Annotated in this window: 108 protein-coding genes (1 of these 108 running past the window's edge); 62 read left to right on the top strand and 46 right to left on the bottom strand. The window is 64.9% G+C overall.

What is annotated here, in order from left to right:
• Both XH79_RS00555 and XH79_RS00550 read right to left on the bottom strand, forming a co-directional pair.
• Positions 1–2,248, bottom strand: the 5' portion of a protein-coding gene (locus XH79_RS00555; protein ID WP_212337624.1) for a multidrug efflux RND transporter permease subunit. It extends 899 nt beyond the left edge of the window; 2,248 of the gene's 3,147 nt are visible here — the first part of the coding sequence; its start codon is at positions 2,246–2,248; its stop codon lies off the left edge, out of view.
• Positions 2,245–3,417 carry an efflux RND transporter periplasmic adaptor subunit gene (locus XH79_RS00550; RefSeq protein WP_271580255.1) on the bottom strand — a complete coding sequence of 391 codons (1,173 nt, stop codon included), beginning with the start codon at positions 3,415–3,417 and terminating at the stop codon, positions 2,245–2,247. Before XH79_RS00550 ends, XH79_RS00555 begins: the two co-directional genes overlap by 4 nt.
• A 379-nt stretch (positions 3,418–3,796) precedes the next feature.
• On the opposite strand from XH79_RS00550, the gene XH79_RS00545 reads away from it, so the two are divergent.
• From XH79_RS00545 to XH79_RS00520, 6 genes are all read left to right on the top strand, one after another.
• On the top strand, positions 3,797–4,036 hold the full coding sequence (locus XH79_RS00545) for a hypothetical protein (RefSeq protein ID WP_025035676.1): 240 nt from the start codon (positions 3,797–3,799) through the stop codon (positions 4,034–4,036).
• Positions 4,037–4,263: 227 nt separating this feature from the next.
• Positions 4,264–6,666: a TonB-dependent receptor gene (locus XH79_RS00540; RefSeq protein ID WP_271580712.1), complete on the top strand. Its 2,403-nt coding sequence runs from the start codon at positions 4,264–4,266 to the stop codon at positions 6,664–6,666.
• A 2-nt stretch (positions 6,667–6,668) separates the two neighbouring features.
• Positions 6,669–7,358, top strand: coding sequence for a Fe2+-dependent dioxygenase (locus tag XH79_RS00535; RefSeq protein WP_212337620.1), 690 nt, complete (start codon positions 6,669–6,671; stop codon positions 7,356–7,358).
• Complete coding sequence (gene exbB, locus XH79_RS00530) at positions 7,355–8,356, top strand: tonB-system energizer ExbB (protein ID WP_271580254.1); 1,002 nt, start codon at positions 7,355–7,357, stop codon at positions 8,354–8,356. Before XH79_RS00535 ends, exbB begins: the two co-directional genes overlap by 4 nt.
• Positions 8,357–8,359: 3 nt before the next feature.
• On the top strand, positions 8,360–8,824 hold the full coding sequence (gene exbD / locus XH79_RS00525) for a TonB system transport protein ExbD (RefSeq protein ID WP_271580253.1): 465 nt from the start codon (positions 8,360–8,362) through the stop codon (positions 8,822–8,824).
• Between the two features lie 8 nt (positions 8,825–8,832).
• Positions 8,833–9,660, top strand: a complete 828-nt coding sequence (locus XH79_RS00520; RefSeq protein WP_212337615.1) for an energy transducer TonB — start codon at positions 8,833–8,835, stop codon at positions 9,658–9,660.
• On the opposite strand, the gene XH79_RS00515 is transcribed toward XH79_RS00520, so the two are convergent.
• From XH79_RS00515 to XH79_RS00505, 3 genes are all read right to left on the bottom strand, one after another.
• On the bottom strand, positions 9,648–10,070 hold the full coding sequence (locus XH79_RS00515; RefSeq protein ID WP_271580711.1) for a hypothetical protein: 423 nt from the start codon (positions 10,068–10,070) through the stop codon (positions 9,648–9,650). The genes XH79_RS00520 and XH79_RS00515 overlap by 13 nt on opposite strands.
• A gap of 62 nt (positions 10,071–10,132) precedes the next feature.
• Positions 10,133–10,813 (bottom strand): site-2 protease family protein, encoded by a 681-nt coding sequence (locus tag XH79_RS00510; protein WP_212337613.1) that lies wholly within the window; start codon positions 10,811–10,813, stop codon positions 10,133–10,135.
• 74 nt (positions 10,814–10,887) lie between these two features.
• Positions 10,888–11,757 carry a LysR family transcriptional regulator gene (locus tag XH79_RS00505; protein WP_212337611.1) on the bottom strand — a complete coding sequence of 290 codons (870 nt, stop codon included), beginning with the start codon at positions 11,755–11,757 and terminating at the stop codon, positions 10,888–10,890.
• Between the two features lie 89 nt (positions 11,758–11,846).
• Here XH79_RS00505 and XH79_RS00500 point away from each other — a divergent pair, with 89 nt between their 5' ends.
• Positions 11,847–12,758: a DMT family transporter gene (locus XH79_RS00500; RefSeq protein WP_271580252.1), complete on the top strand. Its 912-nt coding sequence runs from the start codon at positions 11,847–11,849 to the stop codon at positions 12,756–12,758.
• Positions 12,759–12,760: 2 nt separating this feature from the next.
• Here XH79_RS00500 and XH79_RS00495 read toward each other — a convergent pair whose 3' ends face one another.
• The 6 genes from XH79_RS00495 to XH79_RS00470 all read right to left on the bottom strand — a co-directional run bounded on the left by XH79_RS00495 (position 12,761) and on the right by XH79_RS00470 (position 19,126).
• Positions 12,761–13,153, bottom strand: coding sequence for a GFA family protein (locus XH79_RS00495; protein ID WP_271580251.1), 393 nt, complete (start codon positions 13,151–13,153; stop codon positions 12,761–12,763).
• 3 nt (positions 13,154–13,156) lie between these two features.
• Positions 13,157–14,314, bottom strand: coding sequence for a serine hydrolase domain-containing protein (locus XH79_RS00490; protein ID WP_271580250.1), 1,158 nt, complete (start codon positions 14,312–14,314; stop codon positions 13,157–13,159).
• 26 nt (positions 14,315–14,340) lie between these two features.
• Positions 14,341–15,087 carry an SDR family NAD(P)-dependent oxidoreductase gene (locus XH79_RS00485; protein ID WP_271580249.1) on the bottom strand — a complete coding sequence of 249 codons (747 nt, stop codon included), beginning with the start codon at positions 15,085–15,087 and terminating at the stop codon, positions 14,341–14,343.
• Positions 15,088–15,208: 121 nt separating this feature from the next.
• Positions 15,209–15,940 (bottom strand): SDR family oxidoreductase, encoded by a 732-nt coding sequence (locus XH79_RS00480; protein ID WP_027557394.1) that lies wholly within the window; start codon positions 15,938–15,940, stop codon positions 15,209–15,211.
• A gap of 123 nt (positions 15,941–16,063) precedes the next feature.
• Positions 16,064–17,890, bottom strand: a complete 1,827-nt coding sequence (locus tag XH79_RS00475) for an IlvD/Edd family dehydratase (RefSeq protein ID WP_271580248.1) — start codon at positions 17,888–17,890, stop codon at positions 16,064–16,066.
• Positions 17,891–18,025: 135 nt separating this feature from the next.
• Positions 18,026–19,126, bottom strand: coding sequence for a LacI family DNA-binding transcriptional regulator (locus tag XH79_RS00470; protein ID WP_212337597.1), 1,101 nt, complete (start codon positions 19,124–19,126; stop codon positions 18,026–18,028).
• Positions 19,127–19,330: 204 nt separating this feature from the next.
• On the opposite strand from XH79_RS00470, the gene XH79_RS00465 reads away from it, so the two are divergent.
• From XH79_RS00465 to XH79_RS00400, 14 genes are all read left to right on the top strand, one after another.
• Positions 19,331–20,398 (top strand): ABC transporter ATP-binding protein, encoded by a 1,068-nt coding sequence (locus XH79_RS00465; RefSeq protein ID WP_212337595.1) that lies wholly within the window; start codon positions 19,331–19,333, stop codon positions 20,396–20,398.
• Positions 20,399–20,450: 52 nt separating this feature from the next.
• Positions 20,451–21,770, top strand: a complete 1,320-nt coding sequence (locus XH79_RS00460) for an ABC transporter substrate-binding protein (RefSeq protein WP_271580247.1) — start codon at positions 20,451–20,453, stop codon at positions 21,768–21,770.
• Positions 21,771–21,870: 100 nt separating this feature from the next.
• Positions 21,871–22,788, top strand: a complete 918-nt coding sequence (locus XH79_RS00455; protein ID WP_433996632.1) for a carbohydrate ABC transporter permease — start codon at positions 21,871–21,873, stop codon at positions 22,786–22,788.
• Positions 22,789–22,861: 73 nt separating this feature from the next.
• On the top strand, positions 22,862–23,707 hold the full coding sequence (locus XH79_RS00450; RefSeq protein ID WP_442869903.1) for a carbohydrate ABC transporter permease: 846 nt from the start codon (positions 22,862–22,864) through the stop codon (positions 23,705–23,707).
• 65 nt (positions 23,708–23,772) lie between these two features.
• Positions 23,773–24,759, top strand: a complete 987-nt coding sequence (denD, locus tag XH79_RS00445) for a D-erythronate dehydrogenase (RefSeq protein ID WP_271580245.1) — start codon at positions 23,773–23,775, stop codon at positions 24,757–24,759.
• Between the two features lie 29 nt (positions 24,760–24,788).
• A complete protein-coding gene (locus XH79_RS00440) occupies positions 24,789–25,745 on the top strand; it encodes a sugar kinase (protein WP_271580244.1) in 957 nt (318 codons plus the stop codon).
• A 26-nt stretch (positions 25,746–25,771) separates the two neighbouring features.
• Positions 25,772–26,422, top strand: coding sequence for a bifunctional 4-hydroxy-2-oxoglutarate aldolase/2-dehydro-3-deoxy-phosphogluconate aldolase (gene eda / locus XH79_RS00435; protein WP_212337584.1), 651 nt, complete (start codon positions 25,772–25,774; stop codon positions 26,420–26,422).
• 60 nt (positions 26,423–26,482) lie between these two features.
• The gene (locus tag XH79_RS00430) at positions 26,483–27,652 is read left to right on the top strand and encodes an acetyl-CoA acetyltransferase (protein ID WP_212337582.1); all 1,170 of its coding nucleotides are present in this window, start codon (positions 26,483–26,485) and stop codon (positions 27,650–27,652) included.
• A 123-nt stretch (positions 27,653–27,775) separates the two neighbouring features.
• Complete coding sequence (locus tag XH79_RS00425; RefSeq protein WP_212337580.1) at positions 27,776–27,982, top strand: hypothetical protein; 207 nt, start codon at positions 27,776–27,778, stop codon at positions 27,980–27,982.
• Positions 27,983–28,109: 127 nt separating this feature from the next.
• Complete coding sequence (locus XH79_RS00420; RefSeq protein ID WP_271580243.1) at positions 28,110–29,309, top strand: CaiB/BaiF CoA transferase family protein; 1,200 nt, start codon at positions 28,110–28,112, stop codon at positions 29,307–29,309.
• A 149-nt stretch (positions 29,310–29,458) separates the two neighbouring features.
• Positions 29,459–30,595: a thiolase family protein gene (locus tag XH79_RS00415; RefSeq protein ID WP_212337576.1), complete on the top strand. Its 1,137-nt coding sequence runs from the start codon at positions 29,459–29,461 to the stop codon at positions 30,593–30,595.
• The gene (locus tag XH79_RS00410; RefSeq protein ID WP_271580242.1) at positions 30,592–30,951 is read left to right on the top strand and encodes a Zn-ribbon domain-containing OB-fold protein; all 360 of its coding nucleotides are present in this window, start codon (positions 30,592–30,594) and stop codon (positions 30,949–30,951) included. Before XH79_RS00415 ends, XH79_RS00410 begins: the two co-directional genes overlap by 4 nt.
• Positions 30,952–31,436: 485 nt before the next feature.
• Positions 31,437–31,964, top strand: a complete 528-nt coding sequence (locus XH79_RS00405) for a carboxymuconolactone decarboxylase family protein (protein WP_271580241.1) — start codon at positions 31,437–31,439, stop codon at positions 31,962–31,964.
• 26 nt (positions 31,965–31,990) lie between these two features.
• The gene (locus tag XH79_RS00400) at positions 31,991–32,293 is read left to right on the top strand and encodes a nucleoside triphosphate pyrophosphohydrolase family protein (RefSeq protein WP_211403189.1); all 303 of its coding nucleotides are present in this window, start codon (positions 31,991–31,993) and stop codon (positions 32,291–32,293) included.
• Positions 32,294–32,298: 5 nt separating this feature from the next.
• Here the strand turns inward: XH79_RS00400 and glsA are convergent, their stop codons facing one another.
• From glsA to XH79_RS00380, 4 genes are all read right to left on the bottom strand, one after another.
• Positions 32,299–34,140 carry a glutaminase A gene (gene glsA, locus XH79_RS00395; protein ID WP_271580240.1) on the bottom strand — a complete coding sequence of 614 codons (1,842 nt, stop codon included), beginning with the start codon at positions 34,138–34,140 and terminating at the stop codon, positions 32,299–32,301.
• A 21-nt stretch (positions 34,141–34,161) separates the two neighbouring features.
• Positions 34,162–36,360 carry a TRAP transporter permease gene (locus XH79_RS00390; RefSeq protein WP_271580239.1) on the bottom strand — a complete coding sequence of 733 codons (2,199 nt, stop codon included), beginning with the start codon at positions 36,358–36,360 and terminating at the stop codon, positions 34,162–34,164.
• Between the two features lie 43 nt (positions 36,361–36,403).
• Positions 36,404–37,567, bottom strand: a complete 1,164-nt coding sequence (locus XH79_RS00385; RefSeq protein WP_271580238.1) for a TAXI family TRAP transporter solute-binding subunit — start codon at positions 37,565–37,567, stop codon at positions 36,404–36,406.
• 167 nt (positions 37,568–37,734) lie between these two features.
• A complete protein-coding gene (locus tag XH79_RS00380) occupies positions 37,735–37,956 on the bottom strand; it encodes an acetyl-CoA carboxylase biotin carboxyl carrier protein subunit (RefSeq protein ID WP_194387824.1) in 222 nt (73 codons plus the stop codon).
• A 96-nt stretch (positions 37,957–38,052) separates the two neighbouring features.
• On the opposite strand from XH79_RS00380, the gene XH79_RS00375 reads away from it, so the two are divergent.
• The 5 genes from XH79_RS00375 (at position 38,053) to XH79_RS00355 (ending at position 43,500) form a co-directional block, all read left to right on the top strand.
• Complete coding sequence (locus tag XH79_RS00375; protein ID WP_212337567.1) at positions 38,053–39,027, top strand: IclR family transcriptional regulator; 975 nt, start codon at positions 38,053–38,055, stop codon at positions 39,025–39,027.
• Positions 38,957–40,516 carry an acyl-CoA carboxylase subunit beta gene (locus XH79_RS00370; protein WP_271580237.1) on the top strand — a complete coding sequence of 520 codons (1,560 nt, stop codon included), beginning with the start codon at positions 38,957–38,959 and terminating at the stop codon, positions 40,514–40,516. Before XH79_RS00375 ends, XH79_RS00370 begins: the two co-directional genes overlap by 71 nt.
• 319 nt (positions 40,517–40,835) lie before the next feature.
• Entirely contained in the window at positions 40,836–42,263 is a 1,428-nt protein-coding gene (locus tag XH79_RS00365; protein ID WP_271580236.1) for a TadE/TadG family type IV pilus assembly protein, read from the top strand.
• Positions 42,264–42,274: 11 nt separating this feature from the next.
• On the top strand, positions 42,275–42,835 hold the full coding sequence (locus XH79_RS00360; RefSeq protein ID WP_271580235.1) for a TadE/TadG family type IV pilus assembly protein: 561 nt from the start codon (positions 42,275–42,277) through the stop codon (positions 42,833–42,835).
• A complete protein-coding gene (locus XH79_RS00355) occupies positions 42,835–43,500 on the top strand; it encodes a TadE/TadG family type IV pilus assembly protein (protein WP_271580234.1) in 666 nt (221 codons plus the stop codon). Before XH79_RS00360 ends, XH79_RS00355 begins: the two co-directional genes overlap by 1 nt.
• A 97-nt stretch (positions 43,501–43,597) precedes the next feature.
• Here the strand turns inward: XH79_RS00355 and XH79_RS00350 are convergent, their stop codons facing one another.
• Positions 43,598–44,557: a LysR family transcriptional regulator gene (locus XH79_RS00350; RefSeq protein WP_271580233.1), complete on the bottom strand. Its 960-nt coding sequence runs from the start codon at positions 44,555–44,557 to the stop codon at positions 43,598–43,600.
• A gap of 128 nt (positions 44,558–44,685) precedes the next feature.
• Between XH79_RS00350 and XH79_RS00345 the strand changes: the two genes are divergently transcribed.
• From XH79_RS00345 to XH79_RS00315, 7 genes are all read left to right on the top strand, one after another.
• The gene (locus XH79_RS00345) at positions 44,686–45,645 is read left to right on the top strand and encodes a hydroxymethylglutaryl-CoA lyase (protein WP_271580232.1); all 960 of its coding nucleotides are present in this window, start codon (positions 44,686–44,688) and stop codon (positions 45,643–45,645) included.
• Positions 45,642–46,856 (top strand): CaiB/BaiF CoA transferase family protein, encoded by a 1,215-nt coding sequence (locus XH79_RS00340; RefSeq protein WP_271580231.1) that lies wholly within the window; start codon positions 45,642–45,644, stop codon positions 46,854–46,856. Before XH79_RS00345 ends, XH79_RS00340 begins: the two co-directional genes overlap by 4 nt.
• A 47-nt stretch (positions 46,857–46,903) precedes the next feature.
• Entirely contained in the window at positions 46,904–47,899 is a 996-nt protein-coding gene (locus tag XH79_RS00335) for a Bug family tripartite tricarboxylate transporter substrate binding protein (RefSeq protein WP_271580230.1), read from the top strand.
• A 3-nt stretch (positions 47,900–47,902) separates the two neighbouring features.
• Complete coding sequence (gene leuC / locus XH79_RS00330; RefSeq protein ID WP_271580229.1) at positions 47,903–49,312, top strand: 3-isopropylmalate dehydratase large subunit; 1,410 nt, start codon at positions 47,903–47,905, stop codon at positions 49,310–49,312.
• Positions 49,309–49,932 (top strand): 3-isopropylmalate dehydratase small subunit, encoded by a 624-nt coding sequence (leuD, locus tag XH79_RS00325; RefSeq protein ID WP_271580228.1) that lies wholly within the window; start codon positions 49,309–49,311, stop codon positions 49,930–49,932. Before leuC ends, leuD begins: the two co-directional genes overlap by 4 nt.
• A 174-nt stretch (positions 49,933–50,106) precedes the next feature.
• Complete coding sequence (locus tag XH79_RS00320; RefSeq protein ID WP_271580227.1) at positions 50,107–50,598, top strand: hypothetical protein; 492 nt, start codon at positions 50,107–50,109, stop codon at positions 50,596–50,598.
• A 178-nt stretch (positions 50,599–50,776) separates the two neighbouring features.
• Entirely contained in the window at positions 50,777–51,115 is a 339-nt protein-coding gene (locus XH79_RS00315; RefSeq protein WP_271580226.1) for a carbohydrate porin, read from the top strand.
• Here XH79_RS00315 and XH79_RS00310 read toward each other — a convergent pair.
• The 3 genes from XH79_RS00310 to XH79_RS00300 form a co-directional block, all read right to left on the bottom strand.
• Positions 51,112–52,407, bottom strand: a complete 1,296-nt coding sequence (locus XH79_RS00310; protein WP_271580225.1) for an MFS transporter — start codon at positions 52,405–52,407, stop codon at positions 51,112–51,114. The two genes, XH79_RS00315 and XH79_RS00310, sit on opposite strands and share 4 nt — an antisense overlap.
• Positions 52,408–52,517: 110 nt before the next feature.
• Positions 52,518–53,714, bottom strand: coding sequence for an acetyl-CoA C-acyltransferase (locus XH79_RS00305; RefSeq protein ID WP_271580224.1), 1,197 nt, complete (start codon positions 53,712–53,714; stop codon positions 52,518–52,520).
• 286 nt (positions 53,715–54,000) lie between these two features.
• Positions 54,001–54,771: an enoyl-CoA hydratase gene (locus XH79_RS00300; RefSeq protein ID WP_271580223.1), complete on the bottom strand. Its 771-nt coding sequence runs from the start codon at positions 54,769–54,771 to the stop codon at positions 54,001–54,003.
• A gap of 157 nt (positions 54,772–54,928) precedes the next feature.
• Here XH79_RS00300 and XH79_RS00295 point away from each other — a divergent pair, with 157 nt between their 5' ends.
• Entirely contained in the window at positions 54,929–55,456 is a 528-nt protein-coding gene (locus tag XH79_RS00295; protein ID WP_212337537.1) for a PaaI family thioesterase, read from the top strand.
• Positions 55,457–55,526: 70 nt separating this feature from the next.
• The gene (locus XH79_RS00290) at positions 55,527–56,147 is read left to right on the top strand and encodes a TetR/AcrR family transcriptional regulator (RefSeq protein ID WP_271580222.1); all 621 of its coding nucleotides are present in this window, start codon (positions 55,527–55,529) and stop codon (positions 56,145–56,147) included.
• 103 nt (positions 56,148–56,250) lie between these two features.
• On the opposite strand, the gene XH79_RS00285 is transcribed toward XH79_RS00290, so the two are convergent.
• Entirely contained in the window at positions 56,251–57,165 is a 915-nt protein-coding gene (locus XH79_RS00285) for a LysR family transcriptional regulator (protein ID WP_271580221.1), read from the bottom strand.
• Between the two features lie 102 nt (positions 57,166–57,267).
• On the opposite strand from XH79_RS00285, the gene XH79_RS00280 reads away from it, so the two are divergent.
• The 8 genes from XH79_RS00280 to XH79_RS00245 all read left to right on the top strand — a co-directional run bounded on the left by XH79_RS00280 (position 57,268) and on the right by XH79_RS00245 (position 66,752).
• Positions 57,268–58,764: a CoA-acylating methylmalonate-semialdehyde dehydrogenase gene (locus tag XH79_RS00280; RefSeq protein ID WP_212337531.1), complete on the top strand. Its 1,497-nt coding sequence runs from the start codon at positions 57,268–57,270 to the stop codon at positions 58,762–58,764.
• A 121-nt stretch (positions 58,765–58,885) separates the two neighbouring features.
• Positions 58,886–60,031, top strand: coding sequence for an isobutyryl-CoA dehydrogenase (locus tag XH79_RS00275; protein ID WP_271580220.1), 1,146 nt, complete (start codon positions 58,886–58,888; stop codon positions 60,029–60,031).
• Positions 60,028–61,095, top strand: coding sequence for an enoyl-CoA hydratase/isomerase family protein (locus tag XH79_RS00270; RefSeq protein WP_271580219.1), 1,068 nt, complete (start codon positions 60,028–60,030; stop codon positions 61,093–61,095). The genes XH79_RS00275 and XH79_RS00270 overlap by 4 nt, the downstream gene beginning before the upstream one ends.
• 26 nt (positions 61,096–61,121) lie before the next feature.
• Positions 61,122–62,009 carry a 3-hydroxyisobutyrate dehydrogenase gene (gene mmsB, locus XH79_RS00265; protein WP_271580218.1) on the top strand — a complete coding sequence of 296 codons (888 nt, stop codon included), beginning with the start codon at positions 61,122–61,124 and terminating at the stop codon, positions 62,007–62,009.
• Between the two features lie 129 nt (positions 62,010–62,138).
• A complete protein-coding gene (locus XH79_RS00260) occupies positions 62,139–63,857 on the top strand; it encodes an AMP-binding protein (RefSeq protein ID WP_271580217.1) in 1,719 nt (572 codons plus the stop codon).
• A complete protein-coding gene (locus XH79_RS00255; protein WP_027543107.1) occupies positions 63,858–64,337 on the top strand; it encodes a MaoC family dehydratase in 480 nt (159 codons plus the stop codon).
• 280 nt (positions 64,338–64,617) lie between these two features.
• Positions 64,618–65,535 carry an SDR family NAD(P)-dependent oxidoreductase gene (locus XH79_RS00250; protein WP_271580216.1) on the top strand — a complete coding sequence of 306 codons (918 nt, stop codon included), beginning with the start codon at positions 64,618–64,620 and terminating at the stop codon, positions 65,533–65,535.
• A complete protein-coding gene (locus XH79_RS00245; protein WP_271580710.1) occupies positions 65,532–66,752 on the top strand; it encodes an NAD(P)/FAD-dependent oxidoreductase in 1,221 nt (406 codons plus the stop codon). The genes XH79_RS00250 and XH79_RS00245 overlap by 4 nt, the downstream gene beginning before the upstream one ends.
• Positions 66,753–66,923: 171 nt before the next feature.
• Here the strand turns inward: XH79_RS00245 and XH79_RS00240 are convergent, their stop codons facing one another.
• From XH79_RS00240 to XH79_RS00230, 3 genes are all read right to left on the bottom strand, one after another.
• A complete protein-coding gene (locus tag XH79_RS00240) occupies positions 66,924–68,003 on the bottom strand; it encodes a D-TA family PLP-dependent enzyme (RefSeq protein WP_271580215.1) in 1,080 nt (359 codons plus the stop codon).
• 109 nt (positions 68,004–68,112) lie between these two features.
• Complete coding sequence (locus XH79_RS00235) at positions 68,113–69,924, bottom strand: ABC-F family ATP-binding cassette domain-containing protein (RefSeq protein WP_271580214.1); 1,812 nt, start codon at positions 69,922–69,924, stop codon at positions 68,113–68,115.
• 2 nt (positions 69,925–69,926) lie between these two features.
• Positions 69,927–70,430 (bottom strand): YaiI/YqxD family protein, encoded by a 504-nt coding sequence (locus XH79_RS00230; protein ID WP_271580213.1) that lies wholly within the window; start codon positions 70,428–70,430, stop codon positions 69,927–69,929.
• Positions 70,431–70,535: 105 nt separating this feature from the next.
• On the opposite strand from XH79_RS00230, the gene XH79_RS00225 reads away from it, so the two are divergent.
• On the top strand, positions 70,536–71,336 hold the full coding sequence (locus XH79_RS00225; protein WP_271580212.1) for a hypothetical protein: 801 nt from the start codon (positions 70,536–70,538) through the stop codon (positions 71,334–71,336).
• A gap of 272 nt (positions 71,337–71,608) precedes the next feature.
• On the opposite strand, the gene XH79_RS00220 is transcribed toward XH79_RS00225, so the two are convergent.
• Both XH79_RS00220 and XH79_RS00215 read right to left on the bottom strand, forming a co-directional pair.
• Positions 71,609–72,466, bottom strand: a complete 858-nt coding sequence (locus XH79_RS00220) for a tetratricopeptide repeat protein (protein ID WP_271580211.1) — start codon at positions 72,464–72,466, stop codon at positions 71,609–71,611.
• Positions 72,467–72,511: 45 nt separating this feature from the next.
• Positions 72,512–74,884, bottom strand: coding sequence for a xanthine dehydrogenase family protein molybdopterin-binding subunit (locus XH79_RS00215; protein ID WP_271580210.1), 2,373 nt, complete (start codon positions 74,882–74,884; stop codon positions 72,512–72,514).
• A gap of 214 nt (positions 74,885–75,098) precedes the next feature.
• On the opposite strand from XH79_RS00215, the gene XH79_RS00210 reads away from it, so the two are divergent.
• Together XH79_RS00210 and XH79_RS00205 are read left to right on the top strand one after the other, a co-directional pair.
• Positions 75,099–76,172 (top strand): Ppx/GppA phosphatase family protein, encoded by a 1,074-nt coding sequence (locus XH79_RS00210; RefSeq protein WP_212337508.1) that lies wholly within the window; start codon positions 75,099–75,101, stop codon positions 76,170–76,172.
• 1 nt (position 76,173) lies between these two features.
• A complete protein-coding gene (locus XH79_RS00205) occupies positions 76,174–76,854 on the top strand; it encodes an RlmE family RNA methyltransferase (RefSeq protein ID WP_212337506.1) in 681 nt (226 codons plus the stop codon).
• A gap of 23 nt (positions 76,855–76,877) precedes the next feature.
• On the opposite strand, the gene XH79_RS00200 is transcribed toward XH79_RS00205, so the two are convergent.
• From XH79_RS00200 to XH79_RS00190, 3 genes are all read right to left on the bottom strand, one after another.
• On the bottom strand, positions 76,878–77,813 hold the full coding sequence (locus XH79_RS00200; RefSeq protein WP_271580209.1) for a TorF family putative porin: 936 nt from the start codon (positions 77,811–77,813) through the stop codon (positions 76,878–76,880).
• A gap of 5 nt (positions 77,814–77,818) precedes the next feature.
• Entirely contained in the window at positions 77,819–78,520 is a 702-nt protein-coding gene (locus XH79_RS00195) for a VIT1/CCC1 transporter family protein (RefSeq protein ID WP_212337502.1), read from the bottom strand.
• A gap of 154 nt (positions 78,521–78,674) precedes the next feature.
• Entirely contained in the window at positions 78,675–80,165 is a 1,491-nt protein-coding gene (locus tag XH79_RS00190) for an MFS transporter (RefSeq protein ID WP_212337500.1), read from the bottom strand.
• Between the two features lie 456 nt (positions 80,166–80,621).
• Between XH79_RS00190 and guaB the strand changes: the two genes are divergently transcribed.
• The 3 genes from guaB to XH79_RS00175 all read left to right on the top strand — a co-directional run bounded on the left by guaB (position 80,622) and on the right by XH79_RS00175 (position 83,886).
• Positions 80,622–82,115 (top strand): IMP dehydrogenase, encoded by a 1,494-nt coding sequence (gene guaB / locus XH79_RS00185; protein WP_212337498.1) that lies wholly within the window; start codon positions 80,622–80,624, stop codon positions 82,113–82,115.
• A 269-nt stretch (positions 82,116–82,384) separates the two neighbouring features.
• Positions 82,385–83,407 (top strand): NADP-dependent oxidoreductase, encoded by a 1,023-nt coding sequence (locus XH79_RS00180; RefSeq protein ID WP_212337496.1) that lies wholly within the window; start codon positions 82,385–82,387, stop codon positions 83,405–83,407.
• A 170-nt stretch (positions 83,408–83,577) separates the two neighbouring features.
• Positions 83,578–83,886: a hypothetical protein gene (locus XH79_RS00175; protein ID WP_271580208.1), complete on the top strand. Its 309-nt coding sequence runs from the start codon at positions 83,578–83,580 to the stop codon at positions 83,884–83,886.
• A 9-nt stretch (positions 83,887–83,895) separates the two neighbouring features.
• Here the strand turns inward: XH79_RS00175 and XH79_RS00170 are convergent, their stop codons facing one another.
• From XH79_RS00170 to XH79_RS00125, 10 genes are all read right to left on the bottom strand, one after another.
• Positions 83,896–84,960, bottom strand: coding sequence for a LacI family DNA-binding transcriptional regulator (locus XH79_RS00170; protein WP_271580207.1), 1,065 nt, complete (start codon positions 84,958–84,960; stop codon positions 83,896–83,898).
• Between the two features lie 41 nt (positions 84,961–85,001).
• Positions 85,002–86,030 (bottom strand): succinylglutamate desuccinylase/aspartoacylase family protein, encoded by a 1,029-nt coding sequence (locus tag XH79_RS00165; RefSeq protein WP_271580206.1) that lies wholly within the window; start codon positions 86,028–86,030, stop codon positions 85,002–85,004.
• 62 nt (positions 86,031–86,092) lie between these two features.
• A complete protein-coding gene (locus XH79_RS00160) occupies positions 86,093–86,437 on the bottom strand; it encodes a RidA family protein (protein WP_018645782.1) in 345 nt (114 codons plus the stop codon).
• Between the two features lie 59 nt (positions 86,438–86,496).
• Positions 86,497–87,294: a transporter substrate-binding domain-containing protein gene (locus XH79_RS00155; protein WP_271580205.1), complete on the bottom strand. Its 798-nt coding sequence runs from the start codon at positions 87,292–87,294 to the stop codon at positions 86,497–86,499.
• A gap of 40 nt (positions 87,295–87,334) precedes the next feature.
• Entirely contained in the window at positions 87,335–88,063 is a 729-nt protein-coding gene (locus tag XH79_RS00150; protein ID WP_212337487.1) for an amino acid ABC transporter ATP-binding protein, read from the bottom strand.
• Complete coding sequence (locus XH79_RS00145) at positions 88,050–88,700, bottom strand: amino acid ABC transporter permease (protein WP_271580204.1); 651 nt, start codon at positions 88,698–88,700, stop codon at positions 88,050–88,052. The genes XH79_RS00150 and XH79_RS00145 overlap by 14 nt, the downstream gene beginning before the upstream one ends.
• 10 nt (positions 88,701–88,710) lie before the next feature.
• Positions 88,711–89,370 carry an amino acid ABC transporter permease gene (locus XH79_RS00140; protein WP_271580203.1) on the bottom strand — a complete coding sequence of 220 codons (660 nt, stop codon included), beginning with the start codon at positions 89,368–89,370 and terminating at the stop codon, positions 88,711–88,713.
• An 8-nt stretch (positions 89,371–89,378) separates the two neighbouring features.
• The gene (locus tag XH79_RS00135) at positions 89,379–90,674 is read right to left on the bottom strand and encodes an alanine racemase (RefSeq protein WP_271580202.1); all 1,296 of its coding nucleotides are present in this window, start codon (positions 90,672–90,674) and stop codon (positions 89,379–89,381) included.
• 142 nt (positions 90,675–90,816) lie between these two features.
• Positions 90,817–91,659, bottom strand: a complete 843-nt coding sequence (locus tag XH79_RS00130; RefSeq protein WP_271580201.1) for a metallophosphoesterase family protein — start codon at positions 91,657–91,659, stop codon at positions 90,817–90,819.
• Between the two features lie 69 nt (positions 91,660–91,728).
• Positions 91,729–92,343 carry an acriflavin resistance protein gene (locus XH79_RS00125; protein WP_271580200.1) on the bottom strand — a complete coding sequence of 205 codons (615 nt, stop codon included), beginning with the start codon at positions 92,341–92,343 and terminating at the stop codon, positions 91,729–91,731.
• 156 nt (positions 92,344–92,499) lie between these two features.
• Between XH79_RS00125 and XH79_RS00120 the strand changes: the two genes are divergently transcribed.
• Together XH79_RS00120 and XH79_RS00115 are read left to right on the top strand one after the other, a co-directional pair.
• Entirely contained in the window at positions 92,500–92,922 is a 423-nt protein-coding gene (locus XH79_RS00120; RefSeq protein WP_271580199.1) for an MAPEG family protein, read from the top strand.
• Positions 92,923–92,956: 34 nt separating this feature from the next.
• A complete protein-coding gene (locus tag XH79_RS00115) occupies positions 92,957–94,255 on the top strand; it encodes an RsmB/NOP family class I SAM-dependent RNA methyltransferase (RefSeq protein WP_271580198.1) in 1,299 nt (432 codons plus the stop codon).
• A gap of 270 nt (positions 94,256–94,525) precedes the next feature.
• Here the strand turns inward: XH79_RS00115 and XH79_RS00110 are convergent, their stop codons facing one another.
• The 3 genes from XH79_RS00110 to XH79_RS00100 form a co-directional block, all read right to left on the bottom strand.
• Positions 94,526–94,735, bottom strand: a complete 210-nt coding sequence (locus XH79_RS00110) for a cold-shock protein (RefSeq protein ID WP_008141931.1) — start codon at positions 94,733–94,735, stop codon at positions 94,526–94,528.
• A gap of 267 nt (positions 94,736–95,002) precedes the next feature.
• Positions 95,003–95,335 (bottom strand): DHCW motif cupin fold protein, encoded by a 333-nt coding sequence (locus XH79_RS00105; protein WP_271580197.1) that lies wholly within the window; start codon positions 95,333–95,335, stop codon positions 95,003–95,005.
• A gap of 512 nt (positions 95,336–95,847) precedes the next feature.
• Positions 95,848–96,216, bottom strand: coding sequence for a nuclear transport factor 2 family protein (locus tag XH79_RS00100; protein ID WP_271580196.1), 369 nt, complete (start codon positions 96,214–96,216; stop codon positions 95,848–95,850).
• A gap of 150 nt (positions 96,217–96,366) precedes the next feature.
• On the opposite strand from XH79_RS00100, the gene guaA reads away from it, so the two are divergent.
• Positions 96,367–97,965, top strand: coding sequence for a glutamine-hydrolyzing GMP synthase (gene guaA / locus XH79_RS00095; RefSeq protein ID WP_271580195.1), 1,599 nt, complete (start codon positions 96,367–96,369; stop codon positions 97,963–97,965).
• A 42-nt stretch (positions 97,966–98,007) separates the two neighbouring features.
• Here the strand turns inward: guaA and XH79_RS00090 are convergent, their stop codons facing one another.
• From XH79_RS00090 to XH79_RS00080, 3 genes are all read right to left on the bottom strand, one after another.
• Positions 98,008–98,952, bottom strand: a complete 945-nt coding sequence (locus tag XH79_RS00090; protein ID WP_271580194.1) for a hypothetical protein — start codon at positions 98,950–98,952, stop codon at positions 98,008–98,010.
• Between the two features lie 2 nt (positions 98,953–98,954).
• The gene (locus tag XH79_RS00085; RefSeq protein WP_271580193.1) at positions 98,955–101,135 is read right to left on the bottom strand and encodes an AAA family ATPase; all 2,181 of its coding nucleotides are present in this window, start codon (positions 101,133–101,135) and stop codon (positions 98,955–98,957) included.
• Positions 101,136–101,553: 418 nt separating this feature from the next.
• Positions 101,554–101,925 (bottom strand): hypothetical protein, encoded by a 372-nt coding sequence (locus XH79_RS00080; protein ID WP_271580192.1) that lies wholly within the window; start codon positions 101,923–101,925, stop codon positions 101,554–101,556.
• A gap of 446 nt (positions 101,926–102,371) precedes the next feature.
• Between XH79_RS00080 and XH79_RS00075 the strand changes: the two genes are divergently transcribed.
• The 3 genes from XH79_RS00075 to XH79_RS00065 all read left to right on the top strand — a co-directional run bounded on the left by XH79_RS00075 (position 102,372) and on the right by XH79_RS00065 (position 106,726).
• Positions 102,372–104,291: a Vps62-related protein gene (locus XH79_RS00075; RefSeq protein ID WP_271580191.1), complete on the top strand. Its 1,920-nt coding sequence runs from the start codon at positions 102,372–102,374 to the stop codon at positions 104,289–104,291.
• A gap of 103 nt (positions 104,292–104,394) precedes the next feature.
• A complete protein-coding gene (locus tag XH79_RS00070) occupies positions 104,395–105,645 on the top strand; it encodes a serine hydrolase domain-containing protein (protein WP_271580190.1) in 1,251 nt (416 codons plus the stop codon).
• 199 nt (positions 105,646–105,844) lie between these two features.
• The gene (locus XH79_RS00065) at positions 105,845–106,726 is read left to right on the top strand and encodes an AraC family transcriptional regulator (protein WP_271580189.1); all 882 of its coding nucleotides are present in this window, start codon (positions 105,845–105,847) and stop codon (positions 106,724–106,726) included.
• A gap of 59 nt (positions 106,727–106,785) precedes the next feature.
• On the opposite strand, the gene XH79_RS00060 is transcribed toward XH79_RS00065, so the two are convergent.
• Positions 106,786–107,928, bottom strand: a complete 1,143-nt coding sequence (locus XH79_RS00060) for an FAD-dependent oxidoreductase (protein ID WP_271580188.1) — start codon at positions 107,926–107,928, stop codon at positions 106,786–106,788.
• 78 nt (positions 107,929–108,006) lie between these two features.
• Between XH79_RS00060 and XH79_RS00055 the strand changes: the two genes are divergently transcribed.
• From XH79_RS00055 to XH79_RS00035, 5 genes are all read left to right on the top strand, one after another.
• On the top strand, positions 108,007–108,690 hold the full coding sequence (locus XH79_RS00055) for a TetR/AcrR family transcriptional regulator (protein WP_271580187.1): 684 nt from the start codon (positions 108,007–108,009) through the stop codon (positions 108,688–108,690).
• Between the two features lie 165 nt (positions 108,691–108,855).
• The gene (locus tag XH79_RS00050) at positions 108,856–109,305 is read left to right on the top strand and encodes a GNAT family N-acetyltransferase (protein ID WP_271580186.1); all 450 of its coding nucleotides are present in this window, start codon (positions 108,856–108,858) and stop codon (positions 109,303–109,305) included.
• A gap of 131 nt (positions 109,306–109,436) precedes the next feature.
• On the top strand, positions 109,437–110,099 hold the full coding sequence (locus XH79_RS00045; RefSeq protein WP_271580185.1) for an SRPBCC family protein: 663 nt from the start codon (positions 109,437–109,439) through the stop codon (positions 110,097–110,099).
• On the top strand, positions 110,099–110,461 hold the full coding sequence (locus XH79_RS00040; RefSeq protein WP_212337449.1) for an ArsR/SmtB family transcription factor: 363 nt from the start codon (positions 110,099–110,101) through the stop codon (positions 110,459–110,461). The genes XH79_RS00045 and XH79_RS00040 overlap by 1 nt, the downstream gene beginning before the upstream one ends.
• A 144-nt stretch (positions 110,462–110,605) precedes the next feature.
• Positions 110,606–111,304, top strand: coding sequence for a hypothetical protein (locus tag XH79_RS00035; RefSeq protein ID WP_271580184.1), 699 nt, complete (start codon positions 110,606–110,608; stop codon positions 111,302–111,304).
• Positions 111,305–111,337: 33 nt separating this feature from the next.
• Here XH79_RS00035 and XH79_RS00030 read toward each other — a convergent pair whose 3' ends face one another.
• Positions 111,338–111,835 (bottom strand): peptide deformylase, encoded by a 498-nt coding sequence (locus XH79_RS00030; protein ID WP_271580183.1) that lies wholly within the window; start codon positions 111,833–111,835, stop codon positions 111,338–111,340.
• Between the two features lie 79 nt (positions 111,836–111,914).
• Between XH79_RS00030 and XH79_RS00025 the strand changes: the two genes are divergently transcribed.
• Entirely contained in the window at positions 111,915–112,499 is a 585-nt protein-coding gene (locus XH79_RS00025) for a TetR/AcrR family transcriptional regulator (RefSeq protein ID WP_271580182.1), read from the top strand.
• A gap of 102 nt (positions 112,500–112,601) precedes the next feature.
• Positions 112,602–113,192: a DUF308 domain-containing protein gene (locus tag XH79_RS00020; RefSeq protein WP_271580181.1), complete on the top strand. Its 591-nt coding sequence runs from the start codon at positions 112,602–112,604 to the stop codon at positions 113,190–113,192.
• Positions 113,193–113,210 lie beyond the last annotated feature (18 nt).

Raw genomic sequence — 113,210 nt, 5'->3', positions numbered from 1 at the left:
TGAGCTGGGTGAAATACTGCGTGACCTGCCGCTGTCCGAAGGCGTCATAGAGCGTGTCGTCGATCAGCTGCGGCTGGATGCCGTAGCGCGAGGCGGTGTCGCGGTTGATCTTGAGCTGGACCGTGGTGCCCTGGGTCTGCTGGTCGGTGGCGACGTCACGCAGCTCCGGCAGCGTCTGCATCTTGGCCAGGATCTTCGGCGCCCAGTCGTTGAGCTCGGCGAGATCGGCATCCTGCAAGGTGAACTCGAACTGCGTGCGCGTCGGCCGGCCGCCGAGCCGGACGTCCTGGGCCGCCTGCATGTAGAGGCGGGCGCCGGACACCTTCTCGAGCTTGGGACGCAGCCGCGCGATGATCTGCTGCGCCGAGGCCTCGCGCTCGTTGCGCGGCTTCAGCGTGATGAACATGTTGCCGTTGTTGCCGGCGCGGCCGCTGCCGCCGATGTTCATCGCGATCGTGGCGACGTCGGGGTCTTCCATCACGATCTTGCCGAGCTCGACCTGGCGGCGCTGCATCTCCTTGAACGAGATGTCCTGCGAGGCTTCCGAGGTCGCGGTGATCAGGCCGACGTCCTGCTGCGGGAAGAAGCCCTTCGGGATCAGGACGAACAGGTAGATCGACAGGCCGAGCGTGGCGAAGAAGATCGCGAGCGTGGTGCGCCGCCAGGCCAAGGCATGATCCAGCACATATTCGTAGCCGCGCAGCATCGCATCGAAGGCGCGCTCGCTCCATTGATAGAAGCGGCCGTGCTGCACCTCGCCATGGGCGCGCAGGAAGCGCGAGGCCATCATCGGCGTCAGGGTCAGCGACACGAACATCGAGACGAAGATGGTCATCGCCAGCACGACGGCGAATTCGCGGAACAGGCGCCCGATGATGCCGCCCATCAGCAGCAGCGGGATCAGCACCGCGACCAGCGAGATGCTGATCGAGACGATGGTGAAGCCGATTTCCTTGGAACCGCGGAAGGCCGCCGCCATCGGCGATTCGCCTTCCTCGATATAGCGGGTGATGTTCTCCAGCATCACGATGGCGTCGTCGACGACGAATCCGACCGCGATCGTGAGCGCCATCAGTGACAGGTTGTCGAGGGAATAGCCGACGACCCACATCAAGGCGCACGCGCCCAGGAGCGCCAGCGGAACCGTGACGGTGGGGATGACGGTGGCCCAGAAGCTGCGCAGGAAGATGAAGATGACCATGACCACGAGGGCGATGGTCAGCAGCAGGGTGAACTGCACGTCCTCGACCGCGGCACGGATCGTCGTGGTGCGGTCGCTGATGAGCTCGATCTTGATCGCCGGCGGGATCGCCGCCACGAGGCGGGGCAGGGTCGCCTTGATCCTGTCGACGGTCTCGATGACGTTGGCGCCGGGTTGCTTGAAGATCACCAGGAACACGCCGCGCTTGCCGTTGGCCCAGGCCGCCTGCTTGGCGTCTTCGGCGCCGCTGACCGCCTGGCCGATGTCGCGGATGCGCAACGGGCCGCCGTTGCGGTAGGCGATGATGACGTCGTTCCAGTCCTTGGACTGGGTGAGCTGGTCGTTGGCGTAGATGGTGTAGGCGCGTTTCTCGCCGTCGATGTTGCCCTTCGGACTGTCGACCGTGGTGATCGCGATCTGGCTGCGCACGTCCTCCATCGACAGGCCCTTGGCGACGAGCTTCGCCGGGTCGACCTGGATGCGGATGGAGGGTTTCTGCTGGCCGCCGATGAACACCTGCGCAACGCCGGAGAGCTGGCTGATCTGCTGGGCGAGCTGGGCGTCGACCGCGTCGCTGACGGTGGTGAGGGGCAGTGTCTCCGACGTCGCCGACAGCAGCAGGATCGGCGCGTCGGCCGGGTTGACCTTACGGTAGGTCGGCGGCGAGGGCAGGTTCTTCGGCAACTGGCCGCTGGCGGCGTTGATGGCGCCCTGCACGTCGTTGGCGGCGCCGTCGATGCTGCGGTTGAGGTCGAACTGGATGGTGATCGATGCCGTGCCCAGATAGCTCGTCGAGGTCATCTGGGCGATGCCCGGGATCTGGGCGAACTGGCGCTCCAGCGGCTGGGCCACCGACGAGGCCATCGTCTCGGGGCTGCCGCCCGGCAAATTGGCGGTGATCTGGATGGTCGGGAAGTCCACCTGCGGCAGCGGCGCGACCGGCAGCAGCGGATAGGCGACGAGACCGACGAAGAGGATGCCGGCCATCAGCAGCGAGGTGCCGATGGGATAACGGATGAAAGGTGCCGAAATCCCGCCCTCGGTCATTCCCGTCGTACCTTGTTCTGTCCCGGATCCGAACTTGCCATCGCCGTCGAGACGAGGCTTCCGGGCTGCACCTTGAATTGACCGCCAGTGATCACCTGCTGCCCGGGCGTGAGCCCTTCGTCGACGACCGAATGGCCGTCGATGGAGTAGCTGACCTTGATCTTGTGCACTTCGGCCTTGTTGTCCTGATTGACGGTGTACGCGTAGAGGCCGTTGGTCGAATGCTGGACCGCGTCATCCGGAACCACGGTCGCATCCTTCAGCGTCCGCACCAGAAGGCGCGTCGACACCGACTGTCCCGGCCACAACGCGTGGTCCTTGTTGTCGAACACCGCCTTGAGCCGAATAGTCCCGCTGGTGGTGTCGACCTGGTTGTTGATGACCGCGAGCTTGCCCTCGGCCAGCGTCTTCTTGCCGTCGGTGGTGAACGCGATCACCTTGAGCGCGCCGGCCTTCTGGCCTTCGCTGATGTAGGGAAGCTGGTCTTCCGGCGCGGTGAAGATCACCGAGATCGGCTCGACCTGCGTGATCGTGACGATGCCGGTCTGTGTCGAGGCGTTGACGATGTTGCCGACATCGACCTGGCGCAGGCCGGCGACGCCGGTGATCGGCGCCTTGACCTGGGTGTAGTCCAGCTGGGTCTGGGCGTTGGCGATTGCGGCCTCGTCGGCGGCGATCTGGGCGGTGAGCTGGGCGACGGTGGAACGCTGGGTGTCGACCCGCTGTGCGGTGGCGAATTCGCCGAGCTTCATGGCGCGCTGGAGCTCGAGATTGGCATTAGCCAGATTCGCCTCGTCCTGCGCCTTCTTGGCCTTGGCCTGGTCGAGCGTGGCTTGATAGGGGCGGGGGTCGATCGAGGCCAGAAGCTCGCCCTCCTTGGCGATCTGGCCTTCGGTGAAGGCGATCTTGTCGATCTGGCCGTCCACCCGGGTGCGGACCTGGACGGTGTTGAAGCCCTGAACCGTGCCGAGACCGGTCAGATAGACCGGGAAGTCGACCTTCTGGACCGGCGCCACGCTCACGGGAATGGAGGGCGCGCGGGGCGGACCTTTCTGCGCTGTCTGGGATTTTCCGGCGTCCGGCGAGCCGTATTTCTGCCAACCATAGTAACCCGCGGAGGCCACGGCCGCGAGGATCAGAATCCAGAGGATCGGCCGTGTTTTTTTCATGTCGGCTCGTGTCGGCTCTTGTGCCCTAGCTTACGAATTTTGGGGCAATCATTGGGTTCCAGGGCGCTTGTATAATACACGCCAAGTTCCAGTGTAAACAGCACTATCCGGTGAGAAATCTAAACAATTGGAAAGCTTTGCACCGTCTAGGCAACTCACTGGCGCGCCGGTGTGCAGTGCTGCATTTTCCCACTGCGGGCGATCAGCGAGTAAGAATAAGGCAATGCTCGCGGGGGATGCGGCGGGACCGGCACAGCACCCCCGTCAGGCCGTGCGGATGCACATGATGCAAGAACGGTTCTAAATCGCGCTGGTCGCGTTTCGGTTGTCAGGAAAATCGGCATCGTCCATATCGGCGCCGCCACGATGGGAGCGCAGGATGGACGAGTTGAACGGCAAGCTGATCGCGTGCCAGATTCTGATCACGGGATTGATTGCGCGCGTTGCCAACGAGCAGCGCGATCCCTTGCGCTTCCTCACGGACTTCCGCGACGAGATCAAGGCCGTGGTCAATGGCGTCAACATCGCCGGCATGGACAACACCGATCGCGTGCGTGCCGTCGCGCAGAAGACTGTCGACGAATTGTTCTCGCTGATGAAGCCGCCGAGCAGCGATTGATGCTGTGAGCATCGCCGCCGATTTGGCGGTATTTTTCGCGAGCGTTTTAGAACGAGTCCAATATATCTTTAGAACCGTTTCAAACTTCAGTTTAGAATCGTTTTGATCTGGACTTATTCAAAGGTTCTCGCGGCCTGCCCGCATTGACCCACTATTTTGCCGCCGATACCAACAGCCCGATCGCTCGTCGAAGTGAGTGAGCGAACATGAAGATGGGGCGTGTTGTAATGGGGCAGGTGGTCGCACCGAAGTCGTTGCGTTCGGTCGCAGCATTCGATCCGGTGGATGAAAAGTCTTCGGGTATTTCCGGCAAGAAGGTCTCGGCCGTCGCGAGCTTGATCGCCGTGGCATCGGTCTCGAGCGGCGCAGAGGCGCAGCAGTCGAACCTGCCGCCGGTGACGGTCGATGCTCCGGTGCAGCGGCCGCGCCCGACGGCGTCGAAGCCCACGCCGGATCAGGTTCGCGCGCGCAACGCGCTTCGCCGCGCCGCGCAGCGCCAGCAGGCGGCGCAGACGGCTGCTCCCGCCGCACCGGCCGGCGAGGTGGACCGCAATCCTTATTCCGATCCGGCCGCGCCCTACAAGGTCGACCACGTCCAGGCTTCGGGCAAGTTTCCCGAGCCGATGCTGAACACGCCGAAGACCATCACGGTGCTCAGCAAGGAAGTGCTCCAGGACAAGAATGCCACGACGCTGAAGGAGATCGGGCGATCGACCGCCGGTGTGACGCTCGGCTCGGGTGAAGGTGGCAACGCGTTCGGCGACCGCTTCTTCATCCGCGGCTTCGACGCGCGCAACGACGTCTTCATCGACGGCATTCGCGATCCCGCGGTCTCCATCCGCGAGAACTTCTTCACCGAGCAGATCGAGATCCTGCGCGGCCCGGCATCCTCCTATGCGGGCCGCGGCACCGCCGGCGGCGCCATCAACATCGTCACCAAGCAGGCCGGCGATCGCAACTTCCAGCGCATGGATACCGAGTTCGGCACCGACCGGACCAAGCGCGTCACGATCGACGTCAACCAGGTGGTCGATCCGACCTTCTCGGTGCGCACCGGCGGCCTGTTCCAGGATGCCAATGTCGCAGGCCGCGATTACGTGACCGACAATCGCTGGGGCACCTTCCTCTCGACGAAGTACACCCCGACCAACGACATCAAGATCACGACGAACTACGTCCACACCGACCTCAGCGGCCTGCCGGATTTCGGCGTGCCTTATTACAAGCAGGGCAACGTGCCGGTGACGTCGGCGGGCATTCCGCGCGGCAACTGGTACGGATTCCTCAACCGCGACTTCCAGACTGCGCGGCAGGATTTCGGCACCGGCACGATCGAGTACAAGGTCAACGAGGCCATCACCCTGACCAGCAAGGTGCGCGGCGAGCACTCACTCTTGAACTATATCGGTACGCTGCCGCAGAACCCGAATACGATCAGCGGCAATCCGATGGCTTGGACCACGACGGCGAGCGCGCAGAGCCGCTACCAGAACGTGGACGTGTGGGCCAACCAGAACGAGGCCACGTTCAAGCTCGACACCGGCGGGGTCAAGCACACCGCGGTGTTCGGCGTCGAATATACCAACGAGAATATCTCGATCGACCGCTATGCGGGTCTCGCGTCGGAGCTGGCCGGCAACGCTTTCACGAGCACTGGCGCCGTTACGGGGGTCAATCTCTACTCCCCGCAATACACTAACATCCCCTTCGGCACGCCCTCGCTGGTTGGAAACCCGACGCGCTATGGCGTCAACACCAGCAGCGTCTATGTGATGGACACCGCGAACTGGCAGGACACCATCATTCTGAATGGCGGCGTCCGCTATGACGGCTACAGCCAGAGCTCGTCCACGAACTCGGCCTGGCTCAAGCAGAACAACGATCTCGTCAATTACAACGTCGGCGCGGTCTACAAGCCGATGTCGATCGGCAGCGTCTATGTGGCCTATGCGACCTCGGCCAATCCGTTCGGGTCGGAGCTCGATGCGACCGGCACCGATTACGGTGGCATTCCGGCAAACACGGCCATCCTGCTGGGGCCCGAGCGCAACAAGGCCGCCGAAATCGGCACCAAATGGGAGCTGGCGGATCGTCACCTGCTGGTCAGCGCAGCGCTGTTCCAGACCACGAAAGACAACGCGCGAGAGACCGTCAACAACCTGCTCACTTCGGGCGCGGCCTACAGGATCCAGGGCATCGACATCGAGGCCGAGGGCAAGATCACCGATCGCTGGAGCATCTTCGGCGGCCTGGTGCTGATGCAGTCGAAGGTCACGCAAAGCGGCATCGCCTCCAACATCGGCCTGCAGCTTGCCAACGTCGCCCATCAGTCGTTCAGCATGCTGAGCAAGTACAAGTTCGACGACGGCTGGGAGATCGGCGGGCAGGCGGTGTACCGCTCGAAGGTCTATGGCGGCACGTTCGCGGCCAACACCGGCAACGAGCTGCCGAGCTACTGGCGCTTCGACGCCTTCGTCGAGAAGAAGATCGACAAGAACTGGAGCATGAGGTTCTACGCGCAGAACCTCACCAACAAGCTGTACTACGACACGCTCTATCGCAGCGCGGTGCCGTTCGTGGCCGTCGCGCCGGGACGGGCGTTCTATCTGACCACGACAGCGAAGTTCTGATCATGTTGACGTGCCTGCCTGGCATCCTGAGCAAAGATGATGTGGCGGATTTCCGCCGCATCATGGATGCCAGCGCGTGGGAAGACGGCCGCTCCACCGCGGGCTCGCAGTCGGCCATGGTGAAGCGCAACGAGCAATTGCCGCCGGACAGCGAGGTCGCGCGTAAGCTCGGCAACCGCATCATCTCGGCACTGACGTCGAACCCGCGCTTCATCGCGGCGGCGATCCCGCTCCAGATCTTCCCGCCGCTGTTCAACCGCTACGCGGCCGACAGCGGCCACCATTTCGGCCTGCATGTCGACAACGCGATCCGCGGCGACCGTCTGACCGGCCTTCGCATCCGCACAGACCTGTCGGTGACGCTGTTCCTGGCCGAGCCGGAGGAATACGACGGTGGCGAACTTGTGATCGAGGACACCTACGGTTCGCACGAAGTCAAGTTGCCAGCCGGCGACTGCGTGCTCTATCCCTCGACCAGCCTCCATCTCGTCACGCCGGTGACGAGGGGAACGCGGGTTGCGTCTTTCTTCTGGCTTCAGAGCATGATACGGGACGATCAAGCCCGGAGCATGATCTTTGACCTCGACACCGCGATACAGGCGCTGGTGGAACGGCTCGGGCGTGACGATCCCGAAACGGTCAAATTGACGGGTATCTATCACAACCTCATTCGCTACTGGGCCGAAGTATGAAGACCATGACCTTCCAAGCCAGCCTTGCCGCAGCCGTCCTTCTGGCGGCCGCCTGGCTCGCATCGCCTGTTTCTGCCCAGACACAAACCCAGCCGGCTGCGCCGGCAGCGGCCCAGTCGAAGGCTCAGCCGGCCGCGCCCGCTCCGGCGGCAGCACCGTCGGCAACGGCGCCTGCGGCTGCGCCCGTCACCGCGCCCGTGGCGGTGCCTGCGGCTCCCTCGGCCGCCACGGCTCCGTCGGCCACCACGGCTCCCACGGCCGCCGCACCGACGGCGGCGAAGTCCGACGTTGTATCCGCTACCCCGGCCATGAAGGAATTGTCGCCCTGGGTGATGTTCATGTCGGCGGACGTCATCGTGAAGGCGGTGATGATCGGGCTCGCCTTTGCATCGCTCATGACCTGGACGGTCCTGATCGCGAAGTCGATCGAGCTGTCGGTCGCCTCGGCCAAGCTTCGTTCGGCGCTGAAGAAAGTCGCGGAGGCGCGCTCGCTCGCCGAAGCCCAGATGGCGCTCGGCTCCAAGGAGGGCATCCTGCCGTCGTTCCTGGCGGCGGCGCTGCGCGAGGCGCGGATGTCGGCCGGCCTGTCCAGCGATGCCGGCATCAAGGAGCGCGCAGCCTCGAGCTTCCAGGAGATCGTGCGCGCGGAGGCGCGGCGCATCCGCATCGGCATGGGCGTGCTCGCGACCATCGGCTCCACGTCGCCCTTCGTCGGCCTGTTCGGCACGGTCTGGGGCATCATGAACAGCTTCATCGGCATCTCGAAGTCGCAGACGACCAACCTCGCCGTGGTCGCGCCCGGCATCGCCGAGGCGCTGCTCGCCACCGCGATCGGCCTCGTCGCCGCCATTCCCGCCGTCATCATCTACAATCACTTCTCGCGCGTGACGAAGGGCTATCTCGAACTGGTCAGCCGTGCCTCGGGCGCGGCGGGGCGGCTGCTCTCGCGCGATCTCGACCGTAGCCACGGCAGCGTGCATTCGCGCGCAGCGGAGTGAACCATGGCCGTCTCGCTCGCAGGCAATGATGACGAGGACGATTTCTCGGAAACGCATGACATCAACGTCACGCCGTTCATCGACGTCATTCTGGTGCTGCTGATCATCTTCATGGTCGCAGCGCCGCTCTCCACGGTCGATCTGCCGATCGACCTGCCGACCTCGAGCGCGACGCCGCAGAAGAAGCCGGACAAGCCGACCTATCTCAGCATCAAGCGCGATCTGACGCTGGCGATCGGAGAGGACTCCGTGCACCGGGCCGAGCTGATCATGACCCTCGACTCCATGTCCGACATGAGCAAGGACAAGTACCTCTTCCTGCGCGCGGATCGCTCCGTGCCCTATGGTGAGCTGATGGGCGTCATGGAGCTGTTGCGCTCCGGCGGCTACACGCGGGTGAAGCTGGTTGCGCTGGAAGGTCCGGCCGGGCAGGCGGGACCGGCAGCCGCGGGCACGGCGCAACCATAGGGATTGCCATGTCCGACCCCGAGCACGAACCCAGATCATCCCGGAAGCTGTGGATCTTGGCCGCGATCGCGGCGGTCGCGCTCCATGTGGGTGGCGCTGCGCTCGCGCTCGCAAACCTGCAGGCCGATGACGGTGACGAAGGGCTGGGGGCGGCGGGAGCGGAGTTCGCGGTCGAGATGACGTCGCCGCCGGCGCGAGAGACCGATATGCCGCCCGGGCCGACGGACGCCGACGAGCAGGAAGAGCGCCCGGCGCTGCCTGAGCAAAAGGCCGAGGTCAAGGAAACGGATCTTCCCCAGGACCGGCCGCAAGAGGTCGAGGAGGCCGACCGGATCGTCACCGAGAACAAGCCGAAGAAGGAGCAGGACGACGATCCGAAGCTGGCCGCGGTCGAAACCCCGGCCATGGAAGCATCGCAGAAGTCGGTCGCGATGGAGCGGCAAACCTTCGAGGACGCCGCGCGCGAGGCCGAGAAGGCCATGGCGCCGGTGCTCGGCATCGGCAAGGACCTCCTGAAGCTGACGGCCGACTGGAACCGGAAGATCAGCGCGCATCTTTCGGCGCACAAGGTCAATCCGGAGGGCAAGGAGCCCAGTAACCAGACGGCAAAGGTGAGCTTCGCGCTCAACCGGCGCGGCAACGTGCTGTCGGTCGACGTCGTGCAGTCGTCCGGGGATCCCGCCTACGATGCGGCTGCGATCTCCATGGTCCACAAATCCGACCCGTTCCCGACGCCGCCGGCCGCGCTGACCGAGGACCGGTTCGAGCGCACCGTCGAGATCATGTTCAAGCCGCCGGACGAGAAGAAAAAGAAGAAGTCGGCTCAGCGCCAGTAAAACCGGATCCCGACATAGACCACCACCAGGCAGGCGAAGATCAGCGCCACGGGGAGCGGTCGTTTCTGGGTTCCAGCGGCCGTGCCAGCCCCAAAAAGGTTGGTCGTTTTCGGTTTCGGTGCCGGGCGCCGGAAGGCGGTAACATTGTCCGCGGCCGGCTCGGCCTGGCGGGGGCGGACATCGGGCGGAGTTCCGCCGCCACCCATTTCGGCATAGTAGGCCTTGTAGATCGCGGCGATGGTGGCCTCGGTGGCCTCGCCCTCGCTCATCCGGGCCAGCAGATTCTTGTAGCTGCTGAGGAACTCCTGGGCCTCCGCAGGCAGCGCGGACGCCCCGTTGAGTTTGGCCATCATCTTCCAGGTGGCGAAATCGGCGCGGGCACGGGTGTCCGCGCGTCGCGCGATCAGCATATCGGCAGCTTTGACCAAGTCGGCCTCTGGCCCTTCGGCTCGTATTCGGGTGTTCTGTTCAACTACGCATTGCCGGTCAGGAAGAGAACAGCCTGAATCACATAACCGGTCAACGTTCGCAGTATTGCTGAAATAACATCAAGATTTAGACCGAACTGCGAGCCCGCGAGCGGCAGCAGGATCAACAGGCCGATCAGGATCAGCATACCGAACGGCTCGAGCCGGGCCAGCGGCAAAGCGAGCGGTCGTGGCAGCAGCCCGACCGCGACGCGGCCGCCGTCGAGCGGCGGGATCGGCATCATGTTGAAGACGGCCAGGATCGCGTTGATGACCAGCGCATTCTTGAGATTGTCGAAGATCCATTGCGCCGACCCTGCCGGCGCCAAGGGCAGCGCGTGAAGGGCGAGAGCCGCCGCGAGCGCCAGCAGGATATTGGTCGCGGGCCCGGCCAGCGCCACCCAGACCATGTCGAGCCTGGGGTTGTTGAGCTTGCGGAAATTCACCGGCACCGGCTTGGCATAGCCGAACAGGAACGGCGAATGCGCGAACAGCAGCATCGCCGGCAGGATCAGGGTGCCGAAGGGATCGATGTGCCTGACAGGATTGAAGCTGACGCGGCCGAGCTGCCAGGCCGTATTGTCGCCGAGACGGTAGGCGACGAAGGCGTGCGCGGCCTCGTGGAAGGTGATGGCCAGGACCAGCGGCAGCACCCACACCGAAAGATCATAAAGGGAAATGTTCACGGCTCGTCTATCCCGGTTTGCTCGCGGCCTTGCAGCCGTCCCAGCCAAACCCGGTCGTGCAGCAACGCTTCAGCTCAACATAGGGTGGCCGGTTCCGGAATGCCACGCTGCAGATGATCCGCCAGCAGGGCCGCCGGACGCGACAGCTTGCGCGCGCAATGGAGGCGGATGTCCGCGGCCGGCAGCGGCGGCAGGCCGTCGCGCTCCGACAGGACGCGCAGGCGGGGCGGCAGGGTGCCGGCTTTCACGACGGTGATCGCAAGACCCTGGGCTGCGATCGCCTCAACCGCTGCAAGCGTCCGGCTGACAAAGACGAGGCGCCAGGGCCGGCCGGCGGCATCGAGGGCGTCCGCAGCCCATTGCCGGAACAGGCAGCCGTGTGGGTAGAGCGCGATGGGCAGCGCGTCGTGCGGTGCCCCGACTGAATATGATGCGGCCGCGGCCCACACCGCCTGCTCGCGTCGCAGCAGCTCGCCGTCGCCGCGTCCCTCCGGGTGCATGGCGATGACGAGGTCATAGGCCTCGCCGAGCCGGGCCGGCATCGTCGCGGTCAGCCCGGTCTCGATCTCGACCCGGATCTCCGGATGGCTTTTGGCGAATTGCGCCAGCAATGGCGGAATGACGATCGTGCCGTAGTCGTCCATCACGCCGAGGCGGACCACGGCTTCGTGCTTGCGCGCGCGGAGCGCATCGACGGCCTCTGCATTGAGGTCGAGCAGCCGCTTCGCATAGACCAGGAGTTCGTCGCCTGCTGCGGTCAGTGCAACGCCGGCGCTGGTGCGTTGAAACAGTTTTGCGCCGAGCCGTTCTTCCAGGCGCCTGATCTGGACGCTGACCGCCGATTGGGTCCGGTTGAGCGCCGCGGCGGCGCGCGTGAAGGAGCGATGCTCGGCGACGGCGGCGAAGGCCTTCAGCAGATCAGGATCGAGAACGGGTGCGGTCATGACGAAAACTTATCCTGGCATGACGGAAATTCCATTCCCTGTTTGGGCGCGCCTCCTATGCTGCTTTCTAGGCATCAACGGGAGCAAGCGTGGGCGAGATTCTTGGCGTTCTGGCCGCCGTGCTGTCGAGCGCGCTGGGCGGGACTTCGATCGGCGCGACGCGCTACCTCGTCGGCAGCATCGATCCGCTGGCGATCGGCTCGTTCCGGTTCGGCATCGGCTTCCTCCTGCTGTTGCCTCTCACGCTGCTGCGCGGCGATCGCTGGCCGGAGCGGGGCGACTGGGCCGCCGCCATCGCGCTCGGTATCCTGTTCTTTGCGCTGTTCCCGATCCTGTTCAACGCGTCGCTGATCTTCACGACCGCCGCGCGCGGCGCGCTCGCTCTGTCGACGCTTCCTCTGTTGTCGCTCGTGATCGGCGCCGCGCTCGGCGCTGAAGCCCTGACCTGGCGCAAGTCGATCGGTGTCGTGATCGCGACCTTTGGCGTGGCGGTGGCGCTGCTCTCCGACCTGACTTCGGCACCATCAGGCGCCTGGCGCGGCGATCTCCTGATGATGGCGGCGGCGCTGTGCATGGCGCTCTACGGCATCTGGTCGAAGCCGCTGATCCGGCGCTCCGGCCCAATCGCGTTCACGACCATGAGCATGGCGGCGGGCGCGATCTGCCTGATCCCGCTCTCCTGTGTCCGCGGCAGCTTTGCACCGGTCGCCGGCTTCGGCATGCCGCAATGGCTGGCGGCTGCTTATCTCGGTGCCTTCGGCGCAGCGCTGACCTTCTATCTCTGGGCCTTCGCGCTGGAGCGTACGACACCGACGCGCGTCGCGATCTCGGTGACGGTCAATCCGATCACGGCCTCGCTGGTCGGGGCCTGGCTGCTGAACGAACCGCTGCGCTGGAATCTGGCGGCCGGCATCGTCGCGGTGTTCGCCGGAATCTGGATCGCGACGACGACGGGACGGCGCGCTCAGGCGGCGAGGGCGCCTGTGTCAGGCCAGGCCTGACATCAGGCCGGAATCGTTCCCTGATATTGCGTCAGACCGTCATCGAGCTTCAGCCACGCCAGCTTTTCCGAGACCCAGATGTGCTCGGTCGGCGTAAAGGCGTTGCGGTCGTCGAAGGTCGTGAGTGAAACGCCCGCCAGCGTGCCGTTGCGCCGCCAGGCGAACAGCCGCGTGCCGCAGCGCTTGCAGAATACGCGGTCAATGTTCTCGGACGACGCATAGCGTTCGGTCTCGCCCTGGACCGTCAGCGCGCGCTGGTCGAACTGCGCACGGGCGAAATAGGGCGAGCCCATCGCCTTCTGACAGATGCGGCAATGGCAGATGCGGACGTTGAGCGGCTCGCCCTCCGCCTTGAACCGCACCGCGCCGCACAGGCATCCACCTTCCCGGATCATGGCTCAGGCCACCCGCCATTCGCCGACCTGGCGCGCCATGTTCCAGTTGAGATTGTCGAGATCGCCATCCATGTCGGAATTCCTGCGTCTGGTGTTGGTGAAGGCGGCCCAGCAGAAGCCGCCATGGGTCCTGACCGCAATGGTGCTCGTGCCCGGCAGGCTGCCATTGTGCCACCAATTGCCTGACTTGTTGACGCAAAAACCCTTGGCGTAGTCCGGGCTGTAGCTGGGCGCGGTGGTCATGACCTCGATGGTGCGCGGCCGCAGGATGTTCGCCGGCCTCGTGTAGCCGTCGACATGCATCAGGAATTGCACGAGGTCCGCCGGCGTCGCGATCCAGCCGCCATGGGAATCCATCCGCCGGACGTTCATGATGTAGGGATTTTCGCCCTGGCCGTAATAGACGACTTCACCGGCCTGGCGCTGCTCGCGGGTGTTGCCGGCAATCGTCATGTCGGTGACGCCGCAGCGCGCCAGGACGTCGGTGCGGACGTGCTCGGCATAGGGCTGGCCGGTGAGCTTCTCGATCACGCGGCCGAGCACGCAATAGCCGAAATTGGAATAGGCGTAGCGCTGGCTCGGCGGCCGCTCGAGCGGCCGGTTGGCGAGCGTCCAGGCGATCAGCTCGGCATGATCCATCCGCGGATGGCTGAACATGGGATCGCGGTTGTCGTTGCTCCAGCCGCCGGCGGTGTGGGTCAGGAGATGCTCGAGCGTGATCTCGTCGATGCCGGCAGAGTAGGGCGGCTGTCCATAATCGATGCCGAGCAGCGCGCCCGGACCGAACACGCGATCCGTCAGTTTGAGACGGTTCTGCTCGATCAGGCGGAATATCGTGACCGAGGTTATCATCTTGCTGACGCTGGCGATCCGGAACAGATGCCGCGGCGTCACGGCCTCGTTCCGCTCGATGTCGGCAACACCGAAGGCGTCCTCATGGACAACAGCGCCGGCATAACCGATCGCAACGGACAGTGCCGGCACGCCGTACCTGTCCATGAAGCTGTGCGCGAGCCGTGCCATGGCGCCGCGCTCGGCCGGCGAGGGAGGGCGGATGCTCGGCGGGTTGGGCGCGAGTTGCGCCAGTGTCGTCGATGACAGCAGCGGCAGCGCGCCTGCGCCCGCTGCGAGCTTCACGAAATCCCGACGACCGAATTGCATGATCCGCCCCCTCGGGCGGCCATGCCTCAGTAGGTCGCCCGTCCGCCGGAAATATCAAACACCGCGCCGGTGGAGAAGGCACAATCTTCGGATGCGAGCCAGCTCACCATCGCGGCGAGCTCTTCGACCAGCACGAAGCGCGCCTTCGGGATTTTCGACAGCATGAAGTCGATATGCTGCTGCGTCATCTGGTCGAAGATCGCGGTCTTCGCGGCCGCCGGGGTCACTGCGTTCACGAGAATGTCGTGCGCGGCGAGCTCCTTGCCGAGCGACTTCGTCAGTGCGATCAGGCCGGCCTTCGAGGCCGAATAATGCGATGCGTTGGGATTGCCTTCCTTGCCGGCGATCGAGGCGATGTTCACGATCCGCCCGTATTTCTGCTTGAGCATTTCAGGCACGATCGCCTTGCAGACGATGAAGGGGCCGTCGAGGTTGATGCGCAGAACCTTGCGCCATTCCTCGAGATCGGTCTCCCAGACCGGCTTGTTGACGCCGGCGATGCCGGCATTGTTGACGAGGATGTCGATCTTGCCGAACGCCTTGAGCGTTGCGTCGCGCGCCTCTTCGACGCCTGCGGTATCGGTGACGTCGACCTTGAAGACTTGTGTTTCGCCGCCAACTTCCTTGGCGGTCTTCTCAGCCAGGCCTGAGTCAAAATCCCAGATCGCGACCTTCGCACCTGATGCAACGAAGCGCTCGGTGATGGCGCGGCCAAAGCCCTGCGCGCCGCCGGTGACGATGGCGACGCGGCCATTGAGGTCGATCTTGTTCATCGCGAAACCCTCCCTATCCCTCATGGTGTGGAGCGCGCACTTGGCGCGCGTCTCGAACCATGGAGCCCGTGGCCCATCCCCCAAGACGGCACTTGCGTGCCTCTTGGGGATGAGGAGTTGATCAGAGCATGTAGCCGCCGTCGACGACGAGGTCGACGCCGGTGGTGAAGGCGCTCTCGTCGCTGCCGAGATAGACCGCCATGGACGCGATCTCCTCGGCGGTGCCGAGCCGGCCCATCTTCTGGCGGGAGATGAACATCTCCTTGCCCTGCGGGCCCTGCGCTGCGGCGCGGTCGAGCATCGAAGGCGTCTCGACGGTGCCGGGGCAGATCGAGTTGCAGCGAATGCCCTTGGTGATGAAGTCGAGCGCGACCGCGCGCGACAGCAGCGACACCGCCGCCTTCGACGAGCTGTAGACGTATCGGTTGGCCGGCGGCCTCAAGGCCGCGCAGGACGAGATGTTGACGATGCTGCCGCCGCCGCCCGCAATCATGTCGGGCAGGAAGGCCTTGATGGTCCGGTGCATCGACTTGACGTTGAGGTCGAACGAGAAATCGAAATCCTCTTCCGAGCATTCGAGGATGGTGCCGTGATGCACGAAGCCGGCGGCGTTGAGCAGGATGTCGATCTTGCCGATGCGCTTGGCAAAGGCGTTGACGTCGGCGGTGTTGCGGACGTCGAGCTTTGCGACCTCGGCGATGCCTTCCTTGGTCAGGCCAGCGATGCCGGCCTCGTTGATGTCGGTGGCGATGACGGTTGCGCCTTCACGCGCGAATGCGATGGCGCAAGCGCGCCCGATGCCTGCTGCCGCAGCCGTGACGACGGCGCGCTTACCCTTGAGGCGATCTGCCATTTTCTTGTTCTCCTCACCTTGAATTCGATTGTCAGTGCCGTAGCCCGGATGAGCGCGCAAGCGCGACATCCGGGAACGGGATGTCCCGGGTGTCGCTTCGCTCACCCGGGCTACGTGCCCAGCTCAGTGGTTATCCCGCGCCACACCAAAGGTGCCGGCGACATTCTGGTAGCGCGTGGCGAGCTCCATGCAGGCGCCGGTCGATTGCTGGCCGACGGTGTTGCGGTAGATCTCCTGCCACGGCGTCTGGTTCGGCGGATGCTTGAAGCCGCCGCTGGCCTTGAGCTCGGCGTGGCGCTTCTTCAGCTCCTCGTCCGAGATCAGGATGTTGGCGCTGCCCTTGTTGAGGTCGATGCGCACCTTGTCGCCGGTCTTGAGGATCGCGAGCCCGCCATTGGCGGCCGCTTCCGGCGAAGCATTGAGGATCGACGGCGAGCCCGAAGTGCCGGACTGGCGGCCGTCGCCGATGCAGGGCAGGGACAGGATGCCGCGTTTGATCAGCGCCGCCGGCGGCTGCATGTTCACGACCTCGGCGCCGCCGGGGTAGCCGATCGGCCCGGTGCCGCGGATGAACAGCACGCAGTGCTCGTCGATGTCGAGCGAGGCATCGTCGATCCGGTCGTGATAATCCTCCGGACCCTCGAACACGATGGCGCGGCCCTCGAAGGCGTTGAGGTCCTTCGGGTTGCTCAAATAGCGATCGCGGAATTCCTTGGAGATCACGCTGGTCTTCATGATCGCGGAATCGAACAAATTGCCCTTCAGCACCAGGAAGCCGGCGTCCTTCACCAGCGGCTTTTCGTAGGCCCGGATCACGTCGTTGTCGGGCTTGGGCGCATCCTTGCAGTTCTCGCCGATGCCGCGGCCGTTGACCGTGATCGCGTCCTCATGGATGCGCTTGTGCTTCATCAGTTCGCGCACCACGGCCGGCACGCCGCCAGCGCGGTGGAATTCCTCGCCGAGATAGAAGCCGGCCGGCTGCATGTTGACCAGCAGCGGCACGTCATGGCCGACCTTCTGCCAGTCGTCGATCGACAGCTCGACGCCGATGTGACGGGCCAGCGCATTGATGTGGATCGGCGCGTTGGTCGAGCCGCCGATCGCCGAGTTGATCACGATGCAGTTCTCGAACGCCTTGCGGGTCAGGATGTCCGAGGGCTTGAGGTCTTCCCAGACCATCTCGACGATGCGCTTGCCGGTCTCGTAGGCGATCTGGCCGCGCTCGCGATAGGGGGCGGGGATCGCCGCGCAGCCCGGCAGCGAGAAGCCGAGCGCCTCGGCCAGCCCGTTCATGGTCGAGGCGGTGCCCATGGTGTTGCAATGGCCGACCGAGGGCGCCGAGGAGGCCACGATCTCCATGAACTCCTCATAGTCGATCTCACCGGCGGCGAGCCGCTCGCGCGACTTCCAGACGATGGTGCCGGATCCGGTGCGCTCGCCGTCGTGCCAGCCGTTCAGCATCGGGCCGCCCGACAGCACGATCGCGGGCAGGTTCACGGTCGCAGCTGCCATCATGCAGGCCGGCGTCGTCTTGTCGCAGCCGGTGGTCAGCACCACGCCGTCGAGCGGATAGCCGTAGAGGATCTCGACCAGGCCGAGATAGGCGAGGTTGCGGTCGAGCGCCGCAGTCGGGCGCTTGCCGGTCTCCTGGATGGGGTGGGTCGGGAATTCCATCGCAATGCCGCCGGCCTCGCGGATGCCTTCGCGGACGCGGTGGGCGAGCTCGATGTGGTGGCGGTTGCAGGGGGAGAGGTCGTTGCCGGTCTGGGCGATGCCGATGATCGGCTTGCCGGACTGCAGCTCGGCGCGGGTGAGACCGTAGTTCAGATAGCGCTCCATATAGAGCGCGGTCATGCCCGGATTATGCGGGTTGTTGAACCAGTCCTGCGAGCGAAGGTGGCGGCGGGTGCCGTTACCGGGCGCGTGCCCATTGGTTGGCTTTTTTGTCATTGTTTTCTCCTGCAATGCAAACGCACTGGCGTCAGTCACCGGCGTAAATCTTGGGCTGTCGGCTTGTGCGATGCTCAACGGCGTGAGCAATGGTCTGCCTGCCCGTTGGCGGGTCGTTTCCTCACAAGTTCGATACTAGTCATGGCTGCTTGGTAACGCTACCATTTTGTTCGGTGCAGCGCCGCCCGATAGGGCGGGCCTATTGTCCGAGAGCCGCGACGACGAGCTTTGCCGCTCGATCACCTTGAAGCCGAGGTCGAGCACCGGATGCTCCGGGCGCCGCCCCTCGATCGCCTCGATCAGCATGGTGGCGGCCGTCTTGCCCATCTCGTAGCGGTTGGTGCGCACGCTGGTGAGGGTGGGGACGGCGGAGGCCATGAATTCGAGGTCATTGAAGCCGACGATCGCGATCTGCTCGGGGACGCCGATCTCGCGGCGGCGGCATTCGAACAGCACGCCGAGCGCGAGGTCGTCATTGGCGCAGAACACCGCGTCGAGGTCGGGCTCGCGCGCCAGCAGATCGGTGAACAGGGCGCCGCCGAGCGTCACCGAGGTCGGCGTCGCCGTCGTCACGACGAGGCGTTGCTCGAACAGGCCGGCATCCTTCATGGCGGAGACATATCCGTCCAGCCGCCGCTGCACCCTGGGATCCATTCGCGCGCCGACGAAGCCGACCTTGCGGCGGCCTTGCGCGAACAGGTGAGCAATCGCCGCGCGTGCTGCATCGTAGTGGGAAAAGCCGATCATCATGTCGACCGGATTGGGCCCGACCTCCATGATCTGCACGATCGGGCAGTCGGCCGCCTCCAGCATCGCGCGCGATTCCGCGGTCTGGTCGATGCCGGTGACGATCAGCCCGGCCGGCTTCTGCGCCAGAAACAGCCGCAGCAGCTTCTCCTCCTGGAGAATACTGTAGCGTGTGTTGGACAACTGGATCGAGTAACGGCTGCCTTCGGAGGCGTCATAGATGCCGCGCAGCACGTCGGAAAACACGTTGTTGGTCAGTGACGGAATCAAGACACCGATCACCTCGGTGCGCTGCGAGGCGAGGGCGCGTGCCGCAAGGTTGGGCACGTAGCCGAGCTCCTTGGCCGCGCTTTCGACCCGCGTCCGCTTGGCCACCGACAGCGCTTCGGGATTGCGGAAGAAACGGGACGCTGTAATCGGGCTCACGCCGGCAAGCTCGGCGACTTCCGCCAGCCGGATTTTGCCTGACTTGGTGCGTTTTCGACCCATTTGCTGCTCTTAGCATAGCCACTGTCGCAAACAAAGGATCGTTGACAGCGCTACCAGCAACGACTAACCAAAGACAAATTGCCAAAGCCGCGCAAACTGCCGACAATGTCGCCTGCCATGAGTGGGCTTCGTTCGGCGAAGTTCACAAAAACAAGACGGTGGCGGCGCGAAGGTTGCGTCGCCTGAGTCGGAGGAGGGAGCTAGATGTCGTCTGTGCAAATCCGCGACGTGCGGAAATCGTTCGGCAATTTTGAAGTCCTGCACGGCGTCACGATTCCGATCGAAGACGGCCAGTTCGTCGTTCTGGTTGGTCCCTCCGGCTGCGGCAAGTCGACGCTCCTGCGCATGCTCGCAGGCCTCGAGAACATCACCTCCGGCACGATCTCGATCGGCGACCGCGTCGTCAACAATGTCCAGCCCAAGGAGCGGGACATTGCGATGGTGTTCCAGAACTACGCGCTCTATCCGCACATGACGGTCGCCGACAACATGGGCTTCTCGCTGAAGCTGCGGAACGCCGGCTCCGAGGAGATCAACAAGCGCGTCAAGCGCGCCGCCGAGATTCTCGCGCTGTCGCCGCTGCTCGATCGCTATCCGCGCCAGCTCTCCGGCGGTCAGCGCCAGCGCGTCGCCATGGGCCGCGCCATCGTGCGCGATCCCCAGGTCTTCCTGTTCGACGAGCCGCTGTCGAACCTCGACGCCAAGCTGCGCGTCGCGATGCGCACCGAGATCAAGGAGCTGCACCAGCGGCTGAAGACCACGACCGTCTACGTCACCCACGACCAGATCGAGGCCATGACCATGGCCGACAAGATCGTCGTCATGCATGACGGCATCGTCGAGCAGATGGGCACGCCGCTCGAGCTCTACGACAAGCCGGAGAACCAGTTCGTCGCCGGCTTCATCGGCTCGCCCGCCATGAACTTCCTCAAGGGGCATGTGCGGGTCAACGGCGTTGCGACCTTCGAGGGACCGAACGGCGTCAAGCTTCCGCTCAAGACGGCGCCTGCGGCCTCCGACGGCCGTCCCGCCGTCTACGGCGTGCGGCCCGAGCATTTCACCATTGCCGACGACGGTGCCGAGGCCGAGATCATCGTGGTCGAGCCGACCGGCTCGGAGACGCAGGTGTTCGCCAAGCTCGGCGGCGAGCAGGTCGTCGCCGTCTTCCGCGAGCGCCACCAGTTCAATCCGGGCGACAAGGTGCGGCTGAAGCCCGACCCATCGCTGGTCCATCTGTTCGACGATGCGACGGGCAAGCGCATGAATGCCTAGGGCATAAGACGACAAGGCATAAGACAACAAAAAGCATCACAGGGAGGACACCATGCAAGACTTTACCCGCCGGACTCTGCTTCGAGGCGGAACGGCTCTGGCTGCGACCGGCATGCTGACCGGGCCGGCGCTGTTCGACTTTGCCAGGGCTTGGGCACAGAGCGCGCCCTGGAAGGCCGAGCCGGGCGCCAAGCTGACCGTGATGCGGTGGAAGCGCTTCGTGCCGGCGGAAGACGATGCGTTCAACCAGATGGTGGCGGCGTTCAAGGCCGCGACCGGCACCGAGATGAACGTGTTCAGCGAGTCCTTCGAGGACGTGCAGCCGAAGGCCTCGGTTGCGGCAAACACCGGCTCGGGGCTCGATCTTGCCTGGGGCCTGCACACGCTGCCGCAGCTGTTCCCCACCAAAGTCCTCAAGATGAACGACGTCGCCGATTATCTCGGCAAGAAATATGGCGGCTGGACCGATGCGGCGGCCAAGACCTGCAAGCTCGGCGACGACTGGCTCGGCATTCCCGTCGCGACCAACGGCGGTTACATGACCTACCGCAAGTCGGCGCTCGACAAGGCCGGCTTCAAGGAATTCCCGAAGGACTTCCCCGGCTTCCTCGAGATGTGCAAGGCCCTGAAGGCGAACAACACGCCGGCCGGCTTCGCCCTCGGCCATGCCTCGGGCGACGGCAATTCGTGGCTGCACTGGGTGCTCTGGGGCCACGGCGCCTACACGGTCGACCAGAACGACAAGATCATCATCAATTCGCCGGAGACGGCGAAGGCGCTGGAGTATTGCAAGGCGCTGTACGAGAGCTTCATCCCGGGCACGGCGTCCTGGAACGACTCTTCCAACAACAAGGCGTACCTCGCCGGCGAGCTCTATTGCACGGCGAACGGCATCTCGATCTACGTGGCCGCCAAGACCGACGCGACCAAGAAGGAGCTCACCGAGGACACCTATCACGCGCTCTGGCCGGTCGGACCGGTCGGCAAGCCGACCGAGTTGCAGCTCGCGCTGCCGATCCTCGCCTTCAACTTCACCAAATATCCGAATGCGGCGAAGGCCTTCGTTGCCTTCATGCTGGAGAAGGAGAACTACGAGAAGTGGCTGGACGGCGCGCAGGGCTATCTGACGCAGACCCTGAACGCCTACGAGTCGGCGCCGATCTGGACGGCGGATCCCAAGAACGCCGTGTTCTCGCAGGCTTCCAAGCGTACGCTGCCGGCGGCCGGCATTGGCACCGTCGGTGAGAAGGCGGCGACCGCGATCGCCGACTTCATCGTCGTCGACATGTTCGCCAACTACTGCACCGGCGCCAAGGATGCGAAGGGCGCGATGTCGGAAGCCGAGCGCCAGCTGAAGCGCATCTATCGCTAACGGTCACGGGGTGGGCGGCCATCCGGCCGCCCACTCATCAACATTTCGATCAGGGATATCGGGCATGGCTGATGTCGCAATTCCCCGGGCCAAGCCTCAGATGAGCGAGGCGAGCGCCTGGAACCAGCTCAAACACAATCGCAACTGGCTCGGCTTCTGGTTCATGGTGCCGGCCATGGCGTTCCTGATCTTCTTCCTGGCCTATCCGCTGGGGCTCGGCATCTGGCTGTCCTTCACGGACACCCGTATCGGCAGGGTCGGGCACTTCGTCGCCACCGAGAACTATGAGTGGCTGTGGGACGATTCCATCTTCTGGCTGTCGGTGTTCAACACGCTCCTGTACACCTTCGTCGCCAGCGCTCTAAAATTTGCGATCGGGCTCTATCTCGCACTGCTGCTGAACGAGAACATGCCGTTCAAGGCGATGCTGCGCGCGATGGTCCTCATCCCCTTCATCGTGCCGACGGTGCTCTCGGCGCTGGCGTTCTGGTGGATCTTCGACTCGCAATTCTCCATCATCTCCTGGTCGCTGAAGCACCTCGGCTTGATCAACCAGAACATCAACTTCCTCGGCGACACGACCTGGGCACGCATCTGCGTGATCTTCGCCAATATCTGGCGCGGCGTGCCGTTCGTGGCGATCACGCTGCTCGCAGGCCTGCAGACGGTGTCGCCGTCGCTCTATGAGGCGGCAACGCTCGACGGCGCCACCCGCTGGCAGAATTTCCGGCACATCACCTATCCGCTGCTGACGCCGATCATCGCCGTCGTCATGACGTTCTCGGTGCTGTTCACCTTCACCGACTTCCAGCTGATCTGGGCCATGACCCGCGGCGGCCCGGTCAATGCCACCCATCTGATGGCGACCCTGTCGTATCAGCGCGCGATCATCGCCGGCCAGCTGGGCGAGGGGGCCGCGATCTCCAGCGCCATGATTCCGTTCCTGCTCGCTGCGATCATGGTGTCCTGGTTCGGCCTGCAGCGTCGCAAGTGGCAGCAGGGAGAGAGCAATGACTGACCTGCCCACCAGATCCATCGATCTCAAGAATGTGCTGTCGGGCTCGTCGCCTACGGCCGATCACAGCGAAGGCATGAGCTATCTGCAGTCGGTGCCGCGCCGGATCGTGACGCTGTATCTGCCGCTCGCAATCATCGTCGTGATCCTCTTGTTTCCGTTTTACTGGATGGCGCTGACCTCGGTGAAACCGGACGAGCAGCTGCTCGATCTCGACAGGTACAACCCGTTCTGGACCTGGAATCCGACGTTCAAGCACTTCCACAAGCTGCTGTTCGAGAGCTACTATCCGCATTGGCTCTGGAACACGATGTACGTGGCCGTCTGCGCCACGGTGCTTTCGATCATCGCGTCGGTGCTGGCCGCCTATGCCATCGTGCGGTTGCGCTACAAGGGGGCCCATCTGGTCGGCGGTCTGATCTTCCTCGCCTATCTGGTGCCGCCGTCGATCCTGTTCATTCCGCTCGCCACCGTCGTGTTCCAGTACGGCCTGTTCGATTCGCCGCTGGCGCTGATCCTGACCTATCCGACCATCCTGATCCCGTTCTCGACCTGGCTGTTGATGGGCTATTTCAAGACCATCCCGTTCGAGCTCGAGGAATGCGCCCTGATCGACGGTGCGAGCCGCTGGCAGATCCTGATCAAGATCGTGCTGCCGCTCGCCATCCCCGGCCTGATCTCGGCCTTCATCTTCTGCTTCACCCTGTGCTGGAACGAGTTCATCTACGCCCTGACGTTCCTGCAATCGACCAGCAACAAGACGGTGCCGGTTGCGATCGTCAACGAGTTCGTGGACGGCGACATCTACCGCTGGGGTTCGCTGATGGCGGGCGCGCTGGCCGGCTCGCTGCCGCTCGTCATCCTTTACGCCTTCTTCGTGGAGCATTATGTGTCGGCGATGACCGGCGCCGTGAAGGAATGATCGCGGGGCTTGCCGAGGGCGCGTCAGGAGCGGCGCGTTCCGGCCGATAAGAAGGAGTTGAGCTCTTGCACATTCTGGTTCTCGGCGCCGCCGGCATGGTCGGCCGCAAATTCTGTGAACGGCTGCTGCGCGACGGCCGGCTCGGCAAGAGCGACATCACCAAGCTCACCATGCATGACGTGGTCGAGCCGAAGAAGCCGGAGAAGGCCGGTTTCGCCGTCGAGACCGTCTCGGGCGATTTCGCGGTCCCGGGCGCGGCCGAGAAGCTGATCGCCGGCCGCCCCGACGCGATCTTCCATCTCGCCGCGATCGTCTCGGGCGAGGCCGAGCTCGATTTCGACAAGGGCTACCGTATCAATCTCGACGGCACGCGGATGCTGCTCGACGCCATCAGGCTCGTCGGCGGCGGCTACAAGCCGCGCGTGGTGTTCACGTCCTCGATCGCGGTGTTCGGCGCGCCGTTCCCGGAGGCGATCGGCGACGAGTTCTTCCACACCCCGCTGCTCAGCTACGGCACCCAGAAGGCGATCGGCGAACTGCTGCTCGCCGACTATTCGCGCCGCGGCTTCCTGGACGGCATCGGCATCCGCCTGCCGACAATCTGCATCCGGCCCGGCCTGCCCAACAAGGCGGCATCGGGCTTCTTCTCCAACATCCTGCGTGAGCCGCTGGCCGGCAAGGAAGCGGTGCTCCCAGTCTCCGAGGATGTCCGCCACTGGCACGCCACGCCGCGCTCCGCGGTCGGCTTCCTGCTCCACGCCGGCACCATGGACCTCGCCACCGTCGGCCCGCGCCGCAACCTGACCATGCCGGGCCTGTCGGCCACCGTCGGCGAGCAGATCGCAGCCTTGAAGCGGGTTGCCGGCGAAAAGGTCGCCGCCCGCATCAAGCGCGAGCCGGATCCCTTCATCGTCGGCATCGTCGGAGGCTGGCCGCGCAATTTCGACGCAATGCGGTCGCGTGAGCTCGGCTTCACCACCGCCGAGAAGACTTTCGACGATATCATCCGCATTCACATCGAAGACGAGCTCGGCGGCAACTTCGTCGCCTGACCTAACCGATGAACAGCGTGGATATGACGATGGCGAGCGTTGCTTGCATCGGCGAATGCATGGTCGAGCTCCGGCAGGCCCAAGGGGGGCAGGGCGGTGGGCTCTACTCGCGCGGCTTCGGCGGCGACACCCTCAACACGGCCGTGTATCTCGCCCGGCTCGAGGTCAAGGTCGATTATCTCACCGCGCTCGGCGACGATGCGCTCAGCGATGAGATGATCGCCGCCTGGAATGCGGAGAGCGTCGGCACGCGGCGCGTCGTGCGGCTGCCGGGCAAGCTGCCCGGCCTCTACATGATCCAGACCGATGCCAAGGGTGAGCGCCAGTTCTTCCACTGGCGCGACAGCGCGGCGGCGCGGCAGCTGATGAGCCTGCCGGAGACCGACGAGCTGCTCAACTCGCTGATGAGCTACGACATCGTCTATCTCTCCGCGATCACACTCTCGATCTACGATCAGGCTGGCCGCGAGCGCTTGTTCGCGGCGATCAAGCGCGCGCGCCTGCTCGGCACCCGCTTCGTGTTCGACACCAATTTCCGCGCACGCGGCTGGCCCGATCGCGACGTCGCGCGCGAGGTGTTTGCCGCGGCGTTTGCGGCTGCCGATATCGTGCTCACCTCGACCGAGGATCTGCTCGCGCTCTGGCCCGGGGAGAGCCACGATCAGCTGATGGCGCGCATTCCGACGCCTGAGCTGGTGTTCCGGCTGGCCGAGCCGGTGAGCCTCTTGCGCTTCCCCGGCGGAACCAGCGAGGTCCGCGCCGAGCCGATGACCAAGCCCGTGGTCGACACCACCGCCGCCGGCGACAGCTTCGCCGCGGCCTATATCGCGGCCCGGCTCGCCGGCGCCGAGCCGGTCGAGGCCGCCCAGGCCGGCCATCGTCTTGCCAGCCTCGTGATCTGCTATCCCGGCGCCATCATTCCGGGCTATGCCATGCCGCCGAAGAAACGGCACCGGCCGGCGGCCTCCCGCCAAGCCACCAAGTAACAGCGACCAAGCGAAATCGAGCTCCCATGACCACCGCCGCCCAACAGAACCACCTCGTCGCGCTGTTCAAGGCCGCGACCGTCATTCCCGTCCTCACCATCGAGCGTATCCAGGACGCCGTGCCGCTGGCGCGCGCGCTGGTCGACGGCGGCGTCCGCACGCTGGAGGTGACCCTGCGCACCCCCGTCGCGATCGAGGCGGCGCGGGCGATCATGGCCGAGGTGCCCGATGCGGTCGTCGGCATCGGCACGATCCTCAATCCGGCCGACTTCACCCGTGTCGAGAAGCTCGGCGTCGCGTTCGGCATCAGCCCGGGCCTGACCCCCGATCTCCTGAAGGCCGCGGCCCACAGCTCCTTGCCGTTCGCGCCGGGCATCGCCACGGCCTCCGAATTGATGATGGCGCTGTCCCACGGCTTCGACGTCGCAAAGTTCTTCCCGGCTGAGCAGGCCGGCGGCATCAAGGGCCTGCGCGCGCTCGGCGGCCCGTTCCCGAACGTACGGTTCTGCCCGACCGGCGGGGTCGGCGAGGCCAATGCGGCGACCTGGCTCGCCGAGCCGAACGTGGTCGCGGTCGGCGGTTCCTGGCTGTGCCCGACGGCGGAGATCAGGGCCGGGAACTGGGCCGGCATAACTGCCATCTGCCAGCGCACCCTCCAGGCCCTTAAACCTGCGTGAAGTCTTGCCATCCCTGGGCTAAGACTTAGCTCAGGTGAAAGACCCCAGGGAGAAGAGACCATGACCGCCAGCATCGTCGGATGGGCGCATACGCCGTTCGGCAAGTTCGACACCGAAACCGTCGAAAGCCTCGTCACCCGCGTTGCCAATGAGGCGCTGGCCGATGCCGGCATTTCCGCCTCCGATGTCGACGAGATCGTGCTCGGCCATTTCAACGCCGGCTTCTCGCCGCAGGATTTTACCGCCTCGCTGGTGCTCCAGGCCGACCCGAAGCTGCGCTTCAAGCCGGCAACCCGCGTCGAGAACGCCTGCGCCACCGGCTCTGCCGCGGTGCATCAGGGCCTGCGTGCCATTGCCGCAGGCGCCGCCAAAATCGTGCTCGTCGTCGGCGTCGAGCAGATGACCCGGACGCCGGGCCCGGAGATCGGCAAGAACCTGCTCAAGGCCTCCTACCTGCCTGAGGACGGCGACACCGTCGGCGGCTTCGCCGGCGTGTTCGGCAAGATCGCCAGCTCCTATTTCCAGAAATACGGCGACCAGTCCGATGCGCTGGCGCTGATCGCGGCCAAGAACCACAAGAACGGCGTCGCCAACCCCTTCGCCCAGATGCGCAAGGATTTTGGCTTCGACTTCTGCCGCGCCGAGAGCGAGAAGAATCCTTACGTGGCCGGCCCCCTGAAGCGCACCGACTGCTCGCTGGTTTCCGACGGCGCCGCGGCGCTGGTGTTGGCGGACGCCGAGACCGCCAAGGGCATGAGCAAGTCGATCGGTTTCCGCGCCACCGCGCACGCCCAGGACTTCCTGCCGATGTCCAAGCGCGACATCCTGCAGTTCGAGGGCTGCACGATTGCCTGGCAGCGTGCATTGGAGAAGGCCGGCGTGACCCTGTCCGATCTCTCCTTCGTCGAGACCCATGACTGCTTCACCGTCGCCGAGCTGATCGAGTACGAAGCGATGGGCCTGACGCCGAGGGGGCAGGGCGCCCGCGCCATCAAGGAGGGCTGGACCCTCAAGGACGGCAAGCTGCCGGTCAATCCGTCCGGCGGCCTGAAGGCCAAGGGCCACCCGATCGGCGCCACCGGCGTCTCCATGCATGTGATGACCGCGATGCAGCTTGCCGGGCAGGCGCCCGAGGGCATGCAGCTCAAGAACGCCAAACTCGGCGGCATCTTCAACATGGGCGGAGCGGCCGTCGCCAATTACGTTTCGGTGCTCGAGCCACTGAAGTAAGCTCTCGTAGGGCGGGCAAAGGCGCGCTGGCGCCGTGCCCACCTTTTCCTTGCGTTAGATCATGGTGGGCACGCTTCGCTTTGCCCACCCTACGGCTCCTGATTGATTGGCGAGACGCGCATCATGAGCAATGCCTACGAAGATTCACTTTCTCTCGAAGCACTGAACGATCGCATCGCGATCCTCGAGGACAATATCCGCCAGCTCATTGAGCAGGCCGCGGCCGCCTCCGGCGAGCAGAGCGAGTCGCGGATCGCCGACCGCATCAACCAGCAGAATGACGAGCTCGAGCGGCTCTTGAAGATCCGCGAATCCCGCCAGAAGAAATAGCGGCCGATCTCGCCGCGTGGCGCATGCGGCCATACCCCGGCCGCCCTTGCGCGCGCGGCGTCGCCGTCTTTAGCTGGACCGAAATCGCTGGGCCGCTTTCCAGAGCCCGCGCAATCGGGAGCGAACGATGGGGCCGCTGAAGGGCATCAAGGTCATCGACATGACCACCGTGCTGATGGGGCCCTACGCGACCCAGATGCTCGGCGACTACGGTGCTGAAATCATCAAGGTGGAATCGCTCGACGGCGACGTCACCCGTCTGATCGGCCCGATGCGACATGCCGGCATGGGCCCGGTGTTCCTCAACACCAACCGCAGCAAGCGCTCGATCTGCCTCGACCTGAAGAAACCGGCCGGCCGCGAGGCAGTGCTGCGGCTTCTCAAAGACGCCGACGTGCTGGTCTACAACGTCCGTCCGCAGGCGATGGCGCGGCTGCAACTCGGCTACGACGTCGTCTCCGAGATCAACCCGCGCCTCGTCTATGCCGGCGTGTTCGGTTTCGGCCAGGACGGCCCCTATGCCGCAAAGCCCGCCTATGACGATCTGATCCAGGGCGCCACCGCGTTGCCGGCGCTGATGGCGCAGACCGGCGACGGCGTGCCGCGCTATGTGCCGAACGCGCTGGTCGATCGCATCGTCGGCCTCACCGCGGTCGGCGCGATCTGCGCCAGCCTCGTGCACCGCGACCGCACCGGCCGCGGCCAACGTCTGGACATCCCGATGTTCGAGACCATGGCCGGCTTCGTCATGGGCGACCACATGGGCGGGCTCACCTATGAGCCGCCACTCGACAAGGGCGGCTATGCCCGCCACCTCTCGCGTGATCGCCGGCCCTACAAGACCTCGGACGGCTATCTCAGCGTCATCGTCTACAACGACAAGCAGTGGGAGAATTTCTTCAAGGCGACGGGGCGCGACGATCTGCGGGCCGATCCCAAATTCGCAACCTTCGCCGGCCGCGCCGCCAATATCGACGTCGTCTATGCCGAGCTCGCGCGCATTTTTGAAACACGCACGACCGCAGAGTGGATCGCGCTGCTCACCAGCGCGGACGTGCCGGTCATGCCGATGCATGACCTCGCCTCGATCCTGCACGACGAGCATCTGGAGGCGACCGGCTTCTTCCCGGTGGTCACCCATCCGACCGAAGGTCCGATCCGCAGCATGAAGGTGACGGCGACATGGTCCGAGACCGAGGCCGAGCCGGTGCGCCTGGCGCCGCGGCTCAACGAGCACGGCGCGGAGATCTTGGGCGAGATCGGCTACTCCCAGGATGAGATCGCGGCCATGGTTCGCGATGGCGTCACGCGTTCGGCGCCGGAGTAAGGGGGAATGGCGATGACTCTTTCATCCGTCATTCCGGGGCGCGCCCACTTGGGCGCGAGCCCGGAATCCATTCATCCTCCAGTGATGCCGCGCGATGGATTCCGGGCTCGCGACTTCGTCGCGCCCCGGAATGACGAGGAGGAGAGAGCATGAGCTTCATCACCGGCGTCGGCCTCACGCCTTTCGGCAAGCACGAGGGCTCATCCTCGCTCGACCTGATGAGCAAGGCCGCGCAGGCTGCGCTCGACGACGCCGGGCTGAAGCGCGCCGAGGTCGACGGCATCCTTTGCGGCTACTCCACCGTCTCCCCGCACATCATGCTCGCCACCGTGTTCGCCGAGCATTTTGGCATTCGCCCGTCCTACGCCCATGCCGTGCAGGTCGGCGGCGCCACGGGGCTGGCGATGACGATGCTCGCGCATCATCTCGTGGATGCCGGTGTCGCGCGTAACGTGCTTGTCGTTGCCGGCGAGAACCGCCTCACCGGACAGAGCCGCGACGCCTCGATCCAGGCGCTGGCGCAGGTCGGCCATCCCGACTACGAGGTGCCGCTGGGCCCGACCATCCCGGCCTATTACGGCCTCGTTGCCAGCAGGTACATGCACGAATACGGGGTGAGCGAAGAAGACCTCGCTGAGTTCGCGGTGCTGATGCGCAGCCATGCCTGCACGCATCCCGGTGCGCAATTCCACGATCCCATCACGGTCGTCGACGTCATGGCTTCGAAGCCGGTGGCGATGCCCTTAAAACTGCTCGACTGCTGCCCGGTGTCCGATGGCGGCGCCGCCTTCGTCATCAGCCGCGAGCGAACCGGGGAGACGGGCGTCCGCATCCGCGGCTGCGCCCAGGCGCATACCCATCAGCACGTCACCGCCGCGCCCGCGCTCAGCGAGCTCGGCGCCGAGATCTCCATCGCGCGCGCCAAGCAGGCTGCAGGCCTTGCGATTTCCGACGTGCGCTACGCCGCGATCTACGACAGTTTCACGATCACGCTGGCCATGCTGCTGGAAGACCTCGGCCTGGCCGGCCGCGGCGAGGCGGCTGCGCGCGTCCGCGCCGGTCATTTCGGCCGTGACGGCGCGATGCCGCTGAACACCCATGGCGGCCTGCTCAGCTACGGACATTGCGGCGTCGGCGGCGCCATGGCGCATCTGGTCGAGGCGCATTTGCAGATGACGGGGCGAGCGGCGAATCGCCAGGTGCGCGACGCCTCGATCGCGCTGCTGCACGGCGACGGCGGCGTGCTGTCGTCCCATGTCAGCATGTTTCTGGAGCGGGTGCGATGATTGAACGTCTAGCGGGCTGGACCGAGGGCGAGCAGGCGATCACCTACCAGACCTGCAGCTCCTGCGGCCATGTCCAGTATTTCCACCGCGCCTTCTGCGCGGCCTGCGGCGCATCGGAGCCGCACGAAGCGCGCGCCAGCGGCAAGGGCAGGGTGTACGCAGCCTCGCTGGTCTGCCGCGCCGCAACGCCCGAGACACGCGCGCACGTGCCCTATAACATCCTGCTGGTCGATTGCGCCGAGGGTTTTCGCATGATGGCGCATGGTGACAACGGACTCGCCATCGGCGATTCGGTTGTCGCGAGCTTCAAGCCGTTCGCCGGAAAGCTCGTGCCGTACTTTGCCAAGAGCAAATAGTAGGATCCGTCATTCGGGGGCGGTCTGAGGGACCGAACCTGGAACGGGTATTCTGGGCCTGGCCTGTGCGAGAGCCACCCCGGAACGACGAAAACACTCAGAACGCTTAACTCAACGCCCGTAGAACAATATGCTGGCGATGACGAGCATCGCCGTCACCGCCAGCATATGCGCGAGCGCTCCCGAGGCCGCCCCCTTGGTGGCTTCCTTCATGCCTTTTTCTCCCTAGACTTGGGCGTGACTCATCGTTGCGCGGCAAGCGCGCACGACGGCCAATCGTTTTTTACTCGGAACACCCCTTGCGAGTATCCGCCGCGATTTGTCCCCACGCGGCGAATATCGACTGTGTCAGGGTCGATCAGCAATGCGGCGGCATTTTGACTCGATAATGTTGCTCCTGCGTCCGCTCGCAATTACAGTTTCAGGGAACTCTCGCCGATGGCGACAAAAAGCATCAAAAGATCTGGGAAAACTTCAGGAAAATCATGGCCCGCATTCAGTACAGCGACCCGTCCAAGGCATCCGACCGTACCCGCGAAATCCTCGACAAGAACCGCCACGCCAACATCTTCCGGATGATGGCGCACTCGCCGAGCTACTTTGAGCAGTACTGCCGTCTTGGCGGCGCGATCAGGCACAAGGGCGAGCTCGATCCGGTCGTGCGCGAGCTTGCGATCACGCGCACCGGGATCCTGTGCGAGGCACCGTATGAGATCGTCGCGCACAAGCGCATCGGCAAGAATGTCGGCGTCACCGACGAGCAGAACGAGGCGCTCGAGAACTGGCAGGCCGCGACCTGCTTCAACGAGGTGCAGCGCGCAGCGCTCGCCTTCACCGACGAGATCGTGAAACTGAACAAGCCGACGGATGCGACGTTCAAGGCGATCGCATCGAAGCTCACGCCGGCCGCGCTGGTCGAGCTCCAGCTCTCGGTCGGCTTCTACATCATGACGTCAAAGTTCTTGGAGACGTTCGAGATCGATCTCCAGCCCGTCACCGAAGTGGTGGGCTGATCCAAAATCCGCGGAGAGGGATGCTCATGACGATCGACGAATACGCGGCCTGGGCCGCCACCATCGCGAAAGTTGATGAGCATCCCTCGAACGAGCGCCTGTCCTATCTCGGGCTCGGCCTCGCCGGAGAATCCGGCGAGGTCGCCGAGCACATCAAGAAGCTGCTGCGCGACGACTGGCTCGACAAGGCGGGTCTCGTCGAAGAGCTCGGCGATGTCATCTACTACTGGGCCTGCCTGTGCGCCGCGACCGGCCAACAGCCGTCCGAATTGCTGAAGGCCAGCGCCGCCAAGATCAAGCGGCGGATCAGCGAGGCGGCGAGCCGCTAGGCGGCTCACGTCGACGTCAGAATATCCACCTTGGCATTGGCGACGATCAGGCGGTCGGCCAGCAGCCGGGCGAGGTTGCGCATGATGCACTCGCTGGCGCGCGGGTGCTGCTCGCGGAAGCGCTCGAACTCCTTCAGCGGCGCTTCGAACGCCGTCGCCGCCATGTCGGCGAAGACGTCGGCCGAGCGGGTCGGCTCCAGCAGCGCCATCTCGCCGAACGCCATGCCGGCGGTGAGCGTTGCCAACCTCACGCCGTCGGGCAGCGTGACGTGCACGGCGCCGCTGCGCAGGAAGTACAGCGCGTCGGCGGGATCGCCGGTGGTGAGGATTTTTGCGCCGGACTGATAGGTCCTGATGGTGCAGAGCGAGGCGAGATCGGTCAGCTCTTGCTCGCTCAGCCCTGCCAGCAGCGGCTGTTCGGCGAGCTCGGTGGTCTCATGAAAGTCGATCGAGCCGCCATAGCGGTAGACGATCTGGTCTTCGGCCCATTCGATCGCGGTGTCGAGCAGGTAGAAGTCGCGGACGTTCTTCAGCTCCGCCGTCCATTCGCGCAAGCTGTTCCATTCCTTCGAGGCGCGCCGGACACCGGACAGGACCACGGTGACATTGAGTGCGGCGAGCTCCTCGAAGACTTCGGCGACGAGCCGCGCACCGGCGCGCGTGGTCGAGGTCACGCGATGGAGGTCGAAGATCACGAATTGCGGCCGCGGCCGCCCGGCGAGCCGGCGCGAGACGTAGTCCACCGCCGACAACGACAGCGTGCCGACCAGCTCGATGATCCGCACCTCCTGCTCATGCGCGGCGAGGATCTCGCGCTCCTGCGGCCGGCGCACGCGGCGGGACGGACTCTTGCCGATGTCGTAATCGGCGATGACGGCGTTGCGCGCGTCGTCGCTGCGGTTGAGCATGTGCAGGTCGTAGTGCGAGGACAGCGCCTCGCAGACCTTGATGCCGCGCACGCTGTTGCCGTGCTTGTCGAGTTTTGGCGAATAGCTGCCGAGGCCGAGACGCGCGGGCAGCGCGGCCAGAATGCCGCCGCCGACGCCGCTCTTGGCGGGGATGCCGATCCGGTAGATCCATTCGCCGGCATAGTCGTACATGCCCGACGACGTCATCACCGACAGCGTGCGCGAGATCGCATAGGGCGTCAGCACCTGCTCGCCGGTGACAGGGTTGACGCCGCGATTGGCGAGCGTTGCCGCCATCACAGCAATGTCGCGCGCCGTGACCAGCACCGCGCATTGCCGGAAATAGACGTCGAGCACGCCGGCGACGTTGTCCGAGATCACCGCATTGGTCTTGAGCAGATAGCCGATCGCGCGATTACGGTCACCGGTCTGGCTCTCGGAGCTGTAGACAGCCTCGTCCACGCCGAGGTCGCGGCCGGCGAAGCGGCTGAGGGCAAGCCGGATCTGCTCAAAAGCCTCCGCGCCCTTGCTGTCGTAGATCAGCCCGGTGCAGGCGATCGCGCCGGCATTGACCATCGGGTTGAACGGATGGTTGTCGGAATTGAGCCGGATCGAATTGAAGGGATCGCCCGAAGGCTCGACGCCGATCGCACTCTCGACCTTCGCCGCGCCCAGGAGGTCCAGCGCCAGCGCGAACACGAACGGCTTTGACATCGACTGGATGGTGAAGGGCACCCGGCTGTCGCCCACCTCATAGACGTGGCCGTCCAGCGTCGCGAGGCTGATGCCAAAATAGGCAGGGTCGGCCTTGCCGAGTTCGGGGATGTAGTCGGCCACATGGCCGGACGTTTCGGCCGAGAATTCGTTGAGGCACGTATTCAGAAACCGCAGCAAAGGCGGGTTCGAGCGGGTCCAGGCGGAGGCGAGAGGCGATGTCATCGCCTCTCTTGTGCAACGCAATCAGGGTGTGCGCAACCCGTTCGGCATCGGCGTTTGCCGCCGGACCAGCAGCAGGGCGATCAAAACCGTGGGCGCGAGGATGGCAAGGCCGAGCAGCGTCACCTGCATCTGGGACAGCGGCATGATGCCGCCGCCGGGCGTGGCGACCACGAAGCCGCCGATCACCAGCAGCACGCGGATCGGCCATTCCAGCATCCCCGCGCCGCGCAAGTCGCCGACGAAGGACTGGTAGCCCTGGATGCCGCCGCAGATGAAGAGGATGCCGAAACAGGCAAGTCCCGTGAGCCCGAACGCCTCCAGATACGGATTGGGCCCCTGGAGCAGCAGCGCCGGATTGAGCACGAAGAAGAACGGGATGAAGTAGATGATGCTGCCGACCCACATGCTCTCCCAGCCCGTCTTCATCGCGGGCGCGCCGGCGATGCCTGCCGCTGCGAAGGAGGCGATCGCCACCGGCGGTGTGATCGAGGACAGCATGCCCCAATAGAAGATGAACATGTGCACCGCCATCTTGTTGAGCCCGAGCTTCTCCAGCGCGGGCGCGACCAGAATGGCGAGGAAGATGTAGCAGGAGGTCGTGGTCAGCCCGAGCCCGAGGATCAGGCTGGTGATCGCGCACATGATCAGCAGCAGGAATGCATCGCCGCCCGCGATGCTGAGCAAATCGTTGGCGAGGCTCGAGATCACGCCGGTCAGCGAGAAGGCGCCGATCAACAGGCCGCAGCCTGCGAGGATCGCGATCAGTTCGACGAACGTCTTGCCGTTGAGCTCGAGGAATTGCAGCCAGCGCGCGCCGCCCCAGTTCTTGCCGGGGAAGAATTCGTTCAGCGCCGCCAGGAGGCACATGCCCCACAGTGCGGCGTTGAGCACGCCGAACCAGAACATCGCCGCCGTTGCCGCGATCGAGCCGGCCAGCACCAGCGTGTTGCCGAGCTTCCACGGCGCCGGACCCGACCATTGGTGCAGGATCACCAGCAGCACGGAGGCATAGAACGGCGCATGGCTCTCGCGCTTGAAGTAGAGCAGCATCACCACGAGCACGACGATCACGAACAGATAGTACCAGCCGTCCTTGAAGGCGTCCCAGAACCGCGGCAGCTCGGCGCGCGGCAGGCCTTTCAGCTTGTGGCGGGCGGCGTAGGCGTCGACCTGCGCGAACAGGCCGACGTAATAGAGGATCGAGGGAATGGTCGCGGCGAGCGCGACGTCGGCATAGCCCGTGTTCATGAACTGCGCCATGACGAAAGCCGTGGCTCCCAGCACCGGCGGGGCCAGCACCGCGCCGGTCGAGGCGCAGGCCTCGATCGCGCCGGAATAGGACGGCGTGAAGCCGGTCTTCTTCATCGCAGGGATCGTCATCGTGCCGGCGGTCAGCACGTTGGAGACGATGCTGCCGCCGACGGTGCCGAGCAGGCCGGACGCGAACACGCAGACCTTTGCCGCGCCACCGCGGAAGGTGCCGCACATCGCAAAGGCGATGTTGATGAAGAACTTTCCCGCACCCGTCATCATCAGTGCGGTGCCGAACACCAGGAAGCCGATCACGGTGTCGGCAAAGGCCTGGATGGGAATCCCGAGCAGGCTCTCGCCGGAGAGCATGTGATAGGACGTGGTCTGCTGCAGCGTCGATTGCGTGCCGCGGAACGGCCCGAGCCAGCTCGAATCCGCGAACAGCGGATAGAGCGTGAAGGGCAGCACGCTGAGCAGCAGGCTCCAGCCGCCGGTGCGGCGCAGCGCCTCCATCAGCACGAACCACATCACGAGGCCGGCGGCGATCACGTTGGTGGGCGCGCCGTCGAACTCCCAGCCGAGCTGCGCCGCCTTGCGAATATTGAGCATCAGCCAGATCGCCGAGCCGAAGGTCGCCGCGAACAGCAGAAGGTCGTACCAGGGGATGCGGTCGAGCGGCGCCTTCTCCGATCCCGGGAAGATCAGGAAGGTGAACGGCAGCATCAAGGCGATCAGCAGGTAGAAGTATTCGGTGTTGAGCTGGGTGTAGTCGATGAAGAATCGCAGCGAGAATTGCTGGTTGACGCAGAGGAGGATGGTGGCCGCCGTGGCAACCATCAATACACAGCGCCACGCGCCCTTCAATGTGCGGACGCGCGTGACCTCGGCCTCCTGCAGATCGGCGGCGGCGCCGAGATGCGGATCCTCAAACTCGATCTTCTTCGCCGGCGCTGCCGCAGTCTCTGACATCGGCGCTCTCCTCAAAACGATCTGCGGCAGGCAAGTCTAACGATCAGTCAAACCCGTTCGGCATGTCGGCCTTGGCCAGTGCCGCGGCGCGCGCCGTCATCCAGCCGTCGAGGAAGGCTTTTTCGTCCGACGGTGGATTGGACTTGCCGTACTCGGTCCAGGCGGCAGCTAACACCTCCTGGCGCTTGAACAGCTTGTTGTTGTGCGCGTCCTGCGCATCGCTCCATTGGCCGGCTTCCTTGAGCGCCTTCACGGAGCCCGGATGCACCGGCACCACCCAGTTCTTGGTCTGGCGATCGGCGGCAAGGCCGCCGGCGCCGGGCGCGGAATCCTTGTAGGCGTCGTAATTGATGATCATCGCCTTGGTGATCGCGTAGACCTGGTCGGCCGGCTGCGAGGCGTAGGCGACGAAGATCGGGTAGGGGTAGTTGCCGAGCTCGACCGGTTTCTCCGGCGAGATGCCGGCGCCGCAGGTCGCGACTTGCGGGAAGAAGAACGAGCCGACCTTCTGCATCCTCGCCCAGCCTTCCTTGTCCTTGGCCGGCAGCGGCGGCCAGATCAGGCCGCGCGGCGAGGTCTCGGCTTCCTTGGCGGGGCCGGTGATGGTGGTGCCGAAGGCGGCATCGACGTCGTTGTTGATCAAGCCTTTCCACATCGCGCCATAGCTGGCGAACTCGACGGCCTTGACGTCCTTCTGCGTCAGGCCGGCGAAGGCGAGCACGGCGAGCGAATTCTGGTTCAGCGCGGGCGAGCCGACCACGAAGCCGACGCGCTTGCCTTTCAGGTCTTTCAGTTCTTTCACGCCAGTGTCGGCTGCGACGGCAAGCGAACCGCAATTGCAGTCGACCGTCGAGAGCAGGATCTGGAGCGGCTGCGGCCCCCATTCCTTGGAGCCGAACTCGAACACGCCTTCCTGCGCGAAATAGGTACCCGATCCCATCGCGGCTGAGGCCGCGCGTTTGGCGCGCAGCGGCGCGAGGCGGGCGACGTCGTTGCCTGCGGGCAGCACGCGCACGTCGGTGCTGTATTTGTCCTTCATCATCTTGCCGACGCCGACCGCGATGTTGAAACCGGCGGTGCCGGTGTCATAGGCGGTGAACGTCAATGTCGCCGGCAGCTTGACGTCTTCGGCGAATGCATAGCGTGTAGACGCAAAAGAAATGCCCGCCACCAAGGCAGGCGCGAGCACGAGCAGCCCACGAAGCATGTTTCCCTCCAATGATCCTCGCGTTTGCCGCGAGGACTTTCATTCTTTGTTTGAAACAGATTTTTATTTGAATCGGATCATGTCATCCGCATCAGGCAATGGCAACGCCGTACCGCGCATGCTGGAATGCGACTGACAGATTGTCGCGGAAACCAGGGATGACGCAGTCAGTTCGCGACGATCGCGATCGCCTGTCCCTCGGCAACGACATCGTCGAGCTTCACCAGAAGCGATGTGATCGTTCCGCTTGCAGGCGAGGGCACCGGGATCTCCATCTTCATCGCTTCGACGACCACAACGTCGTCACCATCCGCGACGGTTCCTCCAACCTGCACGGGAGTTGCGCAAATGCGCCCCGCGATTTCAGTGACGATCTTTATTTCTGGCATGCCAATCGCCTTTTTGTTGTCGTCGCAAAATGCCTGAGGTAGCTTCGTCTGCAAGTGGAATTTAATTCCGCAGAGCGGAACACAACGGTAGGGAACATGGGACGACGTTCGGAGCGGTTGAGTAGGCAAGGTGCGCTCGCTGGCGAAGCCGGTGAGGGTGATGTCATCCAGGTGGTGTCGCGCGCGTTCGACGTGTTGCGATGCTTCGAGGGCCACGAGGCAAGGCTCGGCAATCTCGAGATTTCAAACCGCTGCGGCCTGCCGCGCTCGACAGTGTCGCGGCTCACGCACACGCTGACGCGCATGGGGCAACTGGTTTACCTGCCGCGTGACCAAAAGTATCGCATCGGCCCGAGCGCGGTGGCGATGAGCGCCTCGATGATGAAGGGCGCGCAGCTGCGCAGCATGATCCGCCAGCGGCTCCAGGAAGTCGCCGAGCAGCTGCCGGGCACGGTGGGCTTCGTCGTGCCCGACCGCTTCCATCTCGTCTATCTCCAGTTCGCGCGCTCGGCCTCTGCGCTCGGCCTGCACGAGGGCACCGGCAGCCGCATCTCGATGGCCTCGACCGCGGCAGGCGCGGCCTATACCGCGGCGCTGGCGCCGGAAGTCGGCGATGCCTTCATCGCGGAGATGGAGCGCGAGGCGCCCGAAGCTGCGAAGATCCTCAAGCCTCGCATCGAGGCCAACCGGCAGTCGCTGCGCGAGCGCGGCTATGTCGTGGCCTGCGGCCTGTGGAGCCCGCACATCAACGGCCTCGCGATGCCGATCTGGTCGCCGCAGTACCAGACCTTCGTCGTCATCACGATCGGTCTTCTCTCGGCGATGTATGACGAGCAGCGTCTGCATGACGAGGTCGCTCCGCTGATGCTCGCGCTCGGCCGTTCGCTCGGCAGCCTGATGGAGGGCGCGGAAGGCGACGTCTTCAACAACCGCATCTCGCGTAAACCGGTCGCGATGGCCGTGCACAACAATAACAAGCCGATCAATTCGGAGGGAGTGAATGAACTGGAAGCCGGAACTCGACGAGCTCGCCCGGCGCGAAGCCTTCGCGCGGGAGATGGGCGGCGTTGACAAGGTCAAGCGACAGCATGACCAGGGCCGGCTGACTGTTCGGGAGCGTATCGACAAGCTGATCGACAAGGGCAGCTTCCACGAGATCGGTGCCGTCTCCGGCATCGGCGAGTACGATTCCAGCGGCGATCTGAAGAAACTGACGCCGGCGAACTGCGTGTTCGGCCGCGCGCGCGTCGACGGCCGCACCGTCGTCGTGGTCGGCGACGATTTCACCGTGCGTGGCGGCTCGGCCGATGCGTCGATCTCGGCCAAGCCGCTGATGGCGGAGGAGATGGCGCACGACTTCCGTCTGCCCATCGTCCGCATCATCGAGGGATCCGGCGGCGGCGGCTCGGTCAAGACCATCGAGACCAAGGGCGCGGCGAATCTGCCGGGCGGCATCGGCGGCACGCGCTGGTATCGCTTCACGACCGAGAACCTGTCGCGCGTGCCGGTGGTCGCGCTCGGCCTCGGCTCGGTCGCGGGCTTAGGTGCGGCGCGTCTCGCCGCCAGCCACTATTCCATCATGACGCGGAAGTCCGCGATGTTCGTCGCGGGCCCGCCAGTGGTGAAGGCGCTCGGGCAGGATCTCTCGAAGGAGGAGCTCGGCGGCGCCGAGATCCAGACCCGCGCCGGTGCGGTCGATCATGCCGTCGACACCGAAGAGGAGGCGTTTGCCTGCGCGCGCCGCTTCCTCTCTTATCTGCCGTCGTCGGTCTACGAGCTGCCGCCGACCTTGCCCTGCATCGACAGTCCCGAGCGCAGCGACGAAGCGCTGATGAACGCGGTGCCGCGCAACCGCAAGCAAGTTTACAAGATGCGCCCCATTATCGAGTCCGTCGTCGACAAGGGCTCGTTCTTCGAGGTCGCCAAGAATTTCGGCAAGCCTGTTATCGTCGGTCTCGCGCGGCTCGAGGGCAGGGCGGCGATGGTGCTTGCCAGCGACAGTTTCCACTATGGCGGCTCCTGGACGGCGGATGCCTGCCAGAAGGTCGTGCGCTGGGTGGATTTCGCCGAGACCTTCCATCTGCCGGTGGTCTATCTCATGGATTGCCCCGGCTTCATGATCGGCCTCGATGCCGAGAAGGCCGCCACCATCCGCCACGGCGTCCGCGCCATGGCCGCGGTCAACCAGACCACCGTGCCCTGGTGCACCGTGATCCTGCGCAACGCTTTTGGTGTGGCGGGTGTCGTGCATCAGCCGGCCGATCGCTTCTCGATCCGCTACGCCTGGCCGTCAGCCTATTGGGGCTCGCTGCCGCTCGAAGGCGGCATCGAGGCCGCCTACCGCGCCGACATCGATGCGGCCGAGGACAAGCCGGGCAAGCTCAAGGAGATCGAGGAGCGGCTGAACAAGCTGCGCTCGCCGTTCCGCTCGGCCGAAAAATTCTGGGTCGAGGAGATCATCGATCCCAGGAAGACGCGGTCGCTGCTGTGCGAGTTCGCGCGGCTGGCCGAGCCGCTGCGGAAAGCAGGGCCGCCGGAGAACATGACGATCAGGCCGTGAGGGCGGATTGACGCGGCGGCGGCTTCGACCTCGGCGATACTGCCGGTCGGGGCGCCGCCCGCCGCGCGTCTCCCGGCACCCCATCGCTGCAATCTCCGGGAACCTGTTTAATTGGCGTTAATGATGCCTTCTCAATAAGACACATCTCAATTTGTTGCAGTCCATGTTTATGGATTGCCCGTAAGCGTTGATTAAGAAGCCCATCCTCATATTCCGCCCGTGATGAGGCGAGGAATGGGCTGAAAACCCCTCAATCCGCCCCGATCACCAGTTTCGGGATGTGTCGCTGCCGCAACGACGGCAATCAGGGTTAAGGGCAATGCTCCGCCGCGCAATGCTTCGTTTCGCCAGAGACCGCAAGGCCAACGTCGCCATCATCTTCGCCCTGATGATGGTTCCGACCATCTTTCTGCTGGGCATGGCGCTCGACTATACGTTGGCATTGCGCAAGCGGGAGCAATTGAACGCGGCCGCCGACGCCGCCGCGATCGCGGCCGTCAGGCCGGCGATGCTGACGCAGACCGATAGCGCCGTGGTCAAGGCGACCGCGCAAGCCGTATTCGCCGCCAAGGCGAACCTCCCGGGCCTGTCGTCCGTTCCGACGCCGACGGTCACCGTCACCGATTCCGGCCTGGCGCGGACCATCACGGTGTCCTACACCGCGCAGTCCGTGAACAATTTCCCCGGCGTTCTCGGCCGGCAGACCTGGCAGATCGGCGGCTCCTCGACGGCGAAGGCCTCGAGCGCGCCCAACATGAATTTCTACCTGCTGCTGGACGACTCGCCGTCGATGGCGATCGCAGCGACCCAGACCGACATCAACAACATGATCACGGCCACGAAGAACCAGCCTTCGGGGTCGAAGAACTGCGCGTTCGCCTGTCACGAGACAAATCCGCAAAAAGACAGCGGCGCATCGTCCTCGACCAAGGACAACCTCTACATCGCCCGCGCGAACAACATCACGCTGCGTATCGACCTCGTGCAGAATGCCGTCACGCAATTGATGGTCGGACCCTGGACTTGCCCGCAATCGGGTGTGTCGGGCGGCGTCATGCAGTGCATGGCTGCACTCAACAACACGACCTACAACGCCGCCATCTATACCTTCGACTACGGCCTGAACACGATCCAGACGCTGACCACCCCGACCAGCGCCGGCACGAAGATCTCCAACATTCAGCTGATGACGGTCGACCACCAGAACTGCATCATCACCAACAGCTCGGGCAATTGCGTCTACAGCACCGACTACGGCACGGATATCTCGGGCGGGCTCACGGGCGTCAATGCCGTGATGCCGGCGCCGGGCACCGGCACCAACCAGTCGGGCGACACGCCGCAGGAGGTGGTCTTCCTCGTCACCGACGGCGTCGAAGACAAGCTGATGCCGAAGCCGGGCACCTGCGATGCAGCCGCCACCTATCCGCTTCCGACGGGCAGCAGCACGACCGTGCGCTGCCAGCAGCCGCTCGACACGACGATCTGCACGACGATCAAGAACCGCGGCATTCGCATCGCGGTCCTCTACACCGAGTATCTGCAACTGACGACCGACAGCTGGTACAACAGCCGCATCGCGCAATTCAACAATCCATCCTCGTCTACCGGCACGATCGCACAACGGCTGCAATCGTGCGCATCGCCTGGCCTGTATGCGAGTGTGCAGACAGGTGGCGACATTTCCGCGGCGCTGACCAACCTGTTCATCAAGGTCGCGTCCAGCACAGCCAGCCTCGTGCAGTAGGGAAAAGCGCCATGACGGGGCCGGGTGTTGCAACAACGAAGAGACGCCGCAATCGCTGCGCTGCTTTCGCGCGAGACAGCAGGGGGGCCACGGCCGTCGAATTCGCGCTCGTGGCCGCGCCGTTCATCGCCCTCATCATCGCCCTCATTCAGACGTTCCTCGTCTTCTTTGCCCAACAGCTGCTCGAGAACATCACGCGTCAATCCGCGCGCCTGGTCATGACCGGGCAGGTGCAGTCTTCGCAGATGACCCAGGCCGCCTTCAAGCAGAAGGTCTGCGATCAGATCTCGATCCTGTTCACCTGCAGTGGTCTGATGGTTGACCTGCAGGTGGCCAATTCGTGGTCTGCCGCCAACACAGGCATGCCGACCTTGACCTTCGACAGTTCGGGAGCCGTCACGAACACCTGGCAATACAATCCGGGAGATGCCGGCGACATCGTCGTTCTTCGGGTGATGTACGTATGGCCCGTCACGCTCGGGCCGCTCGGTTTCAACCTCTCGAACCTTTCGACCGGCAACCGGCTGCTCACGTCGTCGGCCGCGTTCCAGAACGAGCCAGGAGCCTCCTGATGATCGCCGCCTTGTCGTCTCGCGCTCGGTGCCTGCTAGCCGATGTCCGCGCTGTTGCAGCGACTGAGTTCGCCATCGTGGCGCCGTTCATGCTGGTGCTCTACATCGGCGGCGTCGAGCTCGGGAACGGGCTGGCGATGAACGTCAAGGTCAGCGCCACCGCGCACAGTGTCGTCGACATGGTCACGCAGAACACGTCAATCAGCACGGCCCGCATGCAAGCCATTCTCGGCTCGGCGCAGGCAATCATGGCGCCTTATCCCGTCAAGGATGGTAGCGGCGTCTCACTCATTACGATCACGGTGTCCGAAGTCTCTACCGACAGCAGTGGAAACGCGACTGTCCAATGGAGCGAGTCGACCAGTTCGACGGGAGCGAGAAAGAAGGGTGATCCGATGACGTTGTCCTCGTTCACCGCACCTGACCCGAAGAATCCCACTAATGCGAACATCTCGCTCATTCTGAGCGAGGTTTCCTATAATTACACGACGAATCTCGGCTACACCATCGCCGGTACCGTGAAGCTGAGCGACAGCTATTACCTGTTCCCGCGCTGCTCGACGAACAGCCCGGCCGTGTCGAGCTTTCCGTACTACGACGTGAAGTATTCGTCGTCGTCGACGACCTGCACATGCATCCAGCATCTGCAGCAAAAGAGCTGCTAAGGGCGTCAATCGAAAAAGCGCGCAGCGGTTTCCGGAAAGATCATCCTCGGACAACAAATCAAGGTGCGATGAGAATTGATCTCATCGCGCCTTGGCCTCATGAGGGGCTGGAGCGCCTACGTTGCCGTTCGCTCCGCTTCGCCGGCCATCGTCGTTCATTCACGGCGGCGCGGACGACCTCCGCTACGGTGTTGCGGACCTCGAGGAAGGCCTTGGTTTGTGGCCGGTCTGCGAGAGCAACCAGCGCAAGCGAACGCGACAGCGGCGGATCGACGATGCGGCGGGCGTGATATTTCTCCGCCGCGATGTCTGCGAGCACCGTGGCGCGGGAGAGGATTGCGCATCCGAGTCCGGCTTCGAGCGCCATGCGCAGCGCCGAGAGGGAATCGACCTCGAGCGTTGGGCTCGGGACGATCTGGTTGCGCAGGACCTGCGTCTGGATGATGGCGCGGGAGGCCGGCAGCGGCGTCAGCCCGAGCACGCTCTTCTGCGGAATGGCGGAGAAGGGGATCGGACCGGAGGACCGGCCGATCAGGCTCGAATGCCCGACGAGGAAGAGATCTTCCTCGTGCAGCCACTCCACATCCAGCCGGGCATCCCGCGGCGGATTGTACGCCAGCGCGAGATCGACCGTGCCCGAGAGGACGCGCTCGATCAGCGCCGGTGACAGCGCTTCGATGATGGTCAGGTGCACGCCGGGGGAATGCGTGCGGACCGCCTTCATCAGATCGAGCGCGACCATCGCGATCGCGGTGTGGCTGAGACCGAGGCTCACCGGTCCCATCGCCGCCTCGTTAAAGGTCCGCACGTCCTCCTCGGCCTTGCCCAGGCTCGCGAGCACCGCGCTGCCATGTTCGTAGAGCCGGCGTCCCGCCGCGGTCAGCGCGATGCCGCGTGGCCGCCGTTCCAAAAGCTTCACGCCGAGATCGGCTTCGAGCGCCGCAACGTGATGGCTGAGCGCGGACTGCGCGATGTTGAGGCTCTCGGCGGCCCGCGACAGCACGCCGGCGTCGGCGATCGCGATGAAGTATCTGATCTGCCGTAATCCGAGCGCCATGGCACTTCTCCCCCATCGATCGATCTAATAATCAGATTACGGCGATCTTCATATTATATTTGTCAGATGTCTTGTCGCCCGGCAAGCTTCGACCGAACCAATAAGAACAGCTCCGGGAGTGTCGCGGCATGGATCTGCCGAACAGGATCGTCATCACCGAGGAGGGACCGCGTGAAGGCTTTCAGATCGAGCCGGGGCCGATCGCGACCGCGGACAAGATCGCCTTGATCGATGCGCTCTCGGCGACCGGGCTTTCGCGCGTTCAGGTCGCGTCCTTCGTCAATCCCAAGCACGTGCCGGGCTGGGCCGACGCCGAGCAGGCCGTTGCGGGATTCAACCCCCGGGCAGGTGTCGAGTACACGGCGCTGTGGTTCAACGACAGAGGTTTGCAGCGCGCCCTGGCGTTCAAGGACAAGCTCACGCTCGCGGGGTTCATCTCGCTGAGCGCCTCCGAGCCGTTCGCGCGTCGCAACCTCAACCGCGATCGCGCCGGGCAGATCGAGGCGATGCGAAACTATGTGCGCGCGCACCGCCAGGCGGGCGTGCCGATTGCCAAGATCATCGTCATGGCCGCGTTCGGCTGCAACTTCGGCGGAGACGTGCCGGCGGCGCGGGTTGTCGAGACCGTGACCGACGGGCTCTCGATCGCGCGCGAAGCCGGCATCGAGGTGCGCGAGGTGTCGCTCGCCGATTCCATGGGCTGGGCCACACCGCAGCGGGTCGCCGCGGCGGTCGGGGCCGTCCGCGACCGCTGGAGCGATCTGCGGATCGCGCTGCATCTGCACGATACCCGCGGCCAGGGCATCGCCTGCGCCTATGAGGGGCTGCGACTTGGCGTCACCGCGTTCGATGCCGCGGTGGCCGGGCTCGGCGGCTGCCCGTTCGCGGGACAGCCGGGGGCGCCCGGCAACATCGCCACCGAGGAGCTGGCGTTGCTGTGCGAGGAGATGGGCATCGCAACCGGCCTCGACATCGAGGCGCTGATCGAGGCCGGACGGCTTGCCGAGCGGATCGTCGGACACCGGCTGCCAAGCGCCGCGCTGCGATCGGGCACGCTCGCCGCCATGCGGCGGAGGGCCGGCGCATGACCTCCGCAAAGCCGCTCGCCGGACTGAAGGTGCTGGATTTCGGCCATACCATCATGGGTCCATGCGCGGGCGTTCTGTTCGCCGATCTCGGCGCGGATGTCGTGAAGATCGAGCCGACCGACGGCGATCCGACCCGGCGCTTGCCGGGCTTCGCGGCCGGTTTCTTCGCGACCTACAACCGCAACAAGCGCTCCATCGCGATCGATCTGAAGCGGCCGGAGGGGCAGGCGATCGTGCATCGGCTGGTGAAGGATGCCGATGTCGTGCTGGAGAACTTTGGACCCGGGACGATCGAGCGGCTGAACTGCGGCTGGGACGATCTGCGCAAGATCAACCCGCGGCTCGTGTATCTCTCGATGAAGGGCTTCCTGAAAGGCCCCTACGAGAACCGGGGCGCACTCGACGAAGTGGTGCAGATGCAATCCGGCCTTGCCTACATGACGGGGCCGCCCGGCCGGCCGCTGCGCGCAGGCGCGCCCGTGATCGACATCCTCGGCGGCGTCTTCGGCGTCGTGGCAGCCTTGTCGGCGCTGCGCGAACGCGACGTCACGGGCGTCGGACAGAAGGTCTCGAGCTCGCTGTTCGAAAGCGCGACCTTCATGCTCGGCGCGCTCGTCGTCGGCAGTGCCGTGATCGGCGGTCCGATGCCGCCGATGCCGGCCCGCAAGAATGCCTGGGGCGTGTACGACGTCTTCACGGCATCGGATGGCGGCCAGGTCTTCATCGGGTGCACCTCCGACGGGCACTGGCAACGCTTCTGCGACGCGTTCGGCTTCGACGACTGGCGCGACGATCCGCGGCTCCTCGGCAACGCCAATCGATGCGAGGCGCGCGAATGGATGCTTCCCGAGCTGGAGCGGCGGATCACGCGGCTGCGGCTCGATGAGATTCTTGCCAAGTGCGAAACGGCCCGCGTGGCGTATTCGCGGGTCGGGCGGCCGGATGAGCTGTCGGTCGATCCGCATCTGCTGGCCAATGGCGGACTGCTGGCGACGGCCATTGCCGGCTTTGGTGGCGGACCGCTGGTCGGAATTCCGGCGCTGCCCGTCGAGTTCGGCGACGCGCGTGACCGGCCGGGCCTCGAGCGCCAGCCGCCTCGCGTCGGCGAGCACACCGACGACATCCTCGGCGCGGCCGGATATTCGGCGCGCGAGATCGCCGATCTGCGCGCCGCCGGCATCTTGGGCGTGTCCGCGAACGTACCTGCATAAAAACAAGAGTGGCCGAGCCACCATCTGCAACAAGGAAGGAAGGGATCATGATGTCCCGCATGCTGCTTCAACGGAAGGCGCGTATTCCGGCAGCCGCGATCGCGCTGCTTGGGCTGGTTGCGATGGCGGGGCCTGCGAGGGCGCAAGCCTATCCCGCGCGAACGATCACGATGCTGGTCGGCTATTCCGCGGGCGGCCAGGCCGACGCGCTGGCGCGGATCATCGGCAAGCAGCTCGGCGACACCTTCAAGATCTCCGTTGTCATCGAGAACAAGACCGGCGCCAACGGCATGATCGCCGCGCAGGCGGCGGCGCGGGCGGAGCCGGACGGCTACACGGTGCTGATGGTCACGGATGCGATGCTCACCATCGATCCGCACCTTGCCTCCAGCAACCATTTCGATCTTTCCAAGGCGATGGAGCCCGTCGTCAGCGTCGCCTGGTCGCCTTTGTTGCTGGCTGCGGCCACGGATGTGCCGGCCAATTCCGTTGCCGAGCTCGTCGCGCTCGGCAAGCAGAAGCCGCAGGCGCTGAGCTTTGGCAGCGCCGGCGCCTCGACGCCGCATCGCCTCGCCGGCGAGATGCTGCAGAAGTCCGGCGGATTCACCATGACCCACATTCCCTACAAGGGAACGGCGGCGTCGGTGAGCGACCTTCTTGCCGGGCAGATACCGCTGATCTTCGGCGCGCCGACGGCCGTGGAGCCGCTGGCGACCGCAGGCCAGATCAAGCTGCTCGGCGTCACGTCCGAACAGCGCTATCCCCTGCTGCCGGGCGTGCCCGCCATCAGCGAGACCTATCCCGGCTTCAAGATCATCAGCTATATCGGGCTGATGCTGCCGAAGCAGACGCCGGCGCCGGTGATCGCGGCCCTCAACAAGGAGATCAACGCGATCCTTGCGACCGAGACGATGCGCACATGGCTCGACAAGCAGGGCATGGTCGCAACGGGCGGCAGCCAGGACGACTTCAGGCGCCAGATCGACATCGACTACAAGGCGCGGGGCGAGCTCGTCCGCGCGCTTGGCATCACGGGCGAGTAGGGCATGCCGCGGACGCTGTTCGAGAAGATCTGGCAACCCCACACGGCGAGGACGTACGGGACGCGAGACCTGCTGACGCTGGACCGTGTCTTTCTCCACGACATGACCTCGCTGCCCGCATTCGAGACGCTGCGCGAGCGCAACCTTGCGGTGGCCGATGTCGGGCGCACCCTGGCGGTGATCGATCACACCGTCGCGACCGCGCCGGGCCGGACCGAAGAGACCTATCCCGTCATGGCGCCGACGGTACGCGCGTTCCGGCGCGAGGTGACCGAACGCGGCATTCCCCTGATCGGGCTCGGCGATCCCGCGCAGGGCATCGTCCACGTCGTCGCCGCCGAGCAGGGCGCCGTGCTTCCGGGCATGACTGCGGTTTGCGGCGATAGCCACACCTGCACCAACGGCGCGCTCGGGGCGATCGCGTTCGGGATCGGCAGCACGGAGATCGCACATGCGCTCGCCTATCAGGCGTTATGGCTGCCACGGCCGAGATCGTTGCGGGTGACCGTCAATGGCGTTCTCGATCCCTGGGTCAGCGGGAAGGACATTGCGCTGGCGATCATCTCGCGCTTCTCCACGGATGGCGGCACCGGCTGCGCCGTCGAATATGCCGGCAGCGCCATCCGCGCCCTCTCGGTCGAGGAGCGGATGACGCTCTGCAATCTCTCCATCGAATTCGGCGCGCGGGTCGGGCTGGTCGCGCCCGACGATGAGGTCTTCTCCTACCTCGAAGGACGTCCACGAACGCCGAAGGGGGCCGCGTTCGATGCCGCGATTTCCGCCTGGCGCGATCTTGCGAGCGATAACGAGGCGCATTTCGACAAGGAGTATTCCATCGACGCGCGTTCGATCGCCCCCATGGTGAGCTGGGGCACCAGCCCGGAAGATGCAATCCCCGTCGACGGCGCCGTCCCTGATCCCGGGACGGCGAGGGACCGCTCGCAGCGCTCCCGATGGGAGCGGGCGCTGGTCTACGCCAACCTTGAGGCGGGCAAGCCCATCCTGGGAACACCGATCGACGTCGCCTTCATCGGCTCCTGCACCAACGCTCGGCTGTCCGATCTTCGTGCCGCCGCGCGCGTTGTCGATGGACGCAAGGTCGCGCCGGCCGTGCGCGCGCTGGTGGTCCCGGGGTCATCCGGCGTGAAACGGCAGGCCGAGGCCGAGGGGCTCGACCGGATCTTCCGCAAGGCCGGCTTCGAATGGCACGAGTCCGCGTGCTCGCTCTGCGCGGCGCTCGGGCCCGATGTCGTCGGCCGCGGCAAGCGCTGTGCCTCCACTTCGAACCGGAATTTTGAGAACCGGCAGGGCCCGGGATCGATCACGCATCTGATGAGCCCGCCGATGGTTGCTGCCGCGGCGGTCAACGGTGCGATCACGGATGTCAGGACCTTGGCAAGGACCTTGGCATGACGGGCAAGCTCACCAGCCTTGAAGGCGTTGCCGTTCCGCTGCTGTGGGACAATGTCGACACCGACGCGCTTGTCCCGGCGGCACCGCACAAGCGGATCAATGGCGGCGGCCGGGATCGGTTGCGCGAAATCCTCTTCCACGAATTCCGCTTCGACGCTGCTGGGCAGCTCAAGCCGGATTTCGTGCTGAACGAGGTGCAATTCGCGCAAGGGCCGATCCTACTTGCCGGCGAGAATTTTGGCTGCGGCTCCTCGCGCGAAGTCGCCGTATGGGCTCTGCTGGACTACGGCTTCCGTGCAGTCATTGCCAGGAGCTTTGCCGAGATCTTCGAGCAGAACGCCTACAAGAACCATCTGTTGCCGGCGACCGTCGATGCCCCGACCCATGCCCGCATCGTGAGCGCGTTGAGCCGCCCCCGGCCGCCGCAAATGTCGATCGACCTCCTCGCGCGTCGCATCGCAATCGACGACCAGAGCATTGGGTCATTCAGCGCAGACGAGATGGGTCTGGAGATGATCGTCCAGGGCGTGGACGAATTCGCACTGACCGCGCAGTACATCCCGGACATCGCGGCGACGCAGCGTCGCCTGACCGAAGCCTGTCCATGGCTCGCGGCGTGAAGCGGAGCGTGCGGACGGGAAGGCAGCGCGCGCAGATATCGGTTTCACACCGAGTGAGGCGCGGATCCTGGCAACGTTCAGGCAAGTGCAGCAATATCCGTAAACATTTTCGCCAACATCTCGCGGCTGTTCGGGCATAGGACGCGCCGGGATTTTACGGATCAGGATTGACACATGTTATTGAAGTCTTTGGCGGCGCGCGCCATTGGCGCCGCCTGCCTCGTGCTCGCCGGCATCAATCCGCTGCGCGCCGAGCCGGTGTTCGACAATCTGGGCGGCACATGGTCGGGCACCGGCACGATGAAGCCGTCGGACGGCCCGCGCGAGAAGGTCCGTTGCAAGGTGGCGTACAACATCACGCGGCCCGGACGTTCCGTGAGCCTCGACCTGCGCTGTGCCAGTGACGCGTACAAGATGGTCTTGTCTGCGAATATCGAGCAGAGCGGGACCGATCTCTCGGGCAACTGGTTCGAGAGCGAATACCGTCAGGGCGGCAAGGTCTACGGCACCAACAAGGACGGTTTGATCGAGGCGCGCATTGAAGGAAACACCGTCGCGGCGCTGGTGACGATCCAGACCAAAGCCAATCATCAATCGTTCCTGATGGAAGCGCCGGGCTCCTGGATGTCGGAGGTCGCGATCGAACTGAACAAGGAGACGAAGTGACAGCGAGCGCATTACGAGCCCTCAGAGGTTTGCTCGTCGCCGCATTCTCTCTTGCCTGGATATCCCAACCTCACGCGCAAATGCCCCCGGCGGGCGTGAGCCCGCCCCGCGCCGATCCCTTTCCCGACGGGCCGCCGATCTGGGACTATGACCATGACGGCGCCTACACCTGCGAGGAATGGAAGAGATATATGGACCAGCTGTTCCGGCTTGCCGACCGGAACCGCGACGGGTTTTTGAATGCGGCGGAATTCCCGGCCATCGGATCTCGAACACCGCGCGCAATCTCGACATCGACACGAATGTCTACACCGGCGTCCAGGGTCCGGTGCGCAGCAACGAGACCCTGATCGAGATGATCTACGAGGCGCATATCAAGGCGGGCTGGCTGATCGCGCCTTACTTCCAGTACGTGTTCCGTCCCTCGGGCGGCGTCCCGAACCCGAACGATCCGACCGGGGTCTCGCGGATCGGTGACGCCGCAGTGTTCGGCGTCACCACCACGATCAGGTATTAGGCCATCGCTGGCTTCGGCTCGGCCTTCGGCTGCCGCGACAGCGCCAGCACGATCAGCGCGGCGAACACGCAGAGTGCGCCGGCGATGAAGAAGGCCGGCAGGTAGCTTTCATAGACCGTCCGCGAGAAGCCGGCGCCGAACGCGGCCGTGCCGGCGCCGAGCTGGTGGCCGGCGAAGATCCAGCCGAACACCAGATTGGCGCGCTCGGGTCCGAACTTCTGCGCGGTGAGGCGCACCGTCGGCGGCACCGTCGCGATCCAGTCGAGCCCGTAGAACATCGCGAAGATCGAGAGCCCATAGAACGAGAAATCGCTGAAGGGCAGGAAGATCAGCGAGAGCCCGCGCAGGCCGTAGTACCAGAACAAGAGCCAGCGATTGTCGTAGCGGTCCGACAGCCAGCCCGACATGATGGTGCCGAAGAAGTCGAAGATGCCCATCGCGGCCAGCAGGCTCGCGGCCTGCACCTGCGGGATGCCGAAATCGAGGCACATCGGGATCAGGTGCACCTGGACGAGGCCGTTGGTCGAGGCGCCGCAGACGAAGAAGGTCGCAAACAGGATCCAGAACGCGGTCGACTTGGAGGCGTCACGCAGCGTGCCGAGCGCCACCGCCGTGATCGAGCCGTGGCTCACCGGCGGGGCGGGCAGGGGCTCGGTGCCCTCGTCGCCGAACGGACGCAGGCCGACATCGCTCGGCCGGTCGCGCATCGCGAGCAGCACCGCGAGCGCGGAGACGCCGAGCATGATGCAGACGAAGCCGAGCGCCAGCCGCCAGCCGAAACGTTCGGTGAGGCTGGCCAGCAGCGGCAGGAACACGAGCTGGCCGGTGGCGACGCTCGCAGTCATGATGCCGACGACGAGGCCGCGTCGTGCCGCGAACCAGCGCGTGGCGATGGTCGCGCCCAGCACCAGCGCGGTCATGCCGGTGCCGATGCCGATCACGACGCCCCACAACGCGATGAGCTGCCAGATTTCGGTCATGCCGAGCGAGAGCACCAGCGCCGAGACGACGATGAGCTGCGCCGTCAGCGTGACGTTGCGTAGGCCGTAGCGGTTGAGCAGGGCGGCGGCGAACGGCGCCATCAGCCCGAACAGGATGAAGCGGATCGACAGCGCGGAGGAAATCTGCGCCGTGCTCCAGCCGAACTCCTTCTGCAGGGGAACGATGAACACGCCGGGCGCGCCGACCGTGCCGGCGCTGATCAGCGCGGCGAGGAAGGTTACGCCGACCATCACCCAGCCATAGTGGATATTGCGGCGGGACAGTGCTGCCGCGAGCCAGTTCGAAATCATTGGGCCTCAATCGTGTTGGCGAGCCTCAAGGGGCCCGCGTCATCCTCATTATTTGGCACAGTCGAGGGAAGTCTGAAATGACAGAGTTCCCTCAATTTCGGACATTGGCGCTAATGCGCCGGACGCTCCACCGCGATCGCCGTGGCTTCGCCGCCGCCGATGCAGAGCGCCGCGATCCCGCGCCTGAGGTTTTGCGTTTCCAGCGCATGCAGCAGCGTCACGATCAGCCGCGCGCCGGTGGCGCCGATGGGATGGCCGAGCGCGCAGGCGCCGCCGTTGACGTTCAGCTTGTCGCGGGGAATGCCGAGGTCGCGTTGCGCCGCCATCGCCACCACGGCAAAAGCCTCGTTGATCTCGAACAGGTCGACATCATCAGCGCTCCAGCCGACCTTGTCCAGCAGCTTGCGGATCGCCGGGATCGGTGCCGTGGTGAACCAATGCGGCTCCTGGCTGTGGGTGGCGTGGCCCTTGATCTCCGCCAGCACGGGCAGACCGCTCCGATCGGCAAGCGAACGCTTCGTCAGCACCAGCGCGGCAGCGCCATCGGCATTGGCGGAGGAGGCCGCCGGCGTGATCGTGCCGTTGGCGCGGAACGCCGGCTTCAGCCCGGGGATCTTTGCAGGGTCGACCTTCAGCGGATGCTCGTCGTTGGCGATGACGCGGGGACCTGCCTTCTCGGTCAGCGTGATCGGCGCGATCTCCGCCTTGAACGCGCCGCCCTCGACCGCCTTGCGCGCGCGGCTCAGCGTTTCCATCGCATAGGCGTCCTGGTCCTTGCGGGTGAACTGATAGGCCTCCGCGGTCGCTTCGCCGAAATCGCCCATCGAACGGCCGGTCTCGTAGGCGTCTTCCAGGCCGTCCATCATCATATGGTCGATGATGCGGTCGTGGCCGACGCGGTAGCCGCCGCGCGCCTTGGCGAGCAGGTAGGGTGCGTTGCTCATGCTCTCCATGCCGCCGGAGACGACGATCTCGGCCGAGCCGGCGCGGATGATGTCGTGCGCCAGCATGGTCGCCTTCATGCCGGAGCCGCAGACCTTGTTGACCGTGGTGGCGCCGGTGGCGTCTGGAAGTCCGGCGCTACGTGCCGCCTGGCGCGCCGGCGCCTGGCCTTGTCCGGCCGGCAGCACGCAGCCCATGAAGACCTCATCGACCTTCTCAGGCGCGAGTGTTGCGCGTTCCAGCGCCGCGCCGATCACGTGCGAGCCAAGCTTGTGTGCGGGGAGCGGCGACAATTCGCCCATGAAGCGGCCGAGCGGGGTGCGGGCGGCGGAGACGATGACGACGGGATCGGCGGCTTCGGCCATGATGTGGCTCCCTGGCGATGACGGGTAAGATTATGGTCATCATATGATGCGGCGCAAAAAATGCAACCGCGGCTGGGATGAGAAAATCTTGCGGTTCGCATGAGATTTGGTCGTGCGATTGGGGGAGGTGCTGCCCACAGCACACTGTCATCGCCCGCGAAGGCGGGCGATCCAGTATTCCAGAGACGGCTGTGATTGAGCCGAGAGGCCGCGGCGTACTGGATGCCCCGGTCAAGCCGGGGCATGACACCTTTGGAGTGGAGAGAGCCTAACTCAGCTAGCGCTCCTACCGCTTCCGGTTGACAAACGCCTGCATCAGCCGCGTCGGCTCGTCCGTCAGGAACGACTCGCCGAACACTTTCACGCTCAAATTCACCGACTCGGTCAGCGGCAATTCCTCCCATTGCCGCAGCAGCGCCTTCTGCGAGCGCAGCGCCTCGGGGCCGCATTCGAGCAAGGCCTTCACCAAATGCTCGATCTCCGCATCGAGGCCGCCCTCGGGGGCGACCTTGTCGACCAGCCCCCAGGCCAGCGCGGTGGCTGCGTCGATGTTCTCCGCCGTCATCACCAGCCAGCGCGCGCGAGCCCAGCCGATCAGGCGCGGCAGCAGCGCGGCGTGGATCACCGAGGGGATGCCGACGCGGACCTCCGGCATGCCGAAATGGGCATCATGCGCAGCGATGCGGAAATCGCAGGCGGCTGCGACCTCCAGCCCGCCGCCGAGGCACCAGCCGGGCATGCGCGCGATCACCGGCGCCGGGAACTGGCGCACGGCCTCGCAGAGATCGCGCAGGCGGCTGATGAAGGCTTCGGCCGATTTTTGATCGAGCTTCGCCATCTCCTTGATGTCGGCGCCGCCGATCATGCTCTTCTCGCTTTGGCCGCGCAGCACCACGACGCGGATGCTGCGATCGGCCGCTAGCTTCCGCAGACCTTCGCGCACCGCGTCGGTCACGGGCGAGCCCAGGATATTCAGCGCGCCGGCGTTGCAGATCGCGACATGAACGACGCCGCGCGCATCGCGCGTCACGCCGCAGTGGTTATTGAGCATTTCCATCGTTGAGTCTCGAAGGTTTCGTGGACGGGCGCGAGGCGCGCCGGTCGACGTTACTTCCGAGCCGAAACGTCCTGCTTGTCAAGCCGGTGGGGGCGGAGAGTTGCCAGGGTGAAGTCCGTGGCATAGTATGATATAGATCATACAAAGAGGCGCCCCCATGACCGACAACGATCAACTCGACCTGTTTTCGCCCGCGCAGCGGCGCGAGCGCGTGGTGGACTGGCAGGTACCTGCGCCGGTTGCCAAGGTGGCCATGGGCCTGTCAGGCATGGACGCCATGCTGGGCATCCGGGACGGCCGGCTGCCACCGCCGCCGTTTGCAAAACTGATTGGCTTCACCATGGCCGTGGTCGAGCCGGGCCGGATCGTCATGGAACTGGAGCCGCGCGAGGACCTCGAAAATACCATCGGCCTGCTGCACGGTGCGACCGCCGCGGCGCTGATCGACACCGCCATGGGCTGTGCGATTTCGACGCGGCTGGAGGCGGGGCAGTCGTCCGTGACCCTCGACCTGAAAATGACCTTCCTGCGCCCGCTGTCGGTGCGTTCCGGGCTGATCTCGGCCGAAGGCAAGATCATCAAGTTGGGACGCCAGACCAGCTATACCGAGGGTTTCGTTCGCGACGGCAAGGGTGCGCTAGCGGTCCATGCAACTGCAACCTTTTCCATGATCGGCAATGTCTGAACATGAATTAATTCACCGCCTGGTCCATTTCTGTGTTATGAGATGATCTTCGACATTCAATGAGACGTCCATGCGCTATTCCCGGGAACACAAGCAGGAAACCCACGACCGGATCGTGAAGAAGGCCTCGGTGCGGCTGCGCGAAAAGGGCGCGCACGGAATCGGCGTCGCCGACCTCATGAAGGAGGCGGGCCTGACCCATGGCGGCTTCTACGCGCATTTCGACTCGCGCGAGGCGCTGGTGATCGAGGCCTTTGCCTACGCCATGGACCGCTCGATGGAGCATTGGCGCAAGATCACCGGCGAGGCCTCGCCCGAGAAGCGGCTGGCGCTGATCACGGAGGCCTATCTCTCGACGCTGCACCGCGACAATCCCGGTCATGGCTGCTCGATCCCTGCGCTCGGTGCCGAGATCGCCCGTGAGAGCCCGAAGACGCGAAAGGCCTTCGCCGGCAAGCTCGACGAGATGATCGAGATGATGACCGATTACATCCCGAACGTGCCGCGCAAGGCCGCTCGCAAGCAGGCGATCGCGACGCTCGCGACGATGGCCGGCACTATGCTGCTGGCGCGCATCGCCGGCTCCAGCGAATTGTCGGACGAGGTGCTGAAGGCGGGCCGGGACAGCGCGCTGGGCGGCGCCAAGCGCGAGCCTGCGAAGGCTGCACCGGCGAAGAAGAAGCAGAATTAGGCGAGATGCCGTTGAATGCGTAGGGTGGGTTAGCCGAAGGCGTAACCCACCACTTCTGTCGTCGCGGCATGAACGATGGTGGGTTACGCTTCGCTAACCCACCCTACGAAGTCCGCCCCGCAAACAGCGCCCGGTCCCGCTCCACGATCTCGGAGATGTAATCCGCCACGGCCCTGATCCGCGCCAGGTCCTTGCTGTCGGCGTGCATCAGCATCCAGAACGTCCGCGTGATCGAGATCTCGTCCGGCAGCACGGCCACCAGTTGCGGATAATCGCTCGCCATGAAATGCGGCAGCACGGCGATGCCGAAGCCGGAGAGGGTGGCGTTGAGCTGCGCGATCAGGTTGGCGCTGCGAAAGCGCGCGGAGATCCGCGGCGACACCTGCGGCAGATAGTCGAGTTCCGGCGTGAACAAGAGCTCCTCGATGTAGCCGACGAAGCGGTGCTGCACCAAATCCTGCCGTGCGGCGATTTTTGGGAAGCGGTCGAGATAGCCGGGCGCGGCATAGAGGCCGAGGCGGTAGTCGAGCAGCTTGCGGCCGACGATGCGGCCTTCCTTCGGCATGGTCAGGCTGATCGCGATGTCGGCCTCGCGTTTGGAGAGGCTGAACAGCCGCGCGGTAGCCACAAGTTGCAGATCGAGGTCGGGATAGCGGTCGGCGAACGGCGCCAGCCGCGGTGCCAGGAACGCGGTGCCGAAGCCATCAGGGGCGCCGATCCGCACCGTCCCGGTCAGCCGGGCCACGGAGCCGCCGACCTGCTCCTGGTTGGCGACGATGGTCGATTCCATGGCTTCGGCGCTGTCGGCGACGCGCTGGCCGGCCTCGGTGAGGAGATAGCCGGTCTTGCGTCGGTCAAACAGCTTGGCCGAGAGGTGCTTTTCCAGCCGGTCGACGCGCCGGATCACCGTGGCATGGTCGACGCCGAGCTGTTTTGCCGCAGCCGACACCGAGCCGCCCCGCACGATGGCCAGCACGAAGCGAAAGTCGTCCCAGTCGATGTGACCTTGATCCAGCATTTTCGCACATCTATGGTGCATTATCTCAGACTTGAATCCTATAAAATGCAGGTCAATAGGATTTGTCAAAGCGACCACGCTCGGCCTGAAGGAGACCATCCCATGCGTTCAATCGGACATTTCATCGGTGGCAAGGAGGTCAAGGGCACCTCTGGCCGCACCGCCGACGTTTTCGAGCCGATGACCGGCGACGTGCAGGCCAAGGTGGCGCTGGCGTCCAAGGCCGAGGTCCGCGCCGCCGTCGAGAACGCGCGCGCCGCGCAGCCCGAATGGGCCGCGACCAATCCGCAGCGCCGCGCCCGCGTGATGATGAAGTTCGTCGAGCTGGTGCAGCGCGACTACGACAAGCTCGCCGAGCTGCTGGCCCGCGAGCACGGCAAGACCGTGCCGGACGCCAAGGGCGACATCCAGCGCGGCCTCGAGGTCGCCGAGTTCGCCTGCGGCATCCCGCATCTGATGAAGGGCGAGTACACCGAGGGCGCCGGCCCCGGCATCGACATCTATTCGATGCGCCAGCCGCTCGGCGTCGTCGCCGGCATCACGCCGTTCAACTTCCCGGCGATGATCCCGATGTGGAAGTTCGCGCCCGCGATCGCCTGCGGCAATGCCTTCATCCTCAAGCCGTCGGAGCGCGATCCCGGCGTGCCGATGCTGCTCGCCGAGCTCATGATGGAAGCGGGCCTGCCGGCCGGCATCCTCAACGTCGTCAATGGCGACAAGGAAGCGGTCGACGCCATCCTCGACGACCCCGATGTCAAGGCCGTCGGCTTCGTCGGCTCGACGCCGATCGCGCAGTACATCTATGAGCGCGCGGCCCAGACCGGCAAGCGCTGCCAGTGCTTCGGCGGCGCCAAGAACCACGCCATCGTCATGCCCGACGCCGACATGGACCAGGCCGTCGACGCGCTGATCGGCGCGGGCTATGGCTCGGCCGGTGAGCGCTGCATGGCAGTCTCCGTGGCGGTCCCCGTCGGCAAGTCCACCGCCGACCGTCTCATGGAAAAGCTGATCCCGCGCGTCGAGAGCCTCAAGATCGGCACCTCGATCGATCCGTCGGCCGATTACGGTCCGCTGGTGACCCGCGAGGCGGTCGAGAAGGTCAAGAGCTACATCGACATCGGCATCAAGGAAGGCGCGACGCTCGCCGTCGACGGCCGCGGCTTCAAGATGCAGGGCTACGAGAAGGGCTTCTATCTCGGCGGTTCGCTGTTCGACAACGTCACCAAGGACATGCGGATCTACAAGGAAGAGATCTTTGGCCCGGTGCTCTCGGTCGTGCGCGCGCACGATTACAAGGAAGCGCTGGCGCTGCCGTCGGACCATGACTACGGCAACGGCGTTGCCATCTTCACCCGCGACGGCGACGCCGCGCGCGACTTCGCGGCCAAGGTCAACGTCGGCATGGTCGGCATCAACGTGCCGATCCCGGTGCCGATCGCTTACTACACCTTCGGCGGCTGGAAGAAGTCGGGCTTCGGCGATCTCAACCAGCACGGCCCGGACTCGGTCCGCTTCTACACCAAGACCAAGACGGTGACCTCGCGCTGGCCGTCCGGCGTCAAGGAAGGTGCGGAGTTCTCGATCCCGCTGATGAAGTAGGGCTGTTGCCCAGCCCGTCATTGCGAGCGTAGCGAAGCAATCCAGTATCTTTCCGCAGAGACAGTCCGGATTGCTTCGTCGCTTCGCTCCTCGCAATGACGAGGAAGGTGAGGAGCCCAGCATGCAGTTCGCTCTGAACGAGGATCAGGTCGCGGTTCGCGACATGGCGTTGGCGTTTGCGGCGGAGAAGATCGCGCCGCACGCGCTGCGCTGGGACGAGGAGAAGCATTTCCCCGTCGACGTCATGCGCGAGGCGGCGACGCTCGGCATGGGCGGCATCTACATCCGCGAGGATGTCGGCGGCTCCGCCATGACGCGGTTCGACGCGGCGCTGATCTTCGAGGCGCTGGCGACGGGCTGCCCGACCACCTCGGCCTTCATCTCCATCCACAACATGGCGAGCTGGATGATCGATGCCTTCGGCAGCGACACCCAGCGCCATCAATGGCTACCGAAGCTCTGCACAATGGAGCTGATCGCGAGCTACTGCCTGACCGAGCCGGGCGCGGGCTCGGACGCGGCGGCCCTGCGCACCCGCGCGGTGCGCGACGGCGACCATTACGTCCTCAACGGCCAGAAGCAGTTCATCTCGGGCGCGGGTGGCACCGACATTCTGGTCGCAATGGTCAGAACCGGCGGCGACGGTCCAGGTGGCATCTCGACTCTCGTCATCGACGGCAAGACGCCGGGCGTCTCCTTCGGCGCCAATGAGCGCAAGATGGGCTGGAACGCGCAGCCGACCCGCGCGGTGATGTTCGAGAATGCCCGCGTGCCCGTCGCCAACCGCCTGAGCGAGGAGGGCACAGGCTTCAGGATCGCAATGGCCGGTCTCGACGGTGGCCGGCTCAACATCACGGCCTGCTCGCTCGGCGGCGCGCAGACCGCGCTCGACAAGGCGCGCGCCTACATGAAGGAGCGCAAGGCGTTCGGAAAGCGTCTCGACGAATTCCAGGCCTTGCAATTCCGCCTCGCCGACATGGCGATCGAGCTCGAGGCCGCACGCACTTTCCTGTGGCGGGCTGCGGCGGCGCTGGACCGCAAGGACCCCGACGCCACCATGCTGTGCGCGATGGCAAAACGCTTCGGCACCGATGTCGGCTTCGAGGTCGCCAACCATGCGCTGCAGCTTCACGGCGGCTACGGGTACCTCAGCGAATACGGCATCGAGAAGATCGTGCGCGATCTGCGCGTGCACCAGATCCTCGAAGGCACCAATGAAATCATGCGGCTCATCGTGGCGCGCAAACTGATCGAGGGCGCGCGATGAGTGGAGTGGAAGAGGGTGATCTGATCGCCCGCGTCGAGGGCGCCGCCGGCATCATCCGGCTCAACCGTCCCAAGGCGATAAATGCCGTGACGCTGGAGATGTTTCGCGACATCGAAAAGGCGCTCGACCGCTTCGAGTCCGATCCCGCAGTCGCTGTGATCGTGCTGGAAGGCGCCGGCGAACGCGGCCTGTGTGCCGGCGGTGACATCCGCACGCTCTGGGAAAGCTCCAAGGTTAACGGTGATCTCGGCAAGATTTTGTGGCGCGAGGAGTACATCCTCAATGCCCGGATCAAGAAGTTCCCAAAGCCCTATGTGGCCTTCATGGACGGCATTGTGATGGGCGGCGGCGTCGGGCTCTCCGCGCATGCCAGTCATCGCGTGGTAACCGACCGCACGAAACTCGCGATGCCCGAGGTCGGGCTCGGCTTCTTCCCTGACGTCGGCGGCACTTTTCTGCTATCGCATTCGCCGGGCGAGATCGGCACCTATTTTGGTCTGACCGGCCAGACCATGAACGGACCGGACGCGATCCACGCGAAGTTTGCCGATTGGGTTGTACCGTCCGCGAGACTCCCGGAGCTGCGCGAGGCGCTGACGAAGCTGCGCTCCGGTGCGACGGCCGCCGAGGTCGGAAAGCTCATCGGCAGCTTTGCAACCGGCGAGACCGCAGGGCCGGTCGCGGCGAAGGAGCCGGCGATCGATGCGCTGTTCGGCTTCGACCGCATGGAGGACATCGTCGCGGCGCTGAAGCGCGACGGTTCCGAGTTCGCACAGGCGACGCTGAAGACGCTCAACGAAAAATCGCCGCGTGGCATGGTGGTGACGCTGAAACTGCTGCGGCTCGCGCGCACATCGTCGAGCCTGGAGGAGTGCCTGGCGCGCGAATACCGCGCCGCGCTGGAGGTCTTCCGCAGCGACGATTTCCGCGAGGGCGTGCGCGCCGCCGTGATCGACAAGGACCGCAATCCGACCTGGTCGCCGCCGCGCATCGAGGATGTGACGTCGGACATGCTTGCGCCGTATCTCGCCGAGATCGGCACTGATGAGCTGAAGTTCAACTAATCAACGCTACAGCGGAGGGAACGACAATGGCCACGATCGCATTCATCGGCCTCGGCAACATGGGCGGCCCGATGGCCGCCAACCTCGTCAAGGCCGGCCACAAGGTGGTGGCGTTCGACCTCGTCGAAGCCTCGCGCGCGCAAGCCAAGGCCGATGGCGCCGGCATCGCCGACAGCGCCGCGGGTGCGGTGAAGGGCGCGGATGTCGTCGTCACCATGCTGCCGGCCGGCAAGCACGTGCTCGGCGTCTGGAACGAGGTCGTTCCTGCCATGGCCAAGGGCGCGCTGATCATTGACAGCTCCACCATCGACGTCGAAAGCGCGCGTCAGGCGCATGCCCTGGCCGCCAACAGCGGCGTGCTTTCGGTCGATGCGCCGGTCTCCGGCGGCACCGGTGGCGCCAAGGGCGCGACGCTCACCTTCATGTGCGGCGGCGACGACAAGGCGTTTGCGGTGGCAAAGCCCGTGCTCGAAAACATGGGCAAGAAGATCGTGCATTGCGGTGGCGCCGGCGCCGGCCAGGCAGCCAAGATCTGCAACAACATGATCCTTGGCATTTCGATGATCGCGGTGAGCGAGGCCTTCGCGCTCGGCGAGAAGCTCGGGCTCTCGCACCAGGCGCTGTTCGACGTCGCCTCGACCTCGTCGGGGCAGTGCTGGTCGCTGACGACCTATTGTCCGGTTCCCGGCCCGGTGCCGACCTCGCCGGCCAACAACGATTACAAGCCGGGCTTTGCCTCGGCGCTGATGGTGAAGGACCTGACGCTGGCGCAGGACGCCGCCAAGGCCGCGGGCGCGGCCACGCCGCTCGGCAAGCATGCGCAGGAGATCTATCAATCTTTCGACGTAGCCGGGCAGGGCGGGGTGGATTTTTCCGGAATTATCAAGCACGTTAGAGCACTGGCCGGAAAATAGCCTTCGCTTGGTGCCCGGATGAAGCGAAGCGAAATCCGGGACAGCTCTTTCAATTGGCGCGACCGGCCCCGGATTGCGCTTCGCTCCATCCGGGCTACGCTCGAACGTCAATCGACGGGCCCGGACACAATGACGACATTTCAGGACGCGCGCGCGTTTCTGCTGGCCAACCGCACGGACTACGAGACCGCGGTCAAAGACTTCCGCTGGCCCGATCCGGTTCCCTTCAACTGGGCGCTCGACTGGTTCGACGCTGAGCTCGCGACCAATGCGGAAAGCAAGGATCGGCCCGCACTCTGGATCGTCGATGCCGCGCAGGACAGGCAGACAAAGCTGTCCTTCGCGGCGCTCTCGAAGCGCTCGAACCAGGTCGCAAACTTCCTCCGCGCGCAGGGTTTGAGGCGCGGCGATCATCTCCTGCTGCTGCTCGGCAATGTGGTTCCGCTGTGGGAGACGATGCTGGCGGCGATGAAGCTTGGCGTCGTGGTGATCCCCGCCACAACGCTGCTCACCGCCGACGAGCTGCATGACCGGCTCGATCGCGGCAAGGCGAGGGCGGTGGTCGCGGCGCAGGATCAGGTCGCAAAATTCGCGAGCTTAGGTGCCGAGAATGTCGTCCGCATCGTGGTTGGCTCTGCATCCGATGGTTGGCTTGCGTATGACGAAGCGGCAAAGGCTTCCGAAAGCTTTGCGCCCGACGGCCCCACCAACGCCGACGACCCGATGCTGCTCTATTTCACCTCGGGCACCACGGCAAAACCAAAGCTCGTTCGGCACAGCCAGCGCAGCTATCCCGTCGGCCATCTCTCGACGATGTACTGGATCGGCCTGAAGCCCGGCGACGTCCATCTCAACATCTCCTCGCCTGGCTGGGCCAAGCATGCCTGGAGCTGCTTCTTCGCGCCGTGGAATGCCGGTGCGACCGTGTTCGTGGTGAACCAGCCGCGCTTCGACGCCAAGGCGCTGCTCGCCACCATCGGCCGCTGCGGTGTCACGACGTTGTGCGCGCCGCCGACGGTGTGGCGGCTGTTCATCCAGGAGAACCTTGCTTCGTTCAAGGTGTCCCTTCGCGAGGTCTGCGGCGCCGGCGAGCCGCTCAATCCCGAAGTGATCGACCAGGTGCAGGCCGCCTGGGGCCTCACCATCCGCGACGGCTACGGCCAGACCGAGACCACGGCACTGGCCGGCAACTCGCCCGGGCAGACAATCAAGATCGGCTCGATGGGCCGGCCGCTGCCGGGCTATCGCGTGCAGGTCAGCGATGCCGATGGCAATCCCGCGAAGGAGGGCGAGGTGACGCTGGTGCTGGGCGATGACCGTCCCGCCGGCCTGATGCAGGGCTATCAGGGCGACGACGGCAAGCTCTCGGGCGCCGAAGGCGTGCTCTATCGCAGCGGCGACGTCGTGTTTGCGGATGAGGACGGCTATCTCACCTTCGTCGGCCGCTCCGACGACGTGTTCAAATCCTCGGACTACCGCATCAGCCCGTTCGAGCTGGAGAGCGTGCTGCTCGAGCATGAACTCGTTGCCGAAGCCGCGGTGGTGCCGAGCCCGGACCCGATCCGGCTCGCAATCCCCAAGGCGTTCGTGCTGCTGACGTCGGGCGCGGAGCGGACGCCGGAGACCGCGCTGTCGATCTTCAAGCACCTGCACACGCGCCTTGCGCCGTTCAAGCGCATCCGCCGCCTCGAAATCGTCACCGAACTGCCGAAGACGATCTCTGGCAAAATCCGCCGCGTGCAGCTACGACGGCTCGAACGCGACGATGATCGGGGCGATCCCTTGCGCGGCCGGGAATTCCGTGAGGAGGATTTTCCGGAGTTGCCGAAAACACGGAGTGAGACCTAAGTGAACGAAGTCTGGAAGAAGCCGCCGATTGCGCTCGAGGCCTATCAGGCCATGGTCGGCAAGGAGATCGGCGTGTCGTCGTGGCACCTGATCGACCAGCCCCGTATCGACACCTATGCCGACGTGATCGAGGATCACCAGTTCATCCATGTCGATCCGGAACGTGCGAAGAAGGAAACCGCCTTCGGCACCACCATCGCGCACGGTTTTCTCACGATGTCGCTGCTGTCGATCATGTCCTATGAGGTGATGCCTGTGATCGCCGGCACCACGATGGGCGTCAATTACGGCTTCGACAAGCTGCGCTTCATCTCGCCGGTCCGCTCCGGCAAGCGCGTCCGCGGCCGCTTCGTGCTGGCGGAAGCCAAGCTCCGTAAGCCCAACGAGCTGCAGTCCCGCACCAACGTCACGGTGGAGATCGAGGGCGAGGACAAGCCCGCGCTGGTCGCCGACTGGCTCGGGTTGATCTATTTCGCCTGAGAGGGGCCGTCATGGCTGGGCTTGACCCGGCCATCCATCGCTGCTCAAAAGCTGACCAAATCGCGCTCGGTGCACCCTCTCTCCTTGTGGGAGAGGGTGGCTTCGCGGAACGCGAAGCCGGGTGAGGGGTATCTCTCCACGAACTCGGCTGCCGAGATATACCCCTCATCCGGCGGCGCCGTAGCCGACGCTACGCGTCGGCGTCTTTTTAGGACGGCGGCCGTAGGCCGCCTATGCCACCTTCTCCCGCAAGGGGAGAAGGAAGAAAGGAAACGCACTCATGGCAATCAGGTTCGACGGACGCGTCGCCATCGTCACCGGCGCGGGCAATGGTCTCGGCAAGGCGCATGCGCTGGGGCTCGCCAGCCGCGGCGCGAAGGTCGTGGTGAACGATTTCGGCGGCGCGCGCGACGGCACCGGCGGCTCGCTCTCGCCGGCCGAAGCCGTGGTCGAGGAAATTCGGAAAGCGGGCGGCATCGCGATGGCCGACGGCGCCGACGTCTCCAATTTCGAGCAGGTCACCGCCATGGTCGAGCGCGCCACCAAGGAGTGGGGCAGCGTCGATCTCTTGTGCGCCAATGCCGGCATTTTGCGCGACAAGTCGTTCGGCAAGATGGAAGCGGCCGATTTCCAGAAGGTGCTGGACGTGCATCTCGTCGGCACCTTCTATTGCTGCAAGGCCGCCTGGGCCGGCATGCGCGACCGCAACTACGGCCGCATCGTGCTGACGACCTCGTCCTCCGGCCTCTACGGCAATTTCGGCCAGGCCAATTACGGCGCGGCGAAATCGGGCATGGTCGGCCTGATGAACGTGCTCGCCGAGGAAGGCCGCAAGACCAACATCCGCGTCAACATCATCTCGCCGACCGCGGCGACCCGCATGACCGAAGAGCTGCTGCCGCCGCAGGCGCTGCAGTTGATGAAGCCGAACGCGATCACGCCCGCGGTCGAGTACATGCTGAGCGAGGACGCGCCGACCCGCACCATCATGGGCGCCGGCGCCGGCTCCTTCGCCGTGATCAAGATCGTGGAGAGCGAAGGCATCAACCTGCCGGAGTCCGAATGGACGCCCGACGCGATCGCCGCCCACTTCGCCGAGATCAGCGACATGTCGAAGGCGAGGGCGCTGCAGGGCGCGTTCGAGCAGACGCAGAAATATGTGGCGCAAGCCGCAGTGCGGGCGGGGATCAAGCTCTGACTGACGTTGCCGTCATCGGTGCCGGTCCCGCCGGGCTGATGGCGGCGGAGGTGCTGGCGCAAGGCGGTGCCCGCGTCACCGTCTATGACGCCATGCCGTCCGCGGGTCGCAAATTTTTGATGGCGGGCCGCGGCGGCCTCAACCTCACCCACACCGAGCCGCTGCCGGATTTCCTCGCCCGCTACCGTGAGGCGATGCCGCATTTGCGCGCCGCGGTCGAAGCGTTTCCGCCCGATGCGCTGCGTGACTGGAGTGCGGCACTTGGGCAGTTGACCTTCGTCGGCAGCAGCGGGCGCGTGTTTCCAAAAACGTTCAAGGCCTCGCCATTGCTCCGCGCCTGGTTGCGGCGGCTGGATGCGGCCGGCGTGCAATTCGCTTTTCGGCATCGCTGGACCGGATGGGACGGGCAGGGGCGGCTGCAGTTTCAAACCCCCAACGGCACGCTCGCCTTCGCCGCGGACGCAACCGTGCTCGCGCTCGGCGGCGCAAGCTGGCCGCGACTGGGCTCGGATGGCGGCTGGGTCGACATTCTCGCTGCCAAGGGCATTGCCGTCTCGAAGCTTCGACCGGCCAATTCCGGCTTCACGGTCGCATGGACCGATGTGTTCCGAGACCGTTTCGAGGGCCAGCCGCTCAAGGGCGTGGCGCTGACGATCGGCGCGCACACGGTGCGCGGCGAAGCCATGATCACCCGCAGCGGCCTAGAAGGTGGCGCGATTTATGCGCTGTCGGCGGAGCTGCGTGAGACGGTGCTGGGTCTTGGACAGGCGACGCTGATGATCGCCTTGCGGCCTGATCTCGATACGGCCGCGCTGACCGAGCGCCTGTTAGGCACGCGCGGCAAGCAATCGCTCGCAAACTTCCTGCGGAAGGCCGCGCAAGTGTCGCCGGTCGGCATCGGCCTGATGCAGGAGGCGGCGATTGCATCGGGCCGGCCGCTGGCCTCGTTCTCGCCGGCCGAGCTCGCGCGGCTTATCAACGCCATTCCGCTTCAGCTCACCGGCACAGCGCCGATCGATCGGGCGATCTCGACGGCGGGCGGGATCACCTTCGACGAGCTCGACGACCACTTCATGCTGCGCAAGCTGCGAGGTGTGTTCGCCGCCGGCGAGATGCTGGACTGGGAGGCGCCGACCGGCGGCTACCTGTTGCAGGCCTCGTTCGCGACGGGGGCGGCCGCGGGCAGGGGCGTGCTAGCGTGGCTGAAGCGCTCTTAGAACGCCGCCGCCCTTCGAGGGCCGCTGAAGAAGCGGCCACCTCAGGGTGACGGCTACGAGAGAGCGCAATCGCGACGACAGATTGACGAGAGCGTCATCCTGAGGTGCTCGGCCTCCGGTGCGACTAGCACCGGAAACCGAGCCTCGAAGGATGCGCGGGTGCTCCGGCGCCTACCGCAGCTTCCCGCGTGCCGCCACCGGCAGCGTGCCGATGATCTCCTCACCGCGGACCATCACCACCTCGTCCATCATGTTGACGACGACGCAGACGTGGTTCGGCACGATGCGGACGACATCGCCGACATTCGGCCTTGTGTTGCTGCGCGAGAGATCGAGAAAGCCGTGCTCCTCGGCGAATTTTACGATCTTGGCTTCGGGATGCTCCAGGATCAGGCCGTGGCCGTCGAGGCCGCCGGTGTCCGTGGTCAGCGTCTTCGAGCCGGCATCGAGAATGCCGCGCTCGGGCGCGGCGCGGCTCACCACCGTCGAATAGATATGCAGCGCGCAGTCGTCCCAGGTGGCGGAGCCGGCGGCGACCTGCATGCGGTCGTTGTAGATGTAGGTGCCGAAACGGTGCTCGGTGCCGCCCTTGAGCTTGCCGATGTTGACGAGGTTCGGCGTGCCGCCGGTCGAGACGATTTTTGCGTCGAGCCCGTGCGCGCGCACGCCGGCCAGCGCTTCGTCGTAAAACTTCTGCGCATCGGCCCAGCCGGTCTCGGTCGGATAGAGCATGAAGCCGGCGAATTGCAGTCCCTTGGAGGCCGCGATCTCGCGCGCCAGCGCGATCGCCTCGGCCGGCATCTCGACACCCGCGCGCTTCCGGCCCGTGTCGCACTCGACCACGACCGAGAGCGGGCGGCCGGAGGCCGCGGCGGCCTTGGGCAGGCCGGCGACGACGGTCGAGTTATCGGCGGCCACCGTCATGTTCGCCTTTGCCTGCAACGCACCGAGCCGCGCCATCTTCTCGTCGCCGAGGAGATTGTAGCTAATCAGGATGTCGTCGATGCCGGCATTGGCCATGATCTCGGCCTCGCCGAGCTTCTGGCAGGTGATGCCCCTGGCGCCGGCCGCGACCTGCATCTTGGCAATCGTCGGGTTCTTGTGCGTCTTGATGTGCGGGCGATTGGCGATGCCGGCGTCGTCGCAGGCCTTCTGGATCCGCGCGATGTTGCGCTCGACCCTGTCCATGTCGATGACGGCGCAGGGCGTGCCGTATTCACGGGCGATTTTTGCGGCGAGGGGAGTGGTCATATGATCTCTCTATTTCCGGACCCGTAGGATGGGTAGAGCGAAGCGAAACCCATCAGAACCAATTTCCGTTACGCGATGGGTTTCGCTGCGCTCTACCCATCCTACGAATTCATGCCTGCTCGATCTCTTCGCGGAGCATTTCAAGTTCGAGCCAGCGCTCTTCGGCGGCGGAGAGTTCCTCGTGTGCCTTGGCGATGGCAGCGGACGTATCGTCGAAATTCTTGCGGTCTTTGGCGTAGAGGTTGGGATCGTCGAGCACGCGCTGCAATTTTGCAATATCGGCGTGAAGCGTTTCCATTTTCTTCGGCAACGTTTCCAGCGCGTGCTTCTCGTTGAAGCTCAGCTTGCGCTTGGGTGCGGACGAGGCCGGAGCAGGGCGTTCCTCTTTCTTCTCCGCGGCCGGTTGCGCCTTCGCCGTCTCGCGTTTGAGGTCCGCGCCGCGCTGCGCCAGCATGTCGCTGTAGCCGCCGGCATATTCGATCCACCTGCCGTTGCCCTCCGGCGCGATCACCGAGGTGACGACGCGGTCGAGGAAGTCGCGATCATGGCTGATCAGCATGACGGTGCCTTCGTAGTCGCCGAGCATCTCCTCGAGCACGTCCAGGGTCTCGAGGTCGAGATCGTTGGTCGGCTCGTCCAGCACCAGCAGGTTCGAGGGTTTCGCCAATGCGCGCGCCAGCATCAGGCGGCCACGCTCGCCGCCGGAGAGCACCTCGACAGGCGTGCCGCGCTGCTCCTGGCCGAACAGGAAGTCCTTCATGTAGCCGACCACATGTTTCGGCTTGCCGCCGACCATGATCTGATCGCCACGGCCGCCGGTCAGGGCCTCGGCCAGCGTCGACTTGGGATCGAGGCTTTCGCGATGCTGGTCGAGCGTGGCCGTCTCAAGATTGGCCCCTAACCGCACGATGCCGGTGTCAGGCTGCGCGCCGCCGGTGAGCAGATTGACCAGCGTGGTCTTGCCGGCGCCGTTCGGGCCGATGATGCCGAGCCGGTCGCCGCGCTGGATGCGCGTCGAGAAATTCTCGACGATCTTTCGCTCGCCATAGGCCTTGCTGATGCCCTTGGCCTCGATCACCAGCTTGCCGGATTGCTCGGCTTCCGCCGCCGCGAGATTGGCGGTGCCGGCGGTGCCGCGATAATTGCGGCGCTGGTCGCGCAGCGCATGCAGATTGGCGAGACGCTTGACGTTGCGCTTGCGCCGGCCGGAGACGCCGTGGCGCAGCCAGTGCTCCTCGTCCACGATCTTGCGGTCGAGCTTGTGCTGGTCGCGCTCTTCTTCCGCGAGCACCTCGTCGCGCCAAGCCTCGAACGAGGCAAAGCCGCGGTCGATCTGCTTGATCTTGCCGCGGTCGAGCCATGCCGTCGAGCGCGAGAGATTGGTGAGGAAGCGGCGGTCGTGGCTGATGATCACCAGCGCGCCGCGGCGGCTGTCGAGCTCCTGCTCCAGCCACTCGATGGTGGAGAGGTCGAGATGGTTGGTGGGCTCGTCCAGCAGCAATATGTCGGGTGAGGGCGCCAGCACGCAGGCGAGCGCGGCGCGACGCGCCTCGCCGCCGGAAAGATTATGCGGGTTCTCATCGCCGGTGAGACCAAGCTGCTCGAGAAGGTAGCGCGCCTGGTGATGGTCGTCACCCGGCGCGAGCCCGGACTCGACATAGGCGAGCGTGGTCTTGTGGTCGCCGAAGTCCGGCTCCTGCGGCAAATAGCGGACGGTCGCGCCCGGCTGCACGAAGCGCGTTCCGCTGTCGGGCTCGACAAGGCCCGCCGCGATTCTGAGCAGCGTCGACTTGCCCGAGCCGTTGCGGCCGATCAGGCAGACGCGCTCGCCTGGCGCGACATTGAGCTCGACGCCCGACAGCAGCGGTGTGCCGCCAAAAGTCAGCCTGATGTCTTTCAGTTGGATCAGCGGCGGCGCCATGATCAGCCTTGACTCAAATTCTGGCTCGTTGCGGCCTGGTCGGCGCGGCGGCGCTGGATCCGGCGCAGCGTCTGATCGAGCGCCGAGAGGAAGGCGGAACGGTCGCGCGGCGCGAACGAGCGCGGTCCGCCCGTGACTTCGCCTGCCGAGCGCAAATCCGTCATCAGGTTGCGCACCGCCAGCGTCATGCCGATCGACTCCTCCGTGAACGGTTTTCCGTTCGGGGCGATGACATCGGCGCCAGCCTTCACGCAGCGGCTTGCGAGCGGGATGTCCGCGGTAATGACGACATCACCGTGCCGGGCCCGCTCGGCGATCCAGTCGTCGGCGGCGTCCATGCCGGCGCCCGCCGAGATGCGCTCGATCAACGGGTCCTGCGGCACGCGGATGAAATTGCCGGCGACCACGCTCACGGGCACGCCGTGCCGGATCGCGACGCGGTAGATTTCGTCCTTCACCGGACAGGCGTCGGCGTCGACATAGATGCGGGTAGGGGTCTCGGTCATTCCGCCGCGTGGTACCCCATTCGGGCCGCAAAGGCGAGGGGATTGACCGCTGTTCCCCGGGCCCTACGATCGGGCCTGAAATAACAAAAACAGGGAAGGCCCAGCATGCCGAACCGGCTCGAAACCTACCGCGTCGAGGCCTACAACACCGCAAAACAGTCCGAAAACAGGATGCATGACGACACGGTGGCGCGCCGCTTCGGCTTCGAGGGCGGGCTGGTGCCCGGCGTCGACGTCTTCGCCTACATGATGCACGTGCCGATCGCACGCTGGGGCCACGATTTCCTCAGCCGCGGCCTGGTCGAGGCGCGCTTCATCAAGCCGGTTTATGACGGCGAGGCTGCCGATGTCGACGCCACCGAGCACAATGGCCTGCTGACGATCGAGGTCTTCAGCCGCACTGAACTCTGCGCCACCGGGACGGCCGTGTTGCCCGCGGTTGTGCCAGCGGTATCGCTGAGTGACTATGTCGAAGTCCCCGCGATCGCCGAGCGCAAGCCGGTCAGTCCCGCGACGTTCGAAACAGGCAAATGGCTCGGCACAACGCCGCGCCGCTGGGCCGGGCAGGACGCCGCCGATTATCTCGCTGACGTCAGGGAGACCGATCCGGTTTTCGCGCGCGAGGGGCTCGGCCATCCCGGCCTGATCCAGCGGGTCATGAACCGCATCCTCGTCGACAACACGATCCTGGGGCCATGGATCCACGTCGGCAGCCGTATGCAGCTGCTGTCAGCCGCGCGCGCCGGCGACGAGATCACCGCGCGCGCAAAGGTCACTGCAAACTACGAGAAGAAGGGTCACCGCTTCGTCGAACTCGACGCGCTCGTCGTCGCCAACGGCAAAACGCCGATAGCCCACTGCCAGCACACCGCAATCTACAAGCCGCGTGAGCAGGCGGCGGCGTAGCGTTTCGTGCTGTCATTCCGGGGCGGTCCGCAGGACCGAACCCGGAATCTCGAGGTTCTCAGGTGCGCAAAGTGCGCACCGTAGTTCGATGCTTCGCATCGCCCCGGAACGACTTGATCATATTCAGACGCTGTCATGCCCCGGCTTGACCGGGGCATCCAGTACGCCGCGGCCAATCGATCCCAGCCGCGCCGTCTCTGGAATACTGGGTCGCCCGGTCAAGCCGGGCGACGACAGTTGTGGGTTCGGATGCGACAACGTAGCGAGGCCGCTCACCCCAGCCGCTGCAACTCCGCGATGGCGGCGACATGTTCGCTGAACCACGGCGGGCAGGCCTCGGCGGCCGCCTGCAACGCCTTCCTTGCCTCCGCGCGCTCTCCGCGGAGCAGGTGCCACTGCCCCAGATAGAATTGTGCTTCGCCGGCATCGTCCGGCGTGCTCGCGGCTGCGATCGTCGCGTCGGCGGAGAGCCGCCCCAGGTAAAGGCCGACTACGGCGGATGGCCAATGCCAGATTCTGACCTTGGCTGCGTCCATCTCCAGCGCCGCTGCCGCATCCTCGCTCGCCCTGGCGCGCGCAAGATGCAGGAACAACAGGGCGTAGGTGTCGTTCGCGATCTCAAAGGCGCGTTGTAGGTCCGGGATCGCAGCCCTGAAATCTCCGCGGCAGAAGTGAGCCAGGCCGCCCTGCTTGAGGCAGTTGGGGTCTTTGGGCGCCAGATCGATCGCCGTCGTCAGGCTACGGACGGCGCTGTCGAAATCAAGTTTGCAGAAATAGGCCGCCCCGAGCTCGGTATGGGCGTTTGCAAGACGCGGGGACAGCGCGATGGCTGCGAGCTGATCCGAAATGACGCGATCGAAATTTCCCAGAAACTTCCAGGAAACTCCACGGCTGCTATAGGCGTTCGCCATGCGCGGGGCGATGGCTATGGATCTGTCGAAGTCGGCGATCGACCCGCGGTAGTCGCCTAGTCCCTGCTGCGCCACGCCCCGGTCATGATAGGCGGCGGGGTTGGCAGGGTCGAGCTCCAGGACCTTGCTCAGCCGTTCCGCAGCGCGATCGAACTGATCGCGCCGCATGGCGGCGTCGGCGCGGAAGTAATGGAAGATGATCTTCAGTCGTCGCAGCATGCCGCCACTGCCAATGGTGTCATGTCGGACGGGAAGATTCTGCCCTTACACCGCCTTGCCCTTCGCGTCCTGGATCGCGCGCCAAACCCGTTCCGGGGTCAGCGGCATGTCGATATGCTTGATGCCGTAGTCCGACAGCGCGTCGAGCACGGCGTTCACCACGGTCGAGAGGCTGCCGGCGCAACCGGCTTCGCCGCAGCCCTTGCTGCCGAGCGGGTTGGTCGTGGCGGGCACCGCATGGTCGCCGACCGTCATGAACGGCACGTCCTCGGCGCGGGGCAGGGCGTAGTCCATCAGCGAGCCTGTGATCGGCTGGCCGCTCTCGTCGTAGCGGACATGCTCCATCAGCGCCTGGCCGATGCCCTGGACCACGCCGCCATGGAGCTGGCCTGCGACCAGCAGCGGATTGATCACCGTGCCGAAATCGTTCACCGCGCTGTAGCGCACGATCTGGACCACGCCGGTCTCCGGGTCGATCTCGACCTCGGCGACATGGCAGCCGTTCGGGAACGCGGAGGCGACCGGATCGCTGGTGTGGTCCACGTCGAGCGAGTCAGGCACACCGTCCGGCACCTTGCCGTCATGCAGCTTTTTGGCGAGCTCCATGATGTCGATGCTGCGGTCGGTGCCGGCGATGGTGAAGCTGCCATCGGCGAATTCGATATCGGCCTCGGAGGCCTCCAGCATGTGGGCGGCGGCGCGCTTGCCTTTTTCGATGACGAGCTTTGCGGCTCCCACAATGGCCTGGCCGCTCGCGGTGATCGAGCGCGAGCCGCCGGTGCCGTTGCCGGTGTGGACGATGTCGCTGTCGCCCTGCACCAGCTTGACGTTCTCGAAGGGGACGCCGAGCTGCTCGCACAGCACTTGCGCGAACGGCGTGGCATGGCCCTGACCGTAATCGAGCGTGCCGGTGATGAGCTGCACGGTGCCGTCAGCATCGAACACGATCTTGCCGAGCTCGGGGCTCGGCGGCGCGGTGACCTCGAGATAGGAGCCGACGGCGATGCCGCGCAGCTTGCCGGTCTTCTTGCTCTCCTTCTTGCGCTTGGCGAAGTTCTCGTGGTCGGAGATGTCGAGCGCCTTGTTGAACACGGCCTGGAAGTCGCCGCTGTCATAGGTGACGCCGGAGGACGCCGGGAACGGCATCTGGTTCTGCTTGATGAAGTTGCGCTTGCGCAAGGTCAGCCGGTTGATGCCCATCTCGTCGGCGGCGCGGTCGATCAGCCGCTCCATGTAGTAGTTCGCCTCGGGCCGGCCGGCGCCGCGATAGGCGCCCATCAGCGTGGTGTTGGTCAGCACCGTCTTGATGTCGACGCCCATCAGCGGCGTGCGATAGACGCTGGAGAAGTTCTTGCCGGTGTTGAGCGAGAGCGGGCCGGGCGCGACGCCGGTGATATAGGCGCCGAGATTGCCGTAGCCCGAAAGTTTCGCCGCTAGGAAGTGCCCTTCGGCATCGAGCGCGAGCTCGGCATGGATCTTCTGCGCGCGGCCGTGGCTGTCGGAGAGGAAGCTGGTGGAGCGCTCGTCGAGCCACTTCACCGGGCGTCCCAGTGCCTTCGCCGCGTACAGGATGCACATGTATTCGGGATAGTTGATGTTCTTCATGCCGAAGGAGCCGCCGACATTGGCGGTGAGGATGCGCACCTTCTCGTTCGGCACCTTCAGGTTCTTGGCGAGGTTGGCGCGGTTGCCGGCGACGCCCTGCGTCGGCACCTGAAGCGTGTAGCGCTCGGTCTTCTTGTCGTAGGAGGCGAGCCCAACGCGCGGCTCCATCGAGACCACCGCAACGCGGGTGTTCTCGATGTCGATCTTGGTGACGTGGGCGGCGCCGGCAAAGGCCGCATTGACCTTGTCCATGTCGCCATAGTGGTAGTCGAGCGCGACATTGTTCGGGATGTGGTCGTAAAGCTGCGGCGCGCCGGGCTGGGCGGCGTCCTCGGGATCGGTCACCGCGGGCAGCGGCTCGATGTCGAGCTCGACGGCCTCGGCCGCGTCGCGCGCCTGGGCCAGCGTCTCCGCCACCACGAAGGCGAGGGGATCGCCGACGAAGCGGACCTTGTCGGTCGCCAGCGGCTGGCGGTTGGTCTGGAGCAGGGGCGAGCCGTCGCGGCTCTTCAGGGGCAGGCCGCAGGTGAACGGGCCATAGCCGGCGGCGTCGAGGTCCTTGCCGGTCCACACCCCCAGCACGCCCGGCATCGCCCTGGCGGCGTCGATACCGATGCCGCGGATGACGCCATGGGCATGGGTCGAGCGGACCACCACGGCATAGGCCTGGCCGGGCAGGTTGAAATCGTCGGTGTAGCGGCCCTTGCCGCGCACCAGGGTGTCGTCCTCCTTGCGGCGGACGGGCTGGCCGACACCATATTTTTGCAGTGCAATAGCGTTTTCGAGCGTGGACGATTTGGTGTGTTCTTGCATGGAATCGACCTGAAAAGCCGGCATTTGCGCGATTTCGCGGGCGCCTGGAGGGGGCCGGACCCCTACTCAGATAACCCACGGACCCGTTCACGACAACGCACGAATGGGCATGGTCCTATGTGATGCGTTGTTGCGCAGGCCTGCCGCGCTGCTAATGTTTCAGGCGAAAAAGCAATTCCAGATCGGCCCGACCGGCCGCGGAAAGACAGTTTGTATGAATGACCACACGCGGCTCCGCGACGGCCATGGGCTGCACGGTGAGCTGGAGGGGTCGATGGCGGCGGTGGCGTTGGCCACCGAACCGGCCGTCCCCGCGCAAGTGGCCGGAACCGGCGTCTATGCGGCGCTGGACCTCGGCACCAACAATTGCAGGCTGCTGATCGCCTGTCCGACCCAGGACGGCTTTCGCGTGGTCGATTCCTTCTCGCGCATCATCCGGCTCGGCGAGGGGGTCTCGGCGACCGGCTCGATCAGCGAGGCCGCGATCGAGCGCGCCATCGCGGCGCTCAGCATCTGCCGCGACAAGATCAATCTGCGCAAGGCGCGGCGGTTGCGGCTGATCGCGACCGAAGCCTGCCGCGCGGCCTCGAACGCGGAGGGGTTCCGCAGCCGCGTCGCGGCTGAGACCGGCATCGAGCTCGAGGTGATCGACCGCGAGACCGAGGCGTCGCTCGCCGTGCTCGGCTGCTCGCCGCTGGTCGACCCGAGGGGGCGCGGCGCCATCCTGTTCGACATCGGCGGCGGCTCGACCGAACTGGTGCGGATCGAGCGCGATCCCAGCAATCCGGAGCCGCGCATCAAAGCCTGGATGTCGATCCCCTTCGGCGTGGTCACGCTCGCCGAGCAGTTCGGCGGCCGCGACGTGACGCCGGAGATCTACGCCGCGATGGAGCGCGAGGTCGCAAATCACGTTGCGCCGTTCGCCGAGGAGCATGGCCGCGATCTCACTGAGATGCATTTGCTCGGCACGTCGGGCACGGTGACGACGCTGGCCGGCATCCATCTCAATCTGCCGCGCTACGACCGCCGCCGCATCGACAGCATCTGGATGAACGATGCCGACATCACCGCGACCATCAACAAGCTGCTCGGCATGAGCTACGAGGAGCGCGCGAACAACAGCTGCATCAGCGTCGAGCGCGCCGACCTCGTGCTGGCGGGTTGCGCGATCCTCGACGCCATCAGGCACGCCTTTCCGCTGCCGCGCCTGCGCGTCGCGGACCGCGGCCTGCGCGAGGGCATGCTGGTCGAGATGATGCGCGAGGACGGTGCGCTCAGGAGCTGGTGAGATGGCGAAAGACACCACCGGCCGCTTGCACGTCCAGGTCAAGACCGGCGGCAAGCGCAAGCTGTCGTCGAAGCTGTGGCTGGAGCGGCAGCTCAACGATCCCTATGTCGCGAAAGCCAAAGCGGCGGGCTATCGCTCGCGCGCCGCGTTCAAGCTGCTCGAGATGGACGACAAGTTTCGGCTTCTGAAGCCAGGCATGGCCGTGGTCGACCTTGGCGCAGCGCCCGGCGGCTGGAGCCAGATCGCCGCCAAGCGCGTCGGCTCGGTCGAAGGCAAGGGCAAGGTCGTCGCCATCGACCTCCTGGAGATGCCGGAGATTCCCGGCGTCGATTTCGCGCAGCTCGATTTCATGGACAATGACGCCCCGAGCAAGCTCACGGCGATGCTGGGCGGCGGCGCCGACGTCGTGATGTCCGACATGGCCGCCAACACCACCGGCCACCGCAAGACCGACCAGCTCCGCATCGTCGGCCTGGTCGAGACCGCCGCGGCGTTTGCCTGCGATGTGCTCAAGCCCGGCGGCGCGTTCCTGGCCAAGACATTCCAGAGCGGCGCCGACGCCGAGCTGCTCGCCCAGCTCAAGCGCGACTTTGCCACGGTGCGCCACGTCAAGCCCGCCGCGAGCCGGCAGGACTCGTCCGAGCGTTACGTGCTGGCGACAGGGTTTCGGGGCGACCGTTAGGATCCGACAGTCACTCCCTTCGCCTAGTTGAGCGCAAACCAGACCTTGGCAACGAATGTCGCGCCGCACCAGTTCGAGACCAGGCCGTCCGGGTTGGTGATCGGATTGGCGCGACCGCCCGGCCGCGCATTTGGATCGCCCGTAAAGACGAAGCAGTTCTCCTTCGACAGATTGGTGTCGTAGTAGCGGAGATCGAGGTTGAGCGCCTTGTGCGTGAAGGTCACGCCCGCTTGCCAGTTGAGATAGGCAGGCAGCGGGAAGCCGCCGAGTTGCAAGGTCTGGTTGCCAAACCAGGAATAGCCGGCGGCGGTGGTGAACGACACGGTCAGGTTCTGCGGAAGAAATCGTTCCGGCACGTCGAAGCCAACTCCCCCCGCCACATATTGGCTCCAGGCGCCGGTGTTCGAGACGTTAGGAGAATAGGCGTAACCGCCGGCGACGCGGACCTGATCGCCGATGCGTCGATCGCCGCGGACAACGATCTCCCAATAATTGATGCCGTTGGTCTCGCCAGGAAGTCGTTCACCGGGATAGGCGAAATAGGTCGCGCCAAGATCAAAGTCGATCGTTGCAATCTGCTTTCGCATGCCGGCGGCAACGGTGAATTCGGCGGCCGGCTGGGTCGGCAGCTTGACGGTCGCGACCGTGGTTCCGGCATAGAGCGGGCCCCATCTTGTTTCGAAGGCGGCACCGGCCGCGGGGCCATGATCGGACAGCGTGGTCCCGCGATAGATGTAGTCGGATGCAAGCCCTGCGCGCGCGCTGAATTCGAGCTCGTCGCCAGGCTTTGCGTTGGTGTCGGCCGCGGACCATCCGCGGTTGCCAAGGCCGATCGCGCCGCCCGGACCGGGGGATTCAGCCAGCGCCAAACCGCCGGTCAGTGGCGCAAGCCACAACCCGGCCAATGCGGCAAACGCGGCCCCGCTTGCACCCCGAAACGATGTGTCGTGTCGCCGCAAGTCGATCATCCTCCAAGAGCGACCGCGATGCCAACCAGCGTACTCCCGAGGGCCACCATGGCAAGTCCCGCCGCCAAAGGCCGTAGCCCGCTACGGATCCCGAACACGTAACCGCAACAGAACAGCATCAGGATAGCGACGGCGTAGGAAATGCGCAGCGCCAGTCTGGCGTCGCTCACGAACACAAACGGGATGACCACCGGGAAGGTCGACAGGAAGCTCAGCAGGCAAAGGCCCAGCGCTCCGGTCCAGTCGTGTTTCGTCAGCCCTGGACCGCGAGCCGGTTCCGGCAATTGTTGCAATCGTTGCCGCATCGATTCCAATTGCTCGACGGGCAACATGGTCGACAATTCCGGCGGCAGCGCCTCGGCAATGACGCGGCGTGCTGCTTCGGGATCCGGCGCCTCCCGTATCGCGCGGACTGTCAAAACCTTGTTTCCCCGCTCATTGATGCGCCCCAGCAGATAGAGACCGCCGTCGACAATGCCCCAGGCGAGATTGCAGCCGAGCGCACCGATCAGCATCGTCTGAATGTTGATATTGGTGCCGGTCGCGATACCGAGGGAGCAAATGAAGGTGAGGGCCATGATCAGCCCGAACAAGGTCTCCGAGATCCGTTCCATCGGATCAAGTACGCCCCCGAGGGGAGTATCCGGTCCCAATAAAGCGCCCATGGCCTGGTCTTCGATCACCGTTGCAGGTGCCATCGAGGCTCACGTCCGGCTGTCGCCCTTTGAGCTAAGTCAAAGGCCTGGGCATGAGTGGACTGGGCCGGCTGGGCGTCGCCCGTGCCCTTCAGTCCATCGAGGACGATTTTACGACGTCGGGTTCTGACCGACGTCGCTCCGGCCTCATCGCGCTTTATCCCAGCCGCTGATCCCGCACGTCCTGCGTGTCTTCCGTTGCCGCCTTCACCGCGGCCTTCTCCGCGCCCTTGCCGGCGCCCTTGCGGCTCGCGATCTCGACCGCCTTGCGACCGGAGATCTCGTGGCCGGCGTCGACGGGCATCTGCCAGAAGAACCAGCTCGATGCCGCCGAGGTCAACGCGACCACGACGAAGGCCGGCGCGAACACCGTGGCGTCGATCTCGCTGATATGGTGGAACCACATCGTCGTTTCCACGCAGGCCGCGCCGACGGCGACGCCGGCGGAGACCGCGAGCTGCTGGTTGACGCTGACGAGCGTGGTGGCCCGGCTCATCTGCGCGGTTTCGACGTCGGCGTAGGCGACCGTGTTGATCGCGGTGAACTCCAGCGAGCGGAAGAAGCCGCCGACCACCAGGATGACCATGATGATGAGCAGCGGCGTCGTCACCGTGAACAGCGCGCAGACGGCGAGGAAGAACGCGCTGACGATCGCGTTCACCGTCATCAGGTTGCGGAAGCCGAAGGTGCGGATGATGCGCGCGGCCAGCGTCTTCATGCCCATCGCACCGAGCGAGGAGGCGAAGGTGACAAGGCCGGAATGGAACGGCGACAGGCCGAAGCCGATCTGCATCAAGAGCGGCAGCAGGAACGGCAGCGCACCGATGCCGAGCCGGAACATGAAACCGCCGAACACGGCCGCGCGCAGCGTGGGCAGCTTCAGGAGCGAGAAATCGAGCACCGGCGAGCCCGTGCGCCTTGCGTGAATGACGTAGAGCGTCATCGAGATCGCGCCGCCCGCGATCAGCGCGGCGACGGTGCTCCAGGGCAGGAGGTTTAGCCCGGCGACCGACAGGCCGAAGGCGATGCCGGCAAGGCCAATGCCCGCCAGCACCATGCCGTAGAGGTCGAACGGCTCGCGTTCCTCGCTCTTGATCGGGTCGATGAAGCGCAGCGCCATGAAGATGCCGAGCAGCCCGATCGGGATGTTGATCAGGAAGATCCAGTGCCAGGATGCGTAGGTCGTGATGAAACCGCCGAGCGGTGGGCCGATCACCGGGCCGATCAGGGCAGGGACCGTCACCCAAGCCATGGCGTTGACCAGCGCGCTCTTGTCGACCGAGCGCAGCAGCACGAGGCGCCCGACCGGCGTCATCATTGCCCCGCCCATGCCCTGCAGGATGCGCGCGAACACGAAGTCGGTGACGGAGGTCGACAGCGCGCAACCGACCGAGCCGACCATGAACACCCCGACCGCGATCGCGAACACCATCCGCGCCCCGAAGCGGTCGGCCGTCCAGCCGCTCGCCGGGATGAATACCGCGAGCGACAGCAGGTAGGAGGTGATCGCAAGCTTCAGCGTCAAGGGGCTGGTGCCGATGTCGGCCGCAATCGCCGGCAGCGAGGTGGCGATGACGGTCGAATCCATGTTCTCCATGAAGAGAGCAGTGGCGACGATCAGCGGAATGATGCGTTGCTTGTCGACCATGACGGATTGGTAACGAAAATCGGAAGGAGGGGTGAGGGTTGCGGCTTATCACCGCCACCGGGCCGCGACCATTGCGGATCGACGCATAGCACCTAAATCCCGCGTAACAACGGTGTGACCCTGTCTCGTCATTCCGGGGCGCGCCACCTGGCGCGAACCCGGAATCCATGGGGCCGCGGGGCCCGCTGGCGGATGGATTCCGGCCCCGGGCTTCGTCGCGCCCCGGAATGACGGCGGGTGGGTCGCGCACGGGCGATCCACGCCGAATTTACCCTAAAAAAGCCTGTGCATGGCTGGCCAGCGGCCCGAATTGCTTTGATTCGTCACGCGGGCGTGCTATCGACCCGCGTCAACCCCACCGATGGGCTCCGATTCTTAAGGCGATGCCGCAAGGTACGCCGAGGGCGGCGCTCATCCATAGCTATTTGCGGCAGGGCCGCAGGAAGGAGTTGGCAGATGGCCACGGTGCAACTTCAAGGCATCCGCGAAGCCTTTACGTTCGACGACGTGCTGTTGAAGCCGGGCCTTTCGGACGTCATGCCGGGCGAGGTCGACATCCGCTCGCGCGTCACCCGCGCCATTCCGCTCAACATCCCGATCATGGCCTCGGCCATGGACACGGTCACCGAAGCCCGCATGGCGATCGCCATGGCGCAGGCCGGCGGCCTCGGCGTCATCCACCGCAATTTCGATCCGGAAGGGCAGGCGGCCCAGGTCCGGCAGGTCAAGCGCTACGAGTCGGGCATGGTGGTGAACCCGCTCACCATCAGCCCGGATGCGAGCCTCGACGACGCGCTCAAGCTGATGAGCGATCACGGCATCTCCGGCATTCCCGTCGTCACCGGCGCGAGCAAGACGACGCCGGGCAAGCTGGTCGGCATCCTCACCAACCGCGACGTGCGCTTTGCCACCGACCGCCGGCAAAAAGTCTCCGAGCTGATGACGCATGAAGGTCTCGTCACGGTGCGCGAGAATGTCAGCCAGGACGAGGCGCGGCGGATGCTGCACCAGCATCGCATCGAGAAGCTGCTGGTGGTCGACGAGCAGTATCGCTGCGTCGGCCTCATCACCGTGAAGGACATGGAGAAGGCGGTCGCCCATCCGCTCGCCTGCAAGGACGCGCAAGGGCGCCTGCGCGTCGCCGCCGCCACCACGGTCGGCGACACCGGCTTCGAGCGCACCGAACGCCTGATCGATGCCGGCGTCGATCTCGTCGTCGTCGACACCGCGCATGGTCATTCCCGCCACGTGCTGCATGCGGTGAACCGCATCAAGCGTCTCTCCAACTCGGTGCAGGTCGTCGCCGGCAACGTCGCGACATCGGAGGGTGCGCAGGCGCTGATCGATTCCGGAGCGGATTGCATCAAGGTCGGCATCGGTCCGGGCTCGATCTGCACCACGCGCATCGTCGCCGGTGTCGGCGTTCCCCAGCTCACCGCGATCATGGATGCGGTCGAGGCGGCCAAGAAGTCCGACATTCCCGTGATCGCCGACGGAGGCATCAAGTTCTCCGGCGACCTTGCCAAGGCGCTCGCCGCCGGCGCCGACATCGCGATGGTCGGCTCGCTGCTCGCCGGCACCGACGAGACGCCGGGCGAGGTGTTCCTGTGGCAGGGCCGTTCGTACAAGGCCTATCGCGGCATGGGCTCGGTCGGCGCGATGGCGCGCGGCTCGGCCGATCGCTACTTCCAGCAGGACATCAAGGACTCGCTCAAGCTCGTGCCTGAAGGCATCGAGGGCCAGGTGCCCTACAAGGGTCCGGTCGGCAATGTCATGCACCAGCTCGCCGGGGGCTTGCGCGCCGCCATGGGCTATGTCGGCGCAAAGGACATGAAGGAGCTGCACGAGAAGGCGAACTTCGTCCGCATCACCGGCGCGGGCCTGCGCGAAAGCCACGTCCACGACGTCACCATCACGCGCGAAGCGCCGAACTATCCGGGCGGGGGTTAGTCCTCGGCCGCGCCTTCAACTCCGCTCTCGTGCCCCGGACGCAGCGCAGCACCTCTTCGGTGATGCGCTGCAGAGCCGGGGCCCATGTTTCCACGTTCTGCGGTGTTGCTTTCTGGGTCCCGGCTCTGCGCAGCAACGTTGCACGTTGCAGCGCGTCCGGGACACGAGAGGGGGGCATATCGCCGCGACCATCCACTCCACCGCTTTTGTATTGACGCAGCTTCCTCCCTCCGCTTCCGTTCGTGCCGAAGTAAAATCAGGAGGAAGCCATGTCCCAAGGCAAACGCATCGTTCTCGCTGCGCGTCCCGTCGGCGAGCCCAAGCCGTCCGATTTCCGCATCGAGGAATTCGCCGTTCCAACGCCAGGGCAGGGCGAAGTCCTGCTGCGCACGATCTGGCTGTCGCTCGATCCCTATATGCGTGGCCGCATGAGCGAGGGCCCGTCCTATGCCGCACCGGTGCCGATCGGCGGCGTGATGGAGGGCGAGGCGGTCAGCGAGGTCGCGGCCTCCAACAATCCTGACTTTGCCAAGGGCGACATCGTCCGCATCCGTTCCGGCTGGCAGACGCACGCGATCTCGAGCGGCAAGGGCCTGATCAAGGTCGATCCGAAGCTCGGGCCGATCTCGACCTCCATCGGCGTGCTCGGCATGCCTGGCATGACGGCGTACACGGGCCTGCTCGACATCGGCAAGCCCCAAGAAGGCGAGACCGTCGTCGTTGCCGGTGCCTCAGGTGCGGTCGGCTCGGCCGTCGGCCAGATTGCCAAGATCAAGGGCGCCCGCGCGGTCGGCATCGCCGGCGGCAAGGACAAGTGCGACTACGTGGTCAAGGAGCTCGGCTTCGACGAGTGTCTCGATCATCGCGAAACCGATTTTCCGGCCAAGCTGAAATTCGCCTGCCCGAAAGGCATCGATGTCTATTTCGAGAATGTCGGCGGCGCCGTGTTCGAGGCGGTGTTCCCGCTGCTCAATCCGTTCGCGCGCGTGCCGGTCTGCGGCCTGATCGCCCATTACAACGACACCGAAGCCAAGCCGCCGAAATGGGCCGCCAGCATGATGCGTGCGACCCTGACCAAGCGGCTGACCTTCCGCGGCTTCATCGTCTCCGACTTCGCCGCCCGCCATGGCGACTTCCTGCGCGACATGTCGGGCTGGGTCCGCGAGGGCAAGGTCAAGTACAAGGAGTTCGTCACCGAGGGCCTGGAAAGCGCCCCCGGCGCCTTCATGGGCCTGCTGAAGGGGGCCAATTTCGGCAAGCAGCTGGTGCGCGTGGGGCCGGACAAGGCCTAGGGCGACAAGGAATGGGACTCCCGTTGCCCCAGCGCCACAAGCCGGCTGGGGATGGTTAAGAAAGAGTCACCAAATGGTCACACCTGCCCGCAAAAGCCGCAGGTGTGACCGTCTGTTCATTGACGGGCCGGCGAAGGCATTGAATCATCGCGCATATTTCAGGTGCTGCGATGTTAGAGATTGTTCTTTTCTGCGTAATTCTCCTGGCCGCCGGCTATTGGGCGACGATGTTCGTCATGGGCCGCCGCGACGACGTCATCCATGGCAAATTCGTTCACACCGAGGAGGAGGGCGATTTCACGCCAGCCGCGATGCCGGCGCCACCGCCATTCCCGAAGCGTCCGGTGAGAGTTGCGCAGCCCGCGAGTGTCCGGACCGCCAGTGTTCAGCCCGCGCTCCCTGAGGCCAAGCCCGTGAACAGCGCAGCGCTGCAATCGCTGCTGGCCGCTATCCAGCAGGATCTCAAGAGCGTCGCTTAAATCTGGCGCTCAAACGCTGCCGCGCTCGATCAGCGACAATTCAACCGCGAGCCGCTGCTCGGCCGCCGGCGCGCCGGACAGCCGCGCCAGGAGCAATTGCCCCGCAATCCGGCCGAGGGCCGCCGCATCGAACGAGATGGTGGTGAGGCCGGGCGTGATCTGATCGGCAACGTCGTTGTCGCCGAAGCCGAGCACGGCGAGATCGCGCGGCACCGAGAGGCCGCGGGCGCGGGCTTCGATCAGCGCGCCGGTCGCGAGCAGGTCGTTGGCGCAGAACACGGCATCGACGTCGCCGCCGCGATCGAGCAGCGCGGTGAAGGCGGCGCGGCCGTCGACGAGGCCCGTGATCTCACCGACACCGATCTCGTGGACGATTTCGAGGCCGAGCTTTGCCGCTGCCGCGCGAAACCCGTCGCGGCGGAGCGCGCCACGGCCGCTGCTGCGGCCCACGAAGGCGAGGCGGCGATGTCCGGCCTCCGCCAGCCTGCGCGCCGCCATGGCGCCAGCATCCGCATTGGGCAGGCCGACCAGCATGTCGATGGGATCGCGCGGAAACGCCCAGGTCTCGATCACGGGAATGCCGAGCTCGGCAAGCGCTGTGCGATTCTCCTCGAGCTCGATGACGCCGGTGAACATCACCGCGGCGGGGCGGATGCCGCGGAGCGACTGGATCATCGCGACCTCCTTGGCATAGGAGTAGGAGGTCTGCCCGACCAGCACCTCAAAACCTTCCGGCTCCAGCGTCGCGGCGAAGCTGCGCACCGCGAGGCCGAACTGCTGGCTGAGGATGTTGGAGACGAAGGCGACGACCACGTTCGACCGGCCCGAGCGCAGCGCGCGGGCATGCGGGTTGGAGGCATAGCCGGTCGCCTCGATCACCTCGAGGATGCGGTCGCGGGTCTTGCGATTGACCTTCTCGGGATGACGCAGCACCCGCGACACCGTGATCGGCGCGACGCCGGCGCGCTCCGCCACTTCCTCGATGCGCGGCGGCCGTCCGGTCGCATTGCTGCGGCCGGGCGGCGCCGGAATGCGCACGACGTCGTCATAGCCTGGCTTTGCCGGATCTGTCATCGAATCCCGAAGTTACTCGCTGTCGGTATCGTCTCCAAAGTTCAGCGCGCAGGCAACTCCTCGCGCGACAGCGCGCGGCCGACCTGGACTAGGCAGTCGCCGCTCTGGCTGTCGGTGTGCAGACGCTGCGAGATCACGATGCCGTCGGCGGGGAAGCGCAGCACTTCTTCCGCAAGCTCCGGACGCTCAAAGTCGTGATACCAGCCGGCGATATCGCCCGCCTTGACCCGCGCACCGACGGTGACAGCGGGCTCGAACCAGCCACGGCGCGTCGCGAACACCGCCTGGGCGTGGCTCTGCAGGGCCAGCAATTCAGTAGCGCGCTCGACCGGCGCATGGGGCCCCAGCACGGGCGCCTGGACGAGGCCAAGTGCGAGCAGCAACCGGTCGACCGCGCGCGCGGTGAACGCCATGGTTTGCGGCGTCACGGTGCCGCCGCCGCCGAACTCGCCCGACAAGCCGATCGCGCCGGCGCGTGCGGCCGCCGCCATCGAGGTCGGCGCAGCAGCGCCGTTCTCGGCGACGAAGGCGAAGGGCATGCCGAGCCCTTCCATCAGGCGCAGCGCGTGGCCGAACATCTCGGGCGGGCCCTGCCGCTCGATCAGCGCGCAAGGCACGTGCGCCATCGAGGTGCCGCCGGAGTGGATGTCGAAGACGACGTCGTGGCGCGGAAACAGCTCGTGCTCGAGGAAATGCGCCAGGCGGAATGTCGGCGTGCCCGCGGCATCGCCGGGGAAGGCGCGGTTGAGATTGCCTTCGTCGAGCGGCGAGCGGCGGCGCGCCGCCATCACGGCGGGCAGGTTGGCGAAGGGCAGGATGGTGATCTCGCCCTTGATGTCCTTCGCGTCCAACCGGCGATACAGCCGCGTCAGCGTGATCTCGCCCTCATATTCGTCACCGTGATTGCCGGCCATCAACAGCAGCTTTGGACCTGCGCCGTTCTTGATCCGGAAGATCGGGATCTTGAGCTGGAAGTAGGGGGAGCGGTCGATCGAGAAGGGAATGCCGAGATGGCCGGACCATTTCTGGTCCTTCTCGAAATCGATGTCGTGGAAAAGTCCGGTATGCATGGGAGGCCTCGTGGCCGCGCCGTCGCCGGCGCCGGCCGAAGGTTGAAGAAAAAGCGACGCCTTTACAGCAAGGCGACCGCGGTCATCTCGACGCGCAAATCGGGATCGGCGAGGCGGGCTTCGACGCAGGCGCGCGCCGGCGGGTTGGCCGGATCGATCCAGGCGTCATAGACCGAGTTCATGGTGTCGAAATCGGTGATATGCGGCAGGAAGACGTTGACCGCGATCAGCTTGGAGCGGTCCGAGCCTGCCTCCTTGAGCAGCGCGTCGATCTTGGCGAGCACCTGCTGGGTCTGCGACACGATGCCGGCCTTGCGGTCATCGGCGACCTGGCCTGCGATGTGCACCATGCCGCCGGCGGCGACGGCCTGGCTCATGCGCGAGCCGACGACGTAACGTTTGATCATCTGAAAATTCTCCTCGTGTAGGTGGCGCTCCCGCGACGAGCGCGGGAGCGTGTGCCCGATTACAGCGTCGGCAGCGACTGCTCTTCCTTGAACCATTTCAGCTGAAGTGCGCCGAGCTTGCCGTTGAGCTTGTTGAAGAAGATGTCGGTGTTGATCCAGTTGAGCAGGTTCTGCTCGCCCTGGCGCACGCCGACATGAGCCGGCGACTGGCGGATCAGGAATTTCAGCTCGACCTCCTTGGTCGGGTTCTGGTCCTGCACCTTCAGCGCAATGGCGCTGTTCTCCGCGAACGTGTCTGCCTGTCCGGCGAGATAGGCCGCGATCGCGGCCGGGGTGTCCTCGAAGCGCACCAGCTTCACCTTCGGTGCGTTGTCGGTGAGCCAGACGTCGAGCGTCGAGCCCTTGGCCACCGCGACGCTGCGGCCGTCGAGATTGTCGGGCTTCTTGCCGGTGGCGGAGGGAAGCGACTTCGCGCCATAGACGCCGAGATTCACGACCGCATATGGCTGCGAGAACATCACCTGCTGGGCGCGCTCGGGCGTGGCGCCGAGGCCGGCGATCAAAATGTCGAGCTTGTCCGAGAGCAAACTCGGGATGCGCGCGGCGCCCGTCACCGGCACGAGCTCGAGCTTCACGCCCATGTCGGCGGCGATCAGTTTTGCAAGATCGGCGTCAAGGCCGGCAATCTCGCCCTTGTCGTCCTTGAAGCCCCAGGGTGCGGCGTCGGTGAGGATGCCGACGCGAATCTTGCCGGCGCCGAGCACGTCCTGGAGCTTGTCGGCCTTGGCGAGGTTCGGTGCGGCAATGACGGCGAGGGCCGTCGCAGCAATGGTGAAGATGGACTTCAACTTTCTCATGACTCTCTCCTTGAAGGGGAAGGTTCTCACTTGGAAGGTTTCACTTGGCAGATGCGATGAAGCTTGCGAGCTCGGGGGTCTCAGGATTGGCGAACAGTTTTGCCGGCGGGCCCTGTTCCCAGACGCGGCCCTGATGCATGAAGACGATGCGGTTGGCGACGTTGCGGGCAAAGCCCATCTCGTGGGTGACCAGGATCATGGTCATGCCCTGTTTCGCCATCGCCTCCATCACCTTCAGGACTTCGCCGACGAGCTCGGGATCGAGCGCGGACGTCACTTCGTCGAACAGCATGAGGTGAGGGGCCATGGCGAGGCAGCGGGCGATCGCAACGCGCTGCTGCTGGCCGCCGGAGAGCTGCTCGGGCCAGGCGTCGATCTTTTCGGCGAGGCCGACGCGGGTCAGCACATCCGCGGCCAGCGCACGGGCTTTCGCCTTGTCGATGCGGCCCGTGAGCAGCGGGGCCAGCGTGATGTTGCGCTCGACCTTCAGATGCGGAAACAAATTGAAGGCCTGAAACACGATGCCGACGCGCTGACGGAATTTCTTCAGGTCAGGCATTTTGGCGTGGACCTTCTGGCCCTCGACCCGGATCTCGCCGGAATCGACGCTCTCGAGCGCATTGATGCAGCGGAGCAGCGTCGACTTGCCCGAGCCCGAGCGGCCGATGATGGTGACGATCTCGCCTTCCTCGACATCGAGCGAGACGCCCTTGAGCACCTCGACCTTGCCGAATGTCTTGTGCACGTCGCGGATTTCAACGAGAGCCATCGAGGCGGGCCTCCAGGGAGCGGGACCAGAGCGTGAGCGGCAGGCACAGCGCGAAGTAGATCGCGGCGACCAGCGCGTAGGTGAGGAGCGGCTGGAACGTCGCCGCGCTCACCACTTGGCCGGCGCGGGCAAGCTCGACGAAGCCGAGGATCGAGGCGAGCGAGGTGCCCTTGATGAGCTGCACCAGGAAGCCGACGGTCGGCGGCAGCGACAGCCGCAGCGCCTGCGGCGCGATGATGTGGCGGAACTGCTGCCAGGCGGAGAGGCCGAGACAGGCGCCGGCCTCCCATTGCGCCTGCTTCACGGCCTCGAGGCCGCCGCGCCAGATCTCGCCGAGGAAGGCCGCAGTGTAGAGCGTGTAGGCGACGGTCACGGCAACGAGCGCCGGCACCTGGATGCCGAGGAAAACCGGCATGCCGAAATAGAAGAAGAACAACAGGCCGAGCAGCGGCACGCTCTGGATCACCTGGATGCACGCCGCCATCGCCCAGCGCAGGCCCGCGAAACGGCTGATGCGGCCCAAGGCAAGCCCGAGCGCCAGCGGCGCACCGAAGGCGAGCGCGAGCGCGACGAGGGCGACGGTCCAGCGCAACGCTGCGAACAGCGAGACGAAGTCGATGAGGGAGAAGGATCGCATCGCTTGTCCCTCAGCGCCGCCGCGGCCAGCGGAAGGCCGCCAGACCGATGATCGCGAACAGCGCCTTGAACGACATCGCCATCGCGAAATAGACCGCGCAGATCACCGCATAGACCTCGAAGCTGCGATAGGTGCGGCTCTCGATGAAGCCGGCGACGTGAAACAGCTCGTCGGCGGCGACCTGCGAGGCGAGCGAGGTGCCGAGCAGCAGCAGCACGAACTGGCTGGTCACGGCCGGATAGGCGTTGCGCAGCGCCGGCGGCAGGATGATGTGGCGGAACACCTGCCAGCCCGACAACCCCAGGCACTGGCCGGCTTCGACCTGGCTGCGCGGAATGGAATCGAGGCCGGCGCGGATGATCTCGACCGAATAGGCGCCGAAATAGAGCGACAGCGCGACGGCGGCGGCCTCGAAGGCCGGCAGCTTCAGGCCGAAATTCGGCAGCACGAAGAAGACGATGAAGATCTGGATCAGCGACGGCGTGTTGCGGAACAGCTCGATATAGCCGCGCACCAGCCAGCGCAGCGGCGTGATGCGCCCCTTCAGCGCGACCGCGCCGGCGATGCCGATCACGAGCCCGGCCAGCGCCGAGATCACCGTCAGCTCCAGCGTGACGATGGCGCCGTCGATGAGCTGGTTCTGATAGCGCCACAGCGGCAGGAAGTTCATCGCCGCCCTCAGCCGAATTGGGTGGGAAGGGCGCGCGTCACGACGCCGTCGGCGTCGAGGCCGAAGATGACGCGCCAGCGGTCGAGGCAGGTGCAGGGATGCGAGATGCCGAAGGCGATGATGTCGCCGACGGCAAGCGCGGCTTCCGGCGCGACCGAGAGGAACGCGTGCTGGTCGTTGAGGCGCGTCACGGTGAGCGCAGCGGCGAGCCCTTGCTGCTCGACGCCGTCGCGGAACACGCGCAGGGGCACGGGCAGTCCCTGGTCGAAGGAGGCATCGCGCATGCCGAAGCCTGCGATCGCAAGCCCGTCTTCGGGCCGCGACAGCACCTCGGCCCAGAGCGTCAGCGCCGGGCGAAAGCCTTCCACGGCGGAATGGTGCAGGCCGTCGACGAGGAGGCCGCCGCGCCGGTCGACTTCCGCGAAGGCGCGCGCATAGATGCCGTGATCGGCGAAGAACAGCGCGCCCGAGCGCAGGATCGCACCGGCATTGCCGTCGGCCTGCGCCACCGGCGCCAGCGCGTGCGCGACGATATCGAAGTAGGCCGATCCGCCCGCACTCATGATCAGTGGCCGCTTTGGTGCGGCGGCGCGCACCAGCGCAAAAGTCTCGACGGTACGCTCCAGCAGCGCCGCGATGGCGCGCATCGTGGCGTCGGCATCCGGCGTTGCGACCGCACCTTCGTAAGTGGCGACCCCGCCGAGCACGAGCCGATCGGCGGCAAGCACGGCCGCGATCGTCGCCTCGACCGCAGCGCGATCGCGCGCGCCGGCGCGGCCCGCGCCGAGCTCGACCAGCACCGACAATTCGCGGGGGCCTGCGATCCGCGCAGCCTCGGCGAGCGCTGCGACCGCAGCCGGTGAATCCGCAAAGGCGTGAAATTCGACATCGGGATAGGCGCTCAAGAGCGCGCCGAGGCGTCGGCCGGCGGCGAGCCCGCCGATCTCGTTGGCAAGCAGCAGACGCCGCTCGCCGCTTGCGAGCAGCACCGCAGCCTGCTGGATATTGGCGACCGTCGTGCCCCAGGCACCGGCTGCGCGCAGCGAGCGGGCAAGCTCCGGCGACATCGGGGTCTTCGCGTGCGGCGCGACGCTGACGCCGGCGCTCTTGCACCAATTCAGGAAGAGGTCGCGGTTGGCTGCGAAGGCGGCTTCATCAAGGGTGAGGGCGGGCAGGGCGAGATCGCCGCGCGACGGTGACCAGCTCTGGCTGCCGATGTCCTCAGTGGCGACGCCATCGACCAGGGGAATGCCCCGAATGGTCGTCGAAAGGCGTTGGCTATCCCACCGGGACAAGAACTGCATCGTCGCTCCCTCAGCGGCCCCCGACCGCTGGAATGAACGATATGTTCGAATGACAACGTTGTCATTAGCCAAATTTGGCCATTATGGGGACAAGTTCGAGGCAATGAGGTATTTAGATAGGGATTTATGCCCGCGAATTAAGCTAATGCTCGCCGCCCATCTGGGCGAGTATCTCCTCGATATCGATATCGGCCTGGCCTGCGGCCCTGACGTGGCGGACCTCGAAACTGTCCGGCCCGAAGCGGTACTCGACGAGTCCCGTCTCCTTGATCGCAATGCGGTCCTGGCGGGCGTCGTTGATCCTGAAGCCGACAGACGGCGCCCAGACGTGGCGGGTGTGGCGGAAGGTGAAGTCGCGGCGCTGGTGCACGTGGCCGCTGGCGATCAGGCGCAGGTCGACACGCGCGAACATCTCGATCAGCCGCGCGCGCGCCGGCTGGGGCACGTAGCGGATCGAAGTCTCCGGCGTTTCAGGATCGTCAGGCTGGTTGAGAAACAGCGGCTTGTGCAGGAACAGCGCGACCGGCCTGCCGTTCACGCGCGAGATCTCCTGAGACAGCCAGTCGAACTGCTCGGCCTCGAAGGCGAGGCCTGAATTCATCACCAGCGTGTTGAGGCCGATGAAGCGCCAGCTCGCGGCTTCGAACGACCAATGATCCTCGCCCATGATGTCGCAGAATTGCCGGCGATGCGCTTCCGCGATCGGCGGCTTTGGCGCCGGTCCGATTGCGGTCGGATTGTCGCCGATGTCGTGATTGCCGGGAATGTAGCGGCAGGCGACGGGCAGGGCGTTATGCAGACCCTTCGCGAATTCGACATCGTCGCGGCTGGTCGGCCCGTCGAAGGAAACGTCGCCGGTGTTGATGACGAGATCGGGCCTGTCTGTGTCGATGTGCTCACTGACGCGATGGAAGTTTGCGACCAGGCCGGGAAAGCGCCGGCCGAGATGGGTGTCGGAAATCTGCGTGAGGCGAAATTCGGACATGAGTTCATCATACCGGCGCTCCCGCGTCGGAACGATGACGGCACGCCACGTTTCACGACCGAACTAAGTTTAAAGCACGCGATAGCGGATCGTGTAGGCGTCCTGCGGGGCGACGCTGCCGGCCAGCGGCGAGGCAATGTGGTCGGCGAGGTGCCAGGGGCCGAACTCCAGGGTGCGATGCGGCTCGGCGGCAAGGCGAAGACGGAATTCGAACGTGCCCTTGCCGGGCAGGTTCACGACCAGCACGCGGTCCGCGGTGCGGTGGTTGAGCGCCACCGCGCCGCGCAGCACCGCGCGGCCGTCGGCGAGATCGCGCACGTCGCCAACCAGGGCCAGGGTCTGGTTGCGGTCGGTGTGCAGCTCGATCTGGCTGTCGCTCACCGTCGCCAGCATCTCGCGGGGCATGCGGATCTCGAACTCGACCGCAGGCTTGGACGGATTGAGGCCGAGATAGGCGAGCGCGGCGTGGCGCATGTCGTAGGCGGCAAAGGCGAGCAGGGCGATGGCGGCGAGCGTGGCGAGGCCGTGCCTGACGACGTCGCGCCAGCTCCGGTAGCTCAGGCGGAAATACACCGTCATCGCCAGCGCCACCGCGAGCGCCGTGGCGATGCCTGATAGCGCCGACATCAGGATGCCGAGCCCGCCATCGGCGGATTCGGTCAAGAGGCTGTACAGGGTGTTCATGGCGCTGGCTCGCCTTGCGGCCGAAGGGACCAAAATTGCTTTAACAATCAGCGGTTGGTCGCAAGAGCGGGAACACCGGTTCAACTCGCTGATTGTCAGCGTGAGAAGTCGCGGCTAATGACGGTCCGCGGCGATCCGCCTTACGGGAAAGTTCCGATGTCCGTCCAAATGGTCCTGCTGCCTGTCTTCGTGCAGGTCGGTCTCACCTTCGCGCTCCTGATCGGCATGGTTTTCGCGCGCCGCAAGATCTTGGTTTCGGGCGAGACCAGGATCCGCGACATTGCGCTCGGCGAGCCGAACTGGCCCAAGGACGCCACTCAGATCGGCAATTGCTACCGCAACCAGTTCGAGCTGCCGGTGCTGTTCTACGCCCTGATCGCGCTGGCGCTGCCCTTGCGCCATGCCGATCTCTTCATCGTGCTGATGTCCTGGGTGTTCGTGGTGGCGCGCTTTGCCCATGCCGGCGTGTTCGTCTCCTCTAACGATCTCGGCCGCCGCTCCACGATCTGGCTCGCCGGCGTGCTCGTGCTGCTCGCGATGTGGATCTACTTCGCGCTGAGAATGCTCCTGGTGATCTGACGCTTAGCAGTCGGATCCAATCTGAAAGATTCAAATGACCCCCGCTGCCCGGCTGTCCGCAGCCATCGAACTGATCGACACCATCGAGAGAGACCGCGTGCCCGCGGCCAAGGCGCTGAAGGAGTGGGGCACCGCGCACCGCTTTGCCGGCTCCGGCGACCGCGCCGCCATCGCCGGCCTCGTCTGGGACGTGCTGCGCCGCTACGCCTCGAGCGCGTACCTGATGGACGCCGACACCGCGCGCGCGCGGCTGATCGGCATGCTCCGCCTCGAACGCGACATGGACACGGCCACCATGGCCGCGCTGTTCGACGGCAGCCGCTTCGCTCCGGCGCCGCTGACCGAGGCCGAAGAGACCGCGCTCAGCCATCGCTCCCTGAAGGACGCGCCCGCTTCCGTCGCCGGCGACTACCCGGAATGGCTCGATCCGCATCTGGCCAAAGTATTCGACGAGGACCGCGCAGCGGAGGCCGCAGCGATGGCGAGCCGGGCGCCGCTGGATCTGCGCGTCAACACGCTAAAATCCAATCGCGACAAGGTGCTGCGCAATCTTGCTCATCTTCATGCGAAACCGACGCAATGGTCGGCAACGGGTTTGCGCATCGAGCTTTCGGCCGATGCGCGCAACCCCGGCGTCCAGGCGGAAGAGGATTTCATCAAGGGCGCAATTGAAGTGCAGGATGAAGGATCGCAGCTTGCGGCCCAGTTCACCGCGGCAAAACCCGGCGAGCAGGTGATCGATCTCTGCGCCGGCGCCGGCGGCAAGACGCTGGCGCTCGCCGCCCTGATGCAGGGCAAGGGCCGGCTGATCGCGACTGACCGCGACAAGCGCCAGCTTGCCCCGATCCACGAGCGCCTGTCGCGCGCCGGCGTCCACAATGCCGATATCCGCACGCCCAAGGGCGAGGCCGATCCGCTGGCCGATATCCGCGGCACCGCCGACCTCGTCGTGATCGACGCGCCCTGCACGGGAACCGGAACCTGGCGCCGCAACCCCGACGCCAAATGGCGCATGCGGCCGGGGGCGCTGGAGATCCGCCTGCGCGACCAGGCCGAGGTGCTCGCGCGTGCGGTTCCCCTGGTGAAGCCGGGCGGCCGCATCGCCTACATCACCTGCTCGGTGCTGTCGGAAGAGAACGGCGAGCAGGTGAGGGCGTTCGTCGGCCGCCATCCCGACTTCGCGGTGGTGCCGCCCGAGCAGACCGCCAGCGTGCTCTGGGACAAGGCCGAGGCTTTCGCCGACGCCGCGCTGCAGTCGGCCGAGGGCTGGCTGATGACGCCGCGGCGGACGGGAACCGACGGGTTCTTTGTCTCGGTGTTGAAGAAGACGTAGCTCTCGTAGGGTGGATTAGCCGGCGGCTGCGCAAAGCGCAGACGCTGGCGTAATCCACCTTCTTCTCCGTCCGGGGAAGCATGCGTTGGTGGATTACGCCGAGCGGTTTGCGCTTCGCGCAATCCGCAGGGCTAATCCACCCTACGGCACCGATGATCGACGTTGTCATTCTCCCCAAAAGCAAAAGCCCCGCAGACCGATCCCGGTCGCGGGGCTTTCTTTTTCTAGCGTTCTGCCGGTACGTCCGCGGTCAGAACGTTGCGCGGGCGATTAGCCGACGCGGAGATTGTCAGCCGACGACTTGCCGCTGCGGCGGTCGGCGACGATGTCGAACGAGACCTTCTGACCCTCGTTGAGGGACGAGAGGCCGGCACGCTCGACGGCGCTGATGTGGACGAAAACGTCCTTCTGGCCGTCGTCCGGCTGGATGAAACCATAACCCTTTTGGGTGTTGAACCACTTCACGGTGCCCATAGCCATGGGGAACTTCCTTTAGTTAGTTAGAGACGGTACGCACGTGGGCCGGTACGCGTCGCTGCGCCCATAGCCCTGATGAGTCGATGTTTTGGAGAAATCATCTGAAGCGTGCGCGCCTGTCTAAAGACGAGGCGAAGCGGCCCAGTCGTTCGGCCAAGTATCGATGATCACAATATAGCGAGATAATTGGACTTCTTCAAGGCACCACCCGTGGCCCGGCACGTTCCGGGACTTTGCTATTTGCGGTGCAAATGCACCGCAAATCAGCCCTCAGTCGACGATAAACAGCGTCGCGCCTGACGCCGTCGAGGACCGGTGCGCGGCGTCGCCGAAGTCCGAGACCTGGTAGCTCATCCCCGCCGTCAGCTTGAATTTGCGGCCGTCGCGCAGCTCCGAATCGAGCTCGCCCTTGACCACGAAGATGACGTGGCCGCGGTCGCACCAATGGTCGGCGAGATAGCCCGGCGAATACTCGACCATCCGCACCCTGAGGTCGCCGATATTGAGCGTGCGCCATGTGGCCTCGCCGGTCTCGCCGGCATGCCTCGTCGGCGCAACCTTGCTCCAGTCGGTGACGGTGAAGGGGGAGGTCGGGAGTTTCATCGGGGAATCCTGTGTCAGAGCCGGCGGTGCCGTTGTTATCGCACGCCGCGCCGGCAGTCTCCGTCATTGCGAGCGCAGCGAAGCAATCCAGTAATGCATCCGCGGAAGCAGCCTGGATTGCTTCCGCCTTCGCCAAGGCTTAGGCGGACAAGTCGCTGCGCTCGCAATGACGCCTGTGGTCCAGCGCGCTCCATTTCCATCACCGTCACCCTGAGGTGGCCGCTTCTTCAGCGGCCCTCGAAGGGCGACGGCCCGGCTGCAGCTCGGCCGTGCATCCTTCGAGGCTCCCGGCGCGATGCGTGGCATCGCGCCACTCGCACCTCAGGATGACGGGAAATAAGCGAAATCGCTGCTCAAAAAGCGCAAGTCCGTAGGGTGGGCAAAGCATCCGGCTTCGCTCGAAGAGCGAAGGCGGAAGCGTGCCCACGATGTCTCGGCGATCCCGAAGAGATGGTGGGCACGGCGCAAGCGCGCCTTTGCCCACCCTACGAGGGCTCATCAAGAGGCGGCGCTCAGTGCAAATGGTTCGCCGATCCCTGCACGATCAGCCCGGCATCGTTCACCCGCAGATACTCGCAGATCTTCTTGCCCCGCTCGTTCGCATAGAACACCACGACACTGTCCGGGCTGACGAACACGTCGATCAGCGAAAAATGCAGCTCCGGCAGCAGCCCCAGCGCCTTGCCCCAATAGGCCCGCAAGCTATCCTTGCCGCGCACCGTTCCGCTGGCATCGAACCCCATCACCGGGATCCGATCCGAGGTCATTACCGCCGCCTCGTCATACAGCGCGAGCACGCGCTCGAGATCGCGCGCGTTCCAGGCCTCGACCCAGGTCCGGCCGAGCGCGGCGAGCGTTGCTGGCTGATGATGCTGTGACACGAGCGTTCTCCCTGATCGGCCCCTGATTGCTGGCGGGGCAAATTAGGTCAATAATACTTACCTATATCGATTTGTCCATGCCCAAAGAAGAATGTGGGCGCGCGGGCCAGCGCGGTTGCGGGCAGGGGCGCGGTCGCGTATCTGCTTGCCATGACAGCAGCACAGAACGACCGCTCCGCGTCGACGCCCTCATTGGCCTCGGCGCATGACAAGATTCTCATCGTCGACTTCGGCAGCCAGGTGACGCAGCTGATCGCGCGTCGCGTGCGCGAGGACGGCGTCTATTGCGAGATCGTCCCGTTCAACAAGGCAGAAATCGCCTTCAACGAGATGAAGCCGAAGGCGGTGATCCTCTCCGGCGGCCCGGAATCGGTGCACGAGGCCGGCTCGCCCCGCGCCCCGCAATTGATCTTCGATTCCGGCGTGCCCGTGATGGGCATCTGCTACGGCCAGATGACCATGGCGGCCCAGCTCGGCGGCACCGTCGAGGGCGGCCATCATCGCGAATTCGGCCGCGCCGATGTCGAGGTGAAGGCGCCGAGCAAGCTGTTCGAGGATGTCTGGTCGCCCGGTGGCAAGAACCAGGTCTGGATGAGCCACGGCGACCGCATCACAAAAATGCCGCCGGGCTTCTCCGTCGCCGGCACCTCGCCGAACGCGCCCTTCGCGATCATCCAGGACGAGACGCGCAAATATTACGGCCTGATGTTCCACCCCGAAGTGGTGCACACGCCCGACGGCGCCAAGCTGATCCGCAACTTCGTCCGCAAGATCGCCGGCCTCACCGGCGACTGGACCATGCGCGCCTTCCGCGAGGAGGAGATCGCAAAGATCCGCCAGCAGGTCGGCAAGGGCAGGGTGATCTGCGGCCTCTCCGGCGGCGTCGATTCAGCGGTGGCGGCCGTCTTGATCCACGAAGCCATCGGCGACCAGCTCACCTGCGTCTTCGTCGATCACGGCCTGATGCGCCTCAACGAGGCCGAGCAGGTCGTCGACCTGTTCCGCCACCACTACAACATCCCGCTCGTGCACGTGGATGCCTCGAAGCAGTTCCTCGGCGAGCTCGAAGGCGTCGCCGATCCCGAAACCAAGCGTAAGACCATCGGCCGCCTCTTCATCGAGGTGTTCGAAGCGGAAGCCAAGAAGATCGGCGGCGCCGACTTCCTGGCGCAAGGCACGCTCTACCCCGACGTGATCGAGAGCGTCTCCTTCACCGGCGGACCTTCGGTCACGATCAAGTCGCACCACAATGTCGGCGGCCTCCCCGAGCGCATGAACATGAAGCTCGTCGAGCCCTTGCGCGAGCTGTTCAAGGACGAGGTGCGCAAGCTTGGCCGCGAGCTGGGCCTCCCCGAAATCTTCGTCGGCCGCCACCCGTTCCCGGGCCCGGGCCTCGCCATCCGCTGCCCCGGCGACATCACCAGGGACAAGCTCGACATCCTGCGCAAAGCGGACGCCGTCTACATCGACCAGATCCGCAAGCACGGCCTCTACGACGAGATCTGGCAGGCTTTCGCCGTGCTGCTCCCGGTGAAGACGGTCGGCGTCATGGGCGACGGCCGTACATATGACTACGTGGTCGGCCTCCGCGCCGTCACCTCCACCGACGGCATGACCGCCGACTTCTACCAGTTCGACATGAAGTTTTTGGGGGAGACGGCGACGCGCATCATCAACGAGGTGAAGGGCGTGAATAGGGTGGTGTACGACGTGACGAGCAAGCCGCCTGGGACGATTGAGTGGGAGTAAGGGGGCTCCTACAACTGGAATGCGAGTGAGAAATTCCTGCGCTTACGGCCCTGATACCCGGCTACGGAATTCGCGCAACCATTGCCGTGCGAGCTCCGAGTACGGCTCGGTAGGTTCGGCCATCACCCGCATCTCAGCTAACATACTGTCGGCGAGGAACCGAAGGCGTTGAGCGATTGCCTGTGCTCGTCCCATTGGGAGGGTATTGACCACTGATGACTTGTCGATCTCGTCCGCCATCGCGGTGAGTTCAATCGCGATACCTCCTAGAAATTCGAGCCGTCGTAGTAGGCGCGTGCGCTCCTGGACGAGTCGGAGACGGTTCAGCCCGTAGGTATGAATTGAGGTCGCGCCTCGTGCGCTGGGCGTCGGATTTCCGTTGGGTAGAACGAGGCCAAGAGGGTTACGGTGATCGATATGGAAGACTAGGTGGGATCCTGGATCATCGCGGCACGGGTCGAGCAACAGCGCGCTTTCGGCAGCATAGTCGTTGCTTTCGGGAACGATTCGGGTTCCTGCGATCGGGAAGCTATCGTGCTTTCCTTGCTGGATGCGATGCTGTCCGGTTGAAGCTTTGCTGGAGCGCAACAGGTCAGCCAGACTCGATCCTGCGGTAACGACGATCTGCTCGCGGCGGCGGTTGCAATCAATGCAACTCGGCAAAAGATTCTCCCAATCCATGGCCAACCACCAGTAGCCAGGGTGCGACTCGTCCTCACTGATTCGTCCTTTCGGGCGATAATGTTCGACGTCAACAGGCGCTGAGACGGCATAAAATGTTTCGCAGTAGGCACACTTGCCGTGGAAAAGCGCCTCCAACTTGCGCTTGACCTGATCATCCTTGTACGCGGCGAAGTCAAAGCTTCCCTTCTTGGGGTCAGTGTCGGCGACATGCGCGCGCACACGATCCAGTTCAGTGTTTCCTTGCCTATTGGCCTTCGAGAGGCTGGTGGGCGCGGTTTCCTTGCTACGATCGACCTTGCGCACGTTCAGATTCCTCTCAGCGCGCCGACAATACTCTGGCGTGCCGCCTCGCTCAATTCTCGGAGGCGATCTTCCGATGCTGCACGGCGCTCGCGCAAATACTCGACGACGGCATTCTGGACGAGACGATGCACCTCTGATGATCCAACTGGAAGCGCCGATGTTATGTCTGCATTGAATCGGTCAATGGTGCTGCGCTCTACCGCGGTTAGCGGCTGATCAGCTCTCTGCCGCGCGAGCAAATCTCCAATCATCGCGAGCGTCGCATCTGTCTCTGGTGTGTCAGTCGAGAAGAGCTGAAAGAGGTTGGATGTGAGTAGTTGCTCGAGCGTGAGTTGCGAGACGGAAGGTATCTCGCGCAGTTGCTCCACGACTATTGGAAGGTCCGTTCTTTGGTTTGCTTGGCTGCTAGACACCTTCTGCATGACTCGGACTTCGTGGTCGTCCATACCCCGCAAGCATAGTGGATCGTGGGTCGTCGCGATGAAGGTGACGTTCGGAAGCGCTGTGCGCAGGCCTCGCATAATCTGCATTTTCCAGCGCGGGTGGAGATGAGCTTCGACTTCGTCGATCAGCACAACAGCGCGCGCGGCAGCCAACGTCTCAAACCCATCATATATCCGAGGGTCCATAAGACCCTCAAAGATATCACAAACCATCGCCAGAACCGAACGAAATCCAGAGCTCACAATCCCAAGAGGGGTCGAGACGTCGACGAAGCTGCCATCTGGTCTAAACATACGTGTAACGATAACGCAGCGTTTCGCCTCGGAAGTGCGCTGGATGACGTCGAACTCTCCTTCGATCGAAAAGATATCGCGCAGAGCGCGAACGACCATATCGAAGCGCGTATCATCCAGACCGAGTAACCATCGCTCGGGATTGGAAAGTAACTGATCGGGGTGAAACAGACTTTGAATATACTTCGCAGGTCCGTGCTTGCGGCGCCGATCGATGTAGTGTCGGAACGCCCCATAGGCGAACACGGGCGGCATCGCCACGTCGGGTTCGCTCTGGTCGCGATAGCCGTCCTCAAAAATTGTCAATTTGTGCGACCAGCGTCCGTCCAACGTCAGCGTGATCTCCGCATTTCGTAGAGGATGATCGGAGCCAGCGCCCATGTAGCGCGGGTCTAGTGGCAGTTGGTTTATTGGGAGTTTCAGTGCGGCGCGCATGGCGGGGTCGGCAAATGCGAGCGCGATCGCTTCGAGGAGCGAGCTTTTACCCGCGGCGTTCTCTCCTAAGATAAGGACCGAGGGGGTAGATGACGCCGTTCCGGCATTCGTCTCTGGGCCAAGCGATGGCATGGCAAACTCAAGCGATTCGATCGATCGGAAGTTTCGAACCCGCACGTTGGTAAGCCTGGTGCGGCTGCGGCGTGGGAGCGAAGCCGCCTTGTGCTCAACAGGAAAGCCGGCATCGTCCTCCTCAAAGATCTTGTTCACGGCTGCATGCAGTAGTTTCTCGATGCCCGGCCGGCCATAGAGTCGCAGGAAGCCGGCCGCGATCCCGTTTCGCGAGGCGCTCATAGGCGGAGCACCAAGCGTCTGTAACGCCTTCGCGAGCCGGCGTAGAAGTAAGAACCAGCTGCCCCCGAACTCAATTTCAGCGAAGGCAAACAAGTCACTTGTCCTGCGGTCGGGCTCCGAGTGCTCGAGCATCGCAATCAATTCATGAATGCGTCCAGCATACGTGGCGCGCCTAGCCTCAATGAGGGGGATTTCGTTGAGACGAAAATGTTCGATCGTCGCGCTCGAGGCTTCCGTGCGCGGTCTGAAACCACCCCGAATTCCGACATGGAAGTGGCCGTAGAGCTCGCTCCGTCCACAAGGATCAAGCAGTAGCGCTCTTTCCTGCGGAGGGTGATCACGCCAAAGTCCGATTCCTTCTCGAACGTACTGATCAACCTGCCGATCTGTTGGAAGTGGCGCCCGGCTTCCTTTGACAGGGAAATAGTCCACCTCTGAGGGGTGGCAATTATTGCAAATCGGGTAGATATTCTCCCATGCATCGGCCAGCCAAGCGTAATAGAGATGGCCTGTCTCAGACGCGACAAAGGGGCGCGCCTCGGCCGATGGCCTAAATCGATACGGCATCGTCTCCACGAACGCTTCGCAAAACGCGCATTTGCCGTGGAACAGCAGGCCCAATGCCTCGGCCACCGAGCTATCTTTCAGTAACTGCATTCCCCGGGGCGCCGTCGTTTGAGCGCGCTTGCGAGCGTCACCGCCCAGGTAGTCCCGTAGGAGGATACGATTCTGGCGTGCCTCGCTGCTCCGCAATAATTCCGGCGGAGGCACCCGATTGCGGTCAAACCGCTGCATAAGTCTGATTCTCGAACTGCATCCCGGCAAGGTAGTCATATCGAGCATCTGCACGCAAGTGGAGCGCGGGCTGTAATGCAGGCCTTGAGCAACTGACGAGTGGATCCACCAGCCGCGGCAAGCGCGGCTGGAGCGGGTAGAGTGCTGCGATACCCATCGCGATCGCCCGGTGCGCGGAACTGCAAGAAACTCAGCCCGTAGGATGGGTAGAGCGCAGCGAAACCCATCGCCCTTGCAAAACGAATTGATGGGTATCGCTTCGCTCTACCCATCCTACGATCTACATTCTCAGCAGCGATGTAACCTGGGAAGGTTCGGTGAATCCCAATCGACGGCCCAACTCGACTCCTAACGGCACAACCCAAAACGCGGAGTCTGCATCAAAGGGCGCGGGAGAATGACTGAGGTTGTACAGTGTCTTTGCGCATATCTCTTCGAAGGCATATTGCGCCAGAGCCAGCTCATCGCGCTTTTCCGCCTTTAGTGTTTTGTGCCGAATCTGTTGGAAGAGAGCATGACCCTCTCGCCAAGCTCCACGATTCGAAGCCATCGCGGAAAGCCGGCGCAGCGTGTCGCCATCCTCGCAGGCGTTCTCGAAAATGGCTAGCATCTCGAGCATTGCAGAGATGATATCGGTCGGATGATTGCGCATCGGTCTTTCAACGTTCGCCTGCTTAGATTTACGGTGCCAGTGTATCGAATTGTTACGGTAGCGGTAAACTGCAGGGCTTCGGCGGTCTTGCCCATACTGGCAGCACGCCAGAACAATATGTTGAAATAGTCTCCGAGCGGCCACTCGGCCGATGAGAGCTATGGAGACACCATGGCTGGCACGCACGGACAGAGCATGGTTGGGCGCGCGCCGTCACCTCCACCGAAGCAATGACGGCAATGTGAAATTCCCCACGTATGCCTGCTCCAAATTTCAGCATCAAGTGAGTTCGCTTTAAGGGTGTATTGTCCTGGACTGTCGCCCGCGAGGGCGGGGCTGCTTCGTGCCTGATGTCGCTTGCTGGAAGCTCCCGGCCGTCGATCCAAGAGTCGGTCCACAAGACCCGTCGATCCAAGAGTCGATCCACGACCTGCAGGGAGCAAATCATGGCCTGGCCTACGCTTGCCGAACTCGTGTCGAACTTCGCGCCGATGCTTCATCTCGACAAGGACGAGGTCAATCTGCCCTCGTCGACCGACTGGTACATCAACCAGGTCGGCTACCAGGCCGCCGGCGGCATCTATTCCGGTCCCGGTCAGTGGAATTGGGGGACGGTCGAGCAGAGCAGTCCCGACGACTATCTGGTCGCGCCGCAGGTCATATGGGCCTCGCTGATGAAGGGCTATCTTCCCAGCGCCACCAGCTATGTCCATGTCCTGCCGGTCGACGACCGCACCGACATGGTCGATCTGCAGTACTGGCTGTTCTATCCCTATAACGGGCAGGAGATCTGCGAGGTCACCGGCTGGACCGGCTCCACCGGTCGGGCCTTGATGCCGCTCTCGATCCATTGGGGCGACTGGGAATGCGTCGTCGTGCGCGTCAATGTCGCCCAGCAGGTCGTCGGCGTGTTCTTCTCGCAGCATTCGGGCGGACAATGGTGCTCGCCGAACGACGGCTTCCTGACGTTCAGCAGCGGCACGCATCCGAACGTCTATGTCGCGAGCGGATCGCACGCCAACTATCCGGCCTCGAGCAACGACACCTATGAGATCGACGGCGTCGACGTGTGGGATGTGCGCTTCGCGGTCGCCGATTACGCGCGGGGCGGCGGTCCGAACGTCAATCTGGCGACGCCCAACCCGCCGGTGGTGATCCAGAACGATGCGCAGGCGATCCTGCCGACTCCCGTGACCCCGCCGCCCTGGCTTGCCTTCAAGGGGCGCTGGGGACAGCCGCTCGAGCCCACGCTGACCGATGCGCAGATCGGCTCAATGGTCGCCGCCGCCGCAAACGGCATGCAGCTGAGCTCGGCGGTCGAGGATGCCGTGCAGTACGTCGCGAACTCGACGACGCTGCAGGCCTGGCTCTCCGAAGTGATCCTGCCGATCGTGAAGGGCGACCTGACCGGCCCGACGACACCGTCGCAGAAGGGCTCCTGGGCCGTCACGCCGACCTTCCTGCCGTTCGGCTCCGACACGCCGATCAAATCGAGCGCCAGCCTCGTTCCGGTGGCGCTGGCGGCGATGCCGGGATCGGAGATCATCTGCATCGGCATGGGACTTCTCCCGCCGATGATGGGTGCGTGGAGCTTCAATCAGGGCCAATGGACCAAGGTGGCGTCGCCCACGATGAACCAGCTCGCAGGACTGGCCGCCTGCGCGACGCCCTCGGGCGGCCTTGCGCTGCTCGGTCTGCTCAATCAGAAAAGCCTCGTCGCCTACACCTCCTCGACAGGGTCCGGAGGACCATGGAGCGTGCCGGGGCTCTGGCCCGCGCCGGCGGCCAAGACCGGGGCCAGCATCGGACAGTACAACGGCGCCTGGTACATTGCCTGGGGCGGCAGCGACGGCACCATCCAGTATCTAAGCACGACCGACTGGGTGCACTTCAGCTCGCCGCAACGCGTGATGCTCCCCGGCGCCAACGGTCCGGTGGCTGCGACGATCGCGGGCGATGCGCTGGTCGCGCCCGCGGTGGAGTGCTGCGGCGGCTCGCTGGTGATCGTGGCGCCGGTCGCAGGTCTGGAGAAGGGCATGCCGACGGTGCTCGGCGCCTATGTCTCGCCGGACGGATCGAACTGGACCGGCCCCAACCTCTTGCCGAGCATGTCGCTCTATTCGGACTCGAGCGGCTCACTGGCGGGAGGACCGAACGGGACGCTCTATTGCTTCTATGCCGACGGCAACAAAAAGGTGCGCTACGCCGTCACCAGCGACGGCGCGGACTGGAGCGATTCCGGCACGATCGCCGGCGCGTTGTCGATACGGACGCCGAGCGTGATCCCCTGGCAGGGCGGCTTTCTCGTCGTGCATCCCGGCAAGGGGTCACCAACGCTCTACTGGAACAGCGCGACGTTCGAGTAAGCCGCGCGGCGGATCGCTGCACAGCAGCCCGGCACAAACGCGGGATGTCGGCTGCGCTGTCCCATGATAGCCAGCCACATCGTCCCCTCCGGAGCCCGTGTTCATGTCTGTTGCGACCAAAGCGCCCGCCACCGCGACCGAGACCGATCCCGAAACGCTCGGCTGGATGAAAGGCTTTCCGCCGGCGCCGGAGCGGACGATCACCTTCCAGAACGGCTCGTTCCGCAGCTTCCCCGAGCTGCGATGGGCCTGGAGCAATGTGCGCCAACTGGTGCCGACGGTGAACGTCTGGCGCGGGCCGGGGCCGGCCTCGGTGCTGCCGCGCGCGGACCGCGACATCGGCGCGGTCGCCTCCACCACCATGGACGGCCGTCCGATGACCTTCGCAAACATGCTGGAGGAGACGTATACGGACGGCATCGCCGTGCTGCACCGGGGCAAGCTGATCTACGAGCGCTACTTCGGTGCTTTGAAGCCGCACAAGCCGCATATCGCGATGTCGGTGACGAAGTCGTTCACCGGCGTGCTCGCGGGCATGCTGGTTGCCGAGGGCAGGATCGATCCGCAGGCGCCCGTCACGGACTATGTGCCGGAGCTGAAGGCCGGCGCGTTCGGCGACGCGCGCGTGCACGAGGTCATGGATATGACCACGGGGCTCGAATACACGGAAGTTTACACCGACAAGAACTCACACGTCTGGGGCCTCAGGCGCGCCAACGGCATGGCGCCGATCCCGCCCAGCTATGACGGTCCGACCAATATTTTCGATTTCCTCGTCGCGCAGAAGAAGCAGGGCGAGCACGGCAAGGCCTTTGCCTACAAGACCGTCAACACCGACGTGCTCGCCTGGATCGTCAGGCGCGCCAGCGGCATGACGCTGTCCGATCTGCTCTCCGAGCGCATCTGGCAGCCGATGGGTGCGGAGGAGGACGCGTATTACCACGTCGACCGCATCGGCACGGAAAGCGGCGGCGGTGGTCTTTCAACGACACTGCGCGATCTCGCCCGCTTCGGCGAGACCATGCGCAATCACGGCCGCTTCAACGGCCGGCAGATCGTGCCGTCGACAGTGGTCGAGGACATCGCCCGCGGCGGCGACCCCGAAAAGTTCAAGCCGGCCGGCTATACGACGCTGCCAGGGGCCTCCTATCGCAATCAATGGTGGGTCACGCACAATGAGCACGGCGCCTACATGGCGCGCGGCGTCTACGGCCAGGGCATCTATGTCGATCCCAAGTGCGAGATGGTGATCGCGCGCTACGCCTCGCACCCCGTCGCCGGCAACGCCGCCAACGACCCCGTGACGCTGCCGGCCTACATGGCGCTGGCGAAGCAACTGATGGCGGGCGGGTAGGGAGGCTGCGTAGGGTGGATTAGCCTGCGGCTGCGCGAAGCGCAGTCCGCCGGCGTAATCCACCAGTTGTGCCGTGCTGTTAGGTGGCGGATTACGCTTCGCTAATCCGCCCTACGAGCTATGGTTTGCCAAACCGCAAGATCGGTCGAGCGTGTTCCGGCCATCTGCCGCTAACTGCAGCCGCCACGGAGGAGGGACGATGAAGACGGCGCTGCAAAACTATCAGGCCCGGATGCGGCGGGTGCTGGAGCATATCGACCGGCATCTCGACGATGATCTGGACCTGGACAGCTTGAGCGCTGTCGCAGCCTTCTCGAAATTCCATTTCCACCGGCAGTTCACGGCGACCTTCGGTCTATCCGTGCATCGCTATGTCCAGCTGGCCCGCATGAAGCGCGCGTCGCGTCAGCTGGCCTACAGTGACGCCCTGAGCGTCACCGACATCGCGATGGACGCCGGCTACGACGCACCGGATGCCTTCGCCCGCGCCTTTCGGCAACGGTTCGGGCAATCGCCGTCGTCGTTCAGGAAGTCTCCCGACTGGGAGCCGTGGCTTGCGGCCTTCGGGCCTCTCGACAACGCGAGGAGCAAGCTCATGCAGAAGACTTTTTCCACCGACGACGTGACGATCCGCGATGTGCCCACCACGAAGGTCGCCATCCTGGAGCATCGAGGCGACCCCGCGACGCTTCCCGCCACCATCCAGCGCTTCATTGCCTGGCGCAGGAAAGCCGGCCTGCACCCCAGCACAAGCCCGACCTTCAACGTCTGGCGCTCCGAGCGGCGCCCCCTGACGCCAGCCGATTACAGCGTGGATCTCTGCGTCGGCACCGATCAGCCGATCGCGGGATGCGACGACGCGATCAAGGCCGGCGAGATCCCCGGCGGCCGCTGTGCGGTGCTGCGCGTCGTCGGCTACACCGACAATCTCGAGCCCGCCGCGCTCTACCTCTATCGCGACTGGCTTCCGGCCAGCGGCGAGGAGGCGCGCGACTTCCCGATCTATTGCCAGCGCCTGAGCTTCTTCCCGGAGGTCCCGGAGCACGAGACGGTCGCGGAGCTGTTTCTGCCGCTGAAGTAGATGCGTCGGGTGGATTAGGATGCGGCTGCGCCAAGCGCAGTCCGCGTCCGTAACCCACCCTACAAATCCCGCGCCGTTTCGTGCATGCCGGTAAAGAACTCCACCAGGCTGAACGGCGCGCGTTCGCCGAGGCAGAGCTTCAGGACCTCATGCGCGCCGACCGCGGCTGCTCCGCTGCGGGAGAACATCGCATCCTCGTAAGCCGCGAGCGCGGCTTCGATGTCGTCGGGGCGCGCGGCGATGCCCTTGCCGAGTTCGGCGCCGTCGAGCATTGCGAGGTTCGCGCCGTCGCCGGCCGGCGGCATCACATGAGCGGCGTCGCCCAGCAGCGTGACCCCGGCCACACGGTCCCAGCGATGGTCGTTCGGCAGCGCGTGGATCATGCGCGGGACCGGCGGGGTGTCGGCATCGGTGATCAAGGCGGTGAGGGCAGGCGCCCAGCCGTCGAACTCGGCCGCGATGCGTGCCGTTGCGGCGGCAGTGTCGGCGAAGTCGATGGCGGCGATCCAATCGGCGGGCTCGTTCAAGGCGATGTAGGCGTGAAGCACGCTTCCCGGCTCGCGATGTGCAAAAATTCCTCTGCCCGGCGCGACCGCGAACAGTGCACCACCGCCGACCGCTTCCGCCGCCGCCTTGTGCCGCGCGTCGGCGTCGTGGAGATACATCTCGATGAAGGAGGTGCCGACATAGTCGGGCACTGCTCTCGACAGTAGCGGCCGCACTTTCGACCAGGCGCCGTCCGCTCCCACGAGCAACGTCGCGCTCACGCTGGAGCCATCCGCGAATGTCAGCTCATGCCGCCCGTCGCCGCGTGCGATGACGCCGGTGAGCTTCTTGCCCCATCGGATCGTGTCCGCGGGCAGCGAGTCCAGCAGCATGCGCCGCAGGGCGCCCCGTTGCACTTCTGGCCGTCCGCCTGTGCCGCGATCGGGCTCGTCGAGCAGCACCTGCGCGTGCCGGTCGAGCACGCGCGAGGCCTGGCCGCCCTCGTGGATGAGATCGCGGAATTCCTCGAACAGGCCGGCCGCCTGGATTGCGAGCTGTCCGCTGTCGTCGTGGATGTCGAGCATCCCGCCCTGCGTGCGGGCCATCGCCGACGCGTCCGCCTCGTAGATCACCGCGCCAATGCCGTGAAGGTGCAGCACGCGGGCGAGGGTGAGGCCGCCGAGGCCTGCACCGACAATCGTGACCGGCGTCGTCATCGGGGAAGCCTTTCGGAAGTTGACTGGAACGTCGTTCCATTCTATTGGAACATCGTTCCATTCATGTCAAGACGAGGCATGGCGACCAGAACCCGAACGAAGACCCACCGGACAGAACGGCGCACCGACGCACTCTCGCGGGAGCGGATCATTGCCGCTGCGATCGAGCTCCTCGACGGCGGCGGCGAAAACGCCTTGACCGTCCGCGCGCTCGCGGCGCATCTCGCGACGGGAAGCGGGGCGATCTACTGGCACGTCGCCGACAAGGGCGAGCTGCTGGCTGCGGCGACCGATGCAGTGATCGCGCGTGTCATGGGCGGGATCGTCAGCGGCGCAAAGCCGCGCGAGGCAATCCGCGCGGTCGCCCTCGGCGTGTTCGACGCGATCGATGTCCATCCCTGGGTCGGCGCGCAGCTCTTCCGCGAGCCATGGCGGCCGGCGACGCTGGAGATCATCGAAAGCGTCGGTGGCCGGCTCCAGGCGCTCGGCGTGCCCCAGGCCGCGCAGTTCGATTCCGCATCCGCGCTGGTGCACTACATCCTCGGCGTCGCCGGGCAGAACGCCGCGAACGCGCGCTCTCATGTCGCCGGCACGGATCGATCGACCTTCCTCGCCTCCGTCGCGGCGCAGTGGGAAGAGCTCGACCCTGCGAAATATCCGTTCGTGCGACAGATGGCGCCGCAGTTGCGCGATCACGACGACCGCGCGCAATTCCTCGCCGGCGTCGATCTCATCCTGGCCGGTATCAAGACCGTTCGATAGGCAGCGCGCAGGGTGGATCAGCCCGCGGCTGCGCGAAGCGCAGTCCGCGTGCGTAATCCACCATTCTCTCGTTGCGCTGTGCTCAAACTGGTGGATTACGCTTCAGCTGACCCGCCCTCCGATTCGATGGTATCCCTGCAAAACCATGATCCGCGGTGCCGCCACATGACCGAAGCCACGATCCGCGCAGCAGCGGAGCACGAGCTGTCCGAGCTGCTGGACCTTTACCGGCACCTCCATCCGCACGATCCTCCTCTGGAGCCGGCGGCCGCCGAGCGCGTCTGGTCGACATTGCTGAGATCGACCTTCATGACCGTGATCGTGGCGCAGGCGGGAAAGCGGCTCGTATCCTCGTGCACGCTCGCGATCGTGCCCAACCTGTCGCGGGGCGGTCGATCCTATGGGGTGATCGAGAATGTCGTCACGCGCGCCGACCACCGCCAACAGGGGCTCGGCCGACGGGTCCTCGCGCACGCGCTCGATCTTGCCTGGCGGGAAGATTGCTACAAGGTCCTGCTGGCGACGGGATCGAAGCGGGAGGCCACCTTGCGCTTCTACGAGGGCGCGGGCTTCGTACGCGGCGGCAAGACCTATTTCGAAGTGCGCCGTCCCTAGAGCGTAGAGTGATCCTGCCGTCGACGCGGAACTCCGCGCAGCGCCAACGCCGTCCCATCATAATATAAGTGTTGACTTATATTAGTGTGCGCCGATATTCATGCTTGTGCGAAACAAGAGGGAGAAGCGCAATGCAGATCGACGTCGCCAGGGTCCTGGGGCTTGTCACGCGCTCGGTGACGAATTTCGAGAAGGACGGAAAACCGGCCAGTGCGGTGACGCTGACCCGTCTCTACGAGACGAGCATCGACGATCTCTGGGACGCGGTGACCAGCAGGGAGCGCATTCCGCGCTGGTTTGCGCCGATCGAGGGAGAGCTCCAGCTCGGGGGAAGGTACCAGGTCAAGGGGAACGCAGGCGGCACCATCACGGCGTGCACGCCGCCAACTCATTTTGCCGCGACATGGGAGTTCGGTGGCGCGACGAGCTGGATCGATGTCAGGCTGACATCGGAGCGAGATCAGGCGCGTTTGACGCTTGAGCACACCGCGATCATTGAGGATCATTGGTATCAGTTCGGTCCAGGTGCGGTTGGGATCGGTTGGGATCTCGCTCTTGCGGGACTCGAGCGATATCTTGCGACCGGAGCATCGGTCGATCATGAGACGGCCGAGGCGTGGATGGGCTCGCCTGAGGGCAAGGACTTCATGACGACAAGCGGCGAATATTGGCGCGCGGCGCACGTTGCGAGCGGGGTGGACCCCGCTACGGCAAAGGAGCGCTCGGACCGCACCATCGCATTCTATCGCGGTGAGGTGCCGCCCGGCACCGCGCATCCGGGCACGGGAAGCTGATGCACGTCTTCGAGGTCCTCGCCGATCCCGTGCGCCGTCGCATCCTCGAGCTGCTTGCGCCCGGGGAGATGGCGTCCGGTGAGGTCGTCGGGGTGATCGGGAGCGAGTTCGGGATCACCCAGGCCGCCGTGTCGCAGCACCTCAAGGTGCTGCGCGAGAGCGGCTTTGCGACGGTTCGCGCGGAGGCGCAACGGCGCCTCTATTCGGTCGACGCCGCGGGGCTTCAGGCGGTGGACGCGTGGATCGGCCGGTTCAGGAATTTCTGGGAGCCGAAGCTCGACGCGCTGGCGACGGAGATCGCACGCGGCAAACGGGAGCGCCGCAACGCGCCGATCACCAAGCGGGGCGGGAAGAGGGCGTGAGTTCGTAGCGTGGGTAGAGCGCAGCGAAAGCCATCATCGTAGCGAACGGCTGCGCTGAAGGCGGCCAACTTTTCGAAGGCGACGATAGCGCTTGAATGCTATTGTTGGCGCCAGTTGTTTTGAGCGGACGGGGGTGATGCAAGATTGAGCGAGCTTGAACCCAACGCTGCGGCGCGTGTGGTCGCGACCCCGATTGAAAGCGAGGAGCTCCGGCGAGGCGAGCAGGCCTCGCTGTTCGTCGCAGGCCGTCTTTCGCAGTACTTCAGTGCGACTGGAGAAGGGGCGTTCAACGCACCCTATGGTTTCCTCGATGACGTGGGCTTTGCTTCGCGCTGGGCTGATCCGCTCTCTTCGCTGCCACCGCGCAATATGGTCTTTTGCCGTGATTTCATGGAAGACCGCTTCTTCTGGGTGCGGTCCGGCGATTGCGGGCCCTGTCTGGCAAGCGTGGAGATCAACGAACATCTGGTCGAAGATTACCAGATGCGAGGGCCGGTCGACTACACGGGCTTCCAGGTGATCCTCGGCTGCGGAGCGGATGTCTATGCGGTGTTGACCAAACTTGTGGGAATTGATGGATCCAGGGCTTTCGGCGATTATCTGCATTTCGTCTTCTGCATTCCGACGCCGCCCTTTGCTTTTCCTGCGCAACGCGGCAGGCCGACGGATCTCTACGCGCGGATCAAATCCGTAAAAGACCTCCAGCCGATCAAGCGGCTTGAGGTCTCCGACATGATCGTCGCCATTGTGAACCGCCGCACTCTCGCGCGATCCGATGGTGCGCCGATTCTCGACCGCTACGAGATACTGTCCGCAATGAGGCTGGTCCTGGTGAGCGGTTGAAGCGGGCCAGCTCATCCGCGCTACGGAGCCAACTTACCCCCGCCCCATCTTCTCGAATTTCTTCACCAGCCGCTCGCGCTTCAGCCGCGACAGCCGCTGGATCCAGAACAGGCCGTCGAGCTGGTCGATCTCGTGCTGGTGACAGACGGCGCGCAGGGCCTCGGACTCCTCGCTTCGCATGTTGCCGTCGAGATCCTGGTAGCTGATCCGCACGCGGGCGTGGCGCTGCACCTCGTCGTTGACGCCGGGCATCGAGACGCTGCCTTCCTTGTGCATGATCATGTCGGGCGAGGCCCATTCGATCGCCGGATTGACGTAAGTCTGCGGCCCCGCCTTGGGGTCGAGCTCGAGCACCACGACGCGCAAGGGCACGCCGATATGCGGGGCGGTGATGCCGATGCCGGGCGCGGCGCGCATGGTGTCGAGCAAATCCGCCGCAAGCTCGCGCAAGCCGTCGTCGAATACGGTGACGGGGCGGGCCGGCATTGCGAGACGGCGGTCGGGGTAGCGGACGATCGGGCGAATGGTCATGGAAGGGCTCCTACCACTCACGGATGGTTGAAGCACCCCATTCTTGACGACCTACCAACTGGAAGGTAGTTAATCGGCCATGACCAATTTTTCCTCGACCGCCGACGACATCCTGGCCTGCGCGCGCAGTCTGATCATCGCGGGCGGCTACAACGGCTTCAGCTATGCCGACATCGCCGACGTCGTCGGCATCCGCAAGCCGAGCATCCACCACCATTTCGCCAGCAAGGTCGATCTGGTCCGCACCCTCGTGTCGCGTTACCGCGAGGAGGCGGAGGCGGGACTGGCTGCCCTGGAGCGCAATATCCCCGATCCGCGCGACCAGCTCAAAAGCTATGTCGGATATTGGGAAGCGTGCATCACGGACGCGACGGCGCCCTTCTGTGTCTGCGCGCTGCTCGCCAGCGAGCTCCCGATTCTGCCGGAGGAGGTGGCGCTCGAAGTCCGCGCTCATTTTCGCGCACTGGCGTCGTGGCTGATTTCGGTGATGGAGCGCGGCAAGCGGAAGGGGAGGCTTCACCTCTCCAACTCGGCCAAGGTCGAAGCTGAAGGATTCATGGCAACCATTCACGGTGCGATGCTGTCGGCGCGCGCCTATGGCGATCCGAAAATGTTCGGCGTCATCACCGGCCCGCTGCTGGAACGGCTGTCCACCAGGCACTGAAGACATCGGCGAGACGATGACAGCGCCCGGCGCAGGCGAGCCGGGCGAGGGCGACTTGCTGCGCACGGAGACTACCAACTAGTAGGTAAAGGAGAGACTGCAATGACGCAACATCAACTGGATCTGGTTCGTGCCGATCGCGAACGATGGCTGAAGCAATACTATTTCTTGCGCGCGGCGTTCTCCGTCGCCTGGGTCGTTGCCGCGTTCGCGGTCGGGTCGTCGTCTGCCGCGATCGCCGGAGCCTTGCTGGTGCTCTATCCGGCATGGGACGCGGCGGCCAATTTCGTCGATGGCCTGCGCAGCGGTGGGCTCGATCAAAACCGCACGCAGATGTTGAACGTCGTGGTCAGCCTTGCGACCGCGATCGCGGTCCTTCTCGCGTTGCAGGTGAGCATGAATTGGGTCCTTGGTGTGTTCGGCGCCTGGGCGATCTTGTCCGGATTGCTCCAGTTGGCGACAGCAGTGCGGCGCTGGAAGAGCGACAATGCGCAATGGGCCATGGTGCTCAGCGGTGGCCAGTCGGCCCTGGCCGGCGGTTTCTTCATCTTTCAGGCCACGACGCCGATGTCTCCATCGATCGCGGCCGTCACAGGCTATGCCGCGGTCGGTGCGGTCTACTTCCTGGTCTCCGCGGTCTGGCTCACCGTCGGCGAATGGCGGCGTCGCGCCAGAAGGGCTCAGCTGGGATGATGCGATAGGGGCTGGAGC

The sequence above is a fragment of the Bradyrhizobium sp. CCBAU 45389 genome (assembly GCF_028128625.1).
Lineage (GTDB): Bacteria > Pseudomonadota > Alphaproteobacteria > Rhizobiales > Xanthobacteraceae > Bradyrhizobium > Bradyrhizobium liaoningense_B.
This window is presented reverse-complemented; position numbering and strand designations above follow the sequence as displayed.

Coding starts and splice junctions, on each gene's coding strand:
- XH79_RS00550 (WP_271580255.1), bottom strand. CDS start 3,417: ATGAAAAAAACACGGCCGATCCTCTGGATTCTGATCCTCGCGGCCGTG.
- XH79_RS00545 (WP_025035676.1), top strand. CDS start 3,797: ATGGACGAGTTGAACGGCAAGCTGATCGCGTGCCAGATTCTGATCACG.
- XH79_RS00540 (WP_271580712.1), top strand. CDS start 4,264: ATGGGGCAGGTGGTCGCACCGAAGTCGTTGCGTTCGGTCGCAGCATTC.
- XH79_RS00535 (WP_212337620.1), top strand. CDS start 6,669: ATGTTGACGTGCCTGCCTGGCATCCTGAGCAAAGATGATGTGGCGGAT.
- exbB (WP_271580254.1), top strand. CDS start 7,355: ATGAAGACCATGACCTTCCAAGCCAGCCTTGCCGCAGCCGTCCTTCTG.
- exbD (WP_271580253.1), top strand. CDS start 8,360: ATGGCCGTCTCGCTCGCAGGCAATGATGACGAGGACGATTTCTCGGAA.
- XH79_RS00520 (WP_212337615.1), top strand. CDS start 8,833: ATGTCCGACCCCGAGCACGAACCCAGATCATCCCGGAAGCTGTGGATC.
- XH79_RS00515 (WP_271580711.1), bottom strand. CDS start 10,070: ATGCTGATCGCGCGACGCGCGGACACCCGTGCCCGCGCCGATTTCGCC.
- XH79_RS00505 (WP_212337611.1), bottom strand. CDS start 11,757: ATGACCGCACCCGTTCTCGATCCTGATCTGCTGAAGGCCTTCGCCGCC.
- XH79_RS00495 (WP_271580251.1), bottom strand. CDS start 13,153: ATGATCCGGGAAGGTGGATGCCTGTGCGGCGCGGTGCGGTTCAAGGCG.
- XH79_RS00490 (WP_271580250.1), bottom strand. CDS start 14,314: ATGCAATTCGGTCGTCGGGATTTCGTGAAGCTCGCAGCGGGCGCAGGC.
- XH79_RS00485 (WP_271580249.1), bottom strand. CDS start 15,087: ATGAACAAGATCGACCTCAATGGCCGCGTCGCCATCGTCACCGGCGGC.
- XH79_RS00480 (WP_027557394.1), bottom strand. CDS start 15,940: ATGGCAGATCGCCTCAAGGGTAAGCGCGCCGTCGTCACGGCTGCGGCA.
- XH79_RS00475 (WP_271580248.1), bottom strand. CDS start 17,890: ATGACAAAAAAGCCAACCAATGGGCACGCGCCCGGTAACGGCACCCGC.
- XH79_RS00470 (WP_212337597.1), bottom strand. CDS start 19,126: ATGGGTCGAAAACGCACCAAGTCAGGCAAAATCCGGCTGGCGGAAGTC.
- XH79_RS00465 (WP_212337595.1), top strand. CDS start 19,331: ATGTCGTCTGTGCAAATCCGCGACGTGCGGAAATCGTTCGGCAATTTT.
- XH79_RS00460 (WP_271580247.1), top strand. CDS start 20,451: ATGCAAGACTTTACCCGCCGGACTCTGCTTCGAGGCGGAACGGCTCTG.
- XH79_RS00455 (WP_433996632.1), top strand. CDS start 21,871: ATGAGCGAGGCGAGCGCCTGGAACCAGCTCAAACACAATCGCAACTGG.
- XH79_RS00450 (WP_442869903.1), top strand. CDS start 22,862: ATGAGCTATCTGCAGTCGGTGCCGCGCCGGATCGTGACGCTGTATCTG.
- XH79_RS00440 (WP_271580244.1), top strand. CDS start 24,789: ATGGCGAGCGTTGCTTGCATCGGCGAATGCATGGTCGAGCTCCGGCAG.
- eda (WP_212337584.1), top strand. CDS start 25,772: ATGACCACCGCCGCCCAACAGAACCACCTCGTCGCGCTGTTCAAGGCC.
- XH79_RS00430 (WP_212337582.1), top strand. CDS start 26,483: ATGACCGCCAGCATCGTCGGATGGGCGCATACGCCGTTCGGCAAGTTC.
- XH79_RS00425 (WP_212337580.1), top strand. CDS start 27,776: ATGAGCAATGCCTACGAAGATTCACTTTCTCTCGAAGCACTGAACGAT.
- XH79_RS00420 (WP_271580243.1), top strand. CDS start 28,110: ATGGGGCCGCTGAAGGGCATCAAGGTCATCGACATGACCACCGTGCTG.
- XH79_RS00415 (WP_212337576.1), top strand. CDS start 29,459: ATGAGCTTCATCACCGGCGTCGGCCTCACGCCTTTCGGCAAGCACGAG.
- XH79_RS00410 (WP_271580242.1), top strand. CDS start 30,592: ATGATTGAACGTCTAGCGGGCTGGACCGAGGGCGAGCAGGCGATCACC.
- XH79_RS00405 (WP_271580241.1), top strand. CDS start 31,437: ATGGCCCGCATTCAGTACAGCGACCCGTCCAAGGCATCCGACCGTACC.
- XH79_RS00400 (WP_211403189.1), top strand. CDS start 31,991: ATGACGATCGACGAATACGCGGCCTGGGCCGCCACCATCGCGAAAGTT.
- glsA (WP_271580240.1), bottom strand. CDS start 34,140: ATGACATCGCCTCTCGCCTCCGCCTGGACCCGCTCGAACCCGCCTTTG.
- XH79_RS00390 (WP_271580239.1), bottom strand. CDS start 36,360: ATGTCAGAGACTGCGGCAGCGCCGGCGAAGAAGATCGAGTTTGAGGAT.
- XH79_RS00385 (WP_271580238.1), bottom strand. CDS start 37,567: ATGCTTCGTGGGCTGCTCGTGCTCGCGCCTGCCTTGGTGGCGGGCATT.
- XH79_RS00380 (WP_194387824.1), bottom strand. CDS start 37,956: ATGCCAGAAATAAAGATCGTCACTGAAATCGCGGGGCGCATTTGCGCA.
- XH79_RS00375 (WP_212337567.1), top strand. CDS start 38,053: ATGGGACGACGTTCGGAGCGGTTGAGTAGGCAAGGTGCGCTCGCTGGC.
- XH79_RS00370 (WP_271580237.1), top strand. CDS start 38,957: ATGAACTGGAAGCCGGAACTCGACGAGCTCGCCCGGCGCGAAGCCTTC.
- XH79_RS00365 (WP_271580236.1), top strand. CDS start 40,836: ATGCTCCGCCGCGCAATGCTTCGTTTCGCCAGAGACCGCAAGGCCAAC.
- XH79_RS00360 (WP_271580235.1), top strand. CDS start 42,275: ATGACGGGGCCGGGTGTTGCAACAACGAAGAGACGCCGCAATCGCTGC.
- XH79_RS00355 (WP_271580234.1), top strand. CDS start 42,835: ATGATCGCCGCCTTGTCGTCTCGCGCTCGGTGCCTGCTAGCCGATGTC.
- XH79_RS00350 (WP_271580233.1), bottom strand. CDS start 44,557: ATGGCGCTCGGATTACGGCAGATCAGATACTTCATCGCGATCGCCGAC.
- XH79_RS00345 (WP_271580232.1), top strand. CDS start 44,686: ATGGATCTGCCGAACAGGATCGTCATCACCGAGGAGGGACCGCGTGAA.
- XH79_RS00340 (WP_271580231.1), top strand. CDS start 45,642: ATGACCTCCGCAAAGCCGCTCGCCGGACTGAAGGTGCTGGATTTCGGC.
- XH79_RS00335 (WP_271580230.1), top strand. CDS start 46,904: ATGATGTCCCGCATGCTGCTTCAACGGAAGGCGCGTATTCCGGCAGCC.
- leuC (WP_271580229.1), top strand. CDS start 47,903: ATGCCGCGGACGCTGTTCGAGAAGATCTGGCAACCCCACACGGCGAGG.
- leuD (WP_271580228.1), top strand. CDS start 49,309: ATGACGGGCAAGCTCACCAGCCTTGAAGGCGTTGCCGTTCCGCTGCTG.
- XH79_RS00320 (WP_271580227.1), top strand. CDS start 50,107: ATGTTATTGAAGTCTTTGGCGGCGCGCGCCATTGGCGCCGCCTGCCTC.
- XH79_RS00315 (WP_271580226.1), top strand. CDS start 50,777: ATGGAAGAGATATATGGACCAGCTGTTCCGGCTTGCCGACCGGAACCG.
- XH79_RS00310 (WP_271580225.1), bottom strand. CDS start 52,407: ATGATTTCGAACTGGCTCGCGGCAGCACTGTCCCGCCGCAATATCCAC.
- XH79_RS00305 (WP_271580224.1), bottom strand. CDS start 53,714: ATGGCCGAAGCCGCCGATCCCGTCGTCATCGTCTCCGCCGCCCGCACC.
- XH79_RS00300 (WP_271580223.1), bottom strand. CDS start 54,771: ATGGAAATGCTCAATAACCACTGCGGCGTGACGCGCGATGCGCGCGGC.
- XH79_RS00295 (WP_212337537.1), top strand. CDS start 54,929: ATGACCGACAACGATCAACTCGACCTGTTTTCGCCCGCGCAGCGGCGC.
- XH79_RS00290 (WP_271580222.1), top strand. CDS start 55,527: ATGCGCTATTCCCGGGAACACAAGCAGGAAACCCACGACCGGATCGTG.
- XH79_RS00285 (WP_271580221.1), bottom strand. CDS start 57,165: ATGCTGGATCAAGGTCACATCGACTGGGACGACTTTCGCTTCGTGCTG.
- XH79_RS00280 (WP_212337531.1), top strand. CDS start 57,268: ATGCGTTCAATCGGACATTTCATCGGTGGCAAGGAGGTCAAGGGCACC.
- XH79_RS00275 (WP_271580220.1), top strand. CDS start 58,886: ATGCAGTTCGCTCTGAACGAGGATCAGGTCGCGGTTCGCGACATGGCG.
- XH79_RS00270 (WP_271580219.1), top strand. CDS start 60,028: ATGAGTGGAGTGGAAGAGGGTGATCTGATCGCCCGCGTCGAGGGCGCC.
- mmsB (WP_271580218.1), top strand. CDS start 61,122: ATGGCCACGATCGCATTCATCGGCCTCGGCAACATGGGCGGCCCGATG.
- XH79_RS00260 (WP_271580217.1), top strand. CDS start 62,139: ATGACGACATTTCAGGACGCGCGCGCGTTTCTGCTGGCCAACCGCACG.
- XH79_RS00250 (WP_271580216.1), top strand. CDS start 64,618: ATGGCAATCAGGTTCGACGGACGCGTCGCCATCGTCACCGGCGCGGGC.
- XH79_RS00240 (WP_271580215.1), bottom strand. CDS start 68,003: ATGACCACTCCCCTCGCCGCAAAAATCGCCCGTGAATACGGCACGCCC.
- XH79_RS00235 (WP_271580214.1), bottom strand. CDS start 69,924: ATGGCGCCGCCGCTGATCCAACTGAAAGACATCAGGCTGACTTTTGGC.
- XH79_RS00230 (WP_271580213.1), bottom strand. CDS start 70,430: ATGACCGAGACCCCTACCCGCATCTATGTCGACGCCGACGCCTGTCCG.
- XH79_RS00225 (WP_271580212.1), top strand. CDS start 70,536: ATGCCGAACCGGCTCGAAACCTACCGCGTCGAGGCCTACAACACCGCA.
- XH79_RS00220 (WP_271580211.1), bottom strand. CDS start 72,466: ATGCTGCGACGACTGAAGATCATCTTCCATTACTTCCGCGCCGACGCC.
- XH79_RS00215 (WP_271580210.1), bottom strand. CDS start 74,884: ATGCAAGAACACACCAAATCGTCCACGCTCGAAAACGCTATTGCACTG.
- XH79_RS00210 (WP_212337508.1), top strand. CDS start 75,099: ATGAATGACCACACGCGGCTCCGCGACGGCCATGGGCTGCACGGTGAG.
- XH79_RS00205 (WP_212337506.1), top strand. CDS start 76,174: ATGGCGAAAGACACCACCGGCCGCTTGCACGTCCAGGTCAAGACCGGC.
- XH79_RS00195 (WP_212337502.1), bottom strand. CDS start 78,520: ATGGCACCTGCAACGGTGATCGAAGACCAGGCCATGGGCGCTTTATTG.
- XH79_RS00190 (WP_212337500.1), bottom strand. CDS start 80,165: ATGGTCGACAAGCAACGCATCATTCCGCTGATCGTCGCCACTGCTCTC.
- guaB (WP_212337498.1), top strand. CDS start 80,622: ATGGCCACGGTGCAACTTCAAGGCATCCGCGAAGCCTTTACGTTCGAC.
- XH79_RS00180 (WP_212337496.1), top strand. CDS start 82,385: ATGTCCCAAGGCAAACGCATCGTTCTCGCTGCGCGTCCCGTCGGCGAG.
- XH79_RS00175 (WP_271580208.1), top strand. CDS start 83,578: ATGTTAGAGATTGTTCTTTTCTGCGTAATTCTCCTGGCCGCCGGCTAT.
- XH79_RS00170 (WP_271580207.1), bottom strand. CDS start 84,960: ATGACAGATCCGGCAAAGCCAGGCTATGACGACGTCGTGCGCATTCCG.
- XH79_RS00165 (WP_271580206.1), bottom strand. CDS start 86,030: ATGCATACCGGACTTTTCCACGACATCGATTTCGAGAAGGACCAGAAA.
- XH79_RS00160 (WP_018645782.1), bottom strand. CDS start 86,437: ATGATCAAACGTTACGTCGTCGGCTCGCGCATGAGCCAGGCCGTCGCC.
- XH79_RS00155 (WP_271580205.1), bottom strand. CDS start 87,294: ATGAGAAAGTTGAAGTCCATCTTCACCATTGCTGCGACGGCCCTCGCC.
- XH79_RS00150 (WP_212337487.1), bottom strand. CDS start 88,063: ATGGCTCTCGTTGAAATCCGCGACGTGCACAAGACATTCGGCAAGGTC.
- XH79_RS00145 (WP_271580204.1), bottom strand. CDS start 88,700: ATGCGATCCTTCTCCCTCATCGACTTCGTCTCGCTGTTCGCAGCGTTG.
- XH79_RS00140 (WP_271580203.1), bottom strand. CDS start 89,370: ATGAACTTCCTGCCGCTGTGGCGCTATCAGAACCAGCTCATCGACGGC.
- XH79_RS00135 (WP_271580202.1), bottom strand. CDS start 90,674: ATGCAGTTCTTGTCCCGGTGGGATAGCCAACGCCTTTCGACGACCATT.
- XH79_RS00130 (WP_271580201.1), bottom strand. CDS start 91,659: ATGTCCGAATTTCGCCTCACGCAGATTTCCGACACCCATCTCGGCCGG.
- XH79_RS00125 (WP_271580200.1), bottom strand. CDS start 92,343: ATGAACACCCTGTACAGCCTCTTGACCGAATCCGCCGATGGCGGGCTC.
- XH79_RS00120 (WP_271580199.1), top strand. CDS start 92,500: ATGTCCGTCCAAATGGTCCTGCTGCCTGTCTTCGTGCAGGTCGGTCTC.
- XH79_RS00115 (WP_271580198.1), top strand. CDS start 92,957: ATGACCCCCGCTGCCCGGCTGTCCGCAGCCATCGAACTGATCGACACC.
- XH79_RS00110 (WP_008141931.1), bottom strand. CDS start 94,735: ATGGCTATGGGCACCGTGAAGTGGTTCAACACCCAAAAGGGTTATGGT.
- XH79_RS00105 (WP_271580197.1), bottom strand. CDS start 95,335: ATGAAACTCCCGACCTCCCCCTTCACCGTCACCGACTGGAGCAAGGTT.
- guaA (WP_271580195.1), top strand. CDS start 96,367: ATGACAGCAGCACAGAACGACCGCTCCGCGTCGACGCCCTCATTGGCC.
- XH79_RS00085 (WP_271580193.1), bottom strand. CDS start 101,135: ATGCAGTTACTGAAAGATAGCTCGGTGGCCGAGGCATTGGGCCTGCTG.
- XH79_RS00080 (WP_271580192.1), bottom strand. CDS start 101,925: ATGCGCAATCATCCGACCGATATCATCTCTGCAATGCTCGAGATGCTA.
- XH79_RS00075 (WP_271580191.1), top strand. CDS start 102,372: ATGGCCTGGCCTACGCTTGCCGAACTCGTGTCGAACTTCGCGCCGATG.
- XH79_RS00070 (WP_271580190.1), top strand. CDS start 104,395: ATGTCTGTTGCGACCAAAGCGCCCGCCACCGCGACCGAGACCGATCCC.
- XH79_RS00065 (WP_271580189.1), top strand. CDS start 105,845: ATGAAGACGGCGCTGCAAAACTATCAGGCCCGGATGCGGCGGGTGCTG.
- XH79_RS00060 (WP_271580188.1), bottom strand. CDS start 107,928: ATGACGACGCCGGTCACGATTGTCGGTGCAGGCCTCGGCGGCCTCACC.
- XH79_RS00055 (WP_271580187.1), top strand. CDS start 108,007: ATGGCGACCAGAACCCGAACGAAGACCCACCGGACAGAACGGCGCACC.
- XH79_RS00050 (WP_271580186.1), top strand. CDS start 108,856: ATGACCGAAGCCACGATCCGCGCAGCAGCGGAGCACGAGCTGTCCGAG.
- XH79_RS00045 (WP_271580185.1), top strand. CDS start 109,437: ATGCAGATCGACGTCGCCAGGGTCCTGGGGCTTGTCACGCGCTCGGTG.
- XH79_RS00040 (WP_212337449.1), top strand. CDS start 110,099: ATGCACGTCTTCGAGGTCCTCGCCGATCCCGTGCGCCGTCGCATCCTC.
- XH79_RS00030 (WP_271580183.1), bottom strand. CDS start 111,835: ATGACCATTCGCCCGATCGTCCGCTACCCCGACCGCCGTCTCGCAATG.
- XH79_RS00025 (WP_271580182.1), top strand. CDS start 111,915: ATGACCAATTTTTCCTCGACCGCCGACGACATCCTGGCCTGCGCGCGC.
- XH79_RS00020 (WP_271580181.1), top strand. CDS start 112,602: ATGACGCAACATCAACTGGATCTGGTTCGTGCCGATCGCGAACGATGG.